The following is a 111,255-nucleotide window of genomic DNA, read 5'->3' as shown; positions in this document are numbered from 1 at the left end:
CGTCCGCCGCGACTTACCTCTGGGCGGCGGAGGTTCTGACCGGCGGCGCGATCGACCTCGGCGTGCCGAACGAGGCCTTCACCCAGCCGGACGCCAAGGCCTATGACGTCATCTCGAAATTTCCGCATCTGCCGGCGGAGATCGACGGCTCCCAGATGCAGGATGCCGTGCCGACGCTTGCCGTGCTGGCGGCCTTCAACGAAACGCCGGTGCGCTTCACCGGGATCGCCAACCTGCGGGTCAAGGAATGCGACCGCGTGCGGGCGCTGTCGCTCGGCCTCAACGCCATCCGCGAAGGTCTCGCCACGGAAGAGGGGGACGATCTCATCGTGGCGTCCGATCCTTCGCTCGCGGGTCAGACGCTGCCGGCCGCGATCAACACCTTTGCGGACCACCGTATCGCCATGAGCTTTGCTCTGGCGGGGCTGAAGATCCACGGCATCACCATTCTCGATCCGGATTGCGTCGCCAAGACCTTCCCGGATTACTGGGATGTCCTGGCGTCGCTCGGGGTTTCCTACACGGATATCGAATAGACGGGACAACAAGGCTCGGCCGGGAAGCCGGGGGAGGGATGTCGTGATGCGGTGGTTCTCCGGTCTCTGCCTGGCGCTTCTCCTGTCCCTGGCGGGCGTCTTGCCCGCTGCGGCGGAGGAATATATCCGCTCCTACCGTTCCGACATCCAGGTGGCGCAGGACGGCGACCTGACGGTTTCCGAAACGATCACCGTCAATGCCGAGGGCCGTAACATCCGGCGCGGGATTTTCCGTGATTTCCCGCTGACGATGGTGGATGCGAAGGGCAGGACGGTTCGCGTGGGCTTCGATGTCCTGTCCGTCACCCGGGACGGACAGGAGGAGCCTTACCGGACGGAGACGGTCACGGGCGGCATCCGCATCTATGCCGGCTCCGAAGACGTGCTCCTGCGCAATGGCGAGCACACCTATGTCTTCACCTACAGGACCGACCGCCAGATCCGTTATTTCGACGACCATGACGAACTCTACTGGAACGTCACGGGCAACGGCTGGCTGTTCCGCATTGCCGAGGCTTCCGCGCGGGTGGCGCTTCCGCGCGGCCAGGTGACCCGGACCGCCGCCTATACGGGGCCGATCGGCTCCACCGCCCGCAATGCCCGCATGCAGGAAAATGGCGGCGAGGCGGTCTTCGCCACGACGAGGCCGCTTGGCGAGCAGGAGGGGCTGACCGTCGTCGTCGGCTTTCCGAAAGGAGTTGTCGCGCCGCCTTCCGCCGATCAGCAGCGCGGCTGGTGGCTCCGCGACAACCTCAACCTCTTCCTGGGTTTCGGCGGCCTCCTTCTCGTCGTCGCCTATTATGTCGTCTTCTGGAACCGCGTCGGGCGCGACCCCGCCGGCGGCGTCGTCGTGCCGCGCTGGAACGCCCCTGACGGGATCTCTCCCGCGCTCGTCAACTATATCGACAACAAGGGTTTTTCGGGCGGCGGCTGGACCGCCTTCTCCGCAAGCGCGCTCGATCTCGCCGTGAAGGGCTTCGTCACGCTGGAGGATCTCAAGGAGAAGATCGTCATCCGGCGGACGGAAAAGGCCGCGCCCCGGGACCTGCCGATCGGCCAGGCATCCATTCTCGCGTCGGTGGGAGGGGCGGGCCGCAGTTTCGTGATCGACGAAGCGCACGGCGCCACCGTGCAATCCGTCGGGGCAGGCTTCCGGCAGGCGATCGAGAAGGAGCATCGCGGCAAATATTACAAGGCCAATACGGGCTATACCGTCGGCGGTATCGTGCTGAGCGTTCTGGTGCTCCTCGCCCTGATCGTGTTCGGCAACCTGGAGCCGGATTTTGTCGTCACGCTGGTGGTTCCCGCCTTCGTGAGCGTTTTCTTCGGCGCGTTTGCGGTGAACCTCGGCAAGGGGTTGCGCCGCGGCGGCTCTCTTGTGTCGAAGATCGTCTCGATCCTCATTTTCGGCTTCATAGGCTTCGTCGCCCTTTCGGTCGGTTCCGGCCTCGTGGTTGCGCTCGCTTCCGAACTGACGGGCAGCGATCACTGGCCGGTTCTGGTGGCGGTGGGGGGCATCGTCCTTGCCAATGTCATTTTCTTTTTCCTGATGGGAGCGCCGACGCCGCTCGGCCGCAAGCTGATGGACGGCATCGAGGGCCTGCGCACCTATCTGACGCTTGCCGAAAAGGACCGGATGAACATGGCGGGCGCCCCCACCATGTCGCCGCAGCATTTCGAGACGCTTCTGCCCTATGCGGTGGCGCTCGGGGTGGAAAAGCCATGGAGCCGCGCCTTCGAGGCCTGGCTCGCCACGGCCGTCGGTGCGGCGGCTGCCGCCTACGCGCCGGGCTGGTACAGCGGCAACTATGCCAGCTTCGGCGACCGCATCGGCGGTTTTTCCTCTTCGATGGCTTCCACCATCGCCTCGACCATCCCCGAGCCGAAATCCTCTTCGTCCTCCTCCGGCTTCTCGGGCGGCTCCTCCGGCGGCGGGGGAGGGGGCGGAGGTGGCGGCGGGTGGTAGCACTTTCGCCAATCCGACTGATGACTTTTCGCGGCGGGCTTGCTAGAGCCTCGGCAATTGCCCATTTCCCGTGAAATTCACACAAAAGTTGAACACTGATGCCCGACCTGCTTCTCGAACTCCGCTCGGAGGAAATTCCCGCCCGCATGCAGCGCAAGGCTGCGGGGGACCTGAAAAAGCTCGTCACCGACGCTCTGGTGGAAGCGGGTTTGACCTATGAAGGCGCGCGCGAATACTGGACGCCGCGTCGCCTGACGCTGGATGTCCGCGGCCTGACTGCCCGTTCCGCCGACCAGCGCGAGGAGCGCAAGGGGCCGCGCACCGATGCGCCGGAAAAGGCGATCGAGGGTTTTCTGCGCGGCGCCGGCCTGTCGTCCGTGTCCGAAGCCCAGGTCGTCAGCGATCCGAAGAAGGGCGATTTCTACGTCGCGGTCATCTCCAGGCCGGGCCGCCCGGCGGAAGAGATCATCGCCGATGTCATGCCGGGCATCGTCCGCAATTTCCCCTGGCCGAAATCCATGCGCTGGGGCGCTGCTTCCATGCCGAAGGGCATGCGTTATGCCGGCATCGAGGGCAAGGGGCCGGAGAGCCTGCGCTGGGTGCGCCCGCTGCAGTCGATCGTCTGCGTCTTCGGGCCGGAACACGACGAAACCCAGGTCATTCCCTTTGAAGTGGACGGGTTGACGGCTGGCAACATCACCTACGGCCACCGCTTTCATGCACCGGCAGCGATCACGGTGCGCCGCTTCGAGGATTATGCCGCAAGCCTGGAAAAGGCGAAGGTGATGCTGGACGCCGAACGCCGCAAGGACGTGATCCTGCACGACGCGCGCGATCTCGCCTTCGCCAACGGTCTCGAACTGGTCGAGGACGAAGGCCTGCTGGAAGAGGTTTCCGGCCTCGTCGAGTGGCCGCATGTGCTGATGGGCGAGTTCGAGCAGGAATATCTCGAAATCCCGTCCGAGATCATCCGCCTCACCATCAAGACGAACCAGAAGTGTTTCGTCACGCGCCCGCAGGGCGGCGAGAGCCTCTCGAACCGCTTCGTCCTGATCTCGAACATCGAGGCGAAGGACGGCGGCAAGGAAATCGTCCACGGCAACGGCAAGGTCGTGCGCGCGCGCCTTTCGGACGCCAAGCATTTCTGGACCCGCGACCAGGGCGACATGCCCGATCTCGATACGCTGGTGGAGTCTGCGGAAAAGTTCGGCCTCGACCTGAAGAAACCGCTCGACCAGCGCATGGCCAAGCTCGATGCGCTGAACGTCACCTTCCATGCCAGGCTCGGCACCCAAGGGGAGCGTGTCGCCCGTATCCGCGATCTCGCCGCGCAACTGGCTCCGATCATCGGCGCCGACCCGGCTCTGGTCGATCGCGCCGCCGTGCTCGCCAAGGCGGACCTGCGCACCGAAGCGGTCGGCGAATTCCCGGAACTGCAGGGCCTGATGGGCCGCAAATACGCGGCCTTGCAGGGCGAGAACCCGTCCGTGGCCGCCGCCGTCGAAGACCATTACAAGCCGCAGGGCCCGTCCGACCGCGTGCCGGACGACAGGGTGGCGATCGCGGTCGCGCTGGCCGACAAGCTCGATACGCTCGTCGGCTTCTGGGCGATCGACGAAAAGCCGACAGGCTCCAAGGACCCGTTCGCGCTCCGCCGCGCCGCACTGGGTGTCGTGCGCATCCTCCTGGAGCGGAAGGTGCGGCTGCCGCTGTTGCAGGTCCTGAATGGTGGGCTCGAAATTGTTGAGGACCACGTGCGCGATCCGGAGGCAGATAAGGATTTCGAAGCGGCCCGTCGTCTTGATGCTGCAGGCGATTCCGAAGCCCTTGAGCGTGTGGTGGAACGCACGTATTTGAAAAGGCTGGATTTATCCGCAGTCGTGACCGACCTCCTTTCCTTCTTCCACGACCGCCTGAAAGTCTACCTGCGCGACATGGGCGCGCGGCACGACATCATCGACGCGGTCCTGACGCCGGACGCCGACGACCTGCTGCTGGTCGCCCGCCGCGCCGAGGCGCTGACGGCCTTCATCACCTCGGAAGACGGAAAGAACCTGCTCGCCGGCACTCGGCGCGCCGTGCAGCTTCTCTCCGCCGAGGAGAAGAAGGGCACGGTCGTCGCCGATGGCGTTGCGGACGGGCTTTTGAGGCTGGATGCGGAAAAGGCGCTCTGGGCGGCGATCCGGACCGCCTCGAAGGAGGCGGCGGACGCCATCGCCGGGGAAGACTTCCGCTCGGCCATGGAGGCCCTGTCGAAGCTCCGAGCGCCGGTGGACCGGTTCTTCGAGGACGTGCTGGTCAATGACGAGGATGCCGCGATCCGTGCCAACCGCCTCGCCTTGTTGAAGGCGATCCGCGAGGCGACCGGCACGGTTGCGGATTTCTCGAAGATTTCAGGCTGATTTTTGCAAACCAATTTGATAGATGATAACGTATATGTGACCATCTGTCATGAAGACCATCGAATATCTGGACCGGAATGGATCGAGCCCGTTCGGGCGATGGTTTGACCATATCGAGTCTCGCGCTGCTTCGAAGGTGACGATCGCTTTGGCCCGCATCGGGCAGGGCAATTTCTCGAACGTTAAACCGTTGGTTCGGGAGTGTTGGAGTATCGGATCGATTACGGACCAGGCTATCGGGTTTATCTTGGCCGCGATGGCGATCAGTTGGTCATCTTGCTGTTAGGCGCCACGAAACAACGCCAGCAGAACGATATCGAGACGGCGAAAGCCCATTGGCAGGATTATAAATCCAGGAAAGGAGGCTGACATGGCATTGACGCGGGAATTCAAGGAGACGGTCAAGGCCCGCCTGGATCAGGACCCGACGTTTCGAGCAGCCTTGTTGTCCGATGCGGTCGAGCTTCTTCTCGAAGGCGATGTGGAAACCGGCAAGAGCGTATTGCGCGACTTCATCAATGCGACGATCGGCTTTGAGGCGCTGGCTCAGAAGGTGGGCATGCCCGCTAAAAGCGTGATGCGCATGTTCGGGCCGAAGGGCAATCCGCGGGCTGGCAATCTTTTCAACGTTATCCGGCAGTTGCAGGAAAGCTCCGGCATCCACCTTGCCGTGGCCGCGGCCTGATTGATCGATAAAACAAAACCGCCGGGCCAAAGCCCGGCGGTCCCTCGTCCCCACCCCTGAAGGTTGGTTCAGCCTGCCCTGCGCATTTTCTGCGCGACGCGGTGAAGTCCGCTGGCACCGGCGTCGCCGCCGCCGATGCGGAAGCTGCGGATCAGGCCGAGAAGCTCGTCCGTGTCGGCGGCGAGCGCTTCCGCCGAGGCCGTGGTTTCCTCGGCCATGGCTGCATTGTGCTGGGTCGCCGCGTCGAGCTGGTTCAGCGAAGACGAGATCGAGCGCAATGTCGTATCCTGCTCGGATGCGGAATGGGCGATCTTGCCGACGATTTCGCTCGCCGCCTTGACCTGGCTGGAGATGCGCTTCAGCGCCTCGCCCGCCTCGCCCACCAGGCGGACGCCGTTCTGCACCTGGCCGGACGAACGGGAGATCTGGTCCTTGATCTCCTTGGCGGCAGCGGCGGAGCGCTGGGCCAGTTCGCGCACTTCCTGGGCGACGACCGCGAACCCCTTGCCGGATTCGCCGGCGCGGGCGGCCTCGACGCCGGCATTCAGCGCCAGAAGGTTGGTCTGGAAGGCGATGTCGTCGATGACGCCGATGATCTTCGAGATCTCTTCCGACGAATGCTCGATGCCGCCCATGGCGTCGATCGCCTGGGCGACGATCTGGTCGGAGCGGTTGGCTTCGGTGCTGACCGAGGTCACGCGCTGCGCGGCCTCATGGGCGCCTTCGGCCGTCTGGCGGACGGCGACGGCGAGTTCGTCGAGTGCCGCCGAGGTTTCCTCAAGGTTCGCAGCCTGCCGCTCCGTGCGCTGCGAAAGCTCGTTGGAGGCGCGGCGAATCTCTTCCTTCGATCCTCCGATGTCGATACCCTTCGCATTGACCTTGGCCATGGCCGCCTCGAGCTGGCCGAGCGCTTCGTTGAAATTGTGGCGCAATGCCTCGTAGCGGGGGCCGAGATCGTCGCAGCGGACGGTGAGGTCGCCGGTGGCGAGCGCTTCCAGCGCCTCGCCGATGGTGGAGACGACACGAGCCTGGAGCTGCGCCTCCTGCTGCTGCATGTCGAGGTTCTGCTGGCGCTCGCGATCGAGTTCCTGCTTCTGCTTTTCCTCCCGCTCGACCATCGCGTGGCGCTCGCGCACCTTTTCCTGCAATTCCTGGGTGGCCTTGGCCATCATGCCCACTTCGTTCGCCATGTCCGTATGGGGAACCTTGATGGTGACGTTCTCGTCGGCGACGGCCTGCAGCGCCGCATGGACCGCGTCGAGCGGACGGGTGATGTTGCGGATCACGAAGAAGGCCAGGGCCATCGCAATGCCGACGGCGACGAGGCCCGCGATGACGACTTCCGCGATCGCCCCGTTGATCTTCGCTTCGAGGTCGTCGATGTAGACGCCGGTTGCGACGATGACCTGCCACGGCTCGAATGCCTTGGAATAGACCGCCTTCTGATAAACCTGATCGGCAGACTTGCCGGGCTTTTCCCAATAATAGAGAGTGATCCCGCCGCCGGCGCGGCCCTTGGCCACCATTTCCTCCCGGAAGAGGTTGCCCATCTTGTCAGGCTGCCCCTTCTGGTTCACGCCGACCAGCTTCGAGTTGTAGTGGAACTGCGTGACGGTATCGTAGTTCAGCCCGAAGACGTAGCCGGCGGGCTCGAACTTGATGCCTGCAACGGTCGCATAGGCCTGTTTCTGCGCCTCTTCATGGGTCAGCTTGCCGGCCTTTTCCTGTTCGTAATAGGCCTGCAGGATGGATGTCGCGGACTCCACCTGGGTGCGGAGCATGTCGTAGCGCTCGCCATAGATCGACGCGATGGACGCCCGAACCTGATAATAGGTCACGGCTCCGAACGCGATTATGATCGCCGCTATCAGCAATAAAAGCTGGTGGGATATTTTCAGGTTCTTCATGTTCCACTCTCTGGCGGCCGTGATCTCCCGGTGGAGCCGGCAAAACGGTGTTGATTAGGGGGAGAGGGCGCGTCCTGCGCCATGACCGTGCTCCATGCACGCCTCGCACAGCAGAGTGATGTCGAATATTTGAATAAAAATTTAATTATAGAGGACTTGACACTTCGCAATGACAATAAATTAGTCAGATAGTGTCTTTGCGTGCAAGGTCTTCGCGCGAATCGCGAAATGGCAATCTGGAAGACATCTTTAGGATGGTGAATATCTCGGGTCGCTTATTCAGCGAATGTCAGCCGCAGCTCGAACTGACCGGTTGCGGCCGGAGACGGCGCGGCCGATATCTCGGTTGATTCTGCTTTTTCCTTGAGCGGGTCGACGGCGCTGGTGGTGGCGTCGAGGTCGACGCCGTCACGCGAATCCCCGATCGTGGCTATTCCGGTTTCCGTCGAGCCGTCCGCCGCCGGGTGCAGATCCGCGATCGCGCTGTCGGGGGCCATCCATTCCGGCACCTTGCTGATATGGATGACGGGCGAGCCCCCGAACCAGGCTTCGGTGCGCGCCAGCTTCTTTTCGCCGTTGATGTCGACGATCTCCACCTTCTGCTTGCCGCTGGCCAGCTCGGGCACCTTGTAGGTGGCCTGGTTCACTTTCGGCTTTGCCGCCGGGCAGCCTTCGCAGCGTTTTTCGACAATGCTGGTGCCGGCGGCATGCGAACCGTTGATCGCCGTGATGGAAGATGCGAAGGCCGCACCGCTTGCAAACACGAGAACCGTAGTCAGAACGAGACGCATAACCGGAATCCTTGCCTCAGGTCCGGAAAAAATAGCGTCGCTTCGTTTCGATCCCGTCAGGAGAACCGGTAAATTTTGAATGAATTCGGCGACCGCCCCGGCGTCAGTTCCGTTCGCGCTCGATCGCCCGCCAGCCGATGTCGCGGCGGCAGAAGCCGTTGTCCCATGCCACCTTGTCGACCAGGGCATAGGCGTGCGCCTTCGCCTCCGCGACCGTTTCGCCGGTCGCGGTGACGTTGAGCACCCGGCCGCCGGTCGCCACGAGCGCGCCGTCCCTCAATGCCGTGCCGGCATGGAAGATCTTCTCGCCGCCCGCCGTTTCCGGCAGGTTCGCGATCGGGGTGCCTTTCTCGTATGAGCCGGGATAACCCTTCGAAGCCATCACCACGGTCAGCGCCACGCCGTCGCTCCATTCGGCCGAAACCCGGTCGAGCGTCCCGGTTGCGGCGGCGTGGAGCAGATCGAGCAGGTCGCTTTTCAGCCGCATCATCAGCACCTGGCATTCCGGATCGCCGAAGCGGACATTGTATTCGATGAGTTCCGGCCCTTTTTCCGTGATCATGAGGCCGGCGAAGAAGACGCCGGTGAAGGGATGGCCGCTTTCCGCCATGCCGCGGATGGTGGGCTCGATGATCTCCCTCATGGTGCGGGAAACCATGTCCGGCGTCATCACCGGGGCCGGCGAATAGGCGCCCATGCCGCCCGTGTTGGGGCCCGTGTCGCCATCGCCCACCCGCTTGTGGTCCTGGGCGGTGGCGAGCGCCAGCGCGGTCCTGCCGTCGGAGAGGCAGAAGAAGCTCGCCTCCTCGCCATCGAGATAGGCTTCCACCACCACTTCCGCGCCGGCGGCGCCGAAAGCGCCGTCGAAACAGTCGTCGATCGCAGCCAGGGCCTCTTCCAGCGTCATCGCCACGGTGACGCCCTTGCCCGCCGCAAGCCCGTCCGCCTTGACGACGATCGGTGCGCCTTGTTCCCGCACGTAGGCCTTGGCGTCGGCCGCGTTGGAAAAGCGGCGATAGGCGCCGGTCGGTATGTCGTAGCGGGCACAGAGGTCCTTGGTGAATCCCTTCGATCCTTCGAGCTGCGCGGCGGCGGCGGAAGGCCCGAAGACCGGGATGCCCTTGCCCCGCAAGACGTCGGCGATACCCGCGACAAGCGGGGCTTCCGGCCCGACCACCACGAGGTCGATCGCCTTGTCGAGGCAGAAGGTGGCGACTGCCGGGTGATCGTCGATTTCGAGCGGGACGAGCTCCGCATGCTCGGCGATGCCGGGATTGCCGGGTGCGGCATAAAAGCGGCTGAGCTTTGGCGACTGGGCGATTTTCCAGGCGAGTGCGTGCTCGCGTCCACCCGAACCGATCAAGAGAACCTTCATGCCTCGCCCTCGTCTGCGCCTGGAGAAGTCTGTCCCTGGGCGGTTAAGGGGAGGGGAAGGAAAGGTCAAGGGTTTCAAGGCTCCAAAAAGGCCCCTGCAACGGTCCCCCTCGTCCCTGGCGGATGTGCCGCGCCTGGACGAGAGGACCATTCCGATACGAAGAAGCCGGAGCCCGGCCCGAGAGTATCCTGCGTTCAGGTGGAATCGCCTGAGCACAGATAAGATGCTCTGGATTCAAAGGATTAGAGCGCCCTTCGTGCGCCCGTTCGGGCGAACGGCGCCCTAGAGCTCGCTGCGCCGGACGTGTTCATTCCGCCGGATCTTGAGTGTTTCTTGAAATATTACCTTGTTTCTATAAGATAAGAATGGGACAGGATCGTTTCTTATGCGTGCATCTTCCAGTTTATTTTCGAGATAGCATATGATGGATTCCAGCTCTTCGTTTGTAACCGTCGTGTCGAATGCCAGTGCCCTGGCAGAGTTACTAGGCATACATACCTCCTTGCTGTCCGCATCATGCGGAGCGCAAAATATAGTCTACAATGCCCAGGGTGGAGAGTGCGGCGCTTATTTTCCACAGAGCTGAGGTTACCAATTTCCGAAGACGTCTCTTTCTGGTGCATTCCCCGCGGCAAATTGTGGACCTGCCGCTGCCTGTGTTGCCTTGCCATAAACTTCCACTATGGTCGCGCCTCCGATTTCTGGAGAGGACGTTCATGGCAGCCGATATCCGATTCCTTGCCGCCGCGATTGCTGCGGAGATCAATGCCCGGCCGGAACAGGCCGCAGCCGCGATCGGGCTGATCGACGAGGGCGCGACGGTGCCGTTCATCGCGCGTTACCGCAAGGAAGTCACCGGCGGGCTGGACGATACGCAGCTCCGCACCCTTTCCGAGCGGCTCGTCTACCTGCGTGAGCTCGAGGCCAGGCGTGCCTCGATCGTCGAATCGATCACCGGCCAGGGCAAGATGACCGACGAGCTTGCCGCCAGGATCGGCAGGGCCGCCACCAAGGCGGAACTGGAAGACCTTTATCTGCCCTACAAGCCGAAGCGCCGCACGCGCGCCGAAATCGCCCGCGAACGCGGCCTGGGCCCGCTGGCCGACGCGATATGGGCCGACCGCGCCGCCGACCCGGCAAGGCTGGCGGAGCCCTATGTCACGGGCGAGGTGACGGATGTGAAGACCGCGCTGGATGGCGCCCGCGATATCGTCGCCGAGACGATTTCCGAAAACGCCGACCTGCTTGGCAAGCTCCGCCAGCACATGCGCGACGGTGCGGTGCTGAAGGCGAAAGTGGTCGACGGCAAGCAGGAGCAGGGTGCCAAGTTCGCCGACTATTTCGAACATTCGGAGCGCTGGTCGAACGCGCCCGGCCACCGGGCGCTCGCCATGCTGCGCGGCTGGAACGAGGAAGTGCTGACGCTGACGATCGAGGTCGACGCCGATGATCCTTCGCCGGTGAAGCCGGCCCAGCGGACTATCGCGGCCGCCTTCGATATCCGCTCCAACGGGTCTCAGGGAGGCGCCGCCGACCGCTGGCTGATGGATGTCGCCGGCTGGACCTGGCGGGTGAAGCTTTCGGTGTCCTTGTCGCTCGACCTGATGCGCGAGCTTCGCGAACGGGCGGAGGAGGAGGCTATCCATGTCTTCGCCCGCAACCTCAAGGACCTGCTGCTCGCAGCCCCGGCCGGCTCGCGCGCCACGATGGGCCTCGATCCGGGCATCCGCACCGGCGTCAAGGTCGCGGTGGTGGACGGCACCGGCAAGCTGCTGGAGACCACGACCGTTTATCCGTTCCCGCCGAAGAACGATATCCGCGGAACCCAGGCGGAACTCGCCGCGCTGATCCGCCGGCACAATGTCGAGCTGATCGCCATCGGCAACGGCACCGGCAGCCGCGAGACGGAAAAGCTGGTCGCCGACATGCTGGCGAACCTGCCGGCGCCGAAACCCACCAAGGTCATCGTCTCGGAAGCCGGCGCATCGGTCTATTCCGCATCCGAAACGGCCGCCGCCGAGTTTCCGAACCTCGACGTCTCGCTGCGCGGCGCCGTCTCCATCGCCCGCCGCCTGCAGGACCCGCTGGCCGAGCTCGTGAAGATCGAGCCGAAGTCGATCGGCGTCGGCCAGTACCAGCACGATGTCGACCAGACGAAATTGTCGCGCTCGCTCGACGCGGTGGTGGAAGACGCGGTGAACGCCGTCGGTGTCGATCTCAACACGGCGTCTGCGCCGCTGCTTGCACGCGTCTCCGGTCTCAGCCGGTCGATCGCCGAATCGATCGTCGTGCATCGGGACCAGAACGGGCCGTTCGCGAGCCGCCGGGATCTGCTGAAGGTCGCCCGTCTCGGCAACCGCACCTTCGAGCAGGCGGCCGGCTTCCTGCGCATCCCGAGCGGCAAGGAGCCGCTCGATGCCTCCGCCGTCCATCCGGAAGCCTATGGTGTCGCCAAGAAGATCGTCGCCGCCTGCGGGCGCGATCTGCGGTCGCTGATGGGCGACAGCGCCGCCCTGAAGGCGCTCGATCCGCGCAGGTTCATCGATGAGCAGTTCGGCCTGCCGACGGTGAAGGACATCATCGCCGAGCTCGAAAAGCCGGGCCGGGACCCGCGTCCGAGCTTCAAGACCGCCACATTCGCGGAAGGGGTCAACGAGATCGAGGACCTGAAACCCGGCATGATGCTGGAAGGCACCGTGACGAACGTGGCCGCATTCGGCGCTTTCGTGGATATCGGCGTGCATCAGGACGGGCTCGTGCACGTTTCCCAGCTTGCCGACCGCTTCGTCAAGGACCCGCATGAAGTGGTCAAGGCCGGCGACGTGGTGAAAGTCCGGGTTGTCGAGGTGGACGTGAAGCGCAAGCGCATCGGACTGACCATGCGCAAGGACGGTGGCGAGGCGCCACCCCCACCGCGTGGCGGGGATCGCGGCAAGCCGCTCAACCCGAAGCTGATGAAGACGGAAAAGCCGTCTTCCCAGGGCGCATTCGGCGCGGCGCTCGCAGAGGCCCTGAAGCGCAAGTAGGCTTTCCCGCTTCGCCGGGCAAAACTTCGATCCCGATGCTCCAAGCCGTCAAGCGATTTGACGGCTTGTTTTTTTGTGTCATTTTTGTGGCGCCAACGTGCTTGCATGTTGGGCGAAAAGTATTATTTCTTGGAAATTGATAAGGCAGCCTTAGTATCTATGGAGGTGAGTCTATGGCCTCGTCCCTTCACAATCTCCTCAGCAAGATCATCAAGAAAGGGTCCCTGACCGTCCGCGGTTCGGGCGGCGAACAGCATTACGGAGGTGGAGGGGGGCGAACGGTGGCCATCCGGTTCACCGACGAAGCGGCCGAGCGGGAACTCGTCGACGATCCCCAGCTCAAGCTGGGCGAGCTTTATATGGACGGCCGCCTGCGCGTCGAAGAGGGCGATATCTACGAGTTTCTCGCGCTCGTCAAGGACAACACGCTGAGCGAGGGCCTCAGCTTTGGCATGATCTGGCGAAGCCTGATCCGCATCGCGGTTTCCCAGTTCCGCAATCGCGTGCCGATCAACCACAACCGGCGGAACGTCGCCCATCACTACGACCTGAGCGAAAAACTGTTCTCGCTCTTCCTCGATGAGGATTGGCAGTATTCCTGCGCCTATTTCAATCCGCCGGGCATTTCGCTCGACGAGGCGCAGATCGCCAAGAAGCGCCATATCGTGGCGAAGCTGCTTGCCGAGCCTGGCCAGCGGGCGCTGGAAATCGGTTCGGGCTGGGGCGGCATGGCCATGTATCTCGCCGAATCCTCCGGTGTCGACGTGACCGGTATCACGTTGTCGACGGAGCAGCTGAAGATTTCGCGCGAACGCGCCGCCAAGCGCGGCCTTGCCGGCAGCGTCCGGTTCGATCTGCAGGACTATTATTACCTGCCGCCGCGCAAATACGACCGCATCGTCTCCGTCGGCATGTTCGAACATGTGGGCCGGCTGAACTATCGCAGGTTCTTCAACAAGGTGAACGACGTGCTGGCCGATGACGGCGTCATGGTGCTGCATTCGATCGGCCAGCCCTATCCGGCGATCATCAACAATCCCTGGATCGAGAAATACATCTTCCCCGGCGGGTACATCCCTTCGGTCGCGGAGGTTCTGCCGGCCATCGAAAAGGCGGGCCTTCTCGTCTCCGACATCGAAATCCTGCCGATGCACTATGCCCATACGCTGCGCCACTGGCGCGAACGCTTCATGGCGAACAAGGAAAAGGCCATCGCTCTTTATGACGAGCGTTTCGTGCGCATGTGGGAATTTTATCTCGCGGGTTCGGAAATGGCCTTCACCCACGAAGCCTTCTTCATCTTCCAGATGCAGATCGTCAAGAAGCGCACGGCCGTTCCCGACAACCGGGACTATATCTACGAGCGCGAGGCGGAGCTGAAGGCTTTCGAGCAGCAGCGCATCCCGCTCGACAGGATCGCGGTGTGACGTGACGAGGCGTGGTTAACAAACTGGCAACGGAATTCCGATAATTGACGGAAATCCTTCTGGATCTCTGTTCTGTATTGCGTTTCCGGAGTCCTTTGCCATGTCTTTGCCTGTAAGGGCCGCTTTCTTCATTTCCGCCATATCCCTGATGTTCGCCGGCGCCGCGAGCGCCCAGGAAGGCTTCTGGTCCGGCGACTGGTACCTGACGCTCGGCGGCGCCGGGTTCGTCGCGCCGAAATACGAGGGCGACAATGGCCGCAGCCTGCAGTTCTCGCCGATCATCTCGCTTGGCCGCCAGGGCAAGGAGACCCGTTTCTCATCACGCAACGACAGCGCCTCCTTCGCGCTGTTCGACCGGGACGCGGTGCGCGCCGGCATCGCCGGGAAACTCATCATGCCGCGGGACAGCGACGATTTCGACGACCTGAAGGGGCTGAAGTCGGTGAAGCTCGGGGTGGAAGCCGGCGCGTTCGTCGACATCTATCCGACCGATTGGCTGCGCACCCGCGCCGAGGTCCGCCAGGGCATCCGAAGCCATGACGGTGTCGTCGTCGATGTCTCGGCGGATGCTTTCACCGACCTGACGCCTGACCTGCGCCTCTCCGGCGGCCCTCGCGTGACCTGGGCCAGCAACGGCTACAAGGACGCCTATTACAAGGTGACGCCGGACCAGTCGGCGGCTTCCGGCCTCTCGGCCTATGATCCGGGCAGCGGCTTCCATTCCGTGGGTGTCGGCGGGGCGCTCACATGGAAGGCGATGGAAAATCTCGAACTGTCCTCGTTCGTCGAATACAAGCGCCTAGTGGGCGATGCGGCCGACAGCAGCCTGGTTCGCGAGCGCGGCGCGCGCGATCAGCTCATGCTGGGTGTTTCGGCAAGCTACAAGTTCGGTTTCACGCTGCCCTGAAGGTCCCGGGCCTTCTGCTTGACCGCCGCCTCCGGGCGCTCCGGTTCCCGATGCATGTCGCGCAAAAGCGCGTAGCGACCTTGCGGCAACGGCATGCACGAAAACAACATGCCAAAGCCCGTCGCGTGAAAAAAGATTCATACGACGGGCTTTGGAATTTACGCCAGAAATCGATTCCGATTTTCGGGCCGATGCTGTAGAAGCCAGCCATGACGAATGCCGACAATTTCAGCGGCCGCGTGGCCGATGCCCCTTCGGACAACTGGGTCTACCGTGCGCTGCCGCGGGCGGCCTGGCCCTATGCGCAGCTTGCCCGTTGGGACCGCCCGATCGGCTGGCAGCTCCTCATGTGGCCCTGTTTCTGGTCGGCGGCCCTGGCGGCCAATGCCGCCGGGAATACGGGGCGGCTTTCCCTCGGGCTGTTTCTGTTCCATCTGGTCCTGTTCTTCATCGGCGCCGTCGCGATGCGCGGCGCCGGCTGCACCTACAACGACCTTGTCGATCACGACATCGATATGGAAGTGGCCCGGACGCGCTCGCGCCCGCTGCCGTCGGGCCGGGTGTCCCGCTTCGAGGCAAAGGTGTTCCTCGGCCTGCAGGCGCTGGCCGGGCTTCTCGTGCTGCTCCAGTTCAACGGTTTTGCGATCGGGCTCGGCATCCTGTCGCTGGCCGTGGTGGCGATCTACCCCTTTGCGAAACGCTTCACCGACTGGCCGCAGTTCTTCCTGGGGCTCGCGTTTTCCTGGGGCGCCCTGATGGGCTGGGCCGGCGTGTTCGGCAGCCTGTCCTGGGCGGTGCTCTGGCTTTATCTTGCCGCCATCGCCTGGACGATCGGTTACGACACGATCTATGCGCATCAGGACAAGGAAGACGACGAGCTGGTCGGCGTGCGCTCGACGGCGCGTCTTTTCGGCGAGAACACCAAGGCGTGGCTCATCGGCCTCTACGGCTTGACGCTGCTGTTCCTGATTTTCGCCTTTGCCGCAGCCGGGGTCGGGTTCGTCGCCTATCTCGGCCTGCTTGTCGCGGCCCTCATGTTCGCCTGGCAGGTCCTGATCCTCGACATCGACAATGCCGAACAGTGCCTGAAGCTCTTCAAGTCCAATTCGCGCGTCGGCGCGATCCTCTTCCTCGGGCTCGTCCTGTCGCTTGCGCTTTGAGGCGGAACGCCGCAAAGAAGAGCCCGGCCGTGTAAGGGCCGGGCTTCCTTACTATCGCGCGTGCGGCGGGCAAAGGGACAAACAAAGCCCTAGCGGCGCGCGATAATTTCCTTGCCTTCGATCTTCATCGAAACACCCAGGCTGCCCGTCGAGCGGCGGACCAGGAAGCGCGGCCGGCGTGCAGCGAAATAGGAATGACGGCGGCGCGGCTTGGCCCCGTTGGAGCGCACGTCGCCGATATGGTTTTCCAGCGGACGGGCGATGCCGTCGGCTTCCACCATCAGCATGGGGATGCGGAAGGCATCCGACCAGTTCCGCCAGTCGGCGGCGATGTCGCAGAGGTCGTGGGCGACCAGAAGCGGGATGCAGAGATCCGGGTCCTCGTGGTGCAGTTCCAGCGTGACGGTCACTTCACCGTCGCCATGGTCGATGGCGCGGGCGGCCACGCCCTTGAAGGCGCGGGCGGGGAGGGCGAAGGAGAGCGGCAGGCCGCTTGAAGGGAGAATCTTGCGCAGCACGGCGCCGCGCTCGTCGATGGTGATGGTGACATCTCCTGATGTCTCGCGCAGCGCATAGGTGACCTGCTGCGGGAAACGAGACGGATCGAGCCTCAATGTCGACCCTGCCCAGATGGGCTTCAGAACGGTATTGGTCATCGGTATGCTACCCTTGTTTTACCTGAGAGCCGTTGCCGGTTTCTCCGCGGGACTTTTGTCCTCTGATAGCCAAAGCATAGGGCTGGCATCTTCGAGACTGCTTAAAAATCGCGGTTAAGGAAGCTTTGCCTGCCTGAATGGTTAGCGAAACCGAACCCCTTTGGGTTTCCGGAAGGTGAATCGCGGAAGTTGTGCAGGCACGGGACAGACAGTCAATGTTTGAAAAGCCACGGGCAAGGCTGTCCGGCCATGCTTGCCGCAGCATCATTCCGACTCGTGGAGCCAGTTCATGGTATCGACCTATCTCTCCTTCGATCTCGTCAACCGGGACCTCCAGAAAAGCCTGAAGCAGGTCGCCAACCAGACGGTGGTCGCAAGCGATACGAAGTACTACCAGGAAAATATCGGCAAGGTGAAAACCGTCGACGAGTTCCTCGATAACTACCGGCTCTACTCCTATGCGATGAGCGCCTACGGGCTGGACGAGATGACCTATGCCAAGGCCTTCATGAAGAAGGTCCTGGAAAGCGATCTCAGCGACGACAACAGTTTCGCGAACCGCCTGACCGACGACCGCTACAAGAATTTCGCCGCCGCATTCAATTTCGGGACATCGTCAACCGACGGCGCCGTCGCCCAGTCGGACGGCCAGATGGAAGAGCTGTTCGATACCTACGACCACACGATCGCGGCCCTGAACGACAAGACCGAAGAGGAAACCCGCTATTTCAAGGTCATGCTCGGCACCGCCGGCAATATCAGGAACGTCGACGACTTCCTGCGGAATGACCGGCTGCGCGAATACATGTTCACGGCCTATGGCATCGACACCAAGTATTACAACTACACCGCCATCCGGGGCGTGCTGACCAGCGATCCGAACGATCCGGCCAGCTATTACAATACGGCCTATGGCAACACGCTGAACCAGTATGACGCCGCCAAGACCGAAGACAGCGAACTGACGGAACGGTCGAGCCTCACCGGGAGCGTTCCCCAGCTCCAGGATTCGGTGGCGCTCGGAGAGCAGAAGAAAACCGATCTGGAAAATCAGATTGCCGCCAAGCAGGCGCAGCTCGACGGCGGCGGCGATGCCTCGGTCCTCCAGCCCGAGATCGATGCGCTTCAGACGCAGTTGACCACGACCAACACCCTGCTCCAGCAGGACCGGGACAAGCTGACGACACAACAGACTCGGCTTGACGAGCTGAACGGCCGGCTGGTCCCCATCGATCAGACGGACCAGCGCCGCGCCGAGCTTGCCAAGATCATAAACGGCGTGAAGGCCGATGCGAACTACCTGAGCCTGATGAAGGCGCTCGCGGAGGATTTCAATTTCAACGCAGATGGCACCGTGCCGGCCGGCGGCGCCGTGACCGCCGAAAAGCTGCAGGAGATCGTCGGCGGCTATTTCAACAGGCAGTCGCGCACGACCCATGCCGAAGCGATGTTCAACCAGGAATATTTCGAGCAGAAGGTCGCCACCGCGACGAACGTGACCGATCTGACCGGCGACGCCCGTGTCCTGCAATACATCAAGTCGGCCTTCGACCTCGACAAGTCCTATGTCGTGAAGTCGACGATCGAACAGATCCTGACGAGCGATCTTTCCGATCCGAACAGCTATGCCAACAGATACGCTTCCGAACGGCCGCAATATCTGGAGCTTGCGAAGGCCTTCAGCTTCGCGACCGACGGCACGGTCGCAGCCGGCGGAGCGCAGACGGCGGCTCAGGCCAACACCACCCGCAGCAACTATATGAGCCGCTGGGACGATGCGCAGGAGGAGGAGTACGACAAGGCCGTCAAATTCTACAAGATCGATATGGCCGCGATCAAGACGCTTGACGATCTGTTCAAGACGGACGCCGAAGACAGCCTGAACTTCGCCCTCACGGCGGTCGGCATCGATCCCTCGGAATATTCGGCATACAAGCTGAAGAGCGTGCTGCGGAGCGACCTCTCCGACCCGAAGAGCTACGTCTACCAGCTCAAGGACGAGCGGCTGGTGACATTTGCCAAGCTGTTCAACTTCACCAAGGATGGCGACATCACCACGCCGGTCCTCGCCCAGTCGAACGCGACGATCACCAATGTCGCCAAGGACTATATCCTGCGCAAGACCCGCTACCTTGAAGGCGACGAGCTGGACGCCGCCAAGAAGAAGGCCGAGACGGAGGCGAAATACTATACCGACACCATGCAGCGCGTCGACAGCCGCGACGAATTCCTCGCCGATCGCAAGCTGGTCGACATTCTCCTGACCTCGAAGGGGATTGATCCCTCCACGGTCACCGATGACTTCCTGAAGAAGGCCTTCACGTCGGATCTCAACGATCCGAAAAGCTTCGTCAACACCCAGAGCGACAAGCGCTTCGCCCAGATGGTCGGCACCTTCAACTTCGATTCCAAGGGCGATATCGACCGCAGCTCCGCCGGCAAGGCCCAGAACGGCGGCGAGGTCATGGCGACTGAGAGCAACTACGTAAGGCAGATGCTCGAAACCCAGGAGGGCGAGGAAAACTCGGGCGTCCGCCTGGCGCTCTATTTCCAGCGCATGGCCGACAGCATCACGGACCCCTATGTCATCCTCGGCGACGAGGCCCTGATGGAATTCTTCCGCATCGCCTACAGCCTGCCGTCCGAGATCGGCAACATGGAGGTCGACCAGCAGGCGAAACTGGTGAAGAAATACCTCAACCTCGAGGATTTGGCCGATCCGGAGAAACTCGACAAGCTGATCAAGCGCTTCACCGTCATGTACGACATCGAGAACAGCACCACGACGACCGTCTCGGCGGCGGATATCCTGAGCGGCAGCTCCTCCGGCATCAGCGCGGATACCCTTTGGGCGCTGTCCCAGATCAGGATGGGGTAGGGCAGCAAGGCGCGGTCAGGCTTCGTCGCCCTTGCCGGCGGCCTCGAAACCGGAGCGCCGTGCGTCCTTCCGGACGCGCAAAGGACGCTCTGCCCTATTGGATCTACGCATTGTCCTTTCCGAAAATCGATTCCGGTTTTCGGGCCGATGCCGTAGGGTCCGCGTTGGACGCCAGCCAGTCGAGATCGGTGTGCATGGCGTTTCGGCTCGCCTCTTCCATCCGCCGGTAGCGGGAAAGCAGCTCCCGGCCGAACTCGGTGAGGCCCGCGCCTCCGCCGCTCTTGCCGCCATGCCGGGTGGAGATCGAGGGCTGCCGGAACATCCGGTTGATCTCGTCGCCGAGCAGCCATGCGCGCCGGTAGGACATGCCGATCGCAGCCCCTGCGGCCCGGATCGAGCCGTGTTCGGCAATGAGTTCCAGAAGCTGCGCCTTGCCCGGCCCGAGGCGCACGCCGTTTTCCAGATCGATGCGGATCGTCGTCCTCAGGGGCTGGCTCATGGGATCGCCACCACCTTGCCGGGGTTCATGATGCCGGCGGGGTCGAAGGCCATCTTGATGCGGCGCATCAGGTCGATTTCGATGGGCGAACGGATATGGGCAAGCTCGTCGCGCTTCAACTGGCCGATGCCGTGTTCGGCCGATATCGATCCGCCGGCTGCAAGCACGATGCCGTGCACGATCTCGTTCATCTCCCGCCAGCGGTCGATGAAGGCCGCCTTGTCGGCCCCGACCGGCTGGGAAATGTTGTAATGGATATTGCCGTCGCCGAGATGGCCGAAGGCGCAGATCCGGGCGCCGGGAATGGCGGCGAGCACCGCCCTGTCGGCCTCGGCCATGAAGGCCGGGATTTTCGAGACGGGCACGGAGACGTCGTGCTTGATGGAACCGCCTTCCGGCTTCTGGGCGTCCGACAGGCTTTCCCGCATATGCCAGAGCGCCTTCTGCTGGGCGACGGAGGAGGCGATCGCGGCATCGCGGATGAGGCCTGCTTCAAACCCCTGTTCCAGCAGGGACTGCACCATGGTCTCCGCCGTTTCGGCGGAATCCGAGGTCGATATGTCGATCAGCGCATACCATGGATGCGGTTCGGCGAGCGGGTCGCGCACGCCCTCGATATGGCGGGTGGTGAACTCGATGCCGATGCGCGGCATCAGTTCGAACCCGGTCAGCGACGTGCCGCAGAGGTTCGAAGCCCGCTCGAACAGCGTCAGGGCGTCTTCCGGCGAGTTGAGCCCGGCCAGCGCCACCTGATGCCCCGCCGGTTGGGGAAACAATTTCAGCACGGCGCCGGTTATGATGCCGAGCGTGCCTTCCGCGCCGATGAAGAGGTCACGCAGGTCATAGCCGGTATTGTCCTTCTTGAGGCGGCGCAGGCCGTCCCAGATCTCGCCCGTCGGCAGCACCACTTCGAGCCCGAGGCAGAGCTGGCGCATGTTGCCGTAGGCGAGCACGGCGGTGCCGCCGGCATTGGTGGAGAGGTTGCCGCCGATGCGGCAGGAGCCCTCTGAGCCGAGCGACAGCGGGAACAGCCGGTCCACCGCTTCCGCCGCCTTCTGGACGTCGGCAAGGATCGCGCCGCCATCGGCCACCAGCACGTTCGCGACCGGATCGATGTCGCGGATACGGTTCATCCGTTCGAGCGATACGATCAGGTCGCTGCCGCCCGTACGCGGCGTCTGGCCGCCGACAAGGCCGGTATTGCCCGTCTGCGGCACGACCGGCGTGCCGGTTTCGCTCGCGAGCTTCAGGATCGCCGAGACCTCCCGCGTGGAGCCCGGCTTCAGCAGCATCGGCGAGGAGCCCTGATAGAGCCCGCGCCCTTCGATGAGATGCGGCGCAAGGTCCTTCGGATCGATGAGGACATGGTTCTCGCCGACGATTGCCGCGAAGCGGCCGAGAAGCTCGGGCTTCGGCCCGGAAATATCCATCGAGGTTTCCTCCTGTTCCCGCGTCTATTCTCTCGGGGCGGCGGCACGGGCCAGCCGGTCGTTGATCGCCTCGCCAAGGCCGTGGTCCGGAATAGGCGTGACGGCAATGCGGACGGCGCCCGTCGCATCGGCGCGCTTCAGGTAATCGAACAGGTTTGCCGCTGCTTGCGCAAGGTCTCCGGACGGGCTGAGGTCGAAAATCGCCACCGCATGTTCGCTTCCCTGCACCGGCCGCGACCCGAGGCGGATCAGGGCCTCGCCGGGCTCCACATGATCGGCGTTCAGCCGGACGCCCGCATTCGGCGCGTAATGGGAGGCAAGCATGCCGGGCGCTTCGATGATCGCGGCGGGACCTTCCGGCCGGATCACCGTGAGGCCGGTCGCCTCCTCTATCTCCTCCGCGGCGACGCCGCCGGGCCGCAGCAGCCGGATCGCGCCGTCCTCGACGCGGACGATCGTCGATTCCACCCCGACCGGTGCCGCGCCGCCGTCAATGACGAGTTTCAGCTTGTCGCCCAGATCCTCGGCCACATGGCGGGCGCTCGTCGGGCTGATCCTGCCGGACGTGTTGGCGCTCGGAGCCGCCAGCGGCTTTCCGAAGGCGCGGATCAGCTCGGCGGCAAATCCCTTCGGCAGGCGGATGCCGACGGTGTCGAGACCGGCCGTCGCGAGCGAATGTATGCCGCCTTCCGCCTTGAGGGGCAGGATCAGGGTCAACGGCCCGGGCCAGAAGGTTTCGGCAAGTTTTCGCGAGACCGGATCGAAGGTCGCATGGCGCTCGGCCATGGCGAGGTCGGCCATATGGCAGATCAGCGGATTGAAGCGCGGCCGGCCCTTGGTCTCGTAGATGCGGGTGATGGCCGCCGGATTGGTGGCGTCCGCCGCGAGCCCGTAGACCGTCTCGGTCGGGATCGCCACGGGAAAGCCGTCCGCCAGCACGGCGCAGGCCCGCTGGAGCGCGCCTTCGTGGTCCTTGGTGATGTCGATGATGTCGGCCGCCATGTATGACCTAAAGCGCCGTACGCCCGAACGGACGTAAAAAGGACGCTCCAACCTTTTTGAATCTACGCGTCGTGCTTTCCGAAAAGCGATTCCGGTTTTCGGAACGATGCTGTAGCGCGGACCGGCTCTGTTTCAAAGTTTTTTGATGATTTCGCGAAGCGCCTCGTTCGAGGCGCCGAGCATCAGTACGTTCTTGATTGCTTCCATGGGGTCGCTGGTCTTGAACAAGAGCCCGTTCTTGCGGATCGAGCGATTGATCCGGAAGGGCTGGCCCGGCTCGCCTTCGACCGCCACGGCGAAGTACATGCGGGAATAGGCGGTGCTGATCCGCTCGAAGAACTTCTCCTCCTCTTCGCTGATGTCCGAGAAGAAGTTGGCAATGTAGAAGGACCAGCTCACCGGCACGCGCCGTGAAAGCAGCGTTCTGGCGGCCGTCACATGGCAATAGCCGAGATGCGGCCTCTGATCGAGCGTGTGATGGGCTATGATTTTCGGGAACTGGATCGAGCGGTGGAAGCCGTTGATGCGCTCGTGGCTCTTTTCGCCGGCCTCTTCGAGGCGTTTGCCGGTGCGCTCCGCGACCTGGGCATGGCTGAGGTAACGGCGTTCCTCCGGCACCCAGATCGGCTTGGGGCGGCCGATGCGGCCTGTCCGCAGGAATTCCGAATGCGCGGCGATCTTCACCTCCGGCGCCACGGGCGGGCTTGGCGGAGGGGCTTCGTAGTAGCGGATCTTCTTCTTGGCCTGCATGATGGAACCGCTCCCATGGATGCCGGGGAATTTTAGAAACTACTTCTTAATGACAGGTTTCCCTTTTGCGAGGCTTGAGAATGCTTTTCCAGGGCCGTCGTCAATGCGGTTGCCGATGTCGCAATGTCGTCTATGCGACACATGCGGCGAATGGTTATATCCGCCTCAGGCTCAAGGTGCCGCCTCGCTAGGGAAGGCGGAGAATTGGGAAGCCGGTCGAAGCCCGGCGCTGCCCCCGCAACGGTGGTGGAGTTCGAAGGTCCGGCGGAAGCCACTGGGAAAGAGCCGCAAAGGCCGCCCGGGAAGGCGCCGGTCCAGTCCCGACGGGACAGCTCCTGAGCCCGGAAACCAGCCTGGAGACCTGGAGAGATTCACCGATCGCGGCGGGCGTTCGGGCAGGGGGCTTTGGGGGCTTAGGCCTGCCGGCTTTCCATGTCCTTCGCGCGCTGCCCAAGGGGCGCATTGGCGAGGAAGGCTAGATGGAAATCCGCAATCAGGTCCTGCGGCAGTTGAAGAACCGCCGCGAAGGCTTCAGTCTCGAACAGGCCTTTTATACCGATCCGCATTATTACAAGCTCGATCTCGAAATGATCTGGTACCGCGACTGGCTGTTCGTCGGCCACGATTGCGAATTGCCGAAGGCAGGCAGCTATTTCACCCTGCAGATCGGCGATTATCCCGTGGTCGTCGTCCGCGGCCGCGACGGGCGGATCAGGGCGCTCCACAATACCTGCCGCCATCGCGGCAGCAGGGTCTGCACCAAGGAGAGCGGCTCGGCGGTTCGCCTCGTCTGTCCCTATCACCAGTGGACCTACGAACTCGACGGCTCGCTGCTGGTGGGGCGGCAGATGGGGGCGGATTTCGACAAGGCGCAATACGGATTGAAGAAAGTCCATTGCGAGAGCGTCGCCGGTTACATCTTCATCTGTCTGGCCCAGGAGGCGCCGGATTTCGCCCCGGTTCGCGCCGCGATCGAGCCTTACATGGCGCCGCATCGCCTGTCGGAGGCCAAGGTCGCCCATCAGTCCACGATCATCGAAAAGGGCAACTGGAAGCTCGTCTGGGAAAACAACCGCGAATGCTACCATTGTGCCGGAAACCATCCGGAACTCTGCCGCACGTTTCCCGAGGCGCCGACCGTCACCGGCGTCGCGGGGGCGATTGACGATCCCGTCATCATCGAGCATTGGCAGCGTTGCGAGGCGGCCAACCTGCCGAGCGAGTTCAGGATCTCGCCGGACGGCCAGTTCCGCGTCGCCCGCATGCCGCTGATCGAAGGGGCGGAAAGCTACACGATGTCCGGCAGGAATGCCGTTGCCCGCCAGCTCTCCGACGACGTGACGATCGACCGGATCGGCACCATGCTGCTCTTCCATTATCCGACCACCTGGAACCACATGCTGGGCGACCACGCCATCTCCTTCCGCGTGACCCCGCTCGGGCCGGAGGAAACGGCGGTCACCACCAAATGGCTGGTCCACAAGGATGCGGTCGAAGGGGTGGACTACCATCTCGAGGAACTGACGCATGTCTGGAACATGACCAACGACCAGGACCGCCGGATCGTCGAGGAGAACGCCTTCGGCATCCGCTCTCCGGCCTACGAGCCGGGACCCTATTCGGCGGTTCACGAGGGCGGCGTCATGCAGTTCGTCGAATGGTATTCGAACTTCATGGTCAACCGCCTGCAGGGCGACCAGGCCAAGCTCTCTATCGTCGCCTGACGGAGAGGGGGCCGGGGCCGCTCGCTTATTCGTGATCGGCCCTGGAACATGCCCGGTAGGAACGAAGTCCTGCGATCCGCGTTGTTCCCAAAATCAGTCTGGAACAAGGAAACACCAGGATGAATACCCTTCGCTTGCGGTTCACCGCGGTCGCAGTCGCCATCGCCTCGACACTCGCCGGCCTTGCGCCCGCCCAGGCCTTTCCGCTTCCCTCGGCTCCCGGCATTTCCGCGGCAAGCCCCGTGACGGAGGTCCAGTACCGGGACCGGCGTGACTGGCGGCGGGACCGTCACGGCTGGTACAACGGCCATCGCGGCTATCGCGACCGCCGGCCGGGCTACCGGTATCACAACGGCTTCTGGTTCCCGCTTGCCGCCTTCGCGACCGGCGCGATCATAGGCGGCGCGATCGCCTCCGACCGCGGCGGATATTCGAACCGGCATGTCGCCTGGTGCGAAAGCCGCTACCGCACCTACCGTGCGTGGGACAACACTTACGTGCCGCGCGCCGGCGTCCGCGCGCAATGCGTCTCGCCCTATCGCTAAGACTTCCCCGGATCTCCCGGTCCGGAACCCGGCGCGGGCATGCGGCCCGCGCCGGGTTTTCTGTTGTGTTAATCACGCATTCAGGATGAATTTCCTAGGATCGCCGCGAAATCCGGCCTGCCTGATATATAAGGCTATCGGCTCCGGCACGGAGAATTGAAAAAGACAACGGTAGGGAATGGAGAACATAACATGACGCTGTTCAAGAAAGTTGCGGTCGCGGGCATTTCCCTCGCCGTTCTGGCCGGCTCGCTGATGCCGGCCGAGGCAATGCCTTTGCCCGCGGCTCCGGCCGCTGGCCTGGAAAGCTTGGACGTCACCCAGGTCCAGTACTGGGATCGCGGCGACCGGTGGGAACGCCGCTCGTGGCGTCGCGACGGTTATCGCGATGGCTACCGCGACGGCTGGTACAACGGCCACCGCGGTTATCGCGACCGCCGGCCGGGCCATCGTTACCATAACGGTTACTGGTTCCCGCTCGCCGCCTTCGCAACGGGCGCGCTGATCGGCGGCGCTATCGCCTCCCAGCCCCGTTATGCCGAGCCGGCTCCGTCCTATGGCGGCGGCGGTGGCGGCATCAATCCACGCCATTACGAATGGTGCTCGGCCCGCTATCGGTCCTACGATTCCTATTCGAACTCGTTCCAGCCCTATAACGGCCCGCGCCAGACCTGCTATTCGCCCTATTACTGAGGACGGCAGGCATTCTTTCTGGAAGCCCGTCCGGCATCGCCGGGCGGGTTTCTTTTTTCCGTCAGAGTATTCCCGTCCGCCTCAGCAGCCACCATGCGGCGAGGATCGACACGCCCATCAGGCCGAAGGCATAGATCGTCCCGCCCGTGCCCTCGGCGAACGGAAGCGACGAGGTGTTCATTCCGAAGAAGCCCGTGACCAGCGAGGGAGGCAGGAGGAAGGCCGTCATCAGCGACAGGATGTAGAGGTGGCGGTTCGTTTCGGAGGAGAGTTTCGAGTCGATTTCCTCGTGCAGCAGGCGGGCGCGTTCCTGCAAGGCATAGACGTCGTGGTCCACGGCCTCCAGCCGGCCGATGAGCCGGGAGGAGGCGTCGTCGAAGCCTGGCGGCATCTCGTCGTCGTCGGCGGCAGCGGCGCGGCGCATCAGCGTCAGCACGGTCCTGAGATGCCGGTGCAGCCGCACGACTGTGCGCCGCACGGGCGCCAGCCGGCGGCGTTCGTCGCGGGGTGCGTTGTCGTAGACGAAGTCCTCGATAAGATTCAGTTCCTCGGTAAGTTCCATCACGAGGCTGATCAGGGTGCGCTGGAATTCGGCGACCAGCGTCTCGAACACGTCGATCGGTTTCCTGTAGCGGGAGGCGTTCTTCTCGATGGCGGCCCGCACGCGGTCGATGGAGCGGAGCGGCTGCAGGCGCGTGGTGATGATCACCCTGTCCGAGACGAAGAAATGCAGCCAGCCGATATCGCGCGTTTCGCTGTCGAACTCCCGCTGGAAATCGATCAGCGTGCCGTAGACGAGCTGTTCGTCGAGCGTGATCGCGGCATGCGTGTCATGCGTCGTAAGCGCGGTGAAGGCGGGCGGGGTCAGGCCCGGGAAATTCTCCAGGAAAGCGTTGACGCGCGTATCGGCGAGATTGAGATGCAGCCAGAGAAAGCCTTCGCCGATCTCAAGGTCGCTGCGGGCGGCGTCGAGCGGAAGTCTGGTGCAGGGAGCCGAGCCGGGACGAAAGTGATAAGCCCAGACGAGGCCGGGAATGGCGGGAGTGACAAGCGACATGGGCGAGGAATCCGGAAGCATGGGACATCTCCATAAGCCTCTTGTGTAACGCCGGTTTCAACAAGATTCTCTAAAGCAAGAACTCGATCCGGTCTCGCTGTTTCGCCTGTTCATGGCGTGTGACCTAAATGGGGGGTAATCTGATGCGGTGATTGACAACAATATTTACGTTTACGTAAAAAGCAAAGAGGAGCCGGCCGATGTGGATGTCGGTCGAATGCGCCGGCAAGGAGGAGCACCATGTACAAGGCACCGGTAGAGGAAATCGCCTTCACGCTGAACCATGTGGCAGGCCTTGCGGATGCCGTGGAGATCGGACGGTTTGGCGACCTGAGTTCGGATCTGGTCAGCGCGATCCTGGAAGAGGCGGGGCGTTTCGCCACCAACGAGATGGAACCGCTTGGCGGGATAGGCGACACCCAGGGTGCCCGGCTCGTCGATGGCGAGGTCAGGACGCCGGACGGCTGGCCGGAGCTTTATCGCCACTGGCGCGAAGGCGGCTGGAACGGGTTGACCGCGCCGGAGGCTTTTGGCGGCCAGCATCTGCCGCACATGCTGAATGTCGCCGCGCTGGAGATGTGGAATTCCGCCTCCATGGCTTTCGCGCTTGCCCCGACGCTCACCATGGGGGCGATCGAGGCGCTCGTCGCCCATGGCAGCGATGCGCTCAAGGAGAAATATCTCGCGAAATTGGTGTCCGGCGAATGGACCGGCACGATGAACCTCACCGAACCGCATGCCGGTTCCGATCTCGGCGTCCTCAAGACCCGCGCGGAACGGCGCGACGACGGCACCTATCGTATCTTCGGTCAGAAGATCTTCATCACCTGGGGCGAGCATGACGCAGCCGACAACATCGTCCACCTCGTGCTCGCGCGGCTTCCCAACGCGCCGGCCGGCACGCGCGGCATTTCGCTTTTCCTCGTGCCGAAATTCCTGGTGAACGAGGACGGCTCCCTCGGTCCCCGCAATGATGTCTTCTGCCATTCGCTCGAACACAAGCTCGGCATCCACGGTTCGCCGACCTGCACGATGATCTATGGCGACGGAGTGTTCGGCGGGGAGAAGGGGGCCATTGGCTGGCTCGTCGGCGAGGAGAACAAGGGGCTCGCCTGCATGTTCACGATGATGAACAATGCCCGCCTCGCGGTCGGCATGCAGGGGGTGGCGATCGCCGAGGCCGCCACCCAGAAGGCGGTCGCCTACGCCCACGGGCGGACGCAGGGCAAGGCGCCCGGCTGGAGCGGCGAGGGCCAGCGCGGGGACATGAGTCCGATCATAGAGCATCCGGATGTCGCCCGCACGCTGATCACCATGAAGGCCCTGACCCAGGGCGCGCGCGCCATCTGTTATGCCTGCGCCCATGCGATCGACATGTCGCACCACATGGCGGCCGACGAAGCGCGGCACTGGGCCGAGCGCGCGGCGCTTCTGACGCCGGTCGCCAAGTCCTTTGCGACGGATGTCGGGGTGGAGGTCGCCTCCCTCGGCATCCAGGTGCATGGCGGCATGGGCTTCATCGAGGAAACCGGGGCGGCTCGCTATCTGCGCGACGTCCGCATCGCGCCGATCTACGAGGGCACCAACGGCATCCAGGCGATCGACCTGGTGACCCGGAAACTGCCGCTCTCCTCCGGCGAGCAGGTGCGGGGCTTCATCGGCGAATTGAAGGAAATCGCCGAAAGCGTCGCCGCGTCGAACGATCCGGCTTTCGGCGAGACCGGGGACCGGCTGCGCGCCGCGATCGCCGCGCTGGAGGCCGCCACGGGCTGGCTGCTGGAGGTGCAGGCCGCCGGAAGGAATTCCGATGCGCTCGCCGGGGCCACGCCCTATCAGCGCCTGTTCGGCCTGACGCTCACCGGCTGCTACCTCGCGAAGGGCGCGCTGATCGACATTGGCGACGGCGGCGCGGAAAAGCGTGTCGCTCTCTGCCGTTTCATGGCCGAGAACCTGCTCGCCGAAACCTCGGCGCTGAAGGATCGCGTCATCGCCGGCGCGGCAAGCCTTGAAGCCGCCCGTACCGTTCTTGCCTGAAAGGAGGCCTCCCCCGTGAGCGACGACCATATCCTTGTCGAGCATCCCGAAGCCCATCCGGGCGTCATGGTGATCCGCTTCAACCGGCCGGAAAAGAAGAACGCCATCACGACGGCCATGTACAGGCGCATGACGCAGGCATTGCATGAGGCCGGCAACCACCAGGCCGTCCGCGTCGTCGTCTTCCTCGGCACGGAAGGTTGCTTTTCCGCCGGCAACGATCTCGGCGATTTCCTGGATTTCGCGCTGAATGGCGGCGGCGGCCAGCCGGCGGCTTTCGAGTTCCTTCAGGCGCTCGCCACGATCGAGAAGCCGCTGGTTTCTGGTGTCGACGGACTGGCGATCGGCATCGGCACGACGCTCAATCTGCATTGCGACATGACGATCGCGTCCCCGCGGAGCCTGTTCCGGACCCCGTTCGTCGATCTGGCGCTGGTTCCGGAGGCGGCCTCCAGCCTGATCATGCCCCGCCTGATGGGCCATCAGCGCGCTTTCGCCATGCTGGTGGCCGGCGAGGGCTTCCCGGCGGAAGCCGCGCTTGCGGCGGGCCTGATCCTGAAGGTGGTGGAGCCGGAGGCGGTGGAGCGGGAAGCCTTGGCAATGGCCGGGAACCTTGCCAGGAAACCGCCGCATGCGCTGAAGATCACCCGCAACCTCCTGAAGGGGAACGGCGACGACGTCCTCGGCAGGATGGACGAGGAACTGGTGCACTTCACCGCGCAGTTGAGGAGCGCCGAAGCCCGCGCCGCTTTCGAAGCCTTCATGCGGCGTTAACGCTTCCCGCGAGGAAAGCCGGATCGCCGTCTTCTTTTGGGGCACGGGCAGGGTTAGACTTGCGCTGAACGAGGAGGAATCCCCATGCGCAAGATCCTGGCCGGCCTGATGACACTGCTGATCTCCTGCTCCGCCGCCGGCGCCGGAGAATTGTCGATCGGCAGCGTCGGTGCGCCCATGTCGCTTGCCCAGTACGACAGCCGCACCCGGACCGATGACCGGCGGCCGCGGCCCCAGCGTTATGTCTGCGTCGTGCAGCCGCGCGAAAGCGACGACCGCAGCCGGCCCTATGTCTGCCGCGCCGATGCCGGCCGCGTCGGCGGCACCTGCCGCTGCTCGAACGTCGTTGGCACGGGCAGGCTGGATCTCGACGACTGACGTCTGTCGCCCGGAAACGGCTGCCGGTTTCGGGACGACGATTTCGTGGAAACGGGATTATTTCTCCAGCAGCGCCACCGCTTCCACATGCGGAGACCACAGGAACTGGTCGATCGGCGTGACGGACTTGATGCGATAGCCGCCATCGACGAGAATGCGCAGGTCGCGCGCCAGCGTTACCGGATTGCAGCTCACCGCGGCGACGGTCCTTATTGCGGACCGGGCAAGCTCCCTGACCTGTGCCTCGGCGCCCGCGCGCGGCGGATCGAAAACCACGGCATCGTGGTTCTTCAGCTCCTGAACCGTCATCGGCCGGCGGAAGAGGTCGCGTTTCTCGATGGTCACGGGCTTCAGTCCCTGCGTATTGCGGGCGGCGTGGTCGAGCGCCTTCAACGGCTTCTCCTCGCTTTCGACCGCATGCACTTTGGCATTTCGCGCCAGCCGCAGGGCAAAGGTGCCGGAGCCGGCGAAGAGATCGAGCACGCGCTTTGCCTTCGTCACATGCGCGGTGACCAGATCGGCCATCGCGTCCTCGGCCGGCCTGGTCGCCTGGGTGAAGGCGCCGGGCGGCGGCGAAACCTTCACGCCGCCGAAGTCGATCAACGGCTTCTGCGGCTCGATGACGATTTCACCGTTGACCGAGACGCGGGCGATGCCCCTGAGGCTGAGGACGACTTCGGTCACAGCGCGCCGTTGCCTGTCGGCAAGCGGTTTCAGGTCCGTGGCGGCAAGGTCGAGCCCGGAAAGCGTATCGAGAACCGTGATGTGGAAGGTATCCGATCCGGCCGCGAGCGCTTCGCCGATGGACCGGATCGCGTCGAGCCGCGCCACGATGCCGGGCGCGGCGACCGGACATTCCTCGATCGACACGATGTGGTTCGTCTCGGCGCGGTTGAAGCCGAGCAGCAGGCCCTTCTCCGTCTTGCGGGCGGAGAAGACGGTGCGCCGCCGCTCGCCGGGATGCGCGGCGACGAGTTCGCCGACCGCGGGCGCAAGCCCCCTGGACTTCAGCGCTTCGACGACAAGGTCCCGCTTGAAGGCGCGATAGGGCGCATCCGCGAGATGCTGCAGCGAGCAGCCTCCGCAGGCGTCGCGATCGGGATTGAAATGCCGACAGAGCGGCTCGATGCGGTCCGGCGAGGCCTCCGCGATCGAGATAAGGATGCCATGGCCGCCGTTGCGGGCAATCGCCACGGTTTCCCCCGGCAGGGCATGGGGCACATAGATCGGTCCCTTCCCGCCTTCGGCAATGCCATGGCCCTGCGCGCCGAGACGCGTGATCTTTACGGTTTCTGTGCTCATTCCGGCTTTCTTCCCGCGAGCAGGAACTCCTGGTTGCCGTCGCCGCCGGAGATCGGGGAGGGGGTCAGGCCGAGGCCCGTCCAGCCCATGTCCTCCACCAGCCAGCGTTCGAGTCCGGTCGCCACGGCCGGCGCGCTTCCGGGATCGCGCAGCAATCCGCCCTTGCCGATCGCTTCCCTGCCGGCCTCGAATTGCGGCTTGACGAGAAGCACGCATATGGCCCCCGGCCGGGCAAGGTTCAATGCCGGCGGCAGCGCCAGCTTCAGCGAGATGAAGGAAACGTCCGAGACGACGAAATCGATCTCGCGTCCGCCGAGGTCGTCCCCTGAGAGATGGCGGGCGTTCAGCCCTTCGATATTGGTGACGCGCGGATCGCCGGCAATCCGCTCATGCATCTGGCCATGCCCGACATCGATCGCCGTTACGTGGCGCGCGCCCCGCTTCAGCAGCACTTCCGTGAAGCCGCCCGTCGAGGCGCCCACGTCGAGGCAGGTCCTGCCTTCGGGATCGAGGCCGAACCGGTCGAGCGCCGCCGACAGTTTCAGCGCCGCCCGGGAGACATAGGCCTGGGCCGGGTCGTCGATGACGATCGTCGCGTCCGGCGGAAAGGTCTGGCCCGCCTTGACGGCCACCTGGCCGTTGACCGTGACCGTGCCGCGCGCGATCGCGTCGCGGGCTCGCGAACGGCTTTCGAGGAGGCCGAGCGATACCATAAGCTGGTCGAGGCGCTGAGTTTCAACGGGCTTGGACATGACGGCAGTCAATGCCCGCCCGCTGCCCGATATGCAAGTGTTTGCACCGCGAAAACTCGTAGCGGCAGCAAACCGATTCTTAAGGATGTTGGGGTTCTCTCCTGAACGGAGGAGAGCCTGCATTTTTTCATCGAGCGGAAGCCCCTCATGTCGCTTAAAAACCTTTCACTAAACAAAAAACTGATCATTACCTTCGTCGCGCTGATGTCGGTCTGCCTGCTGGCATCGGCCGGTGTCTACTGGCAGGCATTGAGATCGAGCCGCGCCTCGGCGCAGCAGGTCGTCTCGCAGACCATTCTCGCACAGGTGGACAATGCGCTGGAGGCCATGCTGGAGCAGGCCGTCAACCAGCGCGGCTTCCTGCTTTTCAAGAGCGACAGCACCTATAACGACGTCTTCAACAACCGCGACAAGATGATTGCGGCGATCGATGCCGCCAAGAAGGCCGCAGCCGGCATGCCGGACCTTCTCGCCTCGCTGGATGCGATGCGCACGACCGCGGATGTCTTCCACACCCAGCTCACCGTGCCGCAGCTCGACGCCCGCAAGAACACCGACAAGCCGATCGAGGAAGTGATCGAAATCGGCCGCAACCAGGCCAAGGGGCAGCTCGACGGCTTCCGTGAAGCGGCGGCCAGGATCAAGAAGCAGGCGCTCGACCTGACGACCGGCCTGCAGGATACCCAGTCTGGTGCGCATACCGACCTGCTGCTCACGCTGCTTTTCGGCGGCGGCCTTGCCGGCCTCATCGCGGCAGGCCTCGTCTGGGCCCTGTCCCGTGCCATCGTCACGCCGATCGTCGGCATGACCGAGGCCATGGCACAGCTTGCCGGCGGAAACAACGAGATCGCCGTGCCCGCGCTCGATCGCGGCGACGAAGTCGGCCGCATGGCGAAAGCGGTCGTCGTCTTCAAGGACGCCGCGATCGAAAAGCAGCTGCTCGCCCGCGATGCGGATGCGATGCGCGAAAGCCGCGAGCGCGAGCGTCTTGCCAATGACGCGCAGAAGGCCCGCGAGGCCGCGGATATCGAATTCGCGATCGACTCGCTTGCGACCGGCCTCACCAACCTTGCCAATGGCGACGTCGCCTATCGTCTCGACAATCCCTTCGCGGGCCGCCTCGACCGGCTCAGGACGGATTTCAACCAGGCGCTCGGCAAGCTGCAGGCCGCTCTTCAGGCAGTCGGTGAGAACGCCTCGGCCATCAGCGCCGGCTCCGCCGAAATCCGCGCCGCTGCCGACGACCTCGGCCGCCGCACCGAACAGCAGGCCGCAGCGGTCGAGGAAACCGCCGCAGCCCTCGAAGAGGTGACGACGACCGTGAAGGAATCCGCCCGCCGCGCCGAAGATGTCGGCCAGCGTGTCGAGCGGGCCCGCATCGGGGCCGAGCGGTCGGGCGACGTGGTCCGCCGCGCTGTCTCCGCCATGGAGCAGATATCCAGGTCTTCCGGCGAGATCATCAACATCATCAGCGTCATCGACGATATCGCCTTCCAGACCAACCTTCTGGCGCTCAATGCGGGCGTCGAGGCGGCGCGTGCGGGCGATGCGGGCAAGGGTTTTGCGGTCGTCGCCCAGGAGGTGCGGGAACTCGCGCAGCGCTCCGCCAATGCCGCGAAGGAGATCAAGGCGCTCATCACCACGTCCAGCCAGCAGGTGGATGCCGGCGTGGCGCTGGTCGGCGAGACCGGCCAGGCGCTGCAGGCGATCGTCGGCGAGGTGCAGCAGATCAACGAGCACCTGAACGCGATCGTGATTTCCACCCGCGAGCAGTCGACGGGTCTGCAGGAGATCAATTCCTCGGTCAACAACATGGACCAGGGCACCCAGCAGAATGCCGCCATGGTCGAGCAGCAGACGGCCGCCAGCCACAAGCTTGCCCAGGAGGCCCAGTCGCTCGACACGCTGCTGAGGCAGTTCAACCTCGGCTCTTACTCGGCAGCCTATGCTCCTCGCCCGGTTGCGGCTTCCGCCGAGGCACGGCCGGCGGCCTCGCCTGCCAATGCGCTGCGTTCCACGCTTGCCCGCGCCTTTTCCGCCAAGCCGGCGACCGCCGCGGCGGTGAAGGAGGAATGGTCGGAATTCTGATCCGCCCGATCATTTGCGAGATGATGGAAGGCAGGCCGAATAACATCCGGCCTGCCTTCTCTGTTTTTGGAATCCGGTCTATCTTGCCGCCGCAACGAGGCTGGAGACAAGATATGCGTTGGATACTGCTCGCCGGTGGACTGCTTTGCGTGGCGTCACCGGCATTCGCCAATGACACCACTGCGGAACTGACGACCGGCGGCCTCGCCTTTTCCCAGACGTCCGATGTGACGATGGAGGAGGAGAACCTCTATATCTCCCAGAAGGAAGTGCTGGTCGACTACGTCTTCAGGAACACCGGGGATTCCGATTTCGAGAGCATCATCGCCTTTCCGATGCCGGACGTCACCGGCGGCTCGCAAAGCGATATCGCCTATGGCGACCCGGAGAAGGATAACTTTCTCGGATTTTCGGTTGTCCAAGACGGCAAGCAGATAGTGCCCGAATTGCAGCAGCGCGTGATTGCGGTCGGTATCGACCGGACCGACGAACTTGTCGCCCGCAAGATCCCGCTCCTGCCCTACAGCGACAAGACATCCGAAGCGCTGAAATCGCTGCCGGAGGACGTGAGGAAACAGTGGATCGCCGAGGGGCTGATCTATGTGGACAGCTACGACGCGGGCAAGGGCTGGCAGGAGGATTTGCGGCCTGCCTGGACGCTGCGCTCCGTATACTGGTGGAAAACGGCGTTTCCGGCCGGCAAGCCGGTGCGCGTCAGCCACCGCTACGCGCCGAGCGTCGGCGGCACGGTCGCCATGACCTTCATCGACCAGGGCAAGCCGGGCACGACCTACAAGGACTACGTGGAGCGCTATTGCATAGACAGCGCCTTCATGAAGACGGCGGCGAAACTGGAGGCTGCCGGAAGCAAGTCCGGCCCGCACTATGTGGAACAGTGGGTTTCCTATATCCTGACCACCGGCGCGAATTGGGGCGGTCCGATCGGCAAGTTCAAGCTGACGGTCGACAAGGGCCGGCCGCAGGATTACGTCAGCTTTTGCGGCAAGGGCGTAAGGAAGGTCGGTCCGACCACTTTCGAGATGACGGCGGAGGATTTCACTCCGGAAAAGGACCTGGACATTCTCTTTCTCGTCGCCGCGGACCAATAAGGGCTCAGCGACTGTTGATGCGGCGTGATCGTTCGCGATTTGCCGAAAGACGCTTTGAGGAGGATGATCCCGGCATGAGATTTCCGGGAAGCCGTTCATGCGTCGTCCTGCCAATCGCTACGATTCATTCACGATCATCCTGCACTGGCTGATGGCGGCGCTGATTCTCGGCCTTGTCCTGCTCGGTTTCGTGATGACGAGGCCGTCCATCGACCCCACCCTGCAGTTCGCGCTTTTCCAGTGGCACAAGTCGTTCGGCATGCTGGCGCTGCTGCTCGCCATCGTCAGGCTGCTGCATTCCCTGATGTTGGTCCGGGTGAAGCCGGTCGAGGGCATGAGCCGGCTTGAGCATCTGGCTGCGGCGGCCATGCACCATGTGCTGCTGGCCCTGGCGGTCGTGATCCCCCTGGCGGGCTGGATGATCGCTTCGGTCTCGCCGCTGGAAATCCCGACCTTCGCCTTCAACCTCGTCGTCATACCGCATCTGCCGGTGCCGAAGTCGGATTCGGCCGAGGCCTTTTGGGCGATGATCCATGCCCTGCTTGCCTATTCGGCGCTGGCGCTGGTGTTCCTGCACTCGGGCGCCGCTCTCTATCACCATTATCGCCGGCGCGACGACGTGCTGGTCCGCATGCTGGGCGGCCGGCGTCAGGCCGCCAAGTCAGCCGTCAGGGAGTGGCGATCATGACCCGCAAGACAACCTTGTTCGCGACGCTGCTCGTCGCGGCCTCTCTTCCCCAGACGGGCCTCGCCGTCGATGTTCCGAGCCTTGCCGAAGCCGCCGGCCGTTATGCCATCACGGGCGGCTCCAGCATCGCGTTCACCGTCGAACAGGTGGGCGGCGGCGGCATAAAGGGCAGGTTCGGCAGGTTTTCCGGCACCTTCAACCTCAAGGCGGGCGACCTTCCGCATTCCATGGTGAATTTCGAGCTGAAGCCGGAAAGCGTCAGCACCGGTCAGGACCGCATCGACGCCTTCCTGCGCTCCGGCGCGGTCTTCGATACCGGCCATTTCGAGACGATCTCGTTCCGCTCCGAACGGGTCGAGCAGACCGGCCCCGACAGCGCCCGCATCACGGGCACGCTGACGGCCAAGGGCCGCAGCTCGACGGAGAGCTTCGACGTGAAACTGACCGCATGGAGCGGCCGGAGGATCGCGTTCAACGTCAGCGGCAGAATCTTCCGTTCGCGCTACGCGATGGACGTCGGCACGCCGATCTATTCCAATGTCGTCCAGTTCGACATGAAGATCGAAGGCTTGCGCGGCTGAACCGTACCGCGCAGCAAGTGCGCGACCTTTGGGAAAATCAGCCGGCGAAACCGACGCCGATCTGCGTCTGGCCAAGCGTCTTGAAGACTGTCGAAACGATGCCGGCGCGATCGAGACCGGCCCGGGCATACATGGCGTCGGGCGTCGCCTGTTCCATCCAGATATCCGGCAGCACCATGGAGCGGATCTTCAGCCCGTTGTCGAGCAGGCCTTCGCCTGCGAGGAACTGCAGCACATGGCTGCCGAAGCCGCCGACCGCGCCTTCTTCGACGGTGATCAGCACTTCGTGATGGCGGGCGAGCTGGCGGATCAGGTCCTGGTCGAGCGGTTTTGCGAAACGCGCGTCGGCGACAGTGGTGGAAAGCCCCGCCGCATCGAGGTCTTCCGCCGCCAGCAGACAGTCCTTCAGACGGGTGCCGAAGGAAAGCAGGGCCACCTTCGCCCCCTGCTTGACGATCCGCCCCTTGCCGATCTCGAAGATCTGGCCGCGTTCCGGCAGTTCCACGCCGACGCCTTCCCCGCGGGGATAACGGAAGGAGATCGGGCCGGCATCATAGGCGGCCGCGGTCCGCACCATATGTTTCAGTTCCGCCTCGTCGGCGGCGGCCATCACCACCATGCCCGGCAGGGTGGCGAGGAAGGTCGTGTCGAAGGAGCCCGCATGGGTCGGGCCGTCCGCCCCGACGAACCCGGCGCGATCGATCGGGAAACGGACAGGCAGGCCCTGGATCGCCACGTCATGCACGACCTGGTCGTAGCCGCGCTGCAGGAAGGTGGAGTAGAGGGCGCAGAACGGCTTGTAGCCTTCGGCCGCAAGCCCGGCCGCGAATGTCACTGCATGCTGTTCCGCGATGCCGACGTCGAAAGTGCGGCCGGGGAAGGTCTCCGCAAACTTGTCGATGCCGGTGCCGTTCGGCATGGCCGCGGTGATGCCGACGATCCGGTCGTCGAAACCTGCTTCCTGCACCAGCGCTTCGCCGAAGACGCTGGTATAGGACGGCGCGTTGGGCTTGGATTTAGCCTGCGCGCCGGTGATGACGTCGAACTTGTTGACGCCGTGATACTTGTCGGCGGCGGCTTCCGCCGGAGCGTAGCCCTTGCCCTTCTGCGTGACCACATGGATCAGCACCGGGCCGCGGGCGTTGTCGCGCACGTTGCGCAGCACCGGCAGGAGATGGTCGAAGGAATGACCGTCGATCGGGCCGATATGATAGAAGCCCATTTCCTCGAACATGGTGCCGCCGGTGACGTAACCGCGCGCATGCTCGACGGCGCGGGTGATCGCCCGGTCTATGCCGTGGCCGAGATAGGCGGTCAGCTTCTTTCCGAGTTCGCGGAAACCCATGTAGGTGCGGCCGGAGGCGAGCCGCGCCAGATAGGCGCTCATCGCGCCCGTCGGCGGAGCGATCGACATGTCGTTGTCGTTGAGGATGACGATCAGCCGGGCGTCGAGCGCGCCGGCATTGTTGAGCGCCTCATAGGCCATGCCGGCGGACATCGCGCCGTCGCCGATGACGGCGATGACATTGCGCTTCGAACCGGAGAGGTCGGCGGCCACCGCCATGCCGAGGCCGGCGGAGATCGAGGTGGAGGAATGGGCCGCGCCGAACGGATCGTATGCGCTCTCGGCCCGTCGGGTAAAGCCGGAAAGCCCGCCTTCCTGGCGCAGCGTGCGGATACGGTCACGCCGGCCGGTCAGGATCTTGTGCGGATAGCACTGGTGGCCGACGTCGAAGATCAGCCGGTCGTCCGGCGTGTTGAACACCTTGTGGATGGCGACCGTCAGCTCCACGACCCCCAGGCCCGCGCCCAGGTGCCCGCCCGTGCGCGACACCGCGTCGATCATCTCGTCGCGCACTTCACGCGCAAGCTGCGGCAGGTCGCGATCATCGATCTCGCGAAGGTCGGCGGGAAGCTTGACCTTGTCGAGCAACGGCGTGGCGGGCATTGATGTCACGGATTGTGGCCTTTGTCTCATCTTGTCCGGAAGTCTGTCCTTCCACAAGATGAGAAGAAAACAGGCTTTTTCAAGTTGTCCTGTAAGAGGTTTCTAATCGATTTTAGGCTGTGGGCAAGGGGACAAACTCTTCCTCGTCGCCCGGCACGATGTCGAAACGGCCGGTCCGCCATTCTTCCTTGGCTTTTTCGATCCGCTCCTTGGACGAAGAAACGAAATTCCACCAGATATAGCGCTTGGAATTCAGGGCTGCTCCGCCGAAGAGCATCAGGTGACAGCCTTGCGGCCCGGCTTCCAGCGTGATCGCGTCGCCCGGACGGAAGACGAGAAGCTGGTCGGCCGCAAATCGGTCGCCGGAAACCGCAAGCTCGCCGGAAAGGATATAGATCGCCCGTTCCTCATGCGCCGCCGCGAAGGGAAAACGCCTGCCGGGCTCGAGGCGGAGGTCGACATAGAGCGTATCGGTGAAGGCCGGAACCGGTGAGGCCAGCCCCTCGAAGGAGCCGATCACCACGCGGCCCTTCACCCCGTCCGCATCGATCACCGGCATGGCTTCCTTGCCGGTATGGGTGAAGGCGGGGTCGATCTCCTCCCTATCGTCCGGCAGCGCCAGCCAGGTCTGCAGGCCGGAGACGGATTGCGGATGGCCGCGCAGGTTTTCCGGCGTGCGCTCCGAATGCACGATGCCGCGGCCCGCGGTCATCAGGTTGATGTCGCCGGGGCGGATGACGAGCTCGGTGCCGAGACTGTCGCGATGCTTGATCTCGCCGTCGAAGAGATAAGTGACGGTGGAAAGCCCGATATGCGGATGCGGCTTGACGTCAAGCGCTTCGTCGGCGCGCAGGAGCGCCGGCCCCATGCGGTCGAAGAAGATGAAGGGGCCGACCAGCCGGCGCTGCCTGCTCGGCAGCGCGCGCCGCACGGCGAAACCGCCGATATCGCTGGTGCGGGGGATGATCAGGTTCTCGATCGCGTCGCAGGCGAAGGCGTCGCCCGCGACCGGGTCTTTTCCGGGAAAAAAGGACATGGCCGTTCTCCATCTTGCAGGATGAGAGCTTAGCCTGAATGAGGGATCACAAACAACCACCTCGTATGGCGATTGACGCCATATGGCATCGGATGCCATAGTGCCTGCATGAAAGCCGAGCTCGTGATCCGCGAACGCATTGTCTTCCGTGACGGCGCGATCATGGAAATCAAGATATGGCGGGTGCCGGAAAAGGTGCCGCCATCACAGCATTTTCTGAAATACTCGTTGTTCTACGGCCGGCCCGGCGAGCGGTCGGTAGGATATGATAACGAGCGCGACAAAGGCGACCACCGGCATTATGGCAGCCATCGGTTCATCTCGATCGAGCAGATGCTGGTGGATTTCAGGCAGGATGTCGAAGCAATAAGAGGAGAAAAGATATGAGCAGGGACATAGAGCTACATATCGGCGGCTCCTTCGATGACGTCGCGAAACGCGTGTCGGATGCCTGGCATCGGGCGGAAAAGGGTGAAGTCGTCTCGGAAGACCATCTGACCTTCGTCACCTGGGATGCCTTTTCCAGTACGATGACCGGCAAGCGGTTGGAGTTACTACGCTATCTGCACAAGTATCCGCAGACAAGCGTCGCCGCTCTGGCGCGCGCCCTTGGCCGGGATTATCGGCGGGTTCATGAGGATGTCGAAATTCTCGGGCGGGCCGGTCTGGTCGAGCAGGACGAGACGGGGCTTCATGCCGGTTACGATGAAATCCGCACTGTGATCTCTCTCTAGGCGCCACAGCATCGGCCCGAAAATCGGAATCGATTTTCGGAAAGCACGACGCTCTATCGGCACCGGCTCAGCACCACCTCATCCCCGGCCGTTGCGCCCAGTTCCACGCATCCGCCGTCATGGCAGAGCTTCCAGGCGCTGGGCGTCGTGCCCGACGCGGCGAGGGAAACACGCTTTTGCGGCGGCAGGGCAGGGCGCCAGGTCCACCAGCCGTCGCGAAACACCGCATCCGGCCCCGGTTCCATGCCGGCTCCCGAGCCCTTCACCTCCGCCTGCCGCAGTTCCAGACCGGAAGGCGTCACCGCCCATGTCTCCCGCCATTCGGTCTTCTGCGCCGAATGGGTCCAGGTGAGGGTGAACAGCGAGACGGCGAGCGCCGTGAGCTTGCCGCCGGCGAGGATGCAGAGGCTCATGGCCGGGGCTCAGGTCAGCGCCGGCGCGGTCGGCGCATTGCGGTTCCGCCACCAGTGCCAGCCGATCCACAGGGCGGTGATCACCCAGCCTATCTCGTCGGTCCAGGGCAGCGCCATCACCAGCAGGACGCCGGCCAGGAAGGCGAGTGCGCGCTCCCAGACCGCAAGCCGGGCGAACAGGAAGCCGACGACGGCGGCCCCCCAGAGCACGATGCCGGCGCAGGCCTTGAAGAACACGTAGACCACTTCGCCCCAGTACCCGACATAGGCTGAAAGCGGGCCGGGGTCCTGCAGCATCAATGCCGGCGTATAGACGGCCATGAAGGGCACGACATAGCCGGCGATCGCAAGCTTGGTGGCCTCCCAGCCGATCTTCTGCCCGGACACCTTGGCCATCGGGGCGGCGGCGAACGCGGCAAGCGCCACCGGCGGCGTGAGATCCGCCATGATCCCGAAATAGAAGACGAACATGTGGCTGACGATCAGCGGCACGCCGAGTTCCAGCAGTGCTGGGCCGGCAAGCGAAGACGTGATGATGTAGTTCGGAATGGTGGGAATGCCCATGCCGAGGATGAGGCAGGTGATCATCGTCAGGACGAGCGAGATGAACAGGTTGTCCCGGCCGATCTCGATGATCGTGCCGATCAGCGTCGAGGCGATGCCCGTGAGTGTCAGCGTGCCGATGACGATGCCGACGATGGCGCAGGCGATGCCCACCGGCAGGGCGTTCTTGGCGCCTTCGGCAAGCGAGTCGACGCAGATCATCAGCGTCTCGCGGCCGCCCTTGAAAAGGAGGCAGGCGACGATGAGCATGGCCAGCAGCCCGACCAGGAGGGTGACGCCGAACTCGAAGAAGCTCGCCGAGGCGATGCCGACCGCCAGCCAGAAGACGATGCGGAAGGCGACAGGACCGATCGAGGCGGCAATCGGCGTCGAGAGGATCAGCACGATCGTCAGCGCCAGGCCCATCGTGCCCGCGAAGATCGGCGTATAGCCTGCAAACAGCAGATAGACGAGCGCGGCAAGCGGCAGGACGAGCGGCCAGTGCTGCTTGATGGCGCCCCAGGCGCTCGGCAGCTCGCTTTCGCTCATGCCGCGCAGGCCGGCCTTGCCGGCTTCGAGATGCACCTGCCAGAAACAGGCGCCGAAATAGAGGACCGCCGGGATGATCGCGGCCTTCACCACCTCCGCATAGGGGATGTTGAGCGTTTCGGCCATAATGAAGGCCACCGCCCCCATGACCGGCGGCATGATCTGGCCGCCCATGGAGGAAGTCGCCTCCACCCCGCCTGCGAAGGCCGGCTTGAAGCCGAAGCGTTTCATCAGCGGGATGGTGAACTGGCCGGAAGCGACGACATTGGCGACGCCCGAGCCGGAAATCGTTCCCATCAGCGCGGACGAAAGCACGCAGACCTGGGCTGGTCCGCCGCGCCAGGACCCGACGAGGCCGAGCGCCACGTCGTTGAAGAGCGCGATCATGCCCGCCCGTTCGAGGAAGGCGGCAAAGACCACGAAGATGAAGATGTAGGCTGCCGACACATAGACCGGCGTGCCGTAGATCCCTTCGGTTCCGTAGGCGAAATAGTCGATGATCTGGTCGAAGAAGTAACCGCGCGTCTGCAGCGCGCCGGGCGCATACTGGCCGAAGAAGCAATAGGCGAGAAAGACCCCGCACATGATCGTCAGCGGCAGGCCCATGAGCTGGCGGGCGCCTTCGAAGACGACCGCGATCAGCACCACGCCGACGACGATGTCCGTCGTGTTGAGGAAGCCGGTGCGCTGCAAAAGCGGCGCATATTCCACCCAGTTGTAGAGCCCGGTCGCAAAGCCCAGAAGCCCCAGGAACCAGAACCAGCTCTTGCCGGCGGTCGTTTTGGCGCGGAGCTGCGCGAGCAGGCCGAAGCCGAGCAGCAGCAGGAAGGCTACGTGCATGGCGCGGATCACCTGGCTCGGCAGGATCGCATAGGCGGCCGTGATGAGCTGGAAGGCCGAGAAGGCGAGTGCAATCGCGAAGGTGATCTTCGCGCCGAGGCCTTCGCCCCATCCGGCCGGCAGTCCTTCGATAGGCTCCTCGACGCTTTGCGGGGTCATCGGATGGTGCATTGCGGATTCGGACATGGATTCCTTCCGGGATTCAATTGCCGATTGGCTTGCTCCCTCGTCTCCCCGCCGGGGAGAAGGAAGGACGTCCGGTATCACTTCAGAAGCCCGGCTTCCTTGTAGTAGCGTTCTGCGCCCGGATGCAGGGGCACGGGCATGCCGTCGAGCGCCTTCTTCGGGTCGATCGCCTTGGCGGCGGCATGCGCCGCGGAAAGCTTCGGCAGGTTTTCGAAGAGGAGCTTGGTCATCTGGTAGGCGGTTTCGTCGGAGACGCCCGAATGGGTGATCAGGAAATTGCCGACGGCTGCGGTTTCCACATCCGCGGTCTGCCCCTCATAGGTGCCCGCCGGAATGACGGCGGAAATGTAGGGAGCGCCGATCTTTTCGACCTCGGCCTTGGGAATGGCCACCACGTTGATCTTCAGGGAGGTTGCCAGGTCGCGGATCGACGCGACCCCCAGGCCCGCCGACTGGAGCGTCGCATCGAGCTGGCGATTCTTGATGAGTTCGACGGATTCGGCGAATGGCAGGTATTCCGTCTTGCCGAGATCCTTGTAGGACATGCCCGCGGCGGTGAAGATCGCCCGCGCGTTGAGCTCCGTGCCGGAGGCCGGTGCGCCGACCGAAAGGCTCTTGCCCTTGAGGTCGGAGAGCATCTTCACCCCGGATTCGGCGCTGGCGACCACCTGGATGTAGTTGGGATAGATGGCGGCGATGCCGCGCAGTTTGTCCAGCTTGCCGGGAAAGCCCGCCTCCTTGTTGCCCTTCCATGCTTCCTGCACGGAATCTCCGAGCGAGAAACCGATCTCGCCGCGGCCGGCCTGCAGCAGGTTGAGGTTCTCCACCGAAGCCTTGGTGGCCTGCACCTGGGTGCGGGCGCCCTTGATGTTCTGGCCGTATATTTCCGAAAGGGCGACGCCGAGCGGATAATACACGCCCGAAGTGCCGCCGGTCAGCACGTTGATGAATTCGGCGGCTTTCGCACCCGCAGCCGAAAACGCCGTGGAGGCCGCAAGCGTCGCCGCGAACACGAGATTGATTTTGCTGGACTTCACGATCTGCTCCTCCCAAAGCAACCACTCGGACGGTGGTTATCATGGGGAGGCCATACCGGTGCGTCAACCGGTTTGTGCCCTGATCATGGCGATGGTCGTACAACTTTGGTGGTAGTTTGCGCCTATTCGCCGTCGAGCGGCTCGACGCCCTGCGGCTTGCCGGCACGGTCGAGGCGGATCTTCTCGATCCGGTTTTCCGCGGCGCTCAGAAGCTTCTCGCAATGCTTCTTCAGGGCTTCGCCACGCTCGTAGATGGCAATGGATTCGTCGAGCGCGACATCGCCGCGTTCCAGCCGCGCGACGATGCTTTCGAGTTCGGCGACGGCCTTCTCGAAGGAATAGCCGCTGACATCGATGGTTTCGGTGTTGTCGGTCATCCCTTATCCTCTCAGGAGTCTCATGATGTGCATGCCGGCCGATTCGGCCAGGCCCTCGAGATCATAGCCGCCCTCGAGCAGGCTGACGATCCGGTTGTTGGCATATTTGCCGGCGATTTCCATGACCCGCCCCGTCGCCCAGTCGAAATCGTCCCCGACGAGATTGATCTGCGCCAGCGGATCGCGGTGATGGGCATCGAAGCCTGCCGATATGATGACGAGATCCGGCCGGAAGTTGTCGAGCGCCGGCAGGACCCGGCTCTTGAACGCATCGCGGAAATGGTCGCTGCCGGTATCGGGCGAGAGCGGCGCATTGACCACGTTGTTCTTCACGCCGGTTTCGTCGACGGCGCCCGTGCCCGGATAGAGCGGCATCTGGTGCGTGGAGCAGAACAGCACGGAGCGATCGTCCCAGAAGATGTCCTGCGTGCCGTTGCCATGATGCACGTCCCAGTCGACGATCGCGACGCGCTCGATATCGTATTTCCGTTGCGCGTGACGCGCGGCGATCGCGGCGTTGTTGAACAGGCAGAAGCCCATCGCCTTGTCTTTTTCGGCATGATGCCCCGGTGGACGGCCTGCGACGAAGGCATTGTCGATCTTGCCCGACATCACGTCGTCGACGGCCGCCATGGCGCCGCCGATCGCGGTCAGCGCCGCCTGCAGGCTTTTCGGTCCCACATAGGTATCCGCCTCGATCTGGCGGACGATGTCCTCCTCGGGAATTTCCCGCATCACGGCGCGCAGATGCTCTTCCGGATGGGCAAGCAGAACCGCGTCCTCGTTGGCCTGCGGAGCTTCCTTGCGGTCGAGCGCATCGAAGTTCGGATGCTGGAGGGCGATCGCCAGCGACCGCAGCCGGTCGGCCCGTTCGGGGTGCCCCTCGGGCGTGCGATGCTCGAGGAAAATCTTGTGTTCGTAAAGGCGCGTGGTCATGAAGCGGCCTCCTGAGGTGCAGATCTGGGTCCCGACCCGGCGGCGGACGATCTCGACATGGCGCAGGCGCAGCATTTTTTCAAGCTGCATCTCCTTGCCCGGCGCCTGTTTGGCCCGGTGCTTGTTTGGATTGAAAGAATGGTCTTACATGGAGGCAGTTCTAGCCCGAGGTCGTAGTGGTCAAGGATACCGTCAAATCGCAGGAATTCCGCGTGCCGTTCCGCGACGTGGACATGCATGGGGAGATGTTCCGGTCGGCCTATGTCGTCAGGGCGGAGGAGGCGGTCACGGAATTCTGGCGGCGCCGCAAGCACCAGAAGGACGATCCCTTCTTCGCGGTCGGCAAGATCACCTGCACCTTCCATTCGCCCCTGAGGCTCGGCGATGTCGTGCATACGCATATCGGCATCAGCAAGATAGGCGGAAAGTCCGCCGGTTTTCTGGTGCACATGCTGCGGGGCAATGAAGCCGTGGCGGAGGCGGAGGTCGTCTGGACAGCCCACGATCCGGAAAGCCGCGAACCCGTGGCGCTTCCCGAGGAACTGCGTGACTGGTTCTACCAGTTTCTCGATTGAGGCCGCGTTGCCGCGAAGGCGGGAGCCGGCTTCGGGACAATGGCGCGCGAAGGACGGAATGGAAACACGGCCGTCGTTCAGGCGCGCTGCGGCAGCAGCGGATAGCCCACCATTACCGCCCGTCCGGCAAAGGCGGCGATCAGCGCTTTCAGGGCGTCGCCCGGAATGAAGGCGAGGTCGCCCATGAAGGCCGTCGAGAGGCCGGTGCCCGTGCCGTAGGCGAGGTAGAGAATGCCGAGCGTGTGGTCGATCAGGACGCCGCCGAACAATGCGGCAAGGAAGAAGCCGGCGATCTGCACGATGCCGCTCTGCGAGCGGTCCACGAAGCGTTCAGAAAGATAACCGGTGACGAAGGCTGCGAAGAACCAGCCGACGAGATAGCCGGCGGTCGGGGAGACGAAAGTCGCAAGGCCGCCGCGCCCGCCGGAAAGCACCGGCAGGCCGATCGCCACGAGCAGCAGGACGAGCAGCACGGCGAAGCCACCCCGCCTGGCGCCGAGGACGACGCCGGCCAGCATGACGCCCAGCGACTGGGCGGAGATCGGCACCGGAATGAAGCCGAGCATGATCGGAGGCACCAGGCCCAGCGCCACGATGATCGCGGCGAACAGGGCGGCCAGAACGAGATCCCGAGTGCTCATGGATATGTATCCTCAATGTCGTGGCAATGTCACTTCCGTGCCCGGATGCCGCGGGCGTCGATGGCTGCGGCGATCTCGTCGGCATTCCTGAGCGTCAGGATGATCAAGGGGGCCGCGAGCGTCAATGGGGCGGGCTTCAACCCCCGGGCGTGATGGGCGTCGCGGATGGCCTGATAACGGTCCACCACCTCTGGCACGAAACGGATCACGAGGCCGATCGCGAGGCCGACATCCGCCGCCTTGATGAGGCCGAGCCGCTCCAGCGGCCGGGCCGCGAGCGTGATTTCGTCGATGAAATCGCCGGTGCTCGTGGTCGCCGTGACGGCGGCCGCGCAAAGCGCCAGGGCGCTGAGCCGCATGAGCACGACAAGCGCCTGGCCCGGACTGTTGAGAACCAGCGTGAAGATCGAAACGGCGGCGACCGTCAGCACGACCATCCGCAGGCGAAGCCAGGATTTCCGCCATCCGAGCCCCAGCGAAGCGTAGAGGCAGGCTCCGGAGACGGCGGCAATGCCGAGAAGCATATGCGAATCGGTCAGGAAGAGCAGGAAGCTGGCCGCCGCGAGCCCCAGGAGCTTTGTCCGCGGCGACAGCCGGTGCAGGAAAGTGTCGCCTTCGACATAAAGCGTCTTCATGCGGCGATTTCCCGATACCGCGCTATGATGTCCCAGGGAACGCCGTCGGCGGCGAGGCGGCCTTCATGGAACAGCAGGACCCGGTCGAAATCCGCAATCAGCGAGAGGTCGTGGCTGATGACGATGACGTCTTCGTCGAGGCCGCGGATCGTCCGTTCCACGAGGTCGCGGTTCCTCAGGTCGAGCTGGTTGGTCGGTTCGTCCATGATCAGGATATTGGGCCGGGTGACCAGCACCGAGGCAAGCGCCGCGAGCTGCAATTCGCCGCCGGAAAGCTCATGCGCCCGGCGCTCCGCCAGATGACCTATGCCGAAACGGGAAAGCACTCCGTTCACGGCCGCGTCGATTTCCCGCGTCGGCAGTCTCCGCGATTTCAGGCCGAGCGCCATGTCTTCCCGCAGGATCGGCAGGATGATCTGGTTCTGCGGGTTCTGGAAGATGAAGCCGGCTTCGGCGCGCACCCTGTCGCCATCCCTTGCGGTGTCGAAGCCGTTGACCGTGACGCGGCCGGCATACGGCGCCACCAGGCCGTTGATCATCCGGGCGAAAGTCGTCTTGCCCGAGCCGTTGAGCCCGATGATGCCGATGCGCCGTTCCGTGAGCGAAAGCGTCAACGGATGGAGCACGGTGCGCCCCTCGAAATGCGCCTCAGCCTCTTCGAACCGTATATCCAAGCCTCACCCTCGCTTTTCAGCGGTCTATAAACCGGATGACAGGCGAGGGGAATTCGGAACAAAACATAAACATTGAAACCGCCGCGCCGGCATCCTAGTCTATCCGCCATGGCGATTCTCATTCCGAACGATCAGGCCCGAAAGATATTCCTCGACCGGCAGCGGCTTTCCGGGCCGCCCGGCCGGGCTCTTGCCAAGACGGGTCTGCTGCAGCTCATCGACGATCTCGGCTTCGTGCAGGTCGACAGTATCGCGACCGTCGAACGCGCCCATCACATGATCCTGTTCTCCCGCAACCAGACCTACAGGCGCGAACATCTGACCGCGCTTCTGGAAAAGGACGGCGAGCTTTTCGAGCATTGGACGCACGACGCCTCGATCATTCCCTCGCGCCTCTTCCGGTACTGGAAGCACCGGTTTCTCCGCCGGGAGCCGATCCTCGCCGAGCGCTGGAGGAAATGGCACGGCGAGGGTTTTGACGCCGCTTTCGAGGAAACGTTCCGGCACATCGCCGAGAACGGCGCGATCATGTCGCGCGACATGAAGACGGAAGACCACAAGTCCGGCGGCTGGTGGAACTGGCATCCGAACAAGACGGCCCTCGAATATTACTGGCATACGGGCAAGCTCGCGATTGCCGGCCGGGTCAATTTCCAGAAGATCTACGACCTGATGGAACGGGTCATCCCGCCGCGCCATCACGAACCGGAAGTGAGCCACGAGGAGTTCATCGACTGGGCCTGCCGCAGCGCACTGGAGAGGCTCGGTTTCGCAACCTCGGGGGAGATCGCCGCCTTCTGGGACCTCGTGACGCCGCAGGAGGCGAAGGATTGGGTGGCCGATCATCGCGACGAATTGACGGAAGTGCTGATCGGCTCCGCCAATGGCGGCCGGCCGCGCCCGTCGTTCGCCTTCGCGGGTTTTCCGGAAAATCCCGGCGATATTCCCGAACCGCCGGCCCGCGTGCGCGTGCTCAGCCCTTTCGATCCGCTCCTGCGCGACCGTGACCGGGCCGAGCGGCTCTTCGATTTCTTCTACCGTATCGAGGTTTTCGTGCCCGAGCCCAAACGGCAATACGGCTATTACGTCTTTCCGCTGCTCGAAGGCGACCGGATGATCGGGCGCATCGACATGAAGGCAGACCGCAGGGCGAATGTGCTCGACGTCAGGCGGCTATGGCTGGAAAAGGGCGTTCGGCCTTCCGTCGGCCGGCTGGAGAAACTGGACGCCGAGCTTCTGCGCATCGCCCGCTTCGCCGACGTCGACAAGGTTGTCTACCAGGACGGCTGGCGCGGCGAGTGAGGTACGCTCCTGCGTGCGTGCGCCGCTCCGGTTTCGCGCAATGGGGAAAGGCCGGAATGAAGCCCGGCCTTTCCCATGCGGCTTTCCGGCCGCCTACTGCTTCTCGATCTTGCCGATCTTCGCCCAGTCTTCCCAGCGCTTCACGTCCATCGTCGCGTAGTCGAGGGTGGCCTGGGGGTTGTCGAGGGTCATCGGTTCGCCGCCATTGGTGCCGACGAACTTGCGGGACTCCTCGCTGGTGGTGACCTCCGTCATCACCTTGTGCATCTTGTCCAGGATCGGCTTCGGCGTACCTTTGGGCGCTGCCAGGACCCACCAGATGCGGACGTCGACATTGGGCACGCCTTCCTCCTGGAAGGTCGGGATGTCGGGAACGGAGGAGATGCGTTTTGCCGTGCTGACCGCGAGAATGCGCAACGTCCCGTCGCGCGAGCGGGCCAGTCCGAAGACCGGATCGCCGACCATGTAGTCGATCGCGCCGCTGGCGAAATCGTTCAGGGAGTCGGCGCTGGTCTTGTAGCGCACCTGCAGCGTGTCCAGGCCCCCGGCATTGGCCTTGTACATCTCGGCGAGGATCGTCGCCGGGAAGTTCGGCGTGGCGTAGGAGGCCTTGTCGCCCTTTTCCTTCATCGCGGTCGTCAGTTCGGAAATGTGCTTGTAGGGCGATTTGGCGCTGACCAGCATCATGAACGCCTGGCTGAAGACGGGCGCGATATAGTCGAAATCGGTCAGCGGATCATAGGGCGGGCTCTTGAAGACGTGCGGCGCGGCGGTGAACTGGTCGGCGGAGCCGATCAGCATCGTATACCCGTCCGGCTTCGCGTTTTTCAGCGCGACGACCGAAAGGCTTCCGAGGCCGCCCGGCTTGTTTTCGACGATGACGGTCTGCTTGAGCTTTTCCTCGAGCTTCTTTGCGAAGAAGCGGGCGTAGACATCGGCGCCGCTGCCGGCCGGAAAGCCGGCGATCAGCGTGATCTGCCGGCTTGGATAGTTGTCGTCGGCTGCGTTCACGCCACCCGGCGACATCACTGCGGAAAACACCAGCGCCAGCGCGCCTGCGAGAAATCGTTTCACTGCACTCTCCTCCCGGAGTTCAGTCCGGCACCTTACGGGCGAGGCCGGATGGTGGCGGCGCGAAACAGTCTCCCCCCGTTCGCGCTAGGGTATAAGGTAGCCATATATTTCAGGGACGGTCAAACGCTCTCCGGGCTGGAAAACCCCTTCCGGCTTAAATCTAATGGCCCGAATATGCCGGCTTATGAGGGGCGGACGGATGCCGCGCCCTTCGCCGCCTGTCAGCTCCGCCAACGGCATTTCGAAGCGCGATCCCTTCCACCGGGTCGCAGGCAGGGATCGGCAGGCTGGCAGACCGGAGGGGCAGGCACCCGGCCGCGGGGCTGGAGGAAAATCGCCTCCACGGTCGTGTCGGTCGCGGGAACAGCGGCGTCGAGGCCGGGCGGCGCGTTCTTACCGCTTCGGTTCACGGCCATAGTCCTTGCGCAACTCGTCCTTGGCCTTTTCCAGCGTCGCGCGCCTCGACCCGGAAAGCTGGTCGCCGGCCCGGTTGATGTAGAAGTTCAGCATCGACATGGCCGAGCGGAACGGGCTCGACTTGCGCCTGTCGCTGGCCTCGGCCGAATGTTTGAGCGAATCCGCGATCTTCCTGGGACTGCGTGATTTGAACACGCCTTCCTTGAGATCCAGCGCGTCGCTATGCTCGGTCACGTCCTGTGACCATTTCTTTTTCCTGGGCATCGAAGCCTCCGGAGGCAGGTTGGGGGACGCTTCCCGAACCCGCCCCGGACGACAAGGTTCCCGCGCCTATCGCGGGGCGGCCGTCGTGTTCCGCACGACGAGATGGGTTTCCAACACGTAGCGCACGTCGCGGATGGCGCGCGATTGCAGCATGTCGAGCAGCAGCGAAACGGCGACGCGGCCGGCCTCCATCGAGCGGTTGGAAACGGAGGTGAGCGCCGGGTAGGTCATCGCCCCGAGCACGTCGTCGCAGCCGATCAGGCTGAAATCGCCGGGGACGCTCACATGCTTTTCGGCAAGGCCGGCCAGCACGCCCTGCGCCGTCAGGTCGTCGAAGGCGATTGCGGCCGTCGCCCCGGTGGCCAGGATGGCGCCGACCGCGTTGCGGCCGGAATTGTAGCTGGGCAGCACGGCCGGCACGGTCTCGACCTGGACCTCGAGGCTGGATGCGGCCGCCCGCACCGCGGAGCGCCGCTGCTTGTTGGACCAGGAGGTTGACGGGCCGCTCACATAGACGATCTTGCCATGCCCGAGCCTGGCCAGGTGTTCGACCGCCTCGCGCACGCCCGAACCGCTGTCGATCAGCACGCGGGGAATGCCGTCGAGATCGCGGTTGATCAGCACGAGCGGCAACTGGCCGGCATGGGCGCGGATGCGCTCGTCGGAAAGGCGCGAGGAGGCCAGCACCAGTCCTTCCACCTGGCCCGCGAACCGGCTGACCAGCTTGTCCTCCTGCTTGGGGTTTTCCTCGGTATTGCCGAGGAAGATGCAGAAGTCGGACCGGTCCGCCTCGATCTGGGCCGCCTGGATCATCGGCGGAAAGAAAGGGTTGGCGATGTCCGGCACGATCAGCCCGACATTGCCGTGGCGGCCGGTGCTCAGCGCGCGCGCCGTGTGGTTCGGCACGTAGCCCAGCGCCTCGGCGGCCTTCATGATGCGGGTGACGGTTTCGGGGCTCAGCATGTCCGGCCGGGTAAAGGCCCGCGAGACGCTGGAACGTGCGACCCCGGCCGCTTCCGCGACCTGGCTGATGGTGACGCCCTTGGCTCGCTTGATCATGGATTCTGGAAACCCGTCCGTTTTCGATCCGACTACCACGAATGCCACCGCTCCATCAATTCGAGCGCGAAGACTGCCATTCATCCACTTGACATGCAACCGGTTGCATGAAAGTCTTCCGGCAACAAGAAAAATGGGGAACTGCAACGGGCGCGGCGACGCGCGCGGTTCCCCGTATCGACGACATGGAGACCGCGTTGAACCTCGTCACTGCCCCTCGTCCTTCGCCGGAAACACGGCGGACCGTCGACCGGCTCTCGGTCGAAAGCTTTGCAACGCGGGCGGAAATGGGGGCGGCGGCGGCGGCCGACATCGCGGCCGCACTGGCCGGGCGTCTTGCCCGCCAGTCTGGGGTGCGGATGGTGTTTGCCGCCGCGCCCAGTCAGGCGGACATGCTGAAGGCGCTTTGCGCCGCGCCGGGCATCGACTGGAGCCGTGTCGCCGCTTTTCACATGGACGAGTATATCGGCCTGCCGCCATCCTCGCCGGCCCGCTTCGGCAACTGGCTGGACGAGCATGTCTTTTCCCGGCTGCCCTTTGCCGCCGTCCATCGCATCACACCGGAGCCGGATGCCGCAGCGGAGGTTCGGCGTTATTGCGACCTTCTGAACGAAGCGCCGGTCGATTTCGTCTGCCTCGGCATCGGCGTGAACGGCCATATCGCCTTCAACGACCCGCCTGTCGCCGATTTCAATGACCCTGCCGATGTCAAGATCGTCGAACTCGACGATATCTGCCGGCAGCAGCAGGTGGACGACGATTGCTTTCCCGACCTTGCTTCGGTTCCGCATCGCGCGGTGACGCTGACCGTGCCGCGCCTGATGCGGGCCGACCGTCTCTTCTGCGTCGTGCCGGGCGCCGTCAAGCGCCTGGCGGTTTCGAAGACGCTTTACGGGCCTCTCAGCACCGAATGCCCGGCCAGCGTCCTGCGCATCCATGAGGCTTGCACCCTTTATCTCGACAAGGACTCCGACCCCGATGCCTGAGAAGACCGTGATCGATGCGGATGCACTCTGCGAAGGTTATTTCGCCTCGACGCAGGCTTTGATGCGCCGGGTTCTGGAAGAGGAGAAGGCGCCGTTGGATCAGGCTGCGGCAAAGCTTGCCGACCAGATCGCCGCCGACCGGCTGGTGCATATCTACGGGCCGGGCGGCCATTCCAATCTCGCCTCGCAGGAAGTCTTCTTCCGGGCCGGCGGGCTGATGCATATCAGCGCGATCCTTGACGAGGGCACGCTGCTTTCGAACGGCGCGTTGCGCTCCATGGCGATCGAGCGTACCCCCGGTTACGGCAAGGTGGTGATCGCCAACCAGCGGCTCGGCGAAACCGGCCTGCTGATCCTGGTGAATGCGTACGGCATCAACGCGGCGCTGATCGATGCGGCGCTTGAAGCACGCCGTCGCGGGGTCTTCCTGATCGGCATCAACTCTCGCCAGCATGCCGCTAACACCGCGCCGGATCATCCCGCGCGCCATCCGACCAGGCAGAATCTCCACGATATCGTCGACATAGCCGTGGATACGAAGGTCCCGATCGGCGATGCCGTCGTGACCGTGCCGGGCATGAGTGAGAATATCGCGGCGATCTCCACCTTCGCCAACGCCTTCACGCTGAATTGCCTCGTCATCCGAACCGTCGCCAAGCTTGTCGAACGGGGCATCGAGCCGCCGGTATGGCGCAGCGGCAATGCGCCGGGCGGAGACGAGGCGAACAGCCGCTTCATCGCCAATTTCGAAGGACGGGTGAGGGCGCTTTGACCATGGTCGTCGACGGTATCGATCCCCGTACCGGCAAGGGCATCGCGATCGAGATCGCCGACGGCAGGATCGCCGCTATCCGTCCCTCGGAAGACACCGGCCCACACTATGTCTCTCCGGGCCTGATCGACCTTCAGGTCAACGGCTTCCGGGGTTTCGACCTGAACAATGGCGAAGTGACGCCGAAGATCGTTCTTTCGCTCTGCGAGGAACTGTTGAGCGTCGGGGTCACCACCTGGCTGCCGACGATCATCACGGCATCCGGGGAAACGATCCTGCAGACGCTGGAGGCTCTCGCCGGTGGTATCCGGGCCGGCCATCGGCTGATTGCCGAAATGGTGCCCGGCGTGCATGTCGAGGGCCCGTCGATTTCCGGCAAGGACGGCCCGCGCGGAGCCCATCCGCTGCAGCACGTCCGCCCGCCGTCGGTAGCGGAATTCGAGCGCTGGCAGAGGGTTTCCGGCAATCTCGTTTCGATGGTGACCATCGCGCCGGAGCACGAGGGCAGCATCGATTATGTCCGGGCATTGACGGCGCGCGGGGTCCACGTCGCGCTCGGGCACACCGATGCGACGCCAGAGGAAATCCATGCCGCGGCGGAGGCGGGCGCGGTCCTCTCCACCCATCTCGGCAATGGCGCTGCCGCCATCCTGCCGCGTCACCCGAATTTCATCTGGGCACAACTTGCCGACGACCGGCTGACGGCGAGTTTCATCGCCGATGGCTGGCACCTGCCGGCCGATACTTTCAAGGCCATGCTGCGCGCCAAGGGCATGGAACGCGCGGTCCTCGTGTCCGACATGGTGGCGCTCGCCGGCATGCCGCCCGGCCTCTACGAGCAGCCGGTGGGAGGTCGCGTCGAGGTTTCGCCGGAAGGCCGCATCGGTGTCGCCGGCACGCCCTATCTTGCAGGCGCCAGCCTGCCGCTTTCCGCCAATGTGGCGCTCGCCGCGCAAATGGCCGATATCCCCCTGGCCGACGCCTTGTTGCTGGCGACGGAAAATCCCGGCCGTTTCGCGGGTGGCCGGGGGCGGCTGGAAGTCGGCGCGCGGGCCGATCTCATTCGTTTCGACTGGTCGCAGGGCGACCGGGCGATCCGGGTTTGCGAGACCTGGGTCCATGGTGAAAAGGCGTTTTGCCAATGATCCGGGCCGGGGCCGCCATCATCGATATCACGCCGCCGCCGGGGCTTCTGATGTCCGGCTTCGCGGCCCGCAGCCTGCCCGCCGCAGGCGCGCACGATCCGCTCACGGTGCGGGCCGTGGCGATCGGCGACACCGCCGTCGTCGTCGCCGATGTCATCGGCATCGATACGGCCATGAGCGCCCGCATCCGCGAGCGTTGCATGCTGCCGGCTGAAAACGTCGTGGTCGCGGCGCTTCACAATCACGGCGGTCCTGTCTCCATGGCGGGAAGGCTGAGCCTCGCCGCCGATCCGGCTTATCTGGAGCGGCTGGAGGATGCCTGCGTCGCGGCGATCGGCAAGGCTGCCGCAGCGCGCCGGCCGGCGACAATCGCGGTGGGGCAGGGAAGCGACCCGGGGATCGCGCGCAACCGGCGCCATCCCGGCGGACCGGTGGACGCTTCCCTGCCGCTGCTGCGCATCCGGGGTGGGGACGGCAGCATGATCGCGGTCGTCGTCGCCTATGCCTGCCATCCGGTCGTGCTGGCCGCCGACAATCTTCTCTGGACCGCGGATTATCCGCATTTCGTCCGCCAGGCGCTGGAGGAGACCTATCCCGGCGCGGTGGCGCTGTTCATGACCGGTTGCGTCGGCGACGCCAATACCGGCCATTCGGCGCATGCCTCGATCACGCTTTCCGCCAATCCCGACCGTACATACGAGGCTGCTGAACGCATCGGCCGCAAGGTGGCGGAGGCAGCACTCGCGGCGGATGAACAGCCGCTCCCGGATACGGTGGTCGTCGGAAACGGAACCGTCGCCCTCCGGTTCGAGCGGCGTGAGACCGAAGCGCCCGGAGATCTCGAAAAGCTCTGGCGCGAGGAGGCCCGAACCGCGGAACCGGCGCGCAGGAGCCTGCTCGGCCACTGGGCCGGATGGGCGCGAACGGTCGCGCCCGTCATCCCCGAGCCGCTTGCGGCGCGCGTTACCGTCCTCCGCTGGGGCGGCGTGCCCGTCGTGGCGCTTCCCGGCGAAATCTTCGCGGAGACGGCGCTTTCGATCCGTGCCGCGCTCGGCCCGGAAAGGCCGGCTTTCGTCATCGGTTTCGCCGACGACAATCCCGGCTACATCCCCCCGGCCAGCGAGTTCCGCCATGGCGGCTACGAAGTGGACGAGGCGCACCGTTACTACGGTCTGGCCGCGACGTTCGCGCCGGGCTCGGCCGAAGCGCTGGCCGATTGCGCCATCGCACTCGCGAACGGCGACTGAGGAGAAAACGCAATGATGCGCGCCGCTTCGAACAGACGTCCGATGCTTGACACGCAACCGGTTGCATGAGAGCTTTTTTCAACAACAACAAGGGAACAGGGACATGAAAAACGCATCAGTGAAGACCAGGATTTCCACCCGCGCGCTGCTGATGGGCGTGGCTTTCTCCGGCACGCTTCTCTCCGGCATCGCCTCTGCTTCGGCCGAGACGCTGACGGTCTGGAGCGGTTACCCGGAAATGGCGCCCTTTTATGAACATGTCGCCCAGGGGCTGAAAGCGACCCATCCGGATCTCGACGTGAAGGTCGAGGCGATCGCTCTTCGCGAACATGAAAAGCGTGTGGCGCTCGGCCTCACCGGCGGCCAGGAAGGTGTCACCGTCATCGAGCTTTCAGGCTCCACGGCCACGCGCTATCTCGAAAACGATCTCCTGCCCAAGGCGCCGGACGACATCTCGACTTTCGTCAAGGATACCAGGAACTTCGACAAGTTCTTCAGCGACACCGCAAGTTACGGTGGCGTCGTCTACGGCGTGCCGCTCTTCCGTGGGCAGGGGGCGCTTTACTACAACACCGACATGTTCAAGGCCGCAGGCCTCAGCGCCCCGCCGAAGACCATGGAGGAATATTCCGCCTATGCCGAGAAGCTGACGAAGCGCGACGCTTCCGGCAAGGCCACCGTCTCCGGCTGGAGCCTGCGCCTTTCCGGCGGCGGCCAGGGCATTGCCGAAAAATTCTGGATCAACATGCACCAGTTCGGCGGCGCGATCCTGGTTCCGGCGGGCGACGGGAAGTGGAAGACCAACTTCGCCAACGAGGCCGGCCGAAAGGCGCTGAAGCAGTATCTCGCCAACATCTTCACCGCCAAGACGGTCACGCCGGAAATGCCCGCCGATGCGGATGCCTTCGAACGCGGCCAGACGGCCATGTTCATCCGCGAATCCTGGGTGATCGGCGATATCGCCAAGAAGGCGCCGGACCTGAAATATGCGACTGCACCCCTTCCTCGCGGTTCGATCGCCCTGCCGACCAATCTCTACGTCGCCGGCGACGACGCGGACATGGGCTGGGAATTCGCAAAGGCCGCCAATACGCCGGAGAATCTCGTCTGGCTCCTGCAGAATGTTGGCTGGCTGCCGAACCGTTCGGGCGTCGACTATTCGAGCGTGACCGCGAAGCAGCCGGCTTTCGCGGCCTTCGTCAACTATCCGCAGGGCTACGAATTCTTCACGCTGCCGTCGATCGGCCCGATCGAGGAAATCCTGACCCGTGTCGCGGCCCAGCTCGTCGTCGCCTTCGCCGATGCTTCCATGGCAGGCGACGATGCCAGGATCGACGCTTTCCTGAAGAAGACGAGCGACGAAGTGAGCGCCATCCTCGACCGGGAAGGCCTGCTGGCGAAATAATCATCGTCCGCCACTCGCCAATGACATCCGCCCGGAGCATCATCGCCCCGGGCGTTTATCAGGGATGGGCGTTCATCAAGGATGACTGCATGCTGAAGCGCAAAAGATTCATTTTTGCGATCCTCGCGATACTGCCGACATTGGCGATCTTCGCCTATGTGCGGCTTTATCCGATCGCCGACACGCTGAGGCTCAGCCTTTTCCAGTGGAATATCCTGTCGAAGAACAAGCCGTTCATCGGGCTTGCGAATTTCCGCGAGCTGACGGGCGACCATCTGTTCCTCGACGCGCTCGTCAACACGACGATCATCGCCTTCGGCGTGCTCATCCTGACGATCCCGATGGCGCTCGTCATCGCCGCGCTGATCTTCCACCGCACCCGGTCGAGAATGGCCGGGTTCTACGAGACGGCGGTCTTCATTCCGCATGTCGTGTCGCTGGTGCCGGCCGCCATGGCGTGGAAGTGGATATTCGACGCCCGGCTCGGACCGCTCAACGCATTCCTGAATTTCTTCGGCATTCCGGCGCAGAACTGGCTGTTCGATCCGGTCCTGTCCGTCATCTGCATCATCGTCCTCTGCTCCTGGCAGGCGCTGGGTTATGCGGTGCTGATCTATATCGTCGGGTTCAAGAACCTGCCGGTCTCGCTCTATGAGGCCGCCAAGCTCGACGGCGCCTCCGGCCCGCAGAGCTTCTGGTATCTCTCCATCCCGATGCTCAAACCCATTACCCTCTACGTCTCGGTCGTCACGCTGGTCTCGGGCTTCAACGTCTACGCCCAGGCCTTCGTGCTGGCCTCGGACGCGCAGGGCGCCCCCGGCCGGCAGGTGCGCGTGCTGGTCCTCGACATGCTGGAAAACAGTTTCCGCAACTACCGCGTCGGTTACGCCGCGTCGGAAGCCGTGGTGCTTCTGGTCATCGTGCTGGTGCTGACGCTTATCCAGTTCTCCATGCTGCGGGAAAGGGGCAAGGCATGACCATCGAACTCATGACCACCCATGTCGAACCGACCGCGGAGGAACTTGCCGAAAGCCGCCGCCTGCGCCGCAGGAAGCAGCTGACGAACCTCGCGATCGACATCTTCCTGGTCGCCGTTTCGATCCTGATGCTGCTGCCGCTCGTCTTTCTCGTGGCGAACGCCTTCAAGACGCCGGCGGAAATGCTTGCCTGGCCGCCGACCATCATTCCGCATGATCCGACCGTCGCCAATTTCTCCGCCGTGCTCGGGGAGACGCCGCTGCTGCGCTGGATCGGCAACAGCCTCGCCTTCGCGGTCATGTCGACGGTCGCCATCGTCGCCACCTCGGCAATCGCGGGCTATATCTTCGGCAAGTTTCGCTTCCAGACGATGAACGTCCTTTTCGCGCTGTTCCTCGCGACCGCGATCGTGCCGTTCGAAGTCTACATGATCCCGCTTTATTTCCAGGCGAAGAGCCTCGGCATCCTGAACTCCGTCTGGGGTCTGCTGCTCGGTTATCTGGTGATGAGCTTCGGCATTTTCCTGATCCGGCAGAACGTCATTCACTCGATCCCGGACGAGTTGCTGGAAGCCGCCCGCATCGATGGCGCAGGGGAATTCTGGATATTCTTCCGCATCGTGCTGCCGCTCCTGCGCGGGGCGCTGGGGGCGCTCGCCGTGCTCGCCTTCTTCCAGGCCTGGACCGCCTTCGCCTGGCCGATGATCGTCACGACCACCCGCTCCAGCTATACGATCGAGGTGGGCCTGGCGCTGTTCCAGACGGGCTTTACCGTCGATCTCGGACGCCTCAGCGCCGCTTCGGCAACGGTGCTCATCCCCTCCATCCTGCTCTTCGTCATCCTGCGCCGCAATTTCGTGCAGGGTGTCGCCAGCACCGGCCTCAAGGAGTGACGGCGATGGAATTCTTCAAAGAGGCGCGCAGGACCTATGCCGCGGCCAATGCCGGCACGCTCTACTGGATGCTGCAACGCCCGGTGCTCGGCGGCGGGTTCCTCAATATCAAGCAGAACAGCCTGACGCTGAAGGATTATGGCGCCGAAGACGGCATCCGCGGCCCTGGCTATACCTATGGCTGGATTCAGGGGCGGGGGCTCGAAGCGCTTGTCACCCATGCTGAATTCTTCGAGACGGAACTGCCGCCGCTTGCCGAAAAACTCGATGCCGCCGGCCGGCGCCTCTACGATCTGCTGGCCGCGCTGCAGAAGCCCGATGGGCACGCCTATTTCTGCTATGACAGGGATATGGTGCCGACCTGCGCGGACGCGGCCGATGTCATCCGGCCCCAGGAAAAGCCGGCGCTGATCTTCACCTATTCCGACGCCTTCGTTGCCAAGGGGCTGGTGGCCGCGGCGAGCCGCTACGGCCTGTCCGGCCTTGCCGGCCATCTCGCCTATCTCGACCGCGTCATCGCATCGATCGAGAGCAACCGTTTCCAGATGGACGAGCGCCGGCTGCTGTCGCTCGACAGCCTTGCCGTTCAGGCGGACGATTTCGGCCCGCGCATGATCCTGCTCGGCGCCGCCGGCATGCTGAAGCGTTTCGGCCATACGGCGCATCTCGCCTATGCCGACCGCTTCATCGCCCATGTCATCGACCGGCACTACGATGCTGCGGCCGGCCTGCTGCGCAACGTGCCGGGTGAAGACTTGTGCAATGTCGGCCACGGCATCGAATTCGTGGGTTTCGCGCTCGACTATCTCGACGACAATGTCGACCCCGCGCTGATCCGAACCCTGGAGCGCATTCTCGTTGCGTCCTTCGACAAGGGTTTCGTCGGCCCGGGTATCGCGCTCACGGTGTCCGTCACGACGGGTGAGGCTGAGAGTCCCTATTGTCCCTGGTGGTCGCTGCCGGAGACCATCCGTTCCGCGGCGCTGGTGCATCGACGCACCGGCAGCGCGGAAAGCCTGCGTGTCTGGAAGACGGCGCATGCGGCCTTTTTCGAACGTTATTGGCGTGGAACGCCGCCGATCGCCTATCAGACCATGACAACGACCAGGGAGGGGGACGGTCCGGTGGATTTCGTGCCGGCCACGCCCGACCTCGACCCCGGTTATCACACCGGCCTCAGCCTGCTCGCGGCCGTCCGCGCCGCGGACCAACTGGGGCCAACCACTCGAATCCCAGGATAAACTCATGGCTTCCGTTGAAATCCAGAACGTCCGCAAGGCCTATGGCGATTTCGAAACCATCAAGGGCGTTTCGGTCGAAGTGCCGGATGGCGCCTTCGTCGTGCTGGTCGGCCCCTCCGGTTGCGGCAAGTCCACGCTTCTGCGCATGATCGCCGGGCTGGAAGAGATCACCGATGGCACGATCCGCATCGACGGCCGCGTCATCAACGATGTCGAGCCGAAGAACCGCGACATCGCCATGGTCTTCCAGAACTATGCGCTCTATCCGCACATGACGATTGCCGAGAACATGGGTTTCTCGCTCCGGCTCGCCAGGAAATCCAGGGAGGAAATCGCCTCCCGCGTTGCGGATGCCGCCCGCATCCTCGGCCTCTCCGATTATCTCCAGCGCTATCCGAAACAGCTTTCCGGCGGCCAGCGCCAGCGCGTCGCCATGGGCCGCGCCATCGTCCGCAATCCCAAAGTCTTCCTTTTCGACGAGCCGCTGTCGAACCTCGACGCCAAGCTGCGCGTGCAGATGCGCGCCGAACTGAAGGACATCCACGCCCGCATCAGGACGACCACCGTCTACGTCACCCACGACCAGATCGAGGCCATGACCATGGCCGACCGCATCGTGGTGATGAGGGACGGCATCGTGGAACAGGTCGGCGCGCCGCTGGATCTTTATGACAGGCCGGTCAACACCTTCGTGGCGAGCTTCATCGGTTCGCCGTCGATGAATTTCCTTGCCGCCAGGGTTGTGGAGGATCGCAGGTCGGTGGTGACGGAAAATGGCGTCCGCCTGCCGCTCGATGCGGAAGCGTCCGCCGCCACCGGCGCGGCGGTGACTTACGGCATCCGTCCCGAGCACCTGACGATCGCCACGTCCGGCGGTATTCCGATGACCGTCACGAACATCGAGCCGACCGGTTCGGAGACCTTCGTGCAGGGCATGGTTGACGGCCAGAAGATTTCGGCCCAGCTTCGCGAGCGGCTTTTCATCCATACCGGCGAAGTGCTCAACCTGACGCTGGCCCCCGCCAGCAGCCATCTTTTCGACGCCGCCACCGGCGTTCGGCTCTAACAGGATAACAGGACAATGGAACAGACCTGGCGCTGGTTCGGACCGGACGACACGGTGAAGCTTCCGCATGTGAGGCAGGCCGGCGCGACCGGCATCGTCACCGCGCTTCATCACCTGAATGATGGCCGCATCTGGCCGGACGAGGAAATCGCCGGGCGCAAGGCGATCGTCGAGGAGGCGGGGCTGACGTGGTCGGTGGTGGAGAGCATCATTGTCCACGAGGACATCAAGACCCGCACCGGCCGCTATCGCGAACTGATCGAGAATTACAAGGCGTCGATCCGCGCCGTCGCCAGGGCCGGGATCAGGACGATCTGCTATAACTTCATGGCGATCACCGACTGGACCCGCACCGATCTCGAATACGAGATGCCGCATGGCGGCACGGCGCTGCGTTTCGATATCGTCGAGTTCTGCGCCTATGACGTCCTTATCCTGAAACGCCCCGGCGCGGACGTCGATCACCCCGCCGACCGCATTGCCAAGGCCGAGGCCTGGCTGAAGGCAGCGAGCGAAGGCGATCTCGCCCGGCTGGAGCGCAATCTCATCGAATGGGTGCCAGCGCGCGAATTCGTCTACGACCGGCAGAGCCTCAACCGCATGCTGGATGTCTACAGGGAGCTTTCGGAAAGCGGGTTCCGCGAGAATCTCTTCGCCTTCCTCAAGGAGATCGTTCCGGTGGCCGAAGAGGTGGGCGTGAGGATGGCGATCCACCCGGACGATCCGCCGTTTCCGCTTTTCGGCCTGCCGCGCGTCGTCTGCAGGGCGTCGGATGCCCGCGCGCTGCTGGCGGCGGTGAAGTCGCCGTCGAATGGCATCACGCTCTGCACCGGTTCCTACGGCGCCAACCCGGAAAACGACCTTGTCGCCATGGCGAAGGAATTTGCGCCTGATATCCACTTCGCCCACCTGCGCAACGTCACCAGGGAAGGCGACGGCTCCTTCCATGAAGCCGAGCATCTGGAAGGCGATACCGACATGGTTCGTATCGTCATGGCGCTGCTGGCGGAGGAAAAGCGCCGTAAGGCCGAAGGCCGGGCGGACTGGCAGATCCCCATGCGCCCCGACCATGGCCACGCGATTGTCGACGACATTGGTAAACGGGTGAATCCCGGCTATTCCTGCATCGGCCGTCTCAAGGGTCTGGCGGAACTGCGCGGCATCATGCGGACGCTTGAGGTTTTGGGGTAGGCTGGTCCAGGCTCGCGATGGAGCAAGCCGCTCCCTCACCCGGCCTCCGCTTTGCTCGGCCACCCTCTCCCCTCAGGAGAGAGGAGGAAATAGCGACATCGCGGCATACCCCTTCTCCCCGGCGGGGAGAAGGTGCCCGAAGGGCGGATGAGGGGCCACACGGCACAAACGATATTTGATGCACACCGGGAGGGATAAAATGGCGAAATTGAAAGTGGCGATGATCGGCCTCGGCATGGCGGCAGGCCACCACGCCCGCGCCCTGCTGGACCTGTCGGACCGCATCGAATGCGTGGCCGCCCATAGCCAGACGGCTGCCCGGCGGGAAGCTTTCGCCGCGCAATATCCTTCAATCCCGACGAGCGGCGATCTCGACGCGATCTTCGCCGACAAGGCGATCGAGGCGATCCTGATCCTCACTCCGCCGGGCAGCCATCTGGAACTTGTTGAGCGCGCCGCAGCCGCGAAGAAGCACATCCTGCTGGAAAAGCCGCTGGACATTTCCTGGGAACGCTCCGAGGCGATCGTCAAGGCGGCGAAGGATGCCGGCGTGCTGCTTGGAATGGTCCTCCAGAACCGCTTCCGTCCGGCAGCCTTGAAGCTGGACGAGATCGTCAGGTCCGGCCGGCTGGGCGATCTGGTCGAAGCCTCGGCGGCGATCCGCAACTGGCGTCCTCAGAGCTATTACGATGTCGAGGGCCGGGGCACCAGGGCACGCGACGGCGGCGGCGTGCTGCTCACCCAGGGCATCCACACGATCGATCTGCTTCTGAGTTATGCCGGGACGCCGAAGGAGGTCTCGTCCTTTGTCCGCACGACGCCGATCCATTCGATGGAGACGGAAGACCTGGCGGCGGCGGCGTTCTCTTTCGAAAACGGCGCGATCGGCACGCTGAACGCCACGACCTGCGCCTATCCCGGCCTGCCGGAACGCATCGAACTCATCGGCACGAAGGGCGCCGCCGTGTTTGCCGGCGACAGGCTCGAAGCCGCTTTCATGGACGGCACCGGCATTGTGGAAGCCGGCATTGTGGAAGCCGGCGAGAAGGCCGGCAGCGGGGCAGGGGCCAACCCCATGGCCTTCGGGCACGGGATGCACCGGGCGCTGATCGGGAACTTCGTCGACGCCGTCCGGAACGGTGCCCCGCTCCGCGTCACCGGTGAAGACGCCCTGAAGGCGCACCGCTTCATCGAGGCGATCCTGGCCGCAAGCCGGTAGGCAGTCTCAGAGGCCGGCAGCCTTGCGCAGTTCCTCGGCCATCCTGGTGCGCCAGTCCTTGCCCGATACCTTGAACTTTTCGAGCACGTCGGGATCGAGCCGGAGCGTTACCGCCACCTTCGGCGCCTCGACCTTCGGACGGCCGCGCGCCGCAATAGCCTTTTCCATCTTCTCGGCGATCTCTGGGAAGACCTCCCTGAAGGGACGCATGTTCGCCAGTTCCTCATCGGTCAGAGGAGGACTATCCACCGCGTCCCAGTCCTCCTTTGTGTAACCGCGGCCGGGCTGAAATTCCTTTTGCTTTTCGGCTTTGATGTTCATTCGACCGAGCTCCTTTCATCCCTACGGGCCGGGCGCATCGAGATAACCGAGATCGCTTCCAAGCCAAGCGTCAGGTATATCACCACGATTGTTCCATCCCGGAGGCGGCCGACGGCTTTGGAACGCCCGTCTCTTGCTGGGATGGTTACTGCCGAGAGGAAGAACTCGAAGTCGAGATCCGCGAAGTCGAGGCCGTGTTTCTCGAGATTGATCTGTCGCTTCGGCTCGTCCCAAACGATCTTCATATTATTCGTACACGAAAAATTGCCGCCCCTCAACAGGATGGCAATCTAACGTGGATGAAGCCGAATGCAATCAGAAGTCGATCAGCAGATCACGGTCTCGGAAATCTTGATCCCGAAGCCTTCGAGGCCGACATAGTGACGCTCGCTGCGGGTGAGCAGCTTGATCGAGGTGACGCCGAGATCCTTGAGGATCTGCGCACCGAGGCCGATTTCCAGCCATTCGCTCTCTCGCGCCTTGGCTTCCGCATGCGCCTCCTGGTCCTGGCGAAGCTTGCGCCCGTGATCCTTCTGGCCGACGCCGACCGATCCTTCGCGCAGGTAGATGACCACGCCCCGGCCCTCTTCGGCGATCTTCGTCATGTACTTGTCGATCGGGCGGTAGGAGCCGAACACGTCGCGGGTGACGTTTTCCAGATGCAGGCGGACGGGAATGTCGACGCCGTCGCGGATATCGCCGAAGATGACCGCCACATGCTGCATCGGGTCCCAGGGGAGCGAATAGGCATGCGCCTTCGCCGTGCCGTGCAGGGTTTCGATCTCGAACGACGACTGCAGTTCGATCAGGGTTTCCTTGCGCTGGCGATAGGCGATGAGGTCGGCGACGGAAACCTGTTTCAGCCCGTGCTTGACCGCGAACTCGGCAACCTGCTGGCCGCGCATGACGGTGCCGTCGTCGTTGACCAGTTCGGAGATGACCCCGATCGGCGGCAGGTTGGCGAGCTTGCAGAGATCGACGGCGGCTTCCGTGTGTCCCGAGCGCATCAGCACGCCGCCTTCGCGGGCGATCAACGGGAAGATATGGCCAGGTCGCACGAAATCGCTCGGGCCGGCGTTCGGATTGGCGAGGTTGCGAACGGTCAGCGTCCGGTCCTCGGCGGAAATGCCGGTCGTCGTGCCGTGCTTGAAATCGACGGTCACGGTGAAGGCGGTCGTGTGCGCGCTGTCGTTTTCCGCCACCATGGCATTGAGGTTCAGGCGCTTGGCCTCCTCGCGCGGCATGGGCGCGCAGACGATGCCCGACGTATGGCGCACGATGAAGGCCATCTTCTCCGGCGAGCAATGCACGGCGGCAACGATCAGGTCGCCCTCGTTCTCCCGGTCGTCGTCATCGGTGACGACGACGATCTCGCCGGCCTCGAAGGCGCGGATGGCATCGACGACGTGTTTTTGATCATAAGCCATGGGTGTCGTTTTCCTGAAGAGTGCGCCCGGTTTGTGCCCGATGGCGGAGATAGTGATCGGCGATCGCGCAGGCAACCATCGCCTCGCCGATCGGCACGGCGCGGATGCCGACGCAGGGATCGTGGCGGCCCTTGGTCCGGACATCCACATTGTGGCCATCGGCGTCGATCGAGCGGCGCTCGGTGAGAATGGACGAGGTCGGCTTGATGGCGAAACGGGCGATCACCGCTTCTCCGGTCGAGATGCCGCCCAGGATGCCGCCGGCATGATTGGAGAGGAAAAGCGGCTTGCCGTCGTTGCCCATGCGCATCTCGTCGGCATTCTCCTCGCCGGAAAGCTCGGCCGAGGCAAAGCCGTCGCCGATCTCGACGCCCTTGACGGCGTTGATCGACATCAAAAGCCCGGCGATGTCCTGGTCGAGCTTGCCGTAGATCGGTGCCCCGAGCCCGGCGGGCACGCCTTCGGCAACCACCTCCACCACGGCGCCGATCGAAGAGCCCGCCTTGCGGATGGAATCGAGATAATCTTCCCAGACCGGCACCATCTCCGCATCCGGGCAGAAGAACGGGTTCTGGTCGACCTGGCCCCAATCCCAGTTGGCGCGGTCGATCCTGTGCTTGCCGATCTGGATCAGCGCGGCGCGGACATTGAGACCCGGCACCACCTTGCGGGCGATCGCCCCGGCTGCCACGCGCGCCGCCGTCTCGCGGGCCGACGAGCGGCCACCGCCGCGATAGTCGCGGATGCCGTATTTCACGTCGTAGGTATAGTCCGCATGGCCGGGGCGGTAGCGGCGGGCGATCTCGCCGTAGTCCTTGGAACGCTGGTCGGTGTTCTCGATCAGCATGGAGATCGGCGTGCCGGTCGAGATCATCGTCTCGCCGTCGCCGTCCGTCATCACGCCGGAGAGAACCTTGACAACATCGTCCTCGCGCCGCTGCGTCACGAAGCGGGACTGGCCGGGTTTGCGCTTGTCCATCCAGGCCTGGATTTCCCCAAGGGTGAAGCGCAGCCCGGGCGGGCAGCCGTCGACCACGCAGCCGAGCGCAGGACCATGGCTCTCACCCCAGGTGGTGACGCGGAAAAGATGACCGAACGTATTATGCGACATGGCAGTGCGGACCTGCTGCGGCGGAGGACACTCCGCCAATTTCTGACGCCGTTGTCATATGAAAAAGGGCGGCGGGCGACAAGCCTTTCTTACAGGAGCGGGCCTTTCTTACAGGAGCGGGCCTTTCTTGCAGGAGCGGGCGCGGGCGAAGGGTGAACGATGTTCCTACGCGGCCGCCTTCCGCCAGCCGCCGCGCGATGCCTCGGTGAAATCGCTGAAGGAAAGCGGCCTGGAAAAGGCGTAGCCCTGTAGGAGATCGCAGCCGAGTTCGCGCAGCATGCCGGCATGCTGCATCGTCTCGACGCCCTCCGCCACCGTTTCGACGCCCAGCGACCGGGCGATGTCGATGATCGAGCGGACGAGCGCGCGCTCCTGCGGCGAGTTGAGGATCGGCATGACGAGCTGGCGGTCGATCTTGAGGCGCTTCGGCTTCAGCTTCAGAAGGCTGACGATCGAGGTGTGGCCGGTGCCGAAATCGTCGATCTCGATATCGATGCCGAGTTCCTTGATGCGTTCGAGATTGAGGGCTGCGGAATCGTCGCTTTCATCGAGGAAGATCGATTCCACCAGTTCGAAGGAGATTTCCCCGGGCGCTATTTCGAGCGCCTTCAGCGTCTCTATCAGGGTCTCGTCATGCAGTCGCCTGGAGGAGACGTTGACGGAGACCTTGGGGATCTTCACGCCGAGCGCTGCCCAGCGCAGCTTGTCCTTCATCACGGTTTCGAGCACGATCTGGTCGAGCACGGCCGAGACGTTCAGGTCCTCGGCGATCTTCAGAAAGCGGTCCGGGGCAAGAACCCCGTGATGCGGATGGTTCCACCGGATCAGCGCCTCGACGCCGGTGAATTCGCTGGTCCGGGCGTCGAACTGCGGCTGATACCAGGTCGTGAATTCGTTGTTGTCGATGCCGGCGAGCACTTCGTCGGCGGTGCGTTTCTGGCTGACGATTTCGGCCTGCAGGTTCTGCGTGAAGAATTCGTAGCGGTTGCGGCCCATGCCTTTCGCGCGGTAGAGCGCGATATCGGCGTTCACCAGCGTGCGGCGTGCGTCGACGTTCATGCCGCTTGCCTGGGCAATCCCGATCGAGACGCCGCAGCGACAGGAAAAGCCCTCGAAATCGATGGGCTGGTGGAATTCCGCGATGATGCGCTGGGCAAGCTGGGCCATCTGCTCGGCGCTGGAATTGCCGATCGCGAGAATCACGAATTCATCGCCGCCGATGCGCGCCACCACGTCCGAGCCGCGCACGCTGCGCGACAGGATGCGCGAGGCGTGCACGAGCATGGCGTCACCCGCCGCATGCCCCAGCGTGTCGTTGATCTGCTTGAACCGGTCGAGGTCGAGATGCAGGATGGAGAATTTCTGCCGCTCCTGATGGCTCGATCGTGACAGCCGGTCGAGTTCCATGTCGACCTTGCGGCGATTGGCGAGCAGCGTCAGCGGATCGTGCAGGGAGTTGTGCTCGATCCGGCTCTTGGCCAGTTCGAGTTCGGCGTTCTTCGCATCGGCCTCTTCCTTGGCGGCCTTGAGCTGCTGGGTGAGGACCGCATCCTGCGTGACGTCGAAGGCGATGCCGACCACTTTTTCGGTCCCGTCGCGGTTCGTGTGCAGCTTGCCGATCGAGCGGATGTAGCGGATCGAGCCGTCCGGCTGGGGAAAACGAAGGACGAGCGCATCGGGCCGGAAGTCCTCGTTGAAATGGTAGGAACCCTGCATGGCCAGATGCCGGTCGTCCGGATGGATGAGCTCGATCCATTGCTCGGCGCGAATGATGCCGTCGGTAAACGGTATGCCGTGCAATTGGCACATGCGCGCGTCCCAGTTCTCGACATGCGTGACCGGATTGGATTCCCATATGCCGCAATTGTAGGACGCAAGCGCGAGGTCGAGCGTGGTCGAAAGCTCTTCCAGCTCCTGCTCGCGGTTCGACAGCTCGTCGAGCGCCAGCTCCAGTTCGGCATTCTTGATGTCGGTGTTCTCCTTGGCGTTGCGCAGCGTCTGCGCCATCACCATGTCCGCCGTCACGTCCCAGACGATGCCCGTGGTGCGAAGGGTGCCATCGGCATTGCGGTAGTTCGCGCCTGCGGACCGGAGATATCGCAAGGTGCCATCCGGCAGTTGCACGCGGTAGACCTCGCTGCACGAGGTGTTGCTGCAGGTGCAGTTGAAGAAGTGCGTTTCCGCCGCCTCCCGGTCTTCCGGATAGATCGAGTTCAGCCAGTCGTTGAGGCGATTGCCTCTCCCGACCGGAGCCTTGCCGTGCAGTCCGGCGGCGCGTTCGTCCCAGAAGAGATCGTGAGACTCGCCCGTGACCTCCCATATGCCGATATTGGAGGCCTCCATGGCGAGGCGGAAGCGCTGCGAGAGCTCGATGAGATTGAGTTCCCGCGCCTTCAGGGCCGCAATATTGCGATTGCGCTCGGAAATCAGCGAAGTCGCGATAAATATGGGCACGATGATCGCAAGAGCGGCCAGCGCGATCGACAGGCGGACATGCAACTGATCCGGCGGCGTCACATCCCATCCGGAACGGGGAACGGTGAGCAGGGTCCAGTTGGCGCCCGTCGGGTGGACGTCCTGCCTGATCGGAGACTTGTTCTCGATGGAATCGTCACCGTAGAACGCGAAATATTCAGGCTTGTCGTTGTCCCGCAGGGCCACGCTCAGCCAGTCGAGATTGACGAGGTTCGGCATCTCCGCCGTGTTCGGCGAGAAGGTGACGCCGGAGGCTTCCAGAAGTCCCTTCTTGTCGATGAGGATCGCGATCGCTCCCCATAGGGGTGCTGCATTTCCTTCCTCTTCCCGTACCGGCACGATCAGCGTCAGGTGGTTCTCCTGCGAGCCGCTCAGGAGAGATATCCGGTCGAGGCCGCGCACCGATTTCAGGTCGTTGGCGAGGCGGGCGCGATCGATGCCGCCGACCGTCGCAGATGTGCTGTCCATCGTGCCGTCGCGGTCGATGATCTGGGCGAGATTGAAGTCGGGAGCGATTGCCGCGGCAAAGAAGTGCCTGTTGTTCTGGAACTCCTTGTCGAGATAGGGCCTGAAGGCCTCGGGAGCTTCGTTTGCATCGTCCACGAGCGCGTGGATAAGGTGCTGGCCCGCGTGGGTGTCCACTTCGATGCGGGAGACGAGCCGTCTCGCCACATGGCCCGCCACCCGTTCGGTGGTTGCCCGCAGCTCGCTGCGATAGTTCTCGGTATTGCGCCTGTCGACAATTGTGCCGGTCACGATGACCGCCAGTGAAATAATGAGCGCGATTGCAGCCGGAGCCTTGGGGCGACGGAAAAGGTGCAGGGATCTGGAAGCGGGCGGAAGCCGGAATTTCAATCGTGCAAACCTTTCCATTAATCTCTGCGATGTGGGAAAAAAGCTTATGGGAAGGGTGTTAATTTACGATTGCACAGCAACCGACAAACTTGGTGGCAATTTCTTGTGGGAAATACTTCGCGCGGTTCGCGGGGTGACGGGCCGCTTACCTGAGGCGCCGGACCGCACTCTTGAAAAGTGTTAACAATCAAGTCATTACTTGTACCGAAAATGTCATGGTCACGGGCGATTTTCGCCACAATCGAGGGGCTATCTGTGCGCCGTAACGAAACAACAGCGACCCCACCGAAGGCTCCGACCATGCGTATCCTGATTGCTGCTCTGCTTGCCACGGCCAGCATCTTCTCGCCCCTGAATACCTGGGCGCAGAGCGCGGATGTCGAGGCGACGATCAAGTCCGTCGACGCGAAGGCGCTCGTGCTGACGCTCGACGACGGCAAGACCTACAAGGTGCCGGAGGAGTTCAATTTCGAAGGGCTGAAGGCGGGCGTCAAGGTACTGGTCTTCTTCACGGTCGTGGACGGCAACCGCGTCGTGGATGACCTCGAAATCGTCCAGTAAACCGAAATCAGGTCTTAAAGCCATTCCATGCGGCTGTGATCCGTGTCGATCTTCAGCAGCCTGTCCTGGGGGGTGGGCGCGGTGGCCGCGTCGTTCTCGTCGAGATTGCCGATCAGCCGGAAAAGGGACCGTATGACGCCGCCGTGGCTGATGCAGACGGTCGGCCGATCGACGGATTGCAGCCAGGCGCCGATGCGCCAGGAGAGGATTTCGTAGCTCTCGGCCGCCTCACCCGGCGGAATGAAGCTCCACTTCTCCCGCGTCCTGGCGCGTTTTCTCTCCGGAAACATGCGGCTGATCTCGGAAAGCGTGTGGCCTTCCCAATCGCCGAACGACAGTTCCTTCAACCGCTCGTCGATCCGGTACGCCCCGGGGTCGAGACCCATGGCGGCGCGCAGGCGCTCCATGGTCTCGCGGGTTCGCGAAAGCGGGCTCGCGACGAAGGTGAAACCCTCCGCCGTCCCGATCATTTCGCGCAGCCGCTCGCCGTTTCGCGTGGCCTGCGACCGCCCGAGCGCGTTGAGGGGAATATCTTTCTGCCCCTGCAGCCGGCCCTCGGCATTCCAATCCGTCTGCCCATGGCGGATCATATAGATGAGCACGGCGGAACTTCCCGGAACGTGATCAATCCTTGATGACCGAGATGTCCGGCGCATCGACGGCCTTCATGCCGACGACATGGTAACCGCTGTCGGCATGATGCGTTTCGCCGGTCACCGAGCGGGAAAGGTCCGACAGCATGTAGAGGCCGACATCGCCCACTTCCTCGATGGTGACGGTACGGCGCAGCGGCGCATTGTATTCGTTCCATTTCAGGATGTAGCGGAAATCGCCGATGCCGGATGCCGCGAGCGTCTTGATCGGGCCTGCGGAAATGGCGTTGACGCGGATGTTCTTCGGGCCGAGGTCGACGGCGAGGTATTTCACGCTCGCTTCGAGAGCGGCTTTCGCGATGCCCATGACATTGTAGTTCGGCATCACCTTTTCCGCACCGTAATAGGTGAGGGTCAGCATCGAGCCGCCGCCGGTCATCAGCTTCTCCGCCCGCCGGGCGACGGACGTGAAGGAATAGACCGAAATCTGCATGGTCTTGGCGAAGTTTTCCGGCGAGGTGTCGATATAGCGGCCGGTGAGCTCGTCCTTGTCGGAAAACCCGATCGCGTGCACCAGGAAGTCGATTTTGCCCCAATGCTTCTCGAGGTTTTCGAAAACCGCATCGACGCTTGATTCGTCGCTGACGTCGCAATGGCCGGCCATATAGGCGCCGAGTTCGGCCGCCAACGGTTCGACCCGCTTCTTCAGTGCGTCACCCTGATAGGTGAGGGCAATCTCGCCACCGTGCTGATGGATGGCCTTGGCAATGCCCCATGCGATGGAACGGTTGTTGGCAACGCCCATGATGATGCCACGTTTGCCTGCCATGAGGCCGGAAGCCTGAGCCATACATAGTCCCCTGAAACTTTAGACGAATGCTGCCTATGACATAGGCAGCCCCAGGGTTCAAGCTGGCTTCATTCATCTCATGTTAAAGGACGTAACCAAGGGTGCGCGGCGGTGAAAACCGACGCAGAACTGTCATATTGGGGCTAATATGGCCCGGTTCGTCACAAATAGAGGCCGTGGCGCATGTGCCGCATCAGGTCGGTGACTTTCTCGTCCGGCTTTTCCCACAGGATGATGCGCAGTTCCATGACGAGGTCGCCGCGGCCGCCGACGCCGTCGTGAAGCCCCAGGCCGGCAAGGCGAATCGTCCGGTCGGAGCCGGACCATGCCGGAATGGCTATGCTACGGTTGCCCTCCGGCGTCTCGACCGTGACGTCCGCGCCGAGGACGGCATCCTCGAGCGAGATCGGCAGCGTCGCGTGGAGGTCGAAACCGTCGACATGGAACCTCATGTCGCGAGCGATCTTCAGGGTGACGAGCAGATCGCCGGGTTTCATGCCGGCAATCTTGATGCCTTGCCCCTTGAGGCGCACGACATGGCCTTCCGTCATGCCTTTTTCGAGCGCGAAACGCACTTCGCGCTCGTCGGCCAGCTTCACCGTCACGCCATTCTGCTTCAGCAGGTCCTCGATGGTGACCGTGGCGTCGATGGCGATATCCGGCGCTTTTTCGGCCGCCGGCGCCGTGCCGCGGAAGCGGCGCACGAGCGATGCGATGAGGTCGACCGCCATGGCGGGCAGGGGAGGCCGTTCCCCGGCCTGTTCGGCCTTTGTGGTCTCCGCGGGGTCGCCCGCCGATTGTGCGGCCGATTGTGCGGATGTCTTTGCCTGCCCCTGGGCTTTCGCCTGCTCGGTCGCGGCGGCGCCGAAAATGCGCTCGATCATGTCCTCCGGGGTTTCCCCCGCGGCGCCGGGCTGGTTCTTCTGCGCCTGCCCCTGGGATTGGCTTTGGGACTGTGATTGTGACTGGGATTGCTGCGCGCGCTGCGCATTGGCGCGCGCCAGCTCTTCCATCACCTTCTCCGCATTGGCCTTGGCGGCCTTGGCGCGCTCGGCCGCCTCCCGGGCGGCCTGCCGTTGCTGCATGATGGTCTGCTGCAGGTCGGCTGCGTTGTCGTAACGCTTGCGCCGCTCGGGGTCTTTCAGGACTTCGTAGGCCTGGCCGATTTCGGCGAACCGGCTCGTCGCGGAAGGATCATCCTGATTGTGGTCGGGATGAAGGGTCTTTGCCTTGGAGCGCCAGGCCGCTTTGATTTCGTCGGCGTCGGCGTTGCGCTTTACGCCCAGAACGGAATAGGGATCACGCATGTGGACCACCGGTTACCTGAAGCGGCGGGTCCCGGTTCAATCCTCGGACCCTCCGATACTCGTCACAACTTCGACAGCAACTCGCCGGTTCCTTGGGTACGGGCGAATGATCTGCCTGCTCCGGAAAAACCTAGGGCAGAACTCGTGAATCAGTGGTTACGCGGCGAAATTCGCAATCGTTAAGGTAAATAGACCGTTTCCGTTCTATTGACGGTCGAAGGCCGTGAGCATCCAGTCGCCGCCGCCGGTCAGGCAGGCCTGTCCCGAGAACATGGCGATTCCCTCATAGGAATGCCGGGTCGTCGTGAAGTCGCGGCAAATCTGCCCCTCGGTGCGGGCCTCGCGGATCTGCGAAACGACACCGGCGCTGCCGGTCGCGGTATTCGCCCAGGGAACGGAAGCATTGCCAAGCTTTGCGAGGTCGGCGGAGGTGACCGCGTTGCGCACCGTCGCCTCGTCCGAAAGCGCGCTGCCCGTATGCTGGAGCGCATTGGGCACGGTGCCGGTCGCAATCGTGCGGTCCACTTTTTCAGAACCGCCGAACATATCCAGGCTGCTGGTGCAACCGGCAAGCGAAAGGGTGCCCAGAAGAACTGCGGCGGCGCGTCTGCATAGGGGAAGGGGGCTCTTTGTGCGGCTCTTCGACTTTGCTATCACTACGACCTTGCATCCTGTCCGATGGAGAAATTTCGGGCACTTTTCGGGAGTATTTTAGTCAATATGTCTGAAAGCGAGTTAACAACTGGTGACTTCACCGAGGAGAACGAGCCTTTTGCCCTTTTCGGCTCCTGGCTGAAGGACGCGGAGCGGACGGAACCCAACGATCCGAACGCGGTTGCGGTGGCGACAGTCGATGAACATGGCTTGCCCAATGTCCGCATGGTCCTTCTGAAGGGATATGACGAGAACGGCTTCGTCTTCTATACCAACTTCGAAAGCCAGAAGGGGCGTGAAATCCTCGGCCAGAAGAAGGCGGCCATGTGTTTCCACTGGAAATCGCTGCGCCGCCAGGTGCGGCTTCGCGGGGAAGTCGAGGCGGTGGGTAACGCGGAAGCCGACGCCTATTATGCTTCCCGCGCGCGCGGCAGCCGGATCGGCGCCTGGGCGTCGAAGCAGTCCAGGCCGCTCGAAAGCCGCTTTGCGCTGGAAAAGGCAGTCGCCGAATACACGGCCAGATATGCGATCGGCGATATTCCGCGCCCGCCCTACTGGTCGGGTTTCCGAATCAGGCCGGTCTCGATCGAGTTCTGGCACGATCGGCAGTTCCGCCTGCACGACCGCGTCGAGTTCCGCCGTGCGGCGCCAGGTGGTCCGTGGGAGAAGGTGCGGATGTATCCGTAAGCGTCCTCAGGCGCCGAGCGTGAAAGGTATGCCCGAGGCCAGGGCCGAAACGTAGCGCGGCTGCTGATAATAGCCGTTGAGCGAGATGCGCGGCAGGCCGGTCAGCCGGCTTGCGGATTTTTCGCAGAGCGTCCCCGGCTGGGTCGTCACGGCGACGGAAAAGCCGAGGTCGTGCGCGATCGTCCAGTCGCGCCCGGAAACGGCCTGGCGGGTGCCGTAGGGATAGGCGATCGCTTTCGGGCGCTCGCCGGTCAGCGTTTCCACGTAATCCGCCGATTGCCGCATTTCCTCGCGGGCGTCCTCGGCCGAAAGGCGGGCGACCGCCCTGTGGGTGAGGGTGTGCGCGCCGAGCGAGGCGAGCGGATGGGCGGCAAGCGATTGCAGCTCCCGCCGGTCCATCGTGAGCTCGGCGGTGATGTTCAGCGCATCGATGCCGTGCCGGCGCGCCAGCGCATCGATGCGCGACACCGCGGTGGTCTCGTCGATCTCCCCGACATAACTGGAAAAGCGGTCGAAGGCGTCGAACTTCAAGGCCTCCGAGGTCAGGTCCATGATCTTCGCCCCGTCGCCGAAATCGAAGTTGATCTCCCGCTCCCGGCCGAGCAGTTCGGCAAGCGTTTCCCACCAGAGCGAATGCGTGCGCTCCGCAAACCCCCGCGTTACGAAGACGGTGAAGGGCACGCCGTGGCGGGCAAAGACGGGCAGCGCGTATTCCGCATTGTTCCTGTAGCCGTCGTCGAGAGTGAAGGCCGCGAAGGGCTGCCTGGCCGGTTTGGCAAGACGGGCGGGAATCTCCGCCAGAGGAATGAATTCGTAGCCTTCCGCGGAAAGCCTCTCGATCGCATCGCTCAGGAAATCCGGCGTGACTTCGAGATGGGCGCTGGGCTGAAGCGGGCGCGTCCTTTTCGGCCGGACGTGATGGAGCGTGAAGATCGCACCGCGTCCTCTTGCTTTCGGCATCATGCCGGCGCGTGCCAGGGCCGCTGCGATGTCGAGGCCGCCGGCGACCAGCCGGCGCTTGACATCCCGGCGCCAGAGCGCTTGCAGCCTCTGTTTCGTATGCCCCACTGAAATCACGCCCGTATTGCTTATGAAGTGGCGCGACCCTACTCCGCACCCGTTAAGCCTTGCTGAAGAAGGGAGGGCAGAATCCGGTCAGGGGCGGAGCGTATCGAACAGAGGCAGGCCGACGATCGCCGCCATCGCGATCAGGAGAAAGCAGATGCGCCGGAACGTCGCCTCGGGGGCAAGACCGAACAGGCGGGAACCGGCGGCAAGGCCGAGCGCGTAGCCCGGTCCGGCGATCAGCGCCATCGCCAGCACTTCGAGCGTCAGCAGGTTGCCGACGATGTATGACGCGGCCGAGATCACCGTCGAAAGGGCGAAATAGAGCACGAGGTTTGCCCGCACCGCAAGCGGCGGAATGGCGCCGCCGAGCCAGTAGGCGACCACCGGCGGGCCTGAAAGCTGGGCCGCGCCGCCGAAGAGCCCGGCGACTGCCCCGACGCCGATCGTCAGCGGCGTCTTCGGCTTACCGTGGTAGCGCCATCCCGAGATCAGGAAGACGAGCAGGCTGAGCACGACGGCGGAAATCAGCCACCGGAGGGCCGTCGGCTCGATTGTTGCGAGCATTGTCGTCCCGACCGGCACGCCGACCAGCGTTCCGATCAGCATCGTGCCCACCTCACGGCGGTTGGCCCGTTTCCAGCCATCGGGCAGCATGCCGAGCGTCGTCACGCCGTCGATGACGAGGAGCAGGGCAGGAGCGATCTTCGGGCTGATGGCCGCGCCGGCAAGCGGGATGAAGATCAGCGCTCCGCCGAAGCCGGAAAATCCGCGCGCCAGCCCCGCGATCATCGCGGCGAGGAAAAGAAAGGCGAGTTCAGGCAGGCCATGTCCCGGAAACCACGATTCCAGAACAACGGCAAACGGGGAGGGGGAGTTCATCGAAAGGCCGGATGCGGAATTGAGCGATGACAGCACCTGCCGGGATTTGGAGGAGGGTGTCAAGCAAACGCTCTGGACAACAGCCCCGGAATCATCGTTTTCTTTGGAAACAAAAGGAGAACGATATGCTGGAGAAACTTGCCGGCCAGTTTGAGGCCGCCTCCGCCACATATGCGGAAAAATATGACATCGCACGCGACCCGGACTGGTTTCTCCTGAAGCTGCAGGAAGAGATCGGCGAACTGACCCAGACCTGGAACCGCAAGACCGGCCGCGGCCGCAGGAAGGACAGGAGCGAGGAGGATATCCGGCGCGATCTCGCCGACGAGACGGCCGATCTTTTCGGCCATGTCCTGCTTTTCGCCCGGGCGAACGGCATCGATCTTGCCTCGGCGATAGAGCGGAAGTGGCTTTTCAGGCCGGCGCAGGGGTGAAAGGACGTTCTCCCAAGTCCTCGAACAACCGCAGTAGATATCCATCCGGATCGGCGACAATGAATTGACGGTTGCCGAGTTCGATATTGCCTCGACGGTGCCATCTTTCCTCTGGAGCCAGGTAACGAGGGATGCTGCCGGCATTCAGGCGGGCAAGAATTGGGGCGATGGCTGGAACCTCGATTTGCAGGTTCATGCCGCGGCCGAAAGGATATTCCGGTGGTTTGCCCGATACGTTGAAGTCCCGGCCTATCCCCAGTTGGTCGATCATCAGTTGAGCGTCGCCAAGTGTAAGGAATGCAAAACCTTCCTCGGGGCGCTCATAGCGGATCAAAAAGCCGATAAAGTCGCAATAGAAGTCACGGCTTTTCTGCCAGTCGCTGACGGAAAGCTCGGGGACGAGGGAGTTGCAGCGTGGGAGCATCACGCCTTCGTGCCGCCCACCGTCACCTGGTCCATCCTCAAATGCGGCTGGCCGACGCCGACGGGGACCCACTGGCCGCCCTTGCCGCAATTGCCGACGCCGGTATCGAGCTTCATGTCGTTGCCGACCATCGAGACGCGCTTCATGGCGTCCGGGCCGTTGCCGATCAGCATGGCCCCCTTGATCGCCGGGCCGATCCTGCCGTTTTCGATCATGTAGGCCTCGGTGCAGCCGAACACGAACTTGCCGGACGTGATGTCGACCTGCCCGCCGCCGAAGGAGACGGCATAGATGCCCTTCTTGACGGAGGCGATGATCTCTTCCGGCGTCTTGTCGCCGCCGAGCATGTAGGTGTTGGTCATGCGCGGCATCGGCGTGTAGGCATAACCCTGCCGGCGGCCGTTGCCGGTCGGCGCCACGCCCATCAGCCGGGCGTTCTGGCGGTCCTGCATGTAGCCGACAAGCCTGCCGTTCTCGATCAGCACGTTGTAGGCGGACGGCGTGCCCTCGTCGTCGATGGTGATCGAGCCGCGGCGGTTGTCGATCGTGCCGTCGTCCACGACGGTGACGCCGGGAGCGGCGACCATTTCGCCGAGCAGGCCGGCGAAGGCCGAGGTCTTCTTTCGGTTGAAGTCGCCTTCGAGGCCATGGCCGACCGCTTCATGCAGCATCACGCCCGGCCAGCCGGAGCCGAGCACCACATCCATCGTCCCGGCCGGCGCGTCGATCGCGGTCAGGTTGACGAGCGCCTGGCGCAGCGCCTCGTCGGCGCCGGTCTGCCAGTTGCCTTCCGTCACGAAATCGCCGAAGCCGATGCGCCCGCCGGTGCCGAAGGACCCGGATTCCTGCCTGTCGCCTTCCCCGACGACGACGGAAATGTTGATGCGGGTCATCGGGCGGATATCCTGCACCCGGTGGCCGTCGGCGCGCAGGATGTCGACCACCTGCCAGCTTGCCGATACGGTGGCCGTCACCTGCCGCACCTTGTCGTCCTTGGCGCGCAGATAGGCGTCGATGTCGGTCAGCAGCTTCACCTTCTCCTCGAAGCTCGGGCTGCCGATCGGATTCTCGTCGCCGTAATATTTCTTGTTGGTGCGCTGGGGCGCGGCGGCGTAACTGCCGGAATAACCGGCGGTGACGGCGCGCACCGCATCCGAGGCGCGCGAAAGAGCGGCGGCCGAAAGCTCGCCCGCATGGGCGTAGCCGACGGCCTCGCCCGCCACCGCGCGAAGCCCGAAGCCCTGGTCCGTGTTGAAGGAGCCGCCCTTCAGCCGGCCATTGTCGAAGGTCAGCGATTCCGCCTGGGCGTGTTCCACGAAAAGCTCGCCGTCGTCGGCGCCGGAAAGAGCCCCGGAAAGGCTCGAGCGCAGCTTCGTCTCGTCGCAGTCGAAAAGGTTGAGAAGATCGGTGTTCATGGAAAGCTCCTTGGGCGCTGCGGAAGACGCGCACTCTTCATCGACCGATGTAGGTCCGCAGCGGGGCCGAAGCAAGCCTGCCGCATCGGAGCCGGCGCGGAGTTTTCCCCGCTCGCCGGCGGTGCCCCGCCGCGTGAAGGGCGAAGCGCGCTATGCGAGGCGCGTGAAAGAAGGTCCCGTCGGGATCAGGGAAGCGCGTCGTAGCCTTCGCCGAAGCCGGTGAGCTCGATCGGAATGCCGACGCGGTCCTGGTCGGCGGATTCGCGCAGGGCGAAGACGGCGTTCTTGCCGGCGCGCAGGATGCGCATCAGCTCGTCGTCGATCTCCACTTCCACATAGCAGCCCTCCGAGAAGCAGCGGGTGAAATAGGCGCGGCCGATATTGTTGTTGTCGACATAGAGTTCCATGCCGTCCTTCAGGAGCACGCCGAGCGGAGCGAGGATGCGCAGGATCTTCGCCTTGCGGTCGGCGGTTTTCAGCACCACGACGGACAGGCCGACTTCCGGCCTGTCCTCGGCGATCACGTTCTGCATCAGCGCGCATTGCTCGGCGGAGGCTCCGGCCGGCCGGTCGCAGATGATCGACCAGGCGCCATGGTTCTCGCGCACGTTGCCCGGAGGCTGGGGCTTCGGGGCTCCCGGCAGCTGGCCTGACGGGCCATTCGCCGGCCTGGGCGGCTGCGGTGCCGGCGGAGCCGTGCTCTGGGCCGGCTGCGGCATTGGCCGTGGCCCGGGCTGTTGCGCGAATGCCGGGAGCGATACGGTGGCCGCAAGCATCACGGCAAGACTGGCGCGGATCAGGGAGGGACGACCCATGGAAACCTCAGAAAGTCGAATCAGTGCGGCTATTCTTGTCGTTCGCCGGGCGAAATGAAAAGCCCCGCCCTCTTTTCAGTCGAGTACGGCGAAAATGGGACCTGCCGGTCGTGGCGACCGCCTGCTGATTCGGTCGTGAAGGGGGTGCCGATTCGAAGAGCGAAGCCATCCCGGGCGAAAAGATCCTGAAAATGGCGCGCCTGGGGAGGTGGAAAGGCCTGTTCGTTCAGCCGAGGGCAATCCGTAACCTTGCCATAGATCCAAGGTCCCCGCGAGGCGCAAAAATGCCGCACGGGCTTTTCCCGCCAGATATTGCGGCGGCAGGCAAACTGTGATTGAAGCAGACCGTATATAGCTTGGATTCTGCGTTCGGTTTGTTCCAGATCAAACGCATGGGGAGAATTACAGTGATGAACAGAGCTTTTGCAGTGATGACGGCGCTCATCTGTCTGCTCTTTTCTTCTGCCGGTTATGCGGACCAGCCGCATCCGTGGCAGTTTGATCTTCAGGCGCCCGCCACGCCGATCATGCACCAGATCAGGTGGTTCGAGCATTATACACTCTGGTTCATCGTGCCGATCACGCTTCTGGTTCTGGTCCTGCTCCTCGTTGTCGCGGTCAAGTTCCGCGCCGGCGCCAATCCGGAGCCGTCGCGCACCAGCCACAACACGCTCATCGAGATCGTCTGGACGCTCGGCCCGGTTCTCATCCTCTTCTTCCTCGCCATTCCCTCCTTCAATCTCCTGAACGCCCAGCTCCAGCTTCCTGAGGCGGACATGACGGTGAAGGCCACCGCCACCCAGTGGCAGTGGAATTATGAATATGAAGGAACGCAGAGCCCCGTCGCCTTCGACAGCTTCATGTTGAAGGAGCAGGACCGGGCCGCGGCCGGCAAGACCGATGTGGCCGCTTATCCGCGCCTGCTCGCCGTCGACAATGAAATGGTCGTTCCGGTCGACAAGACGGTTCGCCTGCTCGTGACCGCCGCGCCGTCGGATGTCATCCATGCCTTCGCGATGCCGGCCTTCGGCGTGAAGATCGATGCCGTTCCGGGCCGTCTGAACGAGACGTGGTTCAAGGCCGAGAAGGAAGGCCTTTATTACGGCCAGTGTTCCGAGCTGTGCGGCAAGGACCATGCCTTCATGCCGATCGCCATCCGCGTCGTCTCCGAAGACAGGTACAAGACGTGGCTTGCGCAGGCCGCGACCGATCTGCCGGGCGCGAACAAGGCCCTGATGGCCGCGGTCGACAAGCCTGCCGGCAATTTCGCCGTCGCAGCCAACGAATCCAAGTAATCAGGAGGAGTGAGGACAATGGCATCCGCTCACGACGATCACGCTCACGCTCGCACCTCTCACGATGCGCACGCTCACGACGATCATCATTCGCATACGCCGGGCTTCGCCGCCCGCTGGTTCTTCTCGACGAACCACAAGGACATCGGCACGCTCTATCTGATCTTCGCGATCATCGCGGGCATCATCGGCGGCCTTCTCTCCGTCGCCATGCGCATGGAGCTGCAGGAGCCGGGCATCCAGATCTTCCACGGCCTGGCCTCGATGGTCTACGGCTTCGAAGGCGATGCCGCGATCGACGGCGGCAAGCAGATGTTCAACATGTTCACCACCGCGCACGCGCTGATCATGATCTTCTTCATGGTCATGCCGGCGATGATCGGCGGTTTCGCCAACTGGATGGTGCCGATCATGATCGGCGCGCCGGACATGGCTTTCCCCCGCCTCAACAACATCTCCTTCTGGCTGATCGTGCCGGCCTTCCTGCTCCTGATCCTGTCGATGTTCGTCGAAGGCCCGGCAGGCGCCTACGGTGTCGGCGGCGGCTGGACCATGTACCCGCCGCTTGCGACCGCGGGCAATCCGGGACCGGCCGTCGACCTGGCGATCTTCTCGCTGCATATCGCCGGCGCGTCCTCGATCCTCGGTGCGATCAACTTCATCACCACGATCCTCAATATGCGCGCTCCGGGCATGACGCTGCACAAGATGCCGCTTTTCGCCTGGGCCGTCCTGGTCACCGCCTTCCTGCTCCTGCTGTCGCTGCCGGTCCTGGCGGGCGGCATCACCATGCTGCTCACCGACCGCAACTTCGGCACGACCTTCTTCGCGCCGGAAGGCGGCGGCGACCCGATCCTCTACCAGCACCTGTTCTGGTTCTTCGGTCACCCGGAAGTCTACATCCTGATCCTGCCCGGCTTCGGCATCATCAGCCACATCGTCTCCACCTTCTCCAGGAAGCCGGTCTTCGGTTATCTCGGCATGGCCTATGCCATGGTGGCGATCGGCGCCGTGGGCTTCATCGTCTGGGCCCACCACATGTATACGGTCGGCCTGTCGCTCGATGCGCAGCGCTACTTCGTCTTCGCGACGATGGTCATCGCGGTTCCGACCGGCATCAAGATCTTCTCCTGGATCGCGACGATGTGGGGCGGTTCGCTGACCTTCTCGACCCCGATGATCTGGGCGATCGGCTTCATCTTCCTGTTCACCGTCGGCGGTGTCACGGGCGTCCAGCTCGCCAATGCCGGCCTCGACCGCTCGCTGCATGACACCTATTACGTCGTGGCTCACTTCCACTACGTCCTGTCGCTCGGCGCGGTCTTCGCCATCTTCGCGGCCTGGTACTACTGGTTCCCGAAGATGTTCGGCTACATGTACAGCCAGAAGATCGGCAACCTGCATTTCTGGGTCATGTTCATCGGCGTGAACCTCGTGTTCTTCCCGCAGCATTTCCTCGGGCTTGCCGGCATGCCGCGCCGCTACATCGACTATCCGGATGCCTTTGCCGGCTGGAACTACGTTTCCTCGATCGGCTCCTACATCTCGTTCGTGGGCGTGCTGATCTTCCTCTTCGGCGTATGGGAAGCCTTCGCCAGGAAGCGCGTTGCCGGCAACAACCCGTGGGGCGAAGGCGCGACGACGCTGGAGTGGCAGCTTTCCTCGCCGCCGCCCTACCACCAGTGGGAGCAGCTGCCGCGCATCCGCTGAGCGGTCGATTTCAAGAAGGGGCATCGCGGATGCGCGATGCCCTGAAATGCGGTGCATCGGCCTGGAACCGGAACGGATTCCGGAAGGTTACGATGCGCAGACTGAAGAAATACAGCGTCCTTCGCGCGCCCGGATTGGCGCATGGCGTTGTAGTCGGGAAGGTTCAATGACGGTTATCGATAATCACGACGCTCTCGGCACCGATGGAGGCACGCGCCTCTCGGAAGCGGGTGCGCGCGATTTCTTCGAGCTTCTGAAGCCGCGGGTCATGTCCCTCGTAGTCTTCACCGCCTTCGCCGGTCTGGTCCTCGCGCCCGGTCATATCAATCCGGTGCTCGCTGTCATCTCCATCCTCTGCATCGCCGTCGGCGCGGGGGCGTCCGGCGCGCTCAACATGTGGTATGACGCCGATATCGATGCCGTCATGAGCCGCACCGCCAGGCGCCCCATCCCGGCCGGCCGCATCCTGCCGCAGGAAGCGCTTGCGTTCGGGCTGACGCTGTCGGTCTTTTCGGTCGCCATTCTCGGCCTTGCGGTCAACTGGTTCGCCGCCGGCCTGCTCGCCTTCACCATCTTCTTCTACGCCGTCGTCTACACGATGTGGCTGAAGCGCTCGACGCCGCAGAACATCGTCATCGGCGGCGCTTCCGGCGCCTTTCCGCCGATGATCGGCTGGGCCTGCGTGACGGGCGGCGTCTCGCTCGACAGCATCCTGCTCTTCCTGATCATCTTCCTGTGGACCCCGGCGCATTTCTGGGCTCTCGCGCTCTTCAAGATGCGCGATTACGGTTCGGTCGGCGTGCCGATGATGCCGAATGTCGCGGGCGAGGCATCCACCAAGAACCAGATCGTCGCCTATGCCGTCCTCACGGCGGCGACGGCGGTCGCTCCGGCATTGACCGGTCTTGCCGGTCTGGGCTACGGCCTGTTTGCCGCAGCGCTCGGCGCGATCTTCATCTGCTGTTCCATCGCCGTCCGGCACATGCCAGACGGCGACGAGAAAATGGTGCCGGCGAAGAAGATGTTCGCCTATTCGATCTTCTACCTCTTCGCCATCTTTTCGGCCCTGCTTGTGGACCGGTTGTTCGAAGGGCTGCCGAACCTCCTTGGAGGTGTGCTGTGATCGAGACAGTCAGGCTCAGCGACGCGCAGAAAAAGTCGCGCCGCAATCGCAATATCGCACTCGGTCTGGTTCTCGCCGGCCTGGTGATCCTTTTCTACATCATGACGCTGGTGAAAATCGGCAATCTTGGGGGCTAGGGCGAAGCGATGGCGAATGTCGTTCAGAACGGTCAGGCAAAACGGGTCAGCAACGGTGCGATCTTCGCCGGCTGCGTCGTTTTCGTCGCGGGCATGGTCGGCATGGCCTATGCCGCCGTGCCGCTCTACCGGTTGTTCTGCCAGGTGACAGGCTATAACGGCACGACGCAGCGGGTGGAGCAGTATTCCGACAAGATTCTCGACAGGACCATCCAGGTCACGTTCGATGCGAACATCTCGCCGGGGCTGAACTGGGAATTCAAGCCGGCGAAGGCGGTCACTCCGAAGATCGGCGAAACCTTGCAGATCGAATATACGGCGACCAACCGCTCGCAAAAGGCGACCACCGGGAGCGCGGTCTTCAACGTGACGCCGATGGAAGCGGGCGCCTATTTCAACAAGGTCGAGTGCTTCTGCTTCACCGAGCAGACGCTGCAGCCCGGCCAGTCGGTGAACATGCCGGTGGTGTTCTTTGTCGATCCGGCGATCACCAAGGCGGAAGAGACCAGGAACATCAAGACGATCACTCTGTCCTACACCTTCTATCCGAGCGAGCCGGCCAAGCCGGTCGCCGCTCTGCCGGAAGGCCAGAAGGCAGTGGACAAGAAACTTTAGAGAGGGTTCGCCGGTTTTCCGGCGAAACAGACATTCATCCGGGGATTCTGACATGGCCGATGCGCATCAGAAACATCACGACTACCACATCATCGATCCGAGCCCGTGGCCGATCCTGGCGTCGCTGGGCGCCTTCGTCCTTACCTTCGGCGGCGTCGGCTACATGCGCTACCTGCACGGCAGCGAGTTCAAGATTTTCGGCCTGAACCTTGCCACTCCGTGGCTTTTCTTCATCGGCCTCGCGATCATTCTCTACACGATGATCGGCTGGTGGTCGGATACGATCAAGGAAGGCAATTCGGGCGCTCACACCCGGGTCGTGTCGCTGCACCTGCGCTATGGCATGATCATGTTCATCGCCTCCGAGGTGATGTTCTTCGTGGCCTGGTTCTGGGCGTTCTTCGATGCCAGCCTGTTCCCGGGCGAGGCGATCCAGGCGGCTCGCGTCGAGGCTGTCGGTGGCCAGTGGCCTCCGAAGGGCATCGAGGTGCTCGATCCCTGGCATCTGCCGCTCTACAACACCGTCATCCTGCTGCTTTCCGGCACCTGCGTGACCTGGGCCCACCATGCGCTGCTGCACGGCGACCGGAAGGGTCTGGTGAGCGGTCTGGCGCTCACCGTCGCGCTCGGCATCCTGTTCTCCTGCGTCCAGGCCTACGAGTACATTCACGCGCCGTTCGCGTTCTCGAACTCGATCTATGGCGCGACCTTCTTCATGGCGACCGGCTTCCACGGCTTCCACGTCCTGATTGGCACGATCTTCCTGGCTGTCTGCCTGCTGCGCGCCCTGAACGGTGGTTTCACCCCCACCAAGCATTTCGGCTTCGAGGCGGCGGCGTGGTACTGGCACTTCGTCGACGTGGTCTGGCTGTTCCTGTTCTTCTCGATCTATATCTGGGGCGGCTGGGGCGCACCGCTCTCCCACGGCTAAGCGGCGGCCCGCGAAGCGGAGCGGTCGATCGTCGGGTCGATCGCAGCCGGCGAGGGCCGGTCAGCGCGGTCGACGGGACGATCCGGTGGTTCATCCCGAAAGACGAACGCCCGGAGCGCAGGCGAAGGACAGCCGGAGCCGTATCAATTCGGGAAGGGCGGCGAAAGCCGCCCTTCTGCTTTTAAAGGACTGTATCTCGATGGCGATCAAAGCCTCTTCCGGTGCCGCACCGGCCGCAAGCTCCGCCCGCAGCCGCGGTAGGGTGATTGCCACGGCCGTGGGCGTTGTCCTGGCGTTTGCCATTCTGCTCTCGCTTGGCACCTGGCAGGTCGAACGGCTGGCGTGGAAGGAAAGCCTGCTCGCCGACATCGCCGAACGCCGGGCAGCCGCACCCGTGGACCTGTCGAAGATCGAAGAGATCGTGAGGTCGGGCGGCGACATCGAATATCGCCGGGTCTCCGTCAGGGGCACGTTCGATCATGCGCATGAGCGGCATTTCTTCGCGACTTTCGAGGGACGGACGGGCTTTTACATCTACACCCCGATGACGCTTTCCGACGGGCGCATCCTGTTCCTCAACCGTGGTTTCGTTCCTTATGAAATGAAGGAGCCGGCAACGCGCCCGGCCGGCGAGGTGGCGGGCGAGCAGGTGGTGACGGGTTACGCCCGCGCACGGCTCTCGCAAAAACCGTCGCTGATCGTGCCGGAAAACGACCTGGCGAAGAATATCTTCTACTGGAAGGATCTTGATGCCATGGTCTCGACCAGCGGGCTCGATCCGTTGAGGGTCCTGCCGTTCTTCGTGGATGCGGACGCCTCGGTTGACAATCCCGGCGGCTGGCCGAAAGGCGGCGTGACGCAGTTCGACCTGCCGAACAACCATCTCCAATATGCGGTCACATGGTACGGGCTCGCGGCGGCGCTGGCGGCGGTGGTTGCCGGCGTGTGGCTTCGGCGCGGGCGTTCCGCTTCCGCCGGACAATAGGAAACATTTTCCTTGGCTCTGCCGGACTTGCTCGCCTATATGGAGCCTGGAGCGCCGGCCGTCCGAACGAACCCATCAAGGACGCTCCAACCCGTTGAGACCGCGCATCGCGCCTTCCGGAACTCCTCCCGGTTTGCGGGCCGATGCTGAAGCAAACGCCGTGGACTGGAAATGAACATTCAGGTGAAAAAGCACCCGCTGACGATCCGCCTTTGTGGTCCGCGCGGCTTCTGCGCCGGGGTCGACCGGGCGATCCAGATCGTCGTGCTGGCGCTGAAGGCCTATGGCGCTCCGGTCTATGTCCGCCACGAGATCGTTCATAACCGTTATGTGGTGGAAGGGCTGGAAGCCAAGGGGGCGATCTTCGTCGAGGAACTCGATGAAATCCCCGCCGAGCATCGCCAGCAGCCGGTCGTCTTCTCCGCCCATGGCGTGCCGAAATCGGTGCCGGAAGATGCGCAGGCCCGCAATCTCTTCTATCTCGACGCGACCTGCCCGCTGGTCTCCAAGGTCCACAAGCAGGCGATGCGCCACCAGCGCCTCGGCCGCCATGTCGTGCTGATCGGCCATGCCGGCCACCCGGAAGTCATCGGCACGATGGGACAGCTTCCGCCGGGCTCGGTTTCCCTGGTCGAGACGATCGAGGATGCCGACGCCTACGAGCCCGCCGATGCGGACAACCTCGGTTACGTCACCCAGACGACGCTTTCTGTCGACGACACGGCGGGCGTGATCGCAAGGCTTACGGAGCGCTTTCCGAACCTGCAGGCGCCGGCGGCGGATTCCATCTGTTATGCCACGACCAACCGTCAGGAAGCGGTGAAGCAGGCCGCTCCCGGTTGCGATCTCTTCATCGTCGTCGGTGCGCCGAATTCGTCGAATTCCAAGCGACTGGTCGAGGTGGCGCTGCGCGCCGGTTCCATGCGTTCCATGCTGGTGCAGCGGGCCTCCGAGCTGAACTGGGACGAGATCGGCGATATCCGCACGCTCGGCCTGTCGGCTGGCGCTTCCGCGCCGGAAGTCATCGTCGACGAGATCATCGCAGCCTTCAAGGAACGTTTCGATGCCGGGATCGAGCTCGCGATCACCGCGGAGGAGACCGAGAATTTTCTGGTCAACCGCGAGCTGCGCGGCGTGCCGCTGACCCATGAGGACATGGCCTGGGTAAACGGAGTGCGGATGTGAAAGGGTGTGTCCAGGCAAGCCCCCCTCTGCCCTGCCGGACATCTCCCCCACGGGCGGGGAGATCGGCAAGACGCGCCAACTTCCCAAAACCAACAACGGTGAAGTTCGGCAACTGGGGAGTTTGGTGGGAAGAGCATGCCTTTTGTAATCTCCCCCCTTGTGGGGGAGATGTCCGGCAGGGCAGAGGGGGGTACAATTCCTCTCAAACGATTCTGCTCTTCCACGGACTGTGAGACCGCCTTGGCCGTTTATACCGACATCACCGAAGACGACCTCAAGCGTTTCCTGACAGAATACGACGTCGGGGACCTGACCTCCTACAAGGGCATTGCCGAAGGCGTCGAAAACTCAAATTTCCTTCTGCATACGACCCGCGATCCGCTGATCCTGACGCTTTACGAGAAGCGGGTGGAAAAGGCGGACCTGCCGTTCTTCCTCGGCCTGATGCAGCATCTTTCGGCCCGCGGGCTTTCCTGCCCGCTGCCCCTGCCGCGCCGCGACGGCCGGTTGCTCGGCGAACTGTCCGGCCGTCCGGCGGCGCTGATCTCCTTCCTCGAAGGCATGTGGCTGAGGAAGCCCGAGGCGAAGCATTGCCGCGAAGTGGGCAGGGCGCTGGCGCAGATGCACATCGCCGGCGAAGGTTTTCCGCTGGCGCGGCCGAACGCCCTGTCGCTCGAAGGCTGGAAGGTGCTGTGGGCGAAATCCGCCGACCGCGCCGACGAGGTGGAAAAGGGCCTGCAGGACGAGATTTCCTCGGAACTGGATTTCCTCGGAACCCGATGGCCGAAGAACTTGCCGGCCGGCGTCATCCATGCCGATCTCTTCCAGGATAATGTCTTCTTTCTGGGCGACGAGCTTTCCGGCCTGATCGACTTCTATTTCGCCTGCAACGACCTTCTCGCCTACGACGTCTCCATCTGCCTGAACGCCTGGTGCTTCGAGAAGGACCATTCCTACAATCTGACCAAGGGCATGGCGATGCTGGAAGGATATCAGAGCGTGCGGCCGCTTCTGGCGGAAGAGATCGCCGCCCTTCCGGTTCTCTCCCGCGGTTCGGCCCTGCGCTTCTTCCTGACCAGGCTTTACGATTGGCTGACGACGCCGGCCGGCGCGCTGGTGGTCAAGAAGGACCCGCTTGAATATCTCCGCAAGCTGCGTTTCCATCGGCAGATTTCGTCGGCCGCCGAATACGGGCTCGCGGCATGAAGCACGTCGATGTTTTTACGGACGGTGCCTGCTCCGGCAATCCCGGCCCCGGCGGCTGGGGCGCCATCCTGCGTTATGGCGATACGGAAAAGGAAATGTTCGGCGGTGAGCCGGATACGACCAACAACCGCATGGAGCTGATGGCGGCGATCCAGGCGCTGAATGCGCTGAAACAGCCTTGCGAGGTGGACCTCTATACCGACAGCGCCTATGTGAAGGACGGCATTTCCAAGTGGATTTTCGGCTGGAAGAAGAAAGGCTGGAAGACCGCCGACAACAAGCCGGTCAAGAATGCCGAGCTCTGGCAGCAGCTTGAGGAAGCGCGCAACAGGCACAGGGTGACGCTGCACTGGATCAAGGGCCATGCCGGCCATCCGGAAAACGAGCGGGCGGACGAACTCGCGCGGCTCGGCATGGCGCCGTTCAAGAAGAAGTAGGGAAACCGGGCGGGAGGAGGAAGCGATGGCCCAGAACATCTACGACACGCCGGATTTCTTCGAGGGATACAGCCAGCTCGGACGCTCCGTGCATGGCCTGGACGGTGCTGCGGAGTGGCCGGCGATCCGTGGCCTTCTGCCGGATATGAAGGGCCTGAAGGTCGTCGACCTCGGATGCGGCTTCGGCTGGTTCTCCCGTTTTGCCGCGGGCGAAGGGGCGGGTTCCGTGCTGGGGTTCGACCTTTCCGAGAAGATGATCGCCCGGGCGCGGATGGAGAACGCACATCCGGCCATCGCCTACGAGATTTCCGATCTGGAGCGGATGGAGCTGCCGAAGGCCGCTTTCGATCTCGCCTACAGTTCGATCGCCTTCCACTATCTGGAGGATTTCGCCAGGCTGGCGCGGCAGGTCCATGCGGCGCTGGTTCCCGGCGGAAAATTCGTCTTCACCATCGAGCATCCGATCTACATGGCCTCGGCCAGTCCGGGCTGGCAGAGCGATGAGACCGGCCGGCGCTTCTGGCCGGTGGATCACTATTCGGAGGAGGGCCGGCGCACGACCGACTGGCTCGCCAAGGGGGTGGTCAAATATCACCGCACCATCGGCACGACGCTGAATGCCTTGATCGACGGCGGCTTTGCCATCCGCCGCGTCCTGGAGTGGCGGCCGACGGCGGAGCAGATTGCCGCAAATCCCGGCCTCGCCGAGGAAATGGACCGGCCGATGATCCTCATGGTTTCTGCGGAGCGCTGACCGATGGCGCTGAGGATCGTTTCCCTCAATGCCTGGGGCGGCCGGGTTCATGAACCGCTGATGCGGTATCTCGGGGAAGTTGAGGCGGACGTGCTCTGCCTGCAGGAGGTCACCCATGTCGCGGGGCATGACGGCGGCTGGCTCACCTTTCGCGAAGGCGATTTCGAACTGCCGCAGCGCGCCAGCCTGCTGGAGGACGTGACGGCCATCCTGCCGGAGCACCGCGCCTTTTTCGCGCCCGCCGCGAGCGGCCCGCTTTATGACGGTGATCGGGAGGTCGCGTCCGAATGGGGGCTCGCGACTTTCGTGCGGCAGGGCTTCCCGGTGATCGGCCAGGTGCAGGACTTCATCCATGGCGATTTTCCGGTCTCCGGCTTCGGCGCCCATCCGCGTCCGCGCAATGCCCACGGCATTCGCATTTTTCGCCATGATGTCGGCTCCGCGGTTACGATCGTGCAGATGCACGGGCTGCGGGACCTTGCCGGCAAAGGGGATACGCCGGCGCGGCTTGCCCAGGCGCATGCGCTGGTCGGGCTTGTCGAAAAGATCTGGCGCAGAGGCGAGGGGCTCGTCGTCTGCGGCGACCTGAACCTGCTGCCGGGCAGCGAGACATTCCCGATCCTCGGTAGATTGGAGCTCACCGATCTCGTCACGACGCGCGGCTTTGCCGACACCCGGACCTCCTGGTATCCGAAAGGGGGCCGCTATGCGGATTATCTCCTGGTCACGCCCGATGTGAAGGTCGAGCGGTTCGACGTGGTCGCGGAACCGGAAGTTTCCGACCATCGCGCACTTCTTCTGGAAATCGGCTGAGGCCGGTTGCGCTTGCCGGCTTTGCCACTATTCTGCCCGAAAATCAAACTTGGGGAGATCCGCCCATGATCCTGCATTGTGTCTTCGTCCGGTTCAAGGCGGCGCTTCAGCAAGCGGACAAACAGGCGATCTATGATGCGATCGCTGCATTGAAGAATGTGACGCCCGGCATCCTCGATGTCAAATCCGGCCCGAACGTCTCACCGGAGGGACTGAACGGCGGGTTTCTCGACGGTTTCATCGTAACCTTCGAAAGCCCGGAGGCGCGTGACGCCTATCTCGTCCATCCGGAGCATATCGCCGTGGGCGAGCGCATCGTGGGATCGGCCGATGGCGGATTGTCGGGCCTCATGGTCTTCGACATGGCAGTGTAGGCCGGCGCTTCCTGCGAAAAAGAAAGGGCGCCTTCCGGTGCCCCTTTATTTGAGAAAAGAGCGGATGCTCAGAGCTGCTCCAGCATTGCGGCAGCGCCGGAAACAGTGGCCTGGCCCGGACTTTCCTCGATATTGAGCGACTTTACGACGCCGTCCTCGACGAGCATGGAATAGCGCTTGGAGCGGACGCCAAGCCCGCCGGCGGAAAGATCGACGTGGAGGCCGAGCGCCCTGGTGAAAGCGCCGTCCCAGTCGGCGAGGAAATGGATCTTGCCGAGGCCGCCGGTCTGCTGTCCCCATGCGCCCATCACATGCCAGTCGTTGACGGCGAGGACGGCGATGTCATCGACGCCCTTGGCGAGGATCGCGTCCCGGTTTTCGAGATAACCCGGCAGATGGTTCAGCGTGCAGGTGGGCGTGAATGCGCCCGGAACGGCGAAGAGGACGACTTTCCTGCCGGTGAAAAGCTGCTCGGTGGAAGTCTCCACCGGTCCGTCTGCGGTCTTTTCCTTGAATTTGGCTGAGGGCAGTCTGTCGCCGACGGCAATGGTCATGGGAGTTCTCCTCGGTTGAGCGGGCTCGCACCTCCGGCCCGCCAGTCGCCGCGCACTATAGTGCGGACTTGACATTAGGCAAGAAGAGGACGGCCATTCATCGACCCGGATCAGTCAAAGGCGAGGGATGTTTCCATGGCGCGATTGCCGGCGATCACCAGGATGCTCCAGCGCTTGCCCTTGATGTCGTAGTCCTTGGGCAGCTTGCCGACCGGCATGTCGAGGGAATAGCCTTCGCCGTCCCGCCGGCCGTTGAGGCCGTCGATGAGCACATGCCCCTGCGGCCCGGTCACGATGACCTGCGGCGGCTCGACGGTCGTTTCCGGAAGCTTCAGCGTCAGGTTCAGCATGCCGCGGCCTTGCGTCATCGCATAGCGGGTGACGGCGAAATCGTCCGAGGGCGCTTCCGGCAGTTTCGCTGCGGCCTGGTTGATGATCATCGCCTCCTCGACGGGCGTGCCCCTGGCCGGTGCGAGCGCCAGCGAGAATTCCGCCTGGAAGGGAATGCAGATATTGCGACAGAGACCGACGAAGGCGGAAGCTCCAAGCGTCAGGGGTCTGCCCGGGTCCTGGACCTTCAGCTCGAAGGGCAGCGCCACCGGCTGGTCGTAGCCGATGTCGCGCAGCTTGCCGTTGTCGATCCGCTTCGGCACGGGATAGGAAACGCGGTTGAGCGTAACCCGGCTTTCCTTCGAAAACACCACTTGCGGCGGAATGCCGGCGTCGCCCGGTTCCTTCCAGTAGGTGATCCAGCCCGGCTTGGGCTCGATCTGCAGCGCACCGCGCACCGTTCCGTCGGGCTCCGGCGGCATCGCCACGATCCGCATGCGACCGCCCTCGTTGGCGGCCCAGGGCGTGGTCTCCGCGCGGGACGGGGTCGCAGCCCCGAGCACTGCGCCGGCGATGAAGCAGGCGGCGAGCGCGGCTGGCGCGCGGATCGAAAAGTTGCGGACCGAAATTATCGTCATCGGCCAGCCATTTAACCGATCAGAATCGCGCGGACCAGCCGTCTGCCGCTAAAAGCCGATCATTTTCGGTTGATTGATCGGGCCGTGTGCCCCATCTTGCTCTTATGGTGGATCTAAGCCTCTCCCGCCCTCGATCCCGGCGGGAAGGCAGGCTGGAGGCGTAATGGTTTTCTCGACCCTGACGGACAAGTGCGAACGGGGTTTCCTGGACGGCCAGTTCCTGATCGCCATGCCCGGCATGCAGGACAGCAACTTCGCGCGGGCGGTCGTCTACATCTGCGCCCATTCCACCGCAGGCGCCATGGGCTTCATCATCAACCGTTCGCAGCCCATTTCCTTTACCGAGGTTCTCCTGCACCTGAAGCTCATGGACAAGGCCGAGGCGATCATGCTGCCCGGCCCCACCCGGGACTTTCCCATTCTCTCCGGCGGGCCGGTCGAGACCGGCAGGGGCTTCGTGCTGCATTCGGACGATTTCGTCAGCGAGTCTTCCATTCCGGTCAGCGACGAAATCTCCCTGACCGCGACGCTCGACATCGTTCGCGCCATCTGCGCCGGGCGGGGACCGGCGCGCGCCACCATGCTGCTGGGTTATGCCGGCTGGGGGCCGGGCCAGCTCGAAACGGAGATTTCCAGCAACGGCTGGCTGACCTGCCCGGCAAACGAAGAGCTGATCTTCGACCGCGCGCTGGAAGGCAAGTACGAACGGGCCCTGGCGCTGCTGGGCGTCAGCCCGGAAATGCTGTCGAGCGAGGCCGGCCACGCCTGATCCTTCGGGCGGGGGCCGCGGTCCCGGCTATCCGGAACGAAATCGGCGGGTGCGCATTCTCTTCCTGCAAGACGGTGAAACGTCGGTAAAACGAGGAGAATCATCATGGGCAGCACCACCGACAGGATGGCCGGCAAGGCCAATGAAATGGCTGGCAAGGCCAAGCAGGCCGCCGGGAAAATGACCGACAACCCGAAGCTCAAGGCGAAAGGCGCCGGCCAGGAAGCCAAGGGCCATGCCCAGCAGGCCAAGGGCAAGCTCAAGGACGCCGCCAAGCGCGTGGTGGACCGCATGTAGAGGCCTCCTGTTCCTGGATTCCCGAACCTGTTCCGGTGTCGCCGGGACAGGTTTTCCATGTCTGCACCCAGGTTTTCGACGGACCCCTTCCATGCGCCTCTACGAATGCGACCATTGCGGCCAGACCATTCATTTCGACAACCGTTCCTGTGTCAATTGCGGCTACCGGCTCGCCTTCGTGCCGGAGATGCTGGCCATGCATGCCCTGGTGGAAGACGAGGGGGAGGGCACCTGGCACCTTGTCGCGGAGCCGGCTCACAGGGTCCGCCTCTGCGCCAACGCCGCGATGGACGTCTGCAACTGGACCGTGCTTGCCGACGATCCGCATCCATTCTGCCCGGCATGCAGGCACAACCGGCTCGTCCCGGATGCATCGACCGAAGCCGGCCTGAACCAGTGGCGCCGCATCAGCCAGGCACAGCGGCATCTCTTCTACTCGCTGCTGTGCTGGAACCTGCCCCGCACCAACCGGGAGGAAGACCCGGAAGGCGGTCTCGTCTTCGATTTCCTGGTGGACGAGGTGAAGGAGGACGGCACCGTCGTGCCCGCCATGACGGGCCACGAGGACGGGTTGATCGCGATCCGCGCGGCCGAGGCCGACGACGCCACCCGCGAGCAGGTGCGCGCCTTGATGAACGAGCCCTATCGCACCATGCTTGGCCACTTCCGCCACGAGATCGGCCATTACATGTGGGACAAGCTCGTGCGCGACGGCGGAAGGCTGGACGAGTTCCGCTCGGTCTTCGGCGACGAAAGCCTGGACTATGCCGGGGCGCTGCGGCGGAACTACGAACAGGGGCCGCTGCCGGACTGGCAGGAATTCTTCATCAGCACCTATGCGAGCACCCATCCCTGGGAAGATTTCGCCGAGACTTTCGCGCACTACCTCCATATCGTCGATACGCTGGAGACCGCCCGGTCCTACGGCATGTCGATCGAGCCGCAGCAGCATGAGGAACTGGCGGTCGAAGTCGCTTTCAATCCCTATTCCGCCTGGAGCGCCGGACAGCTCGTTTCGGCCTGGGTCCCTTTCAGCGTGGCGCTCAACAGTCTCCATCGCTCGATGGGCGTGCCGGACCTCTACCCCTTCATCCTGACGACGGTGGTGGTGGGCAAGCTGGAATTCGTCCACCGGCTGATCCGGGACAGGCAGGGATGATCGTGGTCTCCCCGCCTTTGGGAGAAATCCCGCCTTCCGGTGGATCGAAAGGCGGGAGCAGTCCAAAAAGGGCACGCTGACCCCTGAAAATTAGGGGGTATCGGCTGTCTTCTGTCAAGAAGAAGCCGCCGATGTTGCTCGGCCTCCCACTGAAATGCGGATACTTGCCATCGCAGGAATCGATCGCGCAGCTTCGGTTGCTGACTGTTCCCAGCCAAATCCCCGGCACGGACCTTCCCGAGGGGGTATTCGTCATATGCCGTTTATCCCCGTGCCGTATCTGCTACCCGTCCGGTGAAGCCGGAAGCTGCCGGCCGGCATCTGGAATGCGAGCGTCGTTTTGACCGGAGCTGAAATGGGCGTCAGGAACTATTTGATCGAGGGTGTTTCCGGGACGGGCAAGACCTCGGTCGCCACCGAACTGCAGCGGCGCGGTCATCATGTCGTCCATGGCGACCGCGAGTTGGCCTATAAGGGCGATCCGAAAACGGGTGAGCCGCTGGATGGACCGGTTCATGAGCAATACAGTATGGACGTGGCCTTTGGGCACAAGCACCATGTTTGGGATGTCGACAAGGTAAAATCCCTGATCGCCGATCGAAGCCGCCCGGTCTCGTTCTTCTGCGGCGGCTCAAGGAATTTCCATCGCTTTATCGATCTGTTTGACGGGGTTTTCGTTCTCAATGTCGATCCGGACACGTTGAAGCGGCGGCTTGCCGGCAGACCTGACGACGAGTTCGGCGGAAAACCGGCCGAGCGGGAACTGGTTCTGAGGCTGCACGCAACGCAGGAGGATGTTCCGAAAAATGCGATGGGCATCGACGCAACCGCGCCGCTCGCCCGCGTTGTCGACGAAATTCTCCGAAACGTGCAGAAGGCGACCGAGGGACCGGCCAGTGAACCCCAGTTCTGGTGATCGAGCGCGGCAGGCGGATTAGGCGCCAACCGGGACCATCGCGCCGCCGAGACAAATGCCGCATTGTGGAGCAAGTGCCACAATAAGCTATGTTCTACTCATCGGCTTGTCCGCTGCGGCAAGCTGATCCTTTAGGCAGCAACGTCGCCAATCAGTGAGCCAGCGGGAATATTCCATTCCTTACTAAGCTTTCGAATCTGGTCCAGGTTGATTTCCCGCTTGCCATTCAGAAGATCGGCCGCTCGCGCCTTGGAGCCAATGACGGCCACCAGATCGGCGCGGGTGTAATTGTTCGCAACCATCACCGACTTGATCACCTCAACCGGGCTCGCAGCCGGGATCGGGTAGCGCTTGGCTTCGTACTGCTCGATCAGAAGGACGAGCGCATCGAAATGAGCAGCTTCATCGGACCCCTCGTCAGGCTCGTTCTCGAAATACGGCCGGACTTCCTCCAACGCGGCATTGTATTCGTCCTCACCCTGAAGCGTTCGAAGAGCTTTCAAATTCAACATATCGATCTCCTTCCACATCAGAGCCTGTTCACGTCAATTGCATCGTATTGGGCGTGCGTTCCGACAAAAAGGACGTAAATCCGTTTCGATCGAAACGCGACCAAACCCACTATACGGTATTTGTTGCCTCCAACGTCGAAAATAACCTTGTTGCCGACGACAATATCGGCCGAGTTGAAGGTCTTCTTCAGTTCGCTGAAATTGCTCCAACTCGCCTTGGACGCGGTGGCATACCATTCCGTCATCGCAGCTTCGGCAGTCTCCCTCGGCACCCCTTTCGGCAAGGTATTCCAAAAATTGACTAAGGCGGACTTGGCAATAACGTTCACTCTCGCTCCTGTTTAGCGCGTTCCCAATCTGGAAACAAGTGTAAGATTCCCAATCTGGAAACTTTATGGGCGCATCATTCTCAGGGATCAACGAAAATGGCAGTTTCAATCACGGATCAATCGGCGACGTGGATCGGTGGCATAGCCGGTTGGGAGGGAAGCCGCATACGAGGTTCCGCGCACCTGCCTCCATGATACCGGTCAATTGCCGCGCTCGGCAACGCGATATACGCACCTGCCGACCTTGTGGTATTTGCATCCAGTTCCGGGCAAATGGCTGCCTGATATCCGCTGATAGCGAGAGCCACCATTGGCCAGCCAGACCCGATCAGCCTCCGCCTCATTTATGCGTCCGAAAGGACGAATGGCGCATTAGGCCCGTTTCGTCAGCGGAAAGCGTTCCTTCAGGAGCTTGAGCACGGCGTCAGCCGGGGCGGGCGGGCCGAAGAGGTAGCTTTGGCCGAAGTGGCAGCCCATCTTGGCGAGTTCGGCCGCGTCCTCGTCCGTCTCCACGCCTTCTGCCACCACCGACATGTCGAGCGCCCTGGCCATGGCGATCACCGAGCGCAGGAGGACGGCGCGCTTTTCGGTCGCGTCCCGGACCAGCGCCTTGTCGAGCTTGATCGTGTCGAAGGGAAATTGGGTAAGGTAGGCGAGCGACGAATAGCCGGTGCCGAAATCGTCGAGCGCCAGGCTCAGGCCGGTTTCCTTGAGCTTGGCGAGCACGAGGCGGGCCTGCTCCGGATTTTCCATCATCAGCGACTCGGTCAGCTCCAGCTTGAGCTGGCCGGGATTGACCTGGGTCTTCTGGAGCAGGGTCCGCACATCGTTGTAGAGTTCGGCGTTCAGAAGCTGCGCGCTCGACAGGTTGACCGAGACGAAGATCGGCAGGTCGCCGGTCTGGTGCTGCCAATGCATCAGGTCGGATGCGGAGCGGTCCAGGGCGAACAGGCCGAGCGGGCCGATGAGGTCCGACATTTCCGCAATCGGGATGAATTCCGATGGGGGGATGTTGCCGCGTTTGGGGTGGTCCCAGCGCATCAGCGCCTCGAAGCCGGCGATCTCCCCGTCCTTCAGCCGGATGATCGGCTGGTAGGCGAGGGACAGTTCCTTTCGCTCGACGGCGCGCCTCAGATCCGTCTCGATCTGCAGCCTGTCGGTGCCGGAGGAACGGAAGGCGGGGCGGAAGGGTTCGACGCGATTGCCGCCGGCGCGTTTTGCCCGGTACATGGCAAGTTCCGCATCCGCCAGCATGCCGGCAGCGCTTTCTTGCTGATCGACCCAGGAGGCAAGCCCGATCGAGGCGGTCAGGATGATCTCGCGGTTGGCGAAATTGATCGGCACCATGATCGCCTTGGAGACCGCGTCGGCGAAATCCGCTACCTTGGCCGGATCGCGCTCGGAAACGAGAATGAGGCCGAATTCGTCGCCGGAAAGCCGCGCCAGCGTGTCCTGCGGCTTCAGGAGGCGACGCAACCGCCGGGTGAGCGCGATCAGGATATTGTCGCCGGCGGCGATACCGAGCGAGTCGTTGACCTGCTTGTAGCGGTCGATGTCGATTGCCATCACGGTCGGCCGCACGGTGTCCCCGCCCGGCGCCAGCGTCAGCACGGATTGCAGGCGGTCGAGAAAGACCTGCCGGTTCGGAAGGCCGGTCAGGTTGTCATGCAGCGCATCCTGCAGCAGGCGTTCGACGGAATTTTTCTGCTCGGTCACGTCGATGATCGTGCCGACGCAGCGGATGATCTCGCCGTTCGAGCCGAGCACCGGCCGGGCGCGAATCTGCAGCCAGTGGAAATGGCCGTCTTCGGCGCGGATGCGGAATTCATGGTTCAGCCGGCCGCGGCGGTGTTCGAGCAGCACGTCGAGCGTGGCGCGGAAACGGTCGCGGTCGTCGGGATGCAGCCGCGGCACCCAGTTGCGTACCGGTCCATGCATGGCGCCGGCATCGAGCCCGAGGCGGGCGGAAATGTCCGGCGTCGTCACGACACGGTCACGCGCGACGTCCCAGTCCCATACGGTATCGCCGCTGCCCGTCAGCGCCAGCGATTGCCGTTCGAGGTCGGAGAACAGGCCCTGCTGGTAGGCGCCGCCGGCGAAGGCATGCTGCATGACCGTGAAGCCGATCAGGAGGACGATCAGCACGAGACCGCCGCCGAGCGCCGGCTGGACGATGTCGTTGTCGAGCCGGCCGGTCACCGTCAGCCAGCCGCCGAACAGCCACACGAGGATCAGCGCCCAGGTGGGCACGAGCAGGATGGCGCGGTCGTAGCGGTTGAAGCCGAGATAGATGATGAGCAGGATGCCGGCCGTCGCCGTCAGGGCGAAGGAAAGGCGGGCGATGCCGGCGGCGACGGAGGGATCGTAGATCGCCACGCCGCCGAGCAGCACCAGGCCGACGACCCAGGCAAGCGTCGCGTAGCCGAGATGCACATGCCAGCGATTGAGGTTCAGGTAGGTGAACAGGAAGATGACGAACGAGGAGGCGAGCGCCACTTCCGCGGCCGCGCGCCATATGCGCTGGTCGCTGGCGGTGATGGTGATCAACTTGTCGAGGAAGCCGAAATCGACGCAGATATAGGCCAGCACCGCCCAGGCGAGCGCGGCCGCGGCCGGCAGCATGGAGGTGCCCTTCACCACGAAGAGAATGGTGAGGAAGACCGCAAGCAGGCCCGCAATGCCGAGCACGATGCCGCGATAGAGCGTGAACGAGTTGACCGTGTCCTTGTAGGCATCCGGCTGCCAGAGATAGATCTGCGGCAGCGCGGGCGTCGCGAGTTCGGCGACGAAGGTGATGGTCGAGCCGGGATTGAGCGTGATGCGGAAGACGTCCGCATCCGGGCTCGGCACGCGGTCGAGCGCGAAGCCTTCCGACGGCGTGATCGAGATGATGCGCTGCGAGCCGAGGTCGGGCCAGAACAGCTTGGAATTCACCAGGCGGAAATGCGGCGCGACGATCACCCGCTCGAGCTGCTCTTCCGATACGTTGGACAGCGCGAAGACCGCCCAGTCGCCCTGATGGCGGGGCGAGCTCGCGCGCACCTCGATGCGGCGGCGGATGCCGTCGGCTCCGGCCGCGGTGGAAACCTGAAAGGCCTCGCCCTGGTTGGCATAGATGTCCGTCGTCTTGGTGAGATCGAGCGCCATGTCGTCGCGCGAGATCTTCACCGGCTCGGCCGCACGGGCGACGGGCGCCGCGGCAAGCACCACGGCGGCGGCGAGGGCGAGAAGCACCGCAAGCCAGCGGACCAACGGCACGGAATGCAGGCTGCGCGCACTCATGGCTTCAGCATCTTCCCGAATTCGCCGTCTTCCGGCAGCCGGGAGAACATCAGGTGGTCGCGCCATTCACCGTTGATCTTGAGATATTTCCGCAAAAGACCTTCCCGCTCGAAGCCGGCTTTTTCGAGAAGCCGGACGCTTTTCCAATTCTCCGGAATACAGGCTGCCTCAATTCGGTGCAACTGAAGTCCGCCGTAGATATAGGGGATAGCCACTTGCAATGCGGCCAACATATGGCCTTGGCCCGCATGTTTTTCACCCATCCAGTATCCGATCATGCAGCTCTGCGCCGCACCCCTGCGGATATAGCCGATGGTGAGCCCGCCGAGCAGCACGTCGTCCTGCCTTCGGAAGAGGAGCAGGGGAAGGGCGAGGCCGGACGCATATTCCTGGCCGCTGCGCACCACGCGGGCGCGGAAGGAGGATTCGGTCAGTTCGTCCGGCCGCCAGATCGGTTCCCAGGGCTGCAGGAAGGTGCGGCTTTCCGAGCGCAGCCTGTACCACTGCTTGTAGTCGGAATAGCGCGGCAGCCGCAGTAGATGGTTGTCGCCGTAAAGCTCTGGTGTGTCCGGCTGTCGCGACAGGAACCGAAACACCGACTTTGCCATGCTAGTGCTGCTCCGGGCAGGGCAGCCGGGTCGAGGTCGTCACCTAACCGGCAGCCTTTTTCGTCTGGAACCCCGGCGAGGAAAGCGCCGCGGTGATGTCGGTCATCGGCGCGAGCTGTTCGATCGGCCCGACGGCGGACAATGTCGGGACTGTATCGAAAAACAGCCGCCCGGCAAGATCTGTCAACCGTTCGGTGGTGATGCCGGCAAGCCGTTCCATCAGTTCCGGATTGGGGATCGGCCGGCCGTAGAGCATCATCTGGCGGGCGATCTGGCCGGCGCGGGCGGCGGGGCTTTCCTGGCCCATCAGAAGCTGGGCGCGGATCTGGGCGCGGGCCCGGTCGATCTCCTGGACTTCGATCGCTTCCGATGCCTTGCGCAGCTCGTCGATCACCACCGGCACCAGCTTCGGCAGGTCGTTGCCGCCGGTCGCGGCATGGATGCCGAAGATGCCGGTATCGGAAAAGCCCCAGTGGAAGGCATAGACGGAATAGCACAGGCCGCGATGCTCGCGCACTTCCTGGAAGAGGCGCGACGACATGCCGCCGCCCAGGATATTCGCAAGGATCTGCGAACAGTAGAAGTCGCGCATGTGATAGGCCTTGCCCTCGAAGCCGATCAGCACCTGCGCATCCATGAGGTCGCGGTCTTCGCGAACCTCGCCCCCGATGTAGCGGGCGGCGTCGAAAACCGGCGGCGCGCTCGGAGTGAGCGGAAGCGCGGCAAAACGTTGCTCCACCTCCTTGCAGAAGGCCGCGTGGTCGACGGCGCCGGCGGCGACGACGAACATCCGGTCGGTCGTGTAGTTGCGCGAAAGATAGCCGCGAATCTGCGAAGGCGTGAAGCCCGTGACCGTTTCCGGCGTGCCGAGGATCGGGCGCCCGATCGTCTGGCCACGGAAGGCTGCCTCGGAGAAACGGTCGAAGATCACGTCGTCCGGCGTGTCGTTGGCCGCGCCGATCTCCTGCAGGATGACGTGCTTCTCACGACGCAGCTCTTCCTCGTCGAATTCCGATTCGGTCAGGATGTCGGCGAGGATGTCGACCGCAAGCGGTACATGGTCCTTCAGCACGCGGGCATAATAGGACGTGGTTTCGGTGGAGGTGGCGGCGTTCAGTTCGCCGCCGACATTCTCGATTTCCTCGGCGATGTCGCGGGCGCTACGCCTCTTCGTGCCCTTGAAGGCCATGTGTTCGAGGAGGTGGGCGATCCCGTGCTCGTCTCCGGTCTCGTTGCGCGAGCCGGACTTGATCCAGACACCCAGCGCAACGCTCTCCAGATGGGGCATGGTCTCGGTGACGACTGTCAACCCGGAGGAAAGCCGGGTGATTTCTACATTCATCTTTACGTCTTTCCGGCGCCGCCGATGGCTTCAAGCGCGGGCATGCTCGCCGATGAAGGTTTCGACGGCCTTAAGCTCAGGCTCCAAGATATCGAAGCGCTCCTCCCTTTCCATGAGATCAGCGAGCCATGATGGAAGGGCCGGATCAATTCCGCAAGCGGATTTTACGGCAGCGGGGAATTTGGCCGGATGCGCGGTGGCGAGCGTCACCATGGGGCTTGCGGCCCTGGCGTTCTTTCGCGCGACGAAAACGCCGGTCGCCGTATGGGGGTCGATGAGGTAGCCGGTTTCGGCAAGCGTCTCGCGAATGGTCGTGGCGACCTGGCGTTCGGTCGCCCGTCCGGCGCGGAATTCCCGGCGGATGGCCTTCAGCGCCTCGGGCTGGATCTCGAAGGCGCCGGATTGCTTCAGGCCGGCCATGGAGGAACGGACGGCCGCGGCATCGCGACCATAGGATTCGAACAGCAGCCGCTCGAAGTTCGAGGAGATCTGGATATCCATGGAAGGCGAGGTGGTCGCCTTGACGCCGCGCATCTCGTAGCGGCCGGTCTTGAGCGTCCGGGCAAGGATGTCGTTGTCGTTGGTGGCGATCACCAGCCGGTCGATCGGCAGGCCCATCTTCTTGGCGACGTAGCCGGCGAAGATATCGCCGAAATTGCCGGTCGGCACCGTGAAGGAGATTTTCCGGTCCGGTCCGCCCAGCGAAACGGCTGCCGTGAAATAGTAGACCACCTGCGCCATGATGCGGGCCCAGTTGATCGAATTGACGCCGGAGAGCTTCAGCCGGTCGCGGAAGGCGGCGTCGTTGAACATTTCCTTCACGAGGTTCTGGCAGTCGTCGAAATTGCCCTTGACTGCGAGCGCGTGCACATTGGCGGCATTGGAGGTCGTCATCTGCCGCTGCTGCACGGGCGAGACCTTGCCATGCGGGAAGAGGATGAAGATGTCGGTCCGCTCGCGGCCGGCGAAGGCGTCGATTGCCGCCCCGCCCGTATCGCCCGAGGTCGCGCCGACGATCGTGGCGCGTTCGCCGCGTTCGGCAAGCACGTAGTCCATCAGCCGCGCGAGCAATTGCATCGCCACGTCCTTGAACGCGAGCGTCGTGCCGTGGAAGAGCTCGAGGACGAAGTCGTTGGGGCCCGTCTGCACCAGCGGCACGACGGCCGGATGCCTGAACGTGGCATAGGCTTCGTCGATCATGGCCCTGAACTTGTCGTCGGGAATCTCGCCATCGACGAAGCGTTTCAGCACTTCGAAGGCGATGTCCTGGTAGGATTTCCCGCGCAAGGCGCGGATGTCCTTCTTCGACATGACAGGCCATTCGCGCGGCACATAAAGGCCGCCGTCACGCGCAAGCCCCGCAAGCAGGGCGTCCCGGAAACCGAGGGACGCTGCTTCGCCCCGGGTAGAAATGTAGTCCACGACCTTCAATCCCCAATCGATTTTTGTTCGCGCCGCTGATATAGACCAGGAAAATGGGCGGTGAAAGACCGGAAAATGATATGTCCGGTTCGCCTTGAGGCATGACCCGGAATCGGGATGGAAGAGGGTTGAGTACGGTGTTTGGCAAGATTTCGCGTGGTCTTCTGGCGGTATCGCTCGTGGCAGTTCTGGCAAGCTGCAATTCGTCATCCTCCCCGGAAGGATTGGCGCCGGCTGCCTCGGCGCAGCAGGCCGCAACTCCGGTCGTGCAGGCCTATTGCCCGCAGGTGGTGATGCTGGAGCAGAACGCCGTGCACAAGGTTTACGCTCGCGGCGGACAGGACAATCCGGAAAAGCTGCTCTACCAGGCGTCCTTCAACGACGTGACGCGCCAGTGCACCGCCAATGAAACGACGCTGACCATCAACGTCGTCGCCCAGGGCCGCATCGTCCAGGGGCCGGCCGGCACGCCCGGCAAGGTCACCCTGCCGGTTCTGGTCGAGGTGGTCGACGGCGACAAGGTCATCTATTCGCAGAAGGTGGCTTTCCCGCTGGACATGCCGGCGGGCGGCACCCAGTTCATCTTCAACAAGCCGGATGTCCAGATCCCGAACGCCCAGGGCGGCGCCTCGCGCTTCACCCGCGTACGCCTCGGTTTCGATATCGGCGGCCCCGCCAAGAAGCCCGCCCGCCGGGGGTAAGGGCGCGCCGGCGCTCAGAGTGCGCCGGTCCACTCGCCCAGCGCGGCGACGACCGCCGGCAGGTCGACCATGCGGGAGATCACCGTTTCGGCGCCGGCATCGGTCAGCCGGTCGGCATGGCTCGGATAGGTATGCGAGGCGCCGGTGAAGCCGACGACGCGCATGCCGGCCGCGCGGGCGCCATGGATGCCGTGGACGGAATCCTCGATCACCAGCACCCTGCCGGGCGAAACCTTGAACTGTTCGGCCGCGTGCAGGAAGATGTCGGGCTTCGGCTTCACCCGGTCGGGCCCGAGCTCCTTGGCCGAATAGATATGCGGCGCGAAATAGGGCTTCAGGCCGACCTTTTCGAGCATCATGTCGAGCCGCTGGCTGCCCGAATTGGAGCAGATGCAGCGTTGCGTTGTCAGCCGTGCGAGCGCGAATTTCACGCCGTCGATGATCTTCACGTCGCGCGCGAGCCGCGCATCGAGCAGCTTTTCCGATTTGTCGAGCAGCGAGGCGGAAAGCGGGATGTTCGCTTCCTTTTCCACCGCCAGCAGGATGTTCTTCCAGGTCATGCCGGCGAAACGCTCTCCCATCTCCTCGATGCCGATCGGATAGCCGGCCTCCGTCAGGAGCCTCGATTCGACCTGCGCCGCGATGATCTCGGAATCGACGAGCACGCCGTCGCAATCGAAAATGATGAGGTCGAAACCGCTCATGAATGGGATGCCTTGTGTGAGGGTGAGGCGGGCCTTTTTATCCGACCGCGGCCGAAAGCTCAACCGATGCGGCTGCATGGCAGGCTCGAACGGAACGGGTGGCTCTCGACAAGCCTACATCCGGCGTCTAAGGAACGGGCATGGGCAAGGAGCCGGAAGACACCATCGCCAGCCGCATCAGCCGGGTGCTTGCCGACCGCATCGTGCGCGGGGAGCTCGCTCCGGGCGCGCGTCTTCGCCAGGACCATATCGCCGAAGAATTCCACACGAGCCATGTGCCTGTGCGCGAGGCGTTCCGCCGGCTGGAAGCACAGGGATTGGCGATCAGCGAGCCGCGTCGCGGCGTGCGTGTGGCGTCCTTCGATCTCGCCGAGGTGCGTGAGGTGGCGGAAATGCGGGCCGCTCTGGAAGTGCTGGCGCTTCGCCATGCCGCGCGCCACCTGACGCCCGCCATCCTCAAGGCCGCCGAGGAGGCGACCCGTGAAGGCGATGCCGCCGCGGATGTGCACGCCTGGGAGGAGGCGAACCGCCGGTTCCATCGCCTCATCCTCACCCCCTGCGGCATGAACCGGTTGCTTGCCTCCATCGACGACCTGCATGCCGCGAGCGCCCGCTTCCTGTTCTCCGCCTGGCAATCCGGCTGGGAAAAGCGGACCGACCACGACCATCGCGCCATCCTGCTGGCCCTTCGTCAGGGCAGGACGGATGAAGCCGCCGCCATCCTTCAGAAGCACGTCCAGTGGATCGGTCGCGGCCCCCGGAGCGCCCAGGCCGACGCTTCGCGCGAAACCTTCGCTATCGTCGGTTGACAGTCTGAAATTATAGATAATTTCTTTTGATGGCCTGAATGGCGTGATTTTCCGCGCCCGAATTTGCCCTTCGAACCAGAAACCTCCCTCCCGCCTGATATATTTTCCCTCTGGGGCGCTTGCGCTCCGCACGAAATTACGTTCACATATAGATCGTGAGTCAAAATTATCTATAATTTGAGAAGGAGACATCATGTCCTTGCCCCAACAGGCGGTCGCAGGCCGTTTCGACCCCTTGCGCCTTTCCGCCCGCTCGCCGCTCGTTCTTGCCGTCTTCGTGCTGGCCGGCACGCTGGCGCTGGCAATCGCGTCGCGGATCTCCGTGCCGATGGTTCCGGTGCCGATCACCATGCAGACCTTCGCCGTGACGATGATCGGCGCGCTTTACGGCTGGCGGCTCGGTGCCCTGACGGTGCTTGCCTGGCTCGGCGAGGCGGCCCTTGGGGCGCCGGTGCTGGCTGGCGGGGCGGGCGGTGCTGCGTCCTTCGTCGGTCCGACCGCCGGTTATCTCTTTTCCTTTCCGGTGATCGCCGCCTTGGCCGGCTGGCTTGCGGAGCGGGGCTGGACCGGGCGGCGCATCGTCGCGAGCGTCTCGGCGCATCTGGCCGCCAACCTTCTTTGCCTCGCACTCGGCTGGGCATGGCTTGCGGCGTTGATCGGCGCTGAAAAGGCATTCTGGGCGGGCGTCGCTCCCTTCGTCCTCGGCGCGGCACTGAAATCGGGCCTGGCGGCGGCTGTCCTGGCCGCGGTCGCCTCCCGCAACCGCATCGCGGCAGAGTGATGGTCAGGCTGCGGCCGCATCATCTTCTCTGCATGCTGACCTTTGTCGGCGAAGGCTACAATCCGGCCTTCGTCGCCAATTACCGCCGGCTTGCCGGCCGGCTGTCCGCCGGCGAGCCCATTGAGATCGTCTCCGGCCCGGACGATATCTGCGCGCCTCTGGCTCCGGACGGGAAGGGGCACTGTCTCGGTGATTCGGTTGCCGCGCGCGATGCGGCCGCACTCGCCGACATTGCCCGCCTGCTTGGCCGCGAGCTTGGGACAGGATCGGTGATAGCGCCCGATCCGGACCTGTTCGGGAGGCTGCGCCGCGCCTTTTCCACGGGCGTGACGCGCCGCGCCTGCTCGGGCTGCGAATGGAGCAGCCTCTGCGATCATGTCGCGGGGAGTGGTTACGAGGGCGCGCTGGTGCTGGGAAAGGCGCTCAATCCGCAGGAAACAGCGCCAGGAACTTCCGTTCGCCCTCGGGCGTGAACAGCACGGCGCGGCTTTCGCCGCTGCGCCGCGCCCAGCCCTTTTCGAGAAAATGGGAAAGCAACGCCTTGCCGAGCGTGCCGGCAAGATGCGAGCGCCGCTCGCTCCAGTCAAGGCAGGATTTGCAGAGCGGCCGACGGTTCGACGCCAGCGAGGCGATGTCGATGCCGATCCTGTTAAGTTCCGTCCGGCCTGCCTCGGTCATCGCCAGGTTTTCGCCGTCGGTCCGGAGCGCACCGCGCCGGACGAAGCTGTCGAGCATCCGCACGCCGTAGTCGCCGGCCAGATGATCGTAGCAGACCCGCGCCTTGCGCAGCGCCGGGTCCTTGGGTCCCGGCCTGTGCCGGAGATGGCCGCGGCTTGCCGCAAAACCCATGATGTTTTCAAGCAGCGTGCCGGCCGCCGCGTCGGCCAGGGTGAAATAGCGGTGCCGGCCCTGCTTGCGCTGGGCGATCAGGCCGCCGTCCTCCAGCTTCGAAAGATGGGAACTGGCCGTCTGCAGCGTCACGCCGGCGGCCTGCGCCAGCTCCGTCGCCGTCAGCGCCTGTCCGCCCATCAGCGCGGTCAGCATGTTGGCGCGGGCCGGATCGCCGATCAGCGTGCCGATGCGTGCAATGTCGGGGCCTTCTTTCATACTTCGACCATAACCGAAGCATCTTCGTTCCGCAACATGGCAAGACATTCCCGTCAATCAAGGAGAATGCCATGATCACCTGTTTCATCCGTTACGAGATCGATCCGTTCAGGAAGGACAAGTTCGAGGATTATGCGCGCGCCTGGGGCCAGGCGATCCCGCGCTGCGGCGCCGATCTCGTCGGCTATTTCGGCCCGCACGAAGGCTCGGCGACGACGGCCTACGGCGTCTACAACATCGAGAGCCTTGCCGCCTACGAGGCCTATCGCGCCCGGCTCGCGGACGATCCTCTCGGGAAGGAGAACTACGCCTTCGCCCGGCGAGAGCGCTTCATCCTCAGGGAGGACCGCATCTTCCTGAAGAACATGTCCGTTCCCCATGGAGCTTTCGTAAAACCATGATCGCCGTCATTTTCGAAGTCGTGCCTTATATGGGCGAGCGCCACAAATATCTCGACCTTGCGGGAGAACTGCGTTCGGAACTCGAAAGGATCGACGGGTTCATCTCGATCGAACGGTTCGAAAGCCTGACGCTGCGCGGAAAGCTTCTTTCGCTTTCCTTCTGGCGAGACGAGGAGGCCGTGCGGCAATGGCGCAATCTGGAGGCTCACCGCGCGGCGCAGCGGGCAGGGCGCAACGGTATATTCGCCGACTACCGCCTGCGCATCGGCCATGTGCTGCGCGACTACGGCATGTTCGAGCGCGACGAGGCGCCGGAGGACAGTCGCGAGGCGCATGCGGTGTGATCTTCCCGAGATCCCCGGCCTGTACAGCCTCCTGTTTCGAAAGGCCCGCCGCCCCGCGTGGAAGCGGGTGGACAGGCTGATATTTTCCGGTGCGGCGCGCCATCCATGGGGTTTCCGTGCTATAGGACGGCCATGGCTGATTTCGCATATCTCATCGAGCCGCCCTTCAACTACCGGCAGCCGGACGGAACCGTGACCGGCTGCGATGTCGAGCTTGCGCGAACGGTCCTGGCGATGGCTGGCGTCCGCGATGTAGTCATGGCTGAAACCGAGTTCGCGCAGCTCCTGCCCGGCCTCGACGATGGTCGATGGCGGATGACGACGGGCCTTTTCTGCACGGAGGAGCGCAGGCGGTTTGCCGCTTTCAGCCGGCCGATCTGGGCCTTGCCGGACGGGTTGCTGGTGCGGCAGGGCAATCCCATGCGCCTCACCGGATACGGATCGGCCGCGCAGGTGGAAGGCTGCGTGCTCGCCGTCATCCGTGATCAGTTTCAGCACCGGTCCGCCATAGGGTTTGGCGTGCCGGAGCAGCGCATCCTGATCTTCGAAACCTATGCGGATGCCGCAGCCGCCGTATTGGACGGGCGGGCGGACGCCTATGCGAGCGTCGCGCGGGCGCATGGCGGCTATCTGGAGCAGAACCGGGGCCTGCCCCTGGAGGCGGTCCTCGTCGGTCGAGACGAGAAGGAGCCGGCATTCGGTTCGTTCGCGTTCCGCAAGTCGGATGCGATATTCAGGCAGGCGGTCGACGACGCGCTTCTGGCCTATCTCGGTTCAGGGGAGCATCGCGCGATGATGAAGACATTCGGCTTCGATGATGCCGAGATCGATCTGGTCGCAGGCTAGGGGGACTGCGCCTCCCGTCCGGGATCGGTCCTCAAAAAAATTCTCGAAATCGTCCGGTGTTTTCAGGTTTTGGTAACCAAGGTGGGTAACCATAACAGCCAGTAAATTCGTTTGAGTAAAGCGTAGCGAGTGTCTTATGGCAGCAGTTCTTCCGCTGGCCGACCTGAAGCAGCAGGTCCGTCGGGATTCCTGGCTCAATTCCATCATCAAGGGCGATTGCGTCTCCTCTCTGGAAGCCCTGCCGGATCACTCCGTCGATGCGATTTTCGCCGATCCGCCATACAATCTGCAGCTTGGCGGCACCTTGCACCGGCCCGACCAGTCGCTGGTCGACGCGGTCGACGACGAATGGGACCAGTTCGCTTCGTTCGGGGCCTATGACGCCTTCACCCGCGCCTGGCTGCTCGCCTGCCGCCGCGTGCTGAAGCCGAACGGCACGATCTGGGTCATCGGCTCCTATCACAATATCTTCCGCGTCGGCGCGATCATGCAGGACCTCAACTTCTGGCTCCTGAACGACATCGTCTGGCGCAAGGTGAACCCGATGCCGAACTTCAAGGGCCGCCGGTTCCAGAACGCCCACGAGACGATGATCTGGGCGAGCCGGGATGCGAAGGCCAAGGGCTATACCTTCAATTACGATGCGCTGAAGGCCTCGAACGACGACGTTCAGATGCGCTCCGACTGGCTCTTCCCGATCTGCTCCGGCAACGAGCGCCTCAAGGACGAGGGGGGCAAGAAGGTCCACCCGACCCAGAAGCCGGAGGCGCTGCTTGCCCGCGTCATCATGGCTTCCACCCGGCCCGGCGACGTGATCCTGGACCCCTTTTTCGGTTCCGGCACCACCGGCGCGGTGGCAAAGCGCCTCGGCCGCAATTTTGTCGGGATCGAGCGCGAACAGGATTACATCGATGCGGCCGCCGCCCGCATCCTGGCCGTCGAACCGCTCGGCAAGGCGGAGCTGACGGTCATGACCGGCAAGAAGGCCGAGCCCCGTATCGCCTTCAACTCGCTGATCGAGGCCGGCCTTGTCCGGCCCGGACAGGTGCTGACCGACGCGAGGCGTCGCTGGAGCGCCATCGTCCGCGCCGACGGCACGCTCTCGACAGGCGGCGACGCGGGTTCCATTCATCGCCTTGGCGCGAAAGTGCAGGGCTTTGATGCATGCAATGGATGGACGTTCTGGCATTTCGACGACGGGCAGTCCCTGAGGCCCATCGACGAACTCCGGTCCGTCATTCGAACCGGTCTGGCGAAATTGGACTGATCCACCGGTCCCGGCCAGATCGCATGAATTCCCAGATCGCATGAATTCCTTGTCCGGTCATGTACCTCTAGATCGTGGTGACGATTTAGGGAATTGGGATTCCCAAAGTTGAGCAAATCGGATTCAACGTTGATTTTGGAGATCAGCGATGGATTGTGATGCACTTCGAGACGATCAGTGGGAACGGATCAA

General features: G+C 63.5%; 111 protein-coding genes and 1 riboswitch (1 of these 112 only partly in view). Of the genes, 63 read left to right on the top strand and 48 right to left on the bottom strand.

Annotated elements, in window-relative coordinates:
* From ACFFP0_RS16180 to ACFFP0_RS16160, 5 genes are all read left to right on the top strand, one after another.
* Positions 1-536, top strand: the final stretch of a protein-coding gene (locus tag ACFFP0_RS16180) for a 3-phosphoshikimate 1-carboxyvinyltransferase (RefSeq protein ID WP_377262642.1). Its footprint begins 736 nt before the window's first position; the window shows 536 of its 1,272 coding nt (coding positions 737-1,272); its start codon lies beyond the left edge, outside the window; it ends in the stop codon at positions 534-536.
* Positions 537-579: 43 nt separating this feature from the next.
* The gene (locus ACFFP0_RS16175; protein WP_377262639.1) at positions 580-2,502 is read left to right on the top strand and encodes a DUF2207 domain-containing protein; all 1,923 of its coding nucleotides are present in this window, start codon (positions 580-582) and stop codon (positions 2,500-2,502) included.
* Positions 2,503-2,600: 98 nt separating this feature from the next.
* Entirely contained in the window at positions 2,601-4,904 is a 2,304-nt protein-coding gene (glyS, locus tag ACFFP0_RS16170) for a glycine--tRNA ligase subunit beta (RefSeq protein WP_377262636.1), read from the top strand.
* 201 nt (positions 4,905-5,105) lie between these two features.
* On the top strand, positions 5,106-5,273 hold the full coding sequence (locus ACFFP0_RS16165; protein ID WP_377262633.1) for a type II toxin-antitoxin system RelE/ParE family toxin: 168 nt from the start codon (positions 5,106-5,108) through the stop codon (positions 5,271-5,273).
* A gap of 1 nt (position 5,274) precedes the next feature.
* Positions 5,275-5,589 carry a helix-turn-helix domain-containing transcriptional regulator gene (locus tag ACFFP0_RS16160; protein ID WP_377262630.1) on the top strand — a complete coding sequence of 105 codons (315 nt, stop codon included), beginning with the start codon at positions 5,275-5,277 and terminating at the stop codon, positions 5,587-5,589.
* Between the two features lie 68 nt (positions 5,590-5,657).
* Here ACFFP0_RS16160 and ACFFP0_RS16155 read toward each other — a convergent pair whose 3' ends face one another.
* The 3 genes from ACFFP0_RS16155 to purD form a co-directional block, all read right to left on the bottom strand.
* Positions 5,658-7,496: a methyl-accepting chemotaxis protein gene (locus tag ACFFP0_RS16155; RefSeq protein ID WP_377262627.1), complete on the bottom strand. Its 1,839-nt coding sequence runs from the start codon at positions 7,494-7,496 to the stop codon at positions 5,658-5,660.
* 275 nt (positions 7,497-7,771) lie between these two features.
* Entirely contained in the window at positions 7,772-8,287 is a 516-nt protein-coding gene (locus tag ACFFP0_RS16150; RefSeq protein ID WP_377262624.1) for a plant virulence effector HPE1-like domain-containing protein, read from the bottom strand.
* A gap of 103 nt (positions 8,288-8,390) precedes the next feature.
* A complete protein-coding gene (purD, locus tag ACFFP0_RS16145) occupies positions 8,391-9,662 on the bottom strand; it encodes a phosphoribosylamine--glycine ligase (protein WP_377262621.1) in 1,272 nt (423 codons plus the stop codon).
* A 716-nt stretch (positions 9,663-10,378) separates the two neighbouring features.
* Between purD and ACFFP0_RS16140 the strand changes: the two genes are divergently transcribed.
* The 4 genes from ACFFP0_RS16140 to ubiA all read left to right on the top strand — a co-directional run bounded on the left by ACFFP0_RS16140 (position 10,379) and on the right by ubiA (position 16,182).
* The gene (locus ACFFP0_RS16140; protein ID WP_377262618.1) at positions 10,379-12,688 is read left to right on the top strand and encodes a Tex family protein; all 2,310 of its coding nucleotides are present in this window, start codon (positions 10,379-10,381) and stop codon (positions 12,686-12,688) included.
* Between the two features lie 173 nt (positions 12,689-12,861).
* Complete coding sequence (locus ACFFP0_RS16135) at positions 12,862-14,115, top strand: cyclopropane fatty acid synthase (protein ID WP_377262615.1); 1,254 nt, start codon at positions 12,862-12,864, stop codon at positions 14,113-14,115.
* A gap of 106 nt (positions 14,116-14,221) precedes the next feature.
* Positions 14,222-15,022, top strand: coding sequence for a MipA/OmpV family protein (locus tag ACFFP0_RS16130; protein ID WP_377262933.1), 801 nt, complete (start codon positions 14,222-14,224; stop codon positions 15,020-15,022).
* Between the two features lie 209 nt (positions 15,023-15,231).
* A complete protein-coding gene (gene ubiA, locus ACFFP0_RS16125; protein ID WP_377262612.1) occupies positions 15,232-16,182 on the top strand; it encodes a 4-hydroxybenzoate octaprenyltransferase in 951 nt (316 codons plus the stop codon).
* A gap of 89 nt (positions 16,183-16,271) precedes the next feature.
* On the opposite strand, the gene ACFFP0_RS16120 is transcribed toward ubiA, so the two are convergent.
* On the bottom strand, positions 16,272-16,838 hold the full coding sequence (locus ACFFP0_RS16120) for a DUF6101 family protein (protein ID WP_377262609.1): 567 nt from the start codon (positions 16,836-16,838) through the stop codon (positions 16,272-16,274).
* 289 nt (positions 16,839-17,127) lie between these two features.
* Between ACFFP0_RS16120 and ACFFP0_RS16115 the strand changes: the two genes are divergently transcribed.
* Positions 17,128-19,716 (top strand): DUF1217 domain-containing protein, encoded by a 2,589-nt coding sequence (locus ACFFP0_RS16115; RefSeq protein WP_377262606.1) that lies wholly within the window; start codon positions 17,128-17,130, stop codon positions 19,714-19,716.
* 103 nt (positions 19,717-19,819) lie between these two features.
* On the opposite strand, the gene ACFFP0_RS16110 is transcribed toward ACFFP0_RS16115, so the two are convergent.
* The 4 genes from ACFFP0_RS16110 to ACFFP0_RS16095 all read right to left on the bottom strand — a co-directional run bounded on the left by ACFFP0_RS16110 (position 19,820) and on the right by ACFFP0_RS16095 (position 23,397).
* A complete protein-coding gene (locus ACFFP0_RS16110) occupies positions 19,820-20,215 on the bottom strand; it encodes a winged helix-turn-helix domain-containing protein (RefSeq protein WP_377262603.1) in 396 nt (131 codons plus the stop codon).
* Positions 20,212-21,645 (bottom strand): FAD-binding oxidoreductase, encoded by a 1,434-nt coding sequence (locus tag ACFFP0_RS16105; RefSeq protein ID WP_377262600.1) that lies wholly within the window; start codon positions 21,643-21,645, stop codon positions 20,212-20,214. Before ACFFP0_RS16105 ends, ACFFP0_RS16110 begins: the two co-directional genes overlap by 4 nt.
* 24 nt (positions 21,646-21,669) lie before the next feature.
* The gene (locus ACFFP0_RS16100) at positions 21,670-22,647 is read right to left on the bottom strand and encodes an L-threonylcarbamoyladenylate synthase (protein ID WP_377262597.1); all 978 of its coding nucleotides are present in this window, start codon (positions 22,645-22,647) and stop codon (positions 21,670-21,672) included.
* 132 nt (positions 22,648-22,779) lie between these two features.
* Positions 22,780-23,397, bottom strand: coding sequence for a DUF6656 family protein (locus tag ACFFP0_RS16095; protein ID WP_377262594.1), 618 nt, complete (start codon positions 23,395-23,397; stop codon positions 22,780-22,782).
* Between the two features lie 157 nt (positions 23,398-23,554).
* Positions 23,555-23,768, top strand: a riboswitch (cobalamin riboswitch).
* Positions 23,769-23,876: 108 nt separating this feature from the next.
* Here ACFFP0_RS16095 and ACFFP0_RS16090 point away from each other — a divergent pair.
* From ACFFP0_RS16090 to ACFFP0_RS16080, 3 genes are all read left to right on the top strand, one after another.
* The gene (locus tag ACFFP0_RS16090) at positions 23,877-25,121 is read left to right on the top strand and encodes an aromatic ring-hydroxylating oxygenase subunit alpha (protein ID WP_377262591.1); all 1,245 of its coding nucleotides are present in this window, start codon (positions 23,877-23,879) and stop codon (positions 25,119-25,121) included.
* A 119-nt stretch (positions 25,122-25,240) separates the two neighbouring features.
* Positions 25,241-25,666, top strand: coding sequence for a BA14K family protein (locus ACFFP0_RS16085; RefSeq protein WP_377262589.1), 426 nt, complete (start codon positions 25,241-25,243; stop codon positions 25,664-25,666).
* Positions 25,667-25,858: 192 nt separating this feature from the next.
* Entirely contained in the window at positions 25,859-26,359 is a 501-nt protein-coding gene (locus tag ACFFP0_RS16080) for a BA14K family protein (protein WP_377262587.1), read from the top strand.
* A 61-nt stretch (positions 26,360-26,420) separates the two neighbouring features.
* Here the strand turns inward: ACFFP0_RS16080 and ACFFP0_RS16075 are convergent, their stop codons facing one another.
* The gene (locus ACFFP0_RS16075; protein ID WP_377262930.1) at positions 26,421-27,416 is read right to left on the bottom strand and encodes a transporter; all 996 of its coding nucleotides are present in this window, start codon (positions 27,414-27,416) and stop codon (positions 26,421-26,423) included.
* Positions 27,417-27,656: 240 nt separating this feature from the next.
* On the opposite strand from ACFFP0_RS16075, the gene ACFFP0_RS16070 reads away from it, so the two are divergent.
* The 3 genes from ACFFP0_RS16070 (at position 27,657) to ACFFP0_RS16060 (ending at position 30,602) form a co-directional block, all read left to right on the top strand.
* Complete coding sequence (locus ACFFP0_RS16070; RefSeq protein ID WP_377262584.1) at positions 27,657-29,450, top strand: acyl-CoA dehydrogenase; 1,794 nt, start codon at positions 27,657-27,659, stop codon at positions 29,448-29,450.
* A 15-nt stretch (positions 29,451-29,465) separates the two neighbouring features.
* Positions 29,466-30,224 carry a crotonase/enoyl-CoA hydratase family protein gene (locus ACFFP0_RS16065; RefSeq protein ID WP_377262581.1) on the top strand — a complete coding sequence of 253 codons (759 nt, stop codon included), beginning with the start codon at positions 29,466-29,468 and terminating at the stop codon, positions 30,222-30,224.
* A gap of 84 nt (positions 30,225-30,308) precedes the next feature.
* A complete protein-coding gene (locus tag ACFFP0_RS16060) occupies positions 30,309-30,602 on the top strand; it encodes a hypothetical protein (protein ID WP_377262579.1) in 294 nt (97 codons plus the stop codon).
* Positions 30,603-30,659: 57 nt separating this feature from the next.
* On the opposite strand, the gene ACFFP0_RS16055 is transcribed toward ACFFP0_RS16060, so the two are convergent.
* Both ACFFP0_RS16055 and ACFFP0_RS16050 read right to left on the bottom strand, forming a co-directional pair.
* Complete coding sequence (locus ACFFP0_RS16055; RefSeq protein WP_377262577.1) at positions 30,660-31,904, bottom strand: class I SAM-dependent RNA methyltransferase; 1,245 nt, start codon at positions 31,902-31,904, stop codon at positions 30,660-30,662.
* A complete protein-coding gene (locus ACFFP0_RS16050) occupies positions 31,901-32,656 on the bottom strand; it encodes a TlyA family RNA methyltransferase (RefSeq protein ID WP_377262575.1) in 756 nt (251 codons plus the stop codon). The genes ACFFP0_RS16055 and ACFFP0_RS16050 overlap by 4 nt, the downstream gene beginning before the upstream one ends.
* Positions 32,657-32,803: 147 nt before the next feature.
* Here ACFFP0_RS16050 and ACFFP0_RS16045 point away from each other — a divergent pair, with 147 nt between their 5' ends.
* From ACFFP0_RS16045 to ACFFP0_RS16030, 4 genes are all read left to right on the top strand, one after another.
* Positions 32,804-34,744 carry a methyl-accepting chemotaxis protein gene (locus ACFFP0_RS16045; protein ID WP_377262572.1) on the top strand — a complete coding sequence of 647 codons (1,941 nt, stop codon included), beginning with the start codon at positions 32,804-32,806 and terminating at the stop codon, positions 34,742-34,744.
* A 113-nt stretch (positions 34,745-34,857) separates the two neighbouring features.
* Entirely contained in the window at positions 34,858-35,853 is a 996-nt protein-coding gene (locus ACFFP0_RS16040) for a DUF4424 domain-containing protein (protein ID WP_377262570.1), read from the top strand.
* Between the two features lie 97 nt (positions 35,854-35,950).
* Positions 35,951-36,541, top strand: coding sequence for a cytochrome b (locus tag ACFFP0_RS16035; RefSeq protein WP_377262568.1), 591 nt, complete (start codon positions 35,951-35,953; stop codon positions 36,539-36,541).
* Complete coding sequence (locus ACFFP0_RS16030) at positions 36,538-37,122, top strand: YceI family protein (protein ID WP_377262566.1); 585 nt, start codon at positions 36,538-36,540, stop codon at positions 37,120-37,122. Before ACFFP0_RS16035 ends, ACFFP0_RS16030 begins: the two co-directional genes overlap by 4 nt.
* Positions 37,123-37,159: 37 nt before the next feature.
* Here ACFFP0_RS16030 and dxs read toward each other — a convergent pair whose 3' ends face one another.
* Together dxs and ACFFP0_RS16020 are read right to left on the bottom strand one after the other, a co-directional pair.
* Positions 37,160-39,079 (bottom strand): 1-deoxy-D-xylulose-5-phosphate synthase, encoded by a 1,920-nt coding sequence (gene dxs / locus ACFFP0_RS16025; protein ID WP_377262564.1) that lies wholly within the window; start codon positions 39,077-39,079, stop codon positions 37,160-37,162.
* A gap of 103 nt (positions 39,080-39,182) precedes the next feature.
* Positions 39,183-40,106, bottom strand: a complete 924-nt coding sequence (locus tag ACFFP0_RS16020) for a pirin family protein (protein WP_377262561.1) — start codon at positions 40,104-40,106, stop codon at positions 39,183-39,185.
* 108 nt (positions 40,107-40,214) lie between these two features.
* On the opposite strand from ACFFP0_RS16020, the gene ACFFP0_RS16015 reads away from it, so the two are divergent.
* Both ACFFP0_RS16015 and ACFFP0_RS16010 read left to right on the top strand, forming a co-directional pair.
* Positions 40,215-40,493, top strand: a complete 279-nt coding sequence (locus tag ACFFP0_RS16015; protein WP_377262559.1) for a toxin-antitoxin system TumE family protein — start codon at positions 40,215-40,217, stop codon at positions 40,491-40,493.
* Positions 40,490-40,840, top strand: coding sequence for an HVO_A0114 family putative DNA-binding protein (locus ACFFP0_RS16010; protein WP_377262557.1), 351 nt, complete (start codon positions 40,490-40,492; stop codon positions 40,838-40,840). Before ACFFP0_RS16015 ends, ACFFP0_RS16010 begins: the two co-directional genes overlap by 4 nt.
* 53 nt (positions 40,841-40,893) lie before the next feature.
* Here ACFFP0_RS16010 and ACFFP0_RS16005 read toward each other — a convergent pair whose 3' ends face one another.
* The 5 genes from ACFFP0_RS16005 to ACFFP0_RS15985 all read right to left on the bottom strand — a co-directional run bounded on the left by ACFFP0_RS16005 (position 40,894) and on the right by ACFFP0_RS15985 (position 45,721).
* Positions 40,894-41,253, bottom strand: a complete 360-nt coding sequence (locus ACFFP0_RS16005; protein ID WP_377262555.1) for a DUF1850 domain-containing protein — start codon at positions 41,251-41,253, stop codon at positions 40,894-40,896.
* A 9-nt stretch (positions 41,254-41,262) separates the two neighbouring features.
* Positions 41,263-43,371: a TRAP transporter permease gene (locus ACFFP0_RS16000; RefSeq protein ID WP_377262553.1), complete on the bottom strand. Its 2,109-nt coding sequence runs from the start codon at positions 43,369-43,371 to the stop codon at positions 41,263-41,265.
* A gap of 77 nt (positions 43,372-43,448) precedes the next feature.
* Complete coding sequence (locus ACFFP0_RS15995; RefSeq protein WP_377262927.1) at positions 43,449-44,393, bottom strand: TAXI family TRAP transporter solute-binding subunit; 945 nt, start codon at positions 44,391-44,393, stop codon at positions 43,449-43,451.
* A 137-nt stretch (positions 44,394-44,530) separates the two neighbouring features.
* The gene (locus ACFFP0_RS15990) at positions 44,531-44,785 is read right to left on the bottom strand and encodes an exodeoxyribonuclease VII small subunit (protein WP_377262551.1); all 255 of its coding nucleotides are present in this window, start codon (positions 44,783-44,785) and stop codon (positions 44,531-44,533) included.
* A 3-nt stretch (positions 44,786-44,788) separates the two neighbouring features.
* Entirely contained in the window at positions 44,789-45,721 is a 933-nt protein-coding gene (locus ACFFP0_RS15985; protein WP_377262924.1) for a histone deacetylase family protein, read from the bottom strand.
* A 176-nt stretch (positions 45,722-45,897) separates the two neighbouring features.
* Between ACFFP0_RS15985 and ACFFP0_RS15980 the strand changes: the two genes are divergently transcribed.
* Complete coding sequence (locus tag ACFFP0_RS15980; protein ID WP_377262549.1) at positions 45,898-46,296, top strand: acyl-CoA thioesterase; 399 nt, start codon at positions 45,898-45,900, stop codon at positions 46,294-46,296.
* 77 nt (positions 46,297-46,373) lie between these two features.
* On the opposite strand, the gene ACFFP0_RS15975 is transcribed toward ACFFP0_RS15980, so the two are convergent.
* Genes ACFFP0_RS15975 through ACFFP0_RS15965 form a run of 3 tightly spaced genes read right to left on the bottom strand, consistent with a single transcriptional unit; the run spans position 46,374 to position 48,246 of the window.
* Positions 46,374-46,937, bottom strand: coding sequence for a biotin transporter BioY (locus ACFFP0_RS15975; RefSeq protein WP_377262547.1), 564 nt, complete (start codon positions 46,935-46,937; stop codon positions 46,374-46,376).
* Between the two features lie 29 nt (positions 46,938-46,966).
* Positions 46,967-47,572 (bottom strand): energy-coupling factor transporter transmembrane component T family protein, encoded by a 606-nt coding sequence (locus tag ACFFP0_RS15970; RefSeq protein ID WP_377262545.1) that lies wholly within the window; start codon positions 47,570-47,572, stop codon positions 46,967-46,969.
* Entirely contained in the window at positions 47,569-48,246 is a 678-nt protein-coding gene (locus tag ACFFP0_RS15965; protein WP_377262543.1) for an energy-coupling factor ABC transporter ATP-binding protein, read from the bottom strand. Before ACFFP0_RS15965 ends, ACFFP0_RS15970 begins: the two co-directional genes overlap by 4 nt.
* 108 nt (positions 48,247-48,354) lie before the next feature.
* Here ACFFP0_RS15965 and ACFFP0_RS15960 point away from each other — a divergent pair, with 108 nt between their 5' ends.
* Positions 48,355-49,548, top strand: coding sequence for a winged helix-turn-helix domain-containing protein (locus ACFFP0_RS15960; protein ID WP_377262541.1), 1,194 nt, complete (start codon positions 48,355-48,357; stop codon positions 49,546-49,548).
* A gap of 93 nt (positions 49,549-49,641) precedes the next feature.
* Here the strand turns inward: ACFFP0_RS15960 and ACFFP0_RS15955 are convergent, their stop codons facing one another.
* From ACFFP0_RS15955 to ACFFP0_RS15945, 3 genes are all read right to left on the bottom strand, one after another.
* Positions 49,642-50,622 carry a Bug family tripartite tricarboxylate transporter substrate binding protein gene (locus ACFFP0_RS15955; RefSeq protein ID WP_377262539.1) on the bottom strand — a complete coding sequence of 327 codons (981 nt, stop codon included), beginning with the start codon at positions 50,620-50,622 and terminating at the stop codon, positions 49,642-49,644.
* A 393-nt stretch (positions 50,623-51,015) separates the two neighbouring features.
* Entirely contained in the window at positions 51,016-51,303 is a 288-nt protein-coding gene (locus ACFFP0_RS15950) for a DUF3175 domain-containing protein (RefSeq protein WP_377262537.1), read from the bottom strand.
* Between the two features lie 66 nt (positions 51,304-51,369).
* Entirely contained in the window at positions 51,370-52,362 is a 993-nt protein-coding gene (locus ACFFP0_RS15945) for a LacI family DNA-binding transcriptional regulator (protein ID WP_377262535.1), read from the bottom strand.
* Positions 52,363-52,559: 197 nt separating this feature from the next.
* Here ACFFP0_RS15945 and ACFFP0_RS15940 point away from each other — a divergent pair, with 197 nt between their 5' ends.
* The 11 genes from ACFFP0_RS15940 (at position 52,560) to ACFFP0_RS15890 (ending at position 64,504) form a co-directional block, all read left to right on the top strand.
* Entirely contained in the window at positions 52,560-53,348 is a 789-nt protein-coding gene (locus tag ACFFP0_RS15940; protein ID WP_377262533.1) for a 6-phosphogluconolactonase, read from the top strand.
* Positions 53,341-54,120, top strand: a complete 780-nt coding sequence (locus ACFFP0_RS15935; RefSeq protein WP_377262531.1) for a sugar isomerase domain-containing protein — start codon at positions 53,341-53,343, stop codon at positions 54,118-54,120. The genes ACFFP0_RS15940 and ACFFP0_RS15935 overlap by 8 nt, the downstream gene beginning before the upstream one ends.
* Before the next feature lie 2 nt (positions 54,121-54,122).
* Entirely contained in the window at positions 54,123-55,265 is a 1,143-nt protein-coding gene (locus ACFFP0_RS15930) for an N-acetylglucosamine-6-phosphate deacetylase (protein ID WP_377262921.1), read from the top strand.
* Positions 55,262-56,512, top strand: coding sequence for an alkaline ceramidase (locus ACFFP0_RS15925; RefSeq protein ID WP_377262529.1), 1,251 nt, complete (start codon positions 55,262-55,264; stop codon positions 56,510-56,512). The genes ACFFP0_RS15930 and ACFFP0_RS15925 overlap by 4 nt, the downstream gene beginning before the upstream one ends.
* A 103-nt stretch (positions 56,513-56,615) precedes the next feature.
* Complete coding sequence (locus tag ACFFP0_RS15920) at positions 56,616-57,917, top strand: ABC transporter substrate-binding protein (RefSeq protein ID WP_377262527.1); 1,302 nt, start codon at positions 56,616-56,618, stop codon at positions 57,915-57,917.
* An 89-nt stretch (positions 57,918-58,006) separates the two neighbouring features.
* Positions 58,007-58,894, top strand: a complete 888-nt coding sequence (locus ACFFP0_RS15915; protein ID WP_377262525.1) for a carbohydrate ABC transporter permease — start codon at positions 58,007-58,009, stop codon at positions 58,892-58,894.
* Positions 58,891-59,787 carry a carbohydrate ABC transporter permease gene (locus tag ACFFP0_RS15910; RefSeq protein WP_377262523.1) on the top strand — a complete coding sequence of 299 codons (897 nt, stop codon included), beginning with the start codon at positions 58,891-58,893 and terminating at the stop codon, positions 59,785-59,787. Before ACFFP0_RS15915 ends, ACFFP0_RS15910 begins: the two co-directional genes overlap by 4 nt.
* 5 nt (positions 59,788-59,792) lie before the next feature.
* The gene (locus ACFFP0_RS15905) at positions 59,793-61,028 is read left to right on the top strand and encodes an AGE family epimerase/isomerase (protein WP_377262521.1); all 1,236 of its coding nucleotides are present in this window, start codon (positions 59,793-59,795) and stop codon (positions 61,026-61,028) included.
* Between the two features lie 4 nt (positions 61,029-61,032).
* Positions 61,033-62,094 carry an ABC transporter ATP-binding protein gene (locus ACFFP0_RS15900; protein ID WP_377262519.1) on the top strand — a complete coding sequence of 354 codons (1,062 nt, stop codon included), beginning with the start codon at positions 61,033-61,035 and terminating at the stop codon, positions 62,092-62,094.
* A 15-nt stretch (positions 62,095-62,109) separates the two neighbouring features.
* On the top strand, positions 62,110-63,285 hold the full coding sequence (gene uxuA, locus ACFFP0_RS15895) for a mannonate dehydratase (RefSeq protein WP_377262517.1): 1,176 nt from the start codon (positions 62,110-62,112) through the stop codon (positions 63,283-63,285).
* Positions 63,286-63,484: 199 nt separating this feature from the next.
* Positions 63,485-64,504, top strand: coding sequence for a Gfo/Idh/MocA family protein (locus tag ACFFP0_RS15890; RefSeq protein ID WP_377262515.1), 1,020 nt, complete (start codon positions 63,485-63,487; stop codon positions 64,502-64,504).
* 6 nt (positions 64,505-64,510) lie between these two features.
* On the opposite strand, the gene ACFFP0_RS15885 is transcribed toward ACFFP0_RS15890, so the two are convergent.
* The 5 genes from ACFFP0_RS15885 to ACFFP0_RS15865 form a co-directional block, all read right to left on the bottom strand.
* The gene (locus ACFFP0_RS15885; protein WP_377262512.1) at positions 64,511-64,825 is read right to left on the bottom strand and encodes a BrnA antitoxin family protein; all 315 of its coding nucleotides are present in this window, start codon (positions 64,823-64,825) and stop codon (positions 64,511-64,513) included.
* A complete protein-coding gene (locus tag ACFFP0_RS15880) occupies positions 64,822-65,070 on the bottom strand; it encodes a BrnT family toxin (RefSeq protein WP_377262510.1) in 249 nt (82 codons plus the stop codon). Before ACFFP0_RS15880 ends, ACFFP0_RS15885 begins: the two co-directional genes overlap by 4 nt.
* A gap of 81 nt (positions 65,071-65,151) precedes the next feature.
* Positions 65,152-66,252, bottom strand: coding sequence for a 3,4-dihydroxy-2-butanone-4-phosphate synthase (gene ribB, locus ACFFP0_RS15875; protein WP_377262508.1), 1,101 nt, complete (start codon positions 66,250-66,252; stop codon positions 65,152-65,154).
* Positions 66,242-67,363 carry a chorismate synthase gene (aroC, locus tag ACFFP0_RS15870; RefSeq protein WP_377262506.1) on the bottom strand — a complete coding sequence of 374 codons (1,122 nt, stop codon included), beginning with the start codon at positions 67,361-67,363 and terminating at the stop codon, positions 66,242-66,244. Before aroC ends, ribB begins: the two co-directional genes overlap by 11 nt.
* Before the next feature lie 165 nt (positions 67,364-67,528).
* Positions 67,529-70,711, bottom strand: a complete 3,183-nt coding sequence (locus tag ACFFP0_RS15865; RefSeq protein ID WP_377262504.1) for a bifunctional diguanylate cyclase/phosphodiesterase — start codon at positions 70,709-70,711, stop codon at positions 67,529-67,531.
* A 282-nt stretch (positions 70,712-70,993) separates the two neighbouring features.
* Here ACFFP0_RS15865 and ACFFP0_RS15860 point away from each other — a divergent pair, with 282 nt between their 5' ends.
* Positions 70,994-71,254: a DUF1344 domain-containing protein gene (locus ACFFP0_RS15860; RefSeq protein WP_377262502.1), complete on the top strand. Its 261-nt coding sequence runs from the start codon at positions 70,994-70,996 to the stop codon at positions 71,252-71,254.
* 14 nt (positions 71,255-71,268) lie between these two features.
* Here ACFFP0_RS15860 and ACFFP0_RS15855 read toward each other — a convergent pair whose 3' ends face one another.
* The 4 genes from ACFFP0_RS15855 to ACFFP0_RS15840 form a co-directional block, all read right to left on the bottom strand.
* A complete protein-coding gene (locus ACFFP0_RS15855; RefSeq protein ID WP_377262500.1) occupies positions 71,269-71,856 on the bottom strand; it encodes a histidine phosphatase family protein in 588 nt (195 codons plus the stop codon).
* A gap of 22 nt (positions 71,857-71,878) precedes the next feature.
* Complete coding sequence (gene fabI, locus ACFFP0_RS15850; RefSeq protein WP_377262498.1) at positions 71,879-72,697, bottom strand: enoyl-ACP reductase FabI; 819 nt, start codon at positions 72,695-72,697, stop codon at positions 71,879-71,881.
* A 161-nt stretch (positions 72,698-72,858) separates the two neighbouring features.
* A complete protein-coding gene (locus ACFFP0_RS15845) occupies positions 72,859-74,004 on the bottom strand; it encodes a DnaJ C-terminal domain-containing protein (RefSeq protein ID WP_377262496.1) in 1,146 nt (381 codons plus the stop codon).
* A 204-nt stretch (positions 74,005-74,208) separates the two neighbouring features.
* Positions 74,209-74,661: an RT0821/Lpp0805 family surface protein gene (locus ACFFP0_RS15840; protein ID WP_377262494.1), complete on the bottom strand. Its 453-nt coding sequence runs from the start codon at positions 74,659-74,661 to the stop codon at positions 74,209-74,211.
* A gap of 63 nt (positions 74,662-74,724) precedes the next feature.
* On the opposite strand from ACFFP0_RS15840, the gene pdxH reads away from it, so the two are divergent.
* The gene (gene pdxH, locus ACFFP0_RS15835; protein WP_377262492.1) at positions 74,725-75,345 is read left to right on the top strand and encodes a pyridoxamine 5'-phosphate oxidase; all 621 of its coding nucleotides are present in this window, start codon (positions 74,725-74,727) and stop codon (positions 75,343-75,345) included.
* A gap of 6 nt (positions 75,346-75,351) precedes the next feature.
* Here the strand turns inward: pdxH and ACFFP0_RS15830 are convergent, their stop codons facing one another.
* The gene (locus ACFFP0_RS15830; RefSeq protein WP_377262918.1) at positions 75,352-76,392 is read right to left on the bottom strand and encodes a polysaccharide deacetylase family protein; all 1,041 of its coding nucleotides are present in this window, start codon (positions 76,390-76,392) and stop codon (positions 75,352-75,354) included.
* 108 nt (positions 76,393-76,500) lie between these two features.
* A complete protein-coding gene (locus ACFFP0_RS15825) occupies positions 76,501-77,292 on the bottom strand; it encodes a sulfite exporter TauE/SafE family protein (RefSeq protein ID WP_377262915.1) in 792 nt (263 codons plus the stop codon).
* 125 nt (positions 77,293-77,417) lie between these two features.
* Between ACFFP0_RS15825 and ACFFP0_RS15820 the strand changes: the two genes are divergently transcribed.
* A complete protein-coding gene (locus tag ACFFP0_RS15820) occupies positions 77,418-77,726 on the top strand; it encodes a pyrophosphohydrolase domain-containing protein (RefSeq protein ID WP_377262489.1) in 309 nt (102 codons plus the stop codon).
* Here ACFFP0_RS15820 and ACFFP0_RS15815 read toward each other — a convergent pair.
* The 3 genes from ACFFP0_RS15815 to ACFFP0_RS15805 form a co-directional block, all read right to left on the bottom strand.
* Entirely contained in the window at positions 77,707-78,150 is a 444-nt protein-coding gene (locus ACFFP0_RS15815; protein ID WP_377262487.1) for a bleomycin resistance protein, read from the bottom strand. The genes ACFFP0_RS15820 and ACFFP0_RS15815 overlap by 20 nt on opposite strands.
* The gene (gene tldD, locus ACFFP0_RS15810; RefSeq protein ID WP_377262485.1) at positions 78,150-79,565 is read right to left on the bottom strand and encodes a metalloprotease TldD; all 1,416 of its coding nucleotides are present in this window, start codon (positions 79,563-79,565) and stop codon (positions 78,150-78,152) included. The genes ACFFP0_RS15815 and tldD overlap by 1 nt, the downstream gene beginning before the upstream one ends.
* Before the next feature lie 185 nt (positions 79,566-79,750).
* On the bottom strand, positions 79,751-80,380 hold the full coding sequence (locus ACFFP0_RS15805) for an invasion associated locus B family protein (RefSeq protein ID WP_377262483.1): 630 nt from the start codon (positions 80,378-80,380) through the stop codon (positions 79,751-79,753).
* A gap of 410 nt (positions 80,381-80,790) precedes the next feature.
* Between ACFFP0_RS15805 and coxB the strand changes: the two genes are divergently transcribed.
* From coxB to ACFFP0_RS15740, 13 genes are all read left to right on the top strand, one after another.
* Positions 80,791-81,675 carry a cytochrome c oxidase subunit II gene (gene coxB, locus ACFFP0_RS15800; RefSeq protein WP_377262481.1) on the top strand — a complete coding sequence of 295 codons (885 nt, stop codon included), beginning with the start codon at positions 80,791-80,793 and terminating at the stop codon, positions 81,673-81,675.
* 18 nt (positions 81,676-81,693) lie between these two features.
* A complete protein-coding gene (gene ctaD / locus ACFFP0_RS15795; protein WP_377262479.1) occupies positions 81,694-83,385 on the top strand; it encodes a cytochrome c oxidase subunit I in 1,692 nt (563 codons plus the stop codon).
* Between the two features lie 166 nt (positions 83,386-83,551).
* Positions 83,552-84,508: a heme o synthase gene (locus tag ACFFP0_RS15790; protein ID WP_377262477.1), complete on the top strand. Its 957-nt coding sequence runs from the start codon at positions 83,552-83,554 to the stop codon at positions 84,506-84,508.
* Entirely contained in the window at positions 84,508-84,645 is a 138-nt protein-coding gene (locus tag ACFFP0_RS15785; RefSeq protein ID WP_512699793.1) for a cytochrome c oxidase system small membrane protein, read from the top strand. Before ACFFP0_RS15790 ends, ACFFP0_RS15785 begins: the two co-directional genes overlap by 1 nt.
* Positions 84,646-84,654: 9 nt before the next feature.
* Positions 84,655-85,260 (top strand): cytochrome c oxidase assembly protein, encoded by a 606-nt coding sequence (locus ACFFP0_RS15780; RefSeq protein WP_377262475.1) that lies wholly within the window; start codon positions 84,655-84,657, stop codon positions 85,258-85,260.
* 52 nt (positions 85,261-85,312) lie between these two features.
* Positions 85,313-86,191: a cytochrome c oxidase subunit 3 gene (locus ACFFP0_RS15775; RefSeq protein ID WP_377262473.1), complete on the top strand. Its 879-nt coding sequence runs from the start codon at positions 85,313-85,315 to the stop codon at positions 86,189-86,191.
* Between the two features lie 199 nt (positions 86,192-86,390).
* Entirely contained in the window at positions 86,391-87,176 is a 786-nt protein-coding gene (locus ACFFP0_RS15770) for an SURF1 family protein (RefSeq protein WP_377262471.1), read from the top strand.
* 171 nt (positions 87,177-87,347) lie between these two features.
* Positions 87,348-88,361 (top strand): 4-hydroxy-3-methylbut-2-enyl diphosphate reductase, encoded by a 1,014-nt coding sequence (ispH, locus tag ACFFP0_RS15765; RefSeq protein ID WP_377262469.1) that lies wholly within the window; start codon positions 87,348-87,350, stop codon positions 88,359-88,361.
* A gap of 240 nt (positions 88,362-88,601) precedes the next feature.
* The gene (locus ACFFP0_RS15760) at positions 88,602-89,567 is read left to right on the top strand and encodes a homoserine kinase (RefSeq protein WP_377262467.1); all 966 of its coding nucleotides are present in this window, start codon (positions 88,602-88,604) and stop codon (positions 89,565-89,567) included.
* Complete coding sequence (gene rnhA, locus ACFFP0_RS15755; protein WP_377262465.1) at positions 89,564-90,004, top strand: ribonuclease HI; 441 nt, start codon at positions 89,564-89,566, stop codon at positions 90,002-90,004. Before ACFFP0_RS15760 ends, rnhA begins: the two co-directional genes overlap by 4 nt.
* Before the next feature lie 25 nt (positions 90,005-90,029).
* A complete protein-coding gene (locus tag ACFFP0_RS15750; protein ID WP_377262462.1) occupies positions 90,030-90,758 on the top strand; it encodes a class I SAM-dependent methyltransferase in 729 nt (242 codons plus the stop codon).
* Between the two features lie 9 nt (positions 90,759-90,767).
* A complete protein-coding gene (locus ACFFP0_RS15745; protein WP_377262912.1) occupies positions 90,768-91,571 on the top strand; it encodes an endonuclease/exonuclease/phosphatase family protein in 804 nt (267 codons plus the stop codon).
* A 65-nt stretch (positions 91,572-91,636) separates the two neighbouring features.
* Entirely contained in the window at positions 91,637-91,945 is a 309-nt protein-coding gene (locus ACFFP0_RS15740; protein WP_377262460.1) for a Dabb family protein, read from the top strand.
* Between the two features lie 68 nt (positions 91,946-92,013).
* On the opposite strand, the gene ACFFP0_RS15735 is transcribed toward ACFFP0_RS15740, so the two are convergent.
* Together ACFFP0_RS15735 and ACFFP0_RS15730 are read right to left on the bottom strand one after the other, a co-directional pair.
* Complete coding sequence (locus ACFFP0_RS15735; RefSeq protein ID WP_377262458.1) at positions 92,014-92,499, bottom strand: peroxiredoxin; 486 nt, start codon at positions 92,497-92,499, stop codon at positions 92,014-92,016.
* A 110-nt stretch (positions 92,500-92,609) separates the two neighbouring features.
* Entirely contained in the window at positions 92,610-93,467 is an 858-nt protein-coding gene (locus tag ACFFP0_RS15730; protein WP_377262456.1) for a protein-disulfide reductase DsbD domain-containing protein, read from the bottom strand.
* Between the two features lie 163 nt (positions 93,468-93,630).
* Between ACFFP0_RS15730 and ACFFP0_RS15725 the strand changes: the two genes are divergently transcribed.
* From ACFFP0_RS15725 to ACFFP0_RS15710, 4 genes are all read left to right on the top strand, one after another.
* Positions 93,631-94,236, top strand: coding sequence for a YqgE/AlgH family protein (locus ACFFP0_RS15725; RefSeq protein WP_377262454.1), 606 nt, complete (start codon positions 93,631-93,633; stop codon positions 94,234-94,236).
* Between the two features lie 105 nt (positions 94,237-94,341).
* Complete coding sequence (locus ACFFP0_RS15720) at positions 94,342-94,533, top strand: CsbD family protein (protein ID WP_377262451.1); 192 nt, start codon at positions 94,342-94,344, stop codon at positions 94,531-94,533.
* 91 nt (positions 94,534-94,624) lie between these two features.
* A complete protein-coding gene (locus ACFFP0_RS15715; protein WP_377262449.1) occupies positions 94,625-95,692 on the top strand; it encodes a zinc-binding metallopeptidase family protein in 1,068 nt (355 codons plus the stop codon).
* Between the two features lie 355 nt (positions 95,693-96,047).
* Entirely contained in the window at positions 96,048-96,608 is a 561-nt protein-coding gene (locus ACFFP0_RS15710) for an ATP-binding protein (RefSeq protein WP_377262909.1), read from the top strand.
* 131 nt (positions 96,609-96,739) lie between these two features.
* Here ACFFP0_RS15710 and ACFFP0_RS15705 read toward each other — a convergent pair whose 3' ends face one another.
* The 6 genes from ACFFP0_RS15705 to thrC all read right to left on the bottom strand — a co-directional run bounded on the left by ACFFP0_RS15705 (position 96,740) and on the right by thrC (position 104,112).
* Positions 96,740-97,120: a helix-turn-helix domain-containing protein gene (locus ACFFP0_RS15705; protein ID WP_377262447.1), complete on the bottom strand. Its 381-nt coding sequence runs from the start codon at positions 97,118-97,120 to the stop codon at positions 96,740-96,742.
* Positions 97,121-97,137: 17 nt separating this feature from the next.
* Positions 97,138-97,449 (bottom strand): type II toxin-antitoxin system HigB family toxin, encoded by a 312-nt coding sequence (locus ACFFP0_RS15700; protein WP_377262445.1) that lies wholly within the window; start codon positions 97,447-97,449, stop codon positions 97,138-97,140.
* Positions 97,450-97,821: 372 nt separating this feature from the next.
* A complete protein-coding gene (locus tag ACFFP0_RS15695; protein WP_377262443.1) occupies positions 97,822-100,731 on the bottom strand; it encodes an EAL domain-containing protein in 2,910 nt (969 codons plus the stop codon).
* Positions 100,728-101,339 (bottom strand): GNAT family N-acetyltransferase, encoded by a 612-nt coding sequence (locus ACFFP0_RS15690; RefSeq protein ID WP_377262441.1) that lies wholly within the window; start codon positions 101,337-101,339, stop codon positions 100,728-100,730. Before ACFFP0_RS15690 ends, ACFFP0_RS15695 begins: the two co-directional genes overlap by 4 nt.
* A 43-nt stretch (positions 101,340-101,382) precedes the next feature.
* Complete coding sequence (locus ACFFP0_RS15685) at positions 101,383-102,681, bottom strand: M16 family metallopeptidase (RefSeq protein ID WP_377262439.1); 1,299 nt, start codon at positions 102,679-102,681, stop codon at positions 101,383-101,385.
* A 30-nt stretch (positions 102,682-102,711) separates the two neighbouring features.
* On the bottom strand, positions 102,712-104,112 hold the full coding sequence (gene thrC, locus ACFFP0_RS15680; protein ID WP_377262437.1) for a threonine synthase: 1,401 nt from the start codon (positions 104,110-104,112) through the stop codon (positions 102,712-102,714).
* A gap of 128 nt (positions 104,113-104,240) precedes the next feature.
* On the opposite strand from thrC, the gene ACFFP0_RS15675 reads away from it, so the two are divergent.
* Entirely contained in the window at positions 104,241-104,804 is a 564-nt protein-coding gene (locus ACFFP0_RS15675) for a PilZ domain-containing protein (RefSeq protein ID WP_377262906.1), read from the top strand.
* Between the two features lie 14 nt (positions 104,805-104,818).
* On the opposite strand, the gene ACFFP0_RS15670 is transcribed toward ACFFP0_RS15675, so the two are convergent.
* Positions 104,819-105,508 carry an HAD family hydrolase gene (locus ACFFP0_RS15670; RefSeq protein WP_377262435.1) on the bottom strand — a complete coding sequence of 230 codons (690 nt, stop codon included), beginning with the start codon at positions 105,506-105,508 and terminating at the stop codon, positions 104,819-104,821.
* A 140-nt stretch (positions 105,509-105,648) separates the two neighbouring features.
* Between ACFFP0_RS15670 and ACFFP0_RS15665 the strand changes: the two genes are divergently transcribed.
* The 3 genes from ACFFP0_RS15665 to ACFFP0_RS15655 all read left to right on the top strand — a co-directional run bounded on the left by ACFFP0_RS15665 (position 105,649) and on the right by ACFFP0_RS15655 (position 107,571).
* Positions 105,649-106,317, top strand: coding sequence for a GntR family transcriptional regulator (locus tag ACFFP0_RS15665; RefSeq protein WP_377262433.1), 669 nt, complete (start codon positions 105,649-105,651; stop codon positions 106,315-106,317).
* 193 nt (positions 106,318-106,510) lie between these two features.
* Positions 106,511-107,098, top strand: a complete 588-nt coding sequence (locus ACFFP0_RS15660) for a biotin transporter BioY (RefSeq protein ID WP_377262431.1) — start codon at positions 106,511-106,513, stop codon at positions 107,096-107,098.
* Positions 107,098-107,571, top strand: a complete 474-nt coding sequence (locus ACFFP0_RS15655) for a DUF1284 domain-containing protein (protein ID WP_377262429.1) — start codon at positions 107,098-107,100, stop codon at positions 107,569-107,571. Before ACFFP0_RS15660 ends, ACFFP0_RS15655 begins: the two co-directional genes overlap by 1 nt.
* Here the strand turns inward: ACFFP0_RS15655 and ACFFP0_RS15650 are convergent.
* Positions 107,522-108,205 carry an ArsR/SmtB family transcription factor gene (locus ACFFP0_RS15650; protein ID WP_377262427.1) on the bottom strand — a complete coding sequence of 228 codons (684 nt, stop codon included), beginning with the start codon at positions 108,203-108,205 and terminating at the stop codon, positions 107,522-107,524. The two genes, ACFFP0_RS15655 and ACFFP0_RS15650, sit on opposite strands and share 50 nt — an antisense overlap.
* A gap of 71 nt (positions 108,206-108,276) precedes the next feature.
* Between ACFFP0_RS15650 and ACFFP0_RS15645 the strand changes: the two genes are divergently transcribed.
* From ACFFP0_RS15645 to ACFFP0_RS15630, 4 genes are all read left to right on the top strand, one after another.
* Positions 108,277-108,606, top strand: coding sequence for an NIPSNAP family protein (locus ACFFP0_RS15645; RefSeq protein WP_377262425.1), 330 nt, complete (start codon positions 108,277-108,279; stop codon positions 108,604-108,606).
* Positions 108,603-108,950 (top strand): antibiotic biosynthesis monooxygenase family protein, encoded by a 348-nt coding sequence (locus ACFFP0_RS15640; RefSeq protein ID WP_377262423.1) that lies wholly within the window; start codon positions 108,603-108,605, stop codon positions 108,948-108,950. Before ACFFP0_RS15645 ends, ACFFP0_RS15640 begins: the two co-directional genes overlap by 4 nt.
* Before the next feature lie 132 nt (positions 108,951-109,082).
* Positions 109,083-109,796 (top strand): transporter substrate-binding domain-containing protein, encoded by a 714-nt coding sequence (locus ACFFP0_RS15635; protein ID WP_377262421.1) that lies wholly within the window; start codon positions 109,083-109,085, stop codon positions 109,794-109,796.
* Between the two features lie 136 nt (positions 109,797-109,932).
* Positions 109,933-111,063 carry a site-specific DNA-methyltransferase gene (locus ACFFP0_RS15630; protein WP_377262419.1) on the top strand — a complete coding sequence of 377 codons (1,131 nt, stop codon included), beginning with the start codon at positions 109,933-109,935 and terminating at the stop codon, positions 111,061-111,063.
* The last annotated feature ends 192 nt before the right edge of the window (positions 111,064-111,255 follow it).

The organism is Neorhizobium puerariae (assembly GCF_042429745.1).
In the GTDB taxonomy this organism is placed as follows: domain Bacteria; phylum Pseudomonadota; class Alphaproteobacteria; order Rhizobiales; family Rhizobiaceae; genus Neorhizobium; species Neorhizobium puerariae.
Note: the sequence above shows the minus strand (reverse complement) of the source record. Positions and strands in the feature narration are given on the sequence as shown.

Bases quoted from the DNA above. Each gene is read 5' to 3' on its own strand.
- ACFFP0_RS15825 (WP_377262915.1), bottom strand. From the start codon at position 77,292: ATGAACTCCCCCTCCCCGTTTGCCGTTGTTCTGGAATCGTGGTTTCCG.
- ACFFP0_RS16080 (WP_377262587.1), top strand. From the start codon at position 25,859: ATGACGCTGTTCAAGAAAGTTGCGGTCGCGGGCATTTCCCTCGCCGTT.
- ACFFP0_RS16140 (WP_377262618.1), top strand. From the start codon at position 10,379: ATGGCAGCCGATATCCGATTCCTTGCCGCCGCGATTGCTGCGGAGATC.
- ACFFP0_RS15775 (WP_377262473.1), top strand. From the start codon at position 85,313: ATGGCCGATGCGCATCAGAAACATCACGACTACCACATCATCGATCCG.
- ACFFP0_RS15635 (WP_377262421.1), top strand. From the start codon at position 109,083: ATGGCTGATTTCGCATATCTCATCGAGCCGCCCTTCAACTACCGGCAG.
- ACFFP0_RS15660 (WP_377262431.1), top strand. From the start codon at position 106,511: ATGTCCTTGCCCCAACAGGCGGTCGCAGGCCGTTTCGACCCCTTGCGC.
- ACFFP0_RS16035 (WP_377262568.1), top strand. From the start codon at position 35,951: ATGCGTCGTCCTGCCAATCGCTACGATTCATTCACGATCATCCTGCAC.
- ACFFP0_RS15815 (WP_377262487.1), bottom strand. From the start codon at position 78,150: ATGCTCCCACGCTGCAACTCCCTCGTCCCCGAGCTTTCCGTCAGCGAC.
- ACFFP0_RS15780 (WP_377262475.1), top strand. From the start codon at position 84,655: ATGGCGAATGTCGTTCAGAACGGTCAGGCAAAACGGGTCAGCAACGGT.
- ACFFP0_RS15730 (WP_377262456.1), bottom strand. From the start codon at position 93,467: ATGACGATAATTTCGGTCCGCAACTTTTCGATCCGCGCGCCAGCCGCG.
- ACFFP0_RS16085 (WP_377262589.1), top strand. From the start codon at position 25,241: ATGAATACCCTTCGCTTGCGGTTCACCGCGGTCGCAGTCGCCATCGCC.
- ACFFP0_RS15945 (WP_377262535.1), bottom strand. From the start codon at position 52,362: ATGATCAAGCGAGCCAAGGGCGTCACCATCAGCCAGGTCGCGGAAGCG.
- uxuA (WP_377262517.1), top strand. From the start codon at position 62,110: ATGGAACAGACCTGGCGCTGGTTCGGACCGGACGACACGGTGAAGCTT.
- ACFFP0_RS15750 (WP_377262462.1), top strand. From the start codon at position 90,030: ATGGCCCAGAACATCTACGACACGCCGGATTTCTTCGAGGGATACAGC.
- ribB (WP_377262508.1), bottom strand. From the start codon at position 66,252: ATGGCTTATGATCAAAAACACGTCGTCGATGCCATCCGCGCCTTCGAG.
- rnhA (WP_377262465.1), top strand. From the start codon at position 89,564: ATGAAGCACGTCGATGTTTTTACGGACGGTGCCTGCTCCGGCAATCCC.
- ACFFP0_RS15690 (WP_377262441.1), bottom strand. From the start codon at position 101,339: ATGGCAAAGTCGGTGTTTCGGTTCCTGTCGCGACAGCCGGACACACCA.
- ACFFP0_RS15720 (WP_377262451.1), top strand. From the start codon at position 94,342: ATGGGCAGCACCACCGACAGGATGGCCGGCAAGGCCAATGAAATGGCT.
- ACFFP0_RS15710 (WP_377262909.1), top strand. From the start codon at position 96,048: ATGGGCGTCAGGAACTATTTGATCGAGGGTGTTTCCGGGACGGGCAAG.
- ACFFP0_RS16030 (WP_377262566.1), top strand. From the start codon at position 36,538: ATGACCCGCAAGACAACCTTGTTCGCGACGCTGCTCGTCGCGGCCTCT.
- ACFFP0_RS15655 (WP_377262429.1), top strand. From the start codon at position 107,098: ATGGTCAGGCTGCGGCCGCATCATCTTCTCTGCATGCTGACCTTTGTC.
- ACFFP0_RS15630 (WP_377262419.1), top strand. From the start codon at position 109,933: ATGGCAGCAGTTCTTCCGCTGGCCGACCTGAAGCAGCAGGTCCGTCGG.
- ACFFP0_RS15925 (WP_377262529.1), top strand. From the start codon at position 55,262: ATGATCCGGGCCGGGGCCGCCATCATCGATATCACGCCGCCGCCGGGG.
- ACFFP0_RS16005 (WP_377262555.1), bottom strand. From the start codon at position 41,253: ATGAGCCTCTGCATCCTCGCCGGCGGCAAGCTCACGGCGCTCGCCGTC.
- ACFFP0_RS16105 (WP_377262600.1), bottom strand. From the start codon at position 21,645: ATGGATATTTCCGGGCCGAAGCCCGAGCTTCTCGGCCGCTTCGCGGCA.
- ACFFP0_RS15935 (WP_377262531.1), top strand. From the start codon at position 53,341: ATGCCTGAGAAGACCGTGATCGATGCGGATGCACTCTGCGAAGGTTAT.
- ACFFP0_RS15900 (WP_377262519.1), top strand. From the start codon at position 61,033: ATGGCTTCCGTTGAAATCCAGAACGTCCGCAAGGCCTATGGCGATTTC.
- ubiA (WP_377262612.1), top strand. From the start codon at position 15,232: ATGACGAATGCCGACAATTTCAGCGGCCGCGTGGCCGATGCCCCTTCG.
- ACFFP0_RS15640 (WP_377262423.1), top strand. From the start codon at position 108,603: ATGATCGCCGTCATTTTCGAAGTCGTGCCTTATATGGGCGAGCGCCAC.
- ACFFP0_RS16060 (WP_377262579.1), top strand. From the start codon at position 30,309: ATGCGCAAGATCCTGGCCGGCCTGATGACACTGCTGATCTCCTGCTCC.
- coxB (WP_377262481.1), top strand. From the start codon at position 80,791: ATGAACAGAGCTTTTGCAGTGATGACGGCGCTCATCTGTCTGCTCTTT.
- ACFFP0_RS15970 (WP_377262545.1), bottom strand. From the start codon at position 47,572: ATGAAGACGCTTTATGTCGAAGGCGACACTTTCCTGCACCGGCTGTCG.
- ACFFP0_RS16075 (WP_377262930.1), bottom strand. From the start codon at position 27,416: ATGTCGCTTGTCACTCCCGCCATTCCCGGCCTCGTCTGGGCTTATCAC.
- ACFFP0_RS15880 (WP_377262510.1), bottom strand. From the start codon at position 65,070: ATGAAGATCGTTTGGGACGAGCCGAAGCGACAGATCAATCTCGAGAAA.
- ACFFP0_RS16050 (WP_377262575.1), bottom strand. From the start codon at position 32,656: ATGTCCAAGCCCGTTGAAACTCAGCGCCTCGACCAGCTTATGGTATCG.
- ACFFP0_RS16160 (WP_377262630.1), top strand. From the start codon at position 5,275: ATGGCATTGACGCGGGAATTCAAGGAGACGGTCAAGGCCCGCCTGGAT.
- ACFFP0_RS15985 (WP_377262924.1), bottom strand. From the start codon at position 45,721: ATGACCACGCGCCTTTACGAACACAAGATTTTCCTCGAGCATCGCACG.
- ACFFP0_RS15905 (WP_377262521.1), top strand. From the start codon at position 59,793: ATGGAATTCTTCAAAGAGGCGCGCAGGACCTATGCCGCGGCCAATGCC.
- ACFFP0_RS16115 (WP_377262606.1), top strand. From the start codon at position 17,128: ATGGTATCGACCTATCTCTCCTTCGATCTCGTCAACCGGGACCTCCAG.
- ACFFP0_RS16090 (WP_377262591.1), top strand. From the start codon at position 23,877: ATGGAAATCCGCAATCAGGTCCTGCGGCAGTTGAAGAACCGCCGCGAA.
- fabI (WP_377262498.1), bottom strand. From the start codon at position 72,697: ATGGCTCAGGCTTCCGGCCTCATGGCAGGCAAACGTGGCATCATCATG.
- ACFFP0_RS15930 (WP_377262921.1), top strand. From the start codon at position 54,123: ATGGTCGTCGACGGTATCGATCCCCGTACCGGCAAGGGCATCGCGATC.
- ACFFP0_RS16040 (WP_377262570.1), top strand. From the start codon at position 34,858: ATGCGTTGGATACTGCTCGCCGGTGGACTGCTTTGCGTGGCGTCACCG.
- ACFFP0_RS16020 (WP_377262561.1), bottom strand. From the start codon at position 40,106: ATGTCCTTTTTTCCCGGAAAAGACCCGGTCGCGGGCGACGCCTTCGCC.
- ACFFP0_RS15915 (WP_377262525.1), top strand. From the start codon at position 58,007: ATGCTGAAGCGCAAAAGATTCATTTTTGCGATCCTCGCGATACTGCCG.
- ACFFP0_RS16135 (WP_377262615.1), top strand. From the start codon at position 12,862: ATGGCCTCGTCCCTTCACAATCTCCTCAGCAAGATCATCAAGAAAGGG.
- ACFFP0_RS16000 (WP_377262553.1), bottom strand. From the start codon at position 43,371: ATGTCCGAATCCGCAATGCACCATCCGATGACCCCGCAAAGCGTCGAG.
- ACFFP0_RS15865 (WP_377262504.1), bottom strand. From the start codon at position 70,711: ATGGAAAGGTTTGCACGATTGAAATTCCGGCTTCCGCCCGCTTCCAGA.
- ACFFP0_RS15770 (WP_377262471.1), top strand. From the start codon at position 86,391: ATGGCGATCAAAGCCTCTTCCGGTGCCGCACCGGCCGCAAGCTCCGCC.
- ACFFP0_RS16015 (WP_377262559.1), top strand. From the start codon at position 40,215: ATGAAAGCCGAGCTCGTGATCCGCGAACGCATTGTCTTCCGTGACGGC.
- ACFFP0_RS16045 (WP_377262572.1), top strand. From the start codon at position 32,804: ATGTCGCTTAAAAACCTTTCACTAAACAAAAAACTGATCATTACCTTC.
- ACFFP0_RS15650 (WP_377262427.1), bottom strand. From the start codon at position 108,205: ATGAAAGAAGGCCCCGACATTGCACGCATCGGCACGCTGATCGGCGAT.
- glyS (WP_377262636.1), top strand. From the start codon at position 2,601: ATGCCCGACCTGCTTCTCGAACTCCGCTCGGAGGAAATTCCCGCCCGC.
- ACFFP0_RS15725 (WP_377262454.1), top strand. From the start codon at position 93,631: ATGGTTTTCTCGACCCTGACGGACAAGTGCGAACGGGGTTTCCTGGAC.
- ACFFP0_RS15715 (WP_377262449.1), top strand. From the start codon at position 94,625: ATGCGCCTCTACGAATGCGACCATTGCGGCCAGACCATTCATTTCGAC.
- tldD (WP_377262485.1), bottom strand. From the start codon at position 79,565: ATGAACACCGATCTTCTCAACCTTTTCGACTGCGACGAGACGAAGCTG.
- ispH (WP_377262469.1), top strand. From the start codon at position 87,348: ATGAACATTCAGGTGAAAAAGCACCCGCTGACGATCCGCCTTTGTGGT.
- ACFFP0_RS16055 (WP_377262577.1), bottom strand. From the start codon at position 31,904: ATGAGCACAGAAACCGTAAAGATCACGCGTCTCGGCGCGCAGGGCCAT.
- ACFFP0_RS15805 (WP_377262483.1), bottom strand. From the start codon at position 80,380: ATGGGTCGTCCCTCCCTGATCCGCGCCAGTCTTGCCGTGATGCTTGCG.
- ACFFP0_RS15820 (WP_377262489.1), top strand. From the start codon at position 77,418: ATGCTGGAGAAACTTGCCGGCCAGTTTGAGGCCGCCTCCGCCACATAT.
- ACFFP0_RS16150 (WP_377262624.1), bottom strand. From the start codon at position 8,287: ATGCGTCTCGTTCTGACTACGGTTCTCGTGTTTGCAAGCGGTGCGGCC.
- ACFFP0_RS15665 (WP_377262433.1), top strand. From the start codon at position 105,649: ATGGGCAAGGAGCCGGAAGACACCATCGCCAGCCGCATCAGCCGGGTG.
- ACFFP0_RS15890 (WP_377262515.1), top strand. From the start codon at position 63,485: ATGGCGAAATTGAAAGTGGCGATGATCGGCCTCGGCATGGCGGCAGGC.
- ACFFP0_RS15860 (WP_377262502.1), top strand. From the start codon at position 70,994: ATGCGTATCCTGATTGCTGCTCTGCTTGCCACGGCCAGCATCTTCTCG.
- ACFFP0_RS15975 (WP_377262547.1), bottom strand. From the start codon at position 46,937: ATGAGCACTCGGGATCTCGTTCTGGCCGCCCTGTTCGCCGCGATCATC.
- purD (WP_377262621.1), bottom strand. From the start codon at position 9,662: ATGAAGGTTCTCTTGATCGGTTCGGGTGGACGCGAGCACGCACTCGCC.
- ACFFP0_RS16070 (WP_377262584.1), top strand. From the start codon at position 27,657: ATGTACAAGGCACCGGTAGAGGAAATCGCCTTCACGCTGAACCATGTG.
- ACFFP0_RS15790 (WP_377262477.1), top strand. From the start codon at position 83,552: ATGACGGTTATCGATAATCACGACGCTCTCGGCACCGATGGAGGCACG.
- ACFFP0_RS16120 (WP_377262609.1), bottom strand. From the start codon at position 16,838: ATGACCAATACCGTTCTGAAGCCCATCTGGGCAGGGTCGACATTGAGG.
- ctaD (WP_377262479.1), top strand. From the start codon at position 81,694: ATGGCATCCGCTCACGACGATCACGCTCACGCTCGCACCTCTCACGAT.
- pdxH (WP_377262492.1), top strand. From the start codon at position 74,725: ATGTCTGAAAGCGAGTTAACAACTGGTGACTTCACCGAGGAGAACGAG.
- ACFFP0_RS16155 (WP_377262627.1), bottom strand. From the start codon at position 7,496: ATGAAGAACCTGAAAATATCCCACCAGCTTTTATTGCTGATAGCGGCG.
- ACFFP0_RS16100 (WP_377262597.1), bottom strand. From the start codon at position 22,647: ATGGCGGCCGACATCATCGACATCACCAAGGACCACGAAGGCGCGCTC.
- ACFFP0_RS16110 (WP_377262603.1), bottom strand. From the start codon at position 20,215: ATGAGCCAGCCCCTGAGGACGACGATCCGCATCGATCTGGAAAACGGC.
- ACFFP0_RS15695 (WP_377262443.1), bottom strand. From the start codon at position 100,731: ATGAGTGCGCGCAGCCTGCATTCCGTGCCGTTGGTCCGCTGGCTTGCG.
- ACFFP0_RS15705 (WP_377262447.1), bottom strand. From the start codon at position 97,120: ATGTTGAATTTGAAAGCTCTTCGAACGCTTCAGGGTGAGGACGAATAC.
- ACFFP0_RS15670 (WP_377262435.1), bottom strand. From the start codon at position 105,508: ATGAGCGGTTTCGACCTCATCATTTTCGATTGCGACGGCGTGCTCGTC.
- ACFFP0_RS16095 (WP_377262594.1), bottom strand. From the start codon at position 23,397: ATGCAGGCCAAGAAGAAGATCCGCTACTACGAAGCCCCTCCGCCAAGC.
- ACFFP0_RS15645 (WP_377262425.1), top strand. From the start codon at position 108,277: ATGATCACCTGTTTCATCCGTTACGAGATCGATCCGTTCAGGAAGGAC.
- ACFFP0_RS15910 (WP_377262523.1), top strand. From the start codon at position 58,891: ATGACCATCGAACTCATGACCACCCATGTCGAACCGACCGCGGAGGAA.
- ACFFP0_RS15990 (WP_377262551.1), bottom strand. From the start codon at position 44,785: ATGACCGACAACACCGAAACCATCGATGTCAGCGGCTATTCCTTCGAG.
- ACFFP0_RS15845 (WP_377262496.1), bottom strand. From the start codon at position 74,004: ATGCGTGATCCCTATTCCGTTCTGGGCGTAAAGCGCAACGCCGACGCC.
- ACFFP0_RS15950 (WP_377262537.1), bottom strand. From the start codon at position 51,303: ATGCCCAGGAAAAAGAAATGGTCACAGGACGTGACCGAGCATAGCGAC.
- ACFFP0_RS15735 (WP_377262458.1), bottom strand. From the start codon at position 92,499: ATGACCATTGCCGTCGGCGACAGACTGCCCTCAGCCAAATTCAAGGAA.
- ACFFP0_RS16010 (WP_377262557.1), top strand. From the start codon at position 40,490: ATGAGCAGGGACATAGAGCTACATATCGGCGGCTCCTTCGATGACGTC.
- ACFFP0_RS15685 (WP_377262439.1), bottom strand. From the start codon at position 102,681: ATGAATGTAGAAATCACCCGGCTTTCCTCCGGGTTGACAGTCGTCACC.
- ACFFP0_RS15920 (WP_377262527.1), top strand. From the start codon at position 56,616: ATGAAAAACGCATCAGTGAAGACCAGGATTTCCACCCGCGCGCTGCTG.
- ACFFP0_RS15960 (WP_377262541.1), top strand. From the start codon at position 48,355: ATGGCGATTCTCATTCCGAACGATCAGGCCCGAAAGATATTCCTCGAC.
- ACFFP0_RS15885 (WP_377262512.1), bottom strand. From the start codon at position 64,825: ATGAACATCAAAGCCGAAAAGCAAAAGGAATTTCAGCCCGGCCGCGGT.
- aroC (WP_377262506.1), bottom strand. From the start codon at position 67,363: ATGTCGCATAATACGTTCGGTCATCTTTTCCGCGTCACCACCTGGGGT.
- ACFFP0_RS15740 (WP_377262460.1), top strand. From the start codon at position 91,637: ATGATCCTGCATTGTGTCTTCGTCCGGTTCAAGGCGGCGCTTCAGCAA.